Here is a 112,356-nt window from a genome sequence, read left to right as displayed (position 1 = left end):
GCGCCATTGGCTCCGTCGATCTCGAAGGCACTCACCGCCTCCAGATTCACGCCCAGCGCTCCGACATCGGCGACCACGCCGCAGTTCGGGTTGCCCGCATCCGGCAGCGCGGGGGCCACCGGCGCGCAGGAACCGCCGCTCGCCGGATCGCTGCCGATCCGCACCAGCTGGTCACGCGTGGTGTCCACGCCGAATAGCGCGGTGCTGGCTGTGCTGTTCACGTTCTCCGCGGCACTGCGCAGGCTGTTGCTGTAAGCCACCGCGGTGACGTTGGCGGTGCTGGCGCCGGACAGCGGCACATCAGTGGTCACGTTGGGATTGATGCCGGCCCGCGGATCGATCCGCAGGTTCACGCCGTTGGCCGCAATCACGCGCAGGCGATCCGGCACCGGATTGAAGTCCACGCCGAAGCTGGTACCCGCCGGCAGGGCCGTGCTGAGCACCGCACGCTCGGTGGCAGCGCCGGTATCCGGGTTGATCACCACCAGGCGGCTGGCGTCGGTCAGGCCATACAGTTCGCCGGTGGCGGGGCGCGTGTCGATACCCACCACGCTCTCGCCGGTGACGAGACCCGTCACGTCGGTAGCTGCCGTGCAGAGCTTGGCGGGCGAACCGCGGTTGAAGCTCACCAGCTTGTTGCCGGCGGTCAGGGCTACCAGCTCACCGCGCGCCTGCTTCGTCGGCGAGGCCGACACCGGGCTGGTCAGTGCCACGATCTGCTCGCCGGCTTTCACCGCCACCGCACCGGTGGCGGTCGCCGCACCGGTGCTGAGATTGATGGTGTGGAAGGTGGGTACCCCCGCAACGCTGAGCACGGCGACGGCGCTATTGGTTGGCAGGCCATCCGCCGCCGTGCCGGTCAGCACGTCGAAGCCATTGACCGCTGCCGGAGCCCCCAGGCCCAGGCTGCCCACCGTGAATACGGTGCCCGCATTGGGATCGGCCGACGTCATCAGGTTACCGGTGGCGCTGTTGATGTAGTAGATCGTCGTGCGGCAGGCCTCCTTGAAGCTCATGGTGTAGGCCGTGGCGGTGATGCCGGAGACATCCGGCACTGTCGCCGTGCGACGATCCTGCTTGAGCGTGCCATCCACCGTGGTGGCGCCGTCGGCCACGTTGATGCGCAGGTTCTGCCCGGTATTGCTGACCACGCGCAGGCGATCCGGCACCGGGTTGAAATCCACGCCGAAGTCGGTGGCGGTGCTGTCCAGCGCAACGCTGAGCGTGACGGGCGCCGAGACCGCGCCGGTCGAAGGATTCAGGCGCAGCACGCGGCTGGCACTGGTCACTGCATAGAGATTGCCGTCGGCAGGGCGGAAGTCGGCGCCGACGATGCGCTCCCCGCTGGCCAGGCCGGTGATATCCCGGGCGGTGCGCAGGCTGCCGGGCGTGGCGCGATCGAAGCTGAGCAGCCGCTGGCCGGCGGCGCTGGATGTGACAACGAAGGTATCGCCGGGCGCCGCTTCGATGAACTCCCTGTTGTCGCTGCTGCAGGCTGCCAGGCCTGCCATGGCCGTCAGCAGCAGACTGCCGCGCAGGGTAAATCCTTTGTTCTGCATGGTTTCCTCCGGTGGATCCGACGAGGGCCGTCCTGCCCAGGGCGGGCAGGCGGGTCGGATACCAGAGGTACGGGCAGGGGCCGGGGCTGGATGCAGCCCCGGACTTTTCTCAAGTGCCCAGTTCTTTCAACAGCTTGCCGTGGATGCCGCCAAAGTCGCCGTTGGACATCACCAGCACGCGGTCACCCTCCTGGGCCTCGCCGGCGATGGCGGCCACCAGCAGCGCCAGGTCGTGGTGCACGCGCAGGCGCGGGCCGACCTCCTGCAATGCCGCCGCCGCATCCCACTTCAGGTCCGGGCGGGCGTAGACGAAGACCTTGTCCGCCGCGTGCAGGCTGTGCGCCAGCTCCGTGGCGTGGGAGCCCATGCGCATGGTGTTGGAGCGCGGCTCCAGCACGGCCAGGATGCGGCCGGAGCCCGGCTGCTGGCGCAGCGCGTCCACCGTCACCGCGATCGCCGTAGGGTGGTGGGCGAAGTCGTCGTAGACCTTCACGCCGCGCACCTCACCCACCAGCTCCAGGCGCCGCTTGACGCTCTGGAACTGCGCCATGCCCTCGATCAGCGTCGCCACCGGCACGCCGACGTGATGCGCTGCCGCGAAGGCGGCCAGCGTGTTGGAGCGGTTGTGCGTGCCGGCCAGAGGCGAGACCACCTGGCCCTGGTCCTCGCCATGGACAAACAGGCGGAAGCCCTCGGCATTGGGCTCGGCACGCCAGCCCAGTTCGCTGTCGAACGCCTCGCGCTCGCTCCAGCAGCCTTGCTCCAGCACCCGCGCCAGCGCGGCGTCGGCGGCGTTGACCACCAGCCGCCCCTGCCCCGGCACCGTGCGTACCAGGTGGTGGAACTGGCGCTCGATGGCGGCCAAGTCCGGGAAGATGTCGGCGTGGTCGAATTCGAGGTTGTTGAGGATGCAGGTGCGCGGGCGGTAGTGGACGAACTTGCTGCGCTTGTCGAAGAACGCCGTGTCGTACTCGTCCGCCTCGATCACGAAGGTCTTGCCCTTGCCCAGGCGCGCGGACAAGCCAAAGTTCATCGGCACGCCGCCCACCAGGAAGCCAGGCTCCAGGCCCGCATGCTCCAGCAGCCAGGCCAGGATGCTGGTGGTGGTGGTCTTGCCATGGGTGCCGGCCACCGCCAGCACATGGCGGCCCTGCAGCACGTTCTCGGCCAGCCACTGCGGGCCGGAGATATAGGGCAGGCCTTCGTTGAGCACGTACTCCATCGCGGGATTGCCGCGCGTGACAACGTTGCCCACCACCACCATGTCCGGACGAGGCATCAGGTGGTCAGGCTCGTAGCCGCGCATCACGGCGATGCCGAGCTGCTCCAGCTGCGTGGACATCGGTGGCCAAGCGTTGGCGTCGGAGCCGGTGACGGTGTGCCCGGCCTCGCGTGCGATCGCCGCGATGCCGGCCATGAAGGTGCCGCAGATGCCGAGGATATGGATGTGCATGACTGGAGTTTCAGGCGGCGCCGAGCTGCAGGCCCACCATCAGGAACAGGATGCCGATGAAGGCCATCATCGCCCAACCACCGGCGGCCATCATGAAGATGCGGCAGATCACCACGATCTGCCAGATGCCCAGCACCATCAGCGCGCTGGTCGCCGAGGACGGCGGCTTGGGCAGCATCTCAGGCTTGTTGGCCAGCGAGGGGTCCTTCTGCAGCAGCTCGGCGATTTGCGCCAGCACCGGCGCCAGCTTGGCGAAGAACGGCAGCATGAACAGCGTCAGCACCGCGGTGGTGGTCAGCACGGCGTTGAAGGTCTGCTGGAAGCGATTGTCGAGCTTGCGCGTGGCCAGGGCAAAACGCGTGAACAGGGCCAGGAAGGCCGTGTTCACGGCCGCACCGGCCAGCGCCACGCCAGGCGGCACCAGGAAGCTCAGCAGTGCGGCATTGGCCAGCACCGCAAAGGCGATGCAGGCCAGCATCAGGTTGCGGCCCTGGTCGAAGGGGAAGTCCTCAGGGCCGGCACGGAAGAACAGGATCTTCAGGGTCGCAGAGGAAACGGAGGCGAGCATGTCGGCGGTCTGGTGCGTAAAGCCGGTATTCTAATGGGAATATCCGCCAAGACTCCCATGTCCACCCCTTTCATCAATACCCCCGCCCCGCTGGCGGCCCTGGCCCAGGGCTGGGCCGGCCGCGACTGGCTGGCGATCGACACCGAATTCGTCCGCGTGGACACCTACCACGCCCGTCTTTGCCTGATCCAGGTCGGCGACGGCAGCCAGTCCGTCTGCGTCGACCCCCTGGCGATCAAGGACCTGTCGCCCCTGCTGTCGGTGCTGGCGCAGCCGCAGACCACCAAGGTGCTGCACTCGGCCAGCCAGGACTACGAGATCTTCGTGCAGCTCACCGGCGCTGCGCCGAGCCCGCTGTTCGACACCCAGATCGCCGCCACCCTGCTGGGCTATGGCGACCAGATCGGCTATGCCGGCCTGATCGAGAAACTCTGCGGCGTGACCCTGGACAAGAGCCTGTCGCGCACCGACTGGGCCCGGCGGCCCCTGAGCGAGGCGGAGCTGGCCTACGCCGCCGCCGACGTGAAGTACCTGGCCGAAATCTACCCGCGCCTGCGCGAGGAGCTGGTGCAGACCGGGCGCCTGGCCTGGCTGGAGGAGGACTGTGCGCGCCTCTGCGATCCGGCGCGCTATCACACCGCCCCGGAGGACGCCTGGCAACGCCTGAAAGGCCTGGCACGCATGCCGGCGCGCGAACAGCAGATCGCCGCCGCACTGACTGCCTGGCGCGAGGTCGAGGCCCAGGAGCGCAACCGCCCGCGCAAGTGGATCCTGGACGACGATCCGGTCTACCGCCTGGCCGAGCGCAAGCCGCAGACGCTAGCGCAGCTGGAAGCCCTCAAGGTGCTGCCGCCCAAGACGCTGGAGCGCCACGGCGAGCGCCTGCTGGCGCTGGTGGCCCAGGGCATGGCGACGCCCGCCAAGGTGCTGGCCACCGACGACCAGCTCGCCCCCGAGCAGAAGGCACGCCTCAAGGCCCTGCAGGCACGCCTGGCTGACATCGCCGCGGGCCTGAAGCTGCCACCCACCTTCATCGCCCCGCGCGCCGACATGCTGGCGCTGCTGCTGCAGGGCGACCAGGCCCAGGTGCCGCTGCTGCAGGGCTGGCGCCGGCAGGTGGCGGGCGAGGAGTTGCTGAAGCTTTGATCTTTGCGTCCCTCTCCCGCAATCGGGTGATCCGCCACGCTTTGGCGATGACTCAATGTCATCGCCTGTGGCGGATCACGGGCGGCCAGGGATGGCCACCCCGGGGCTCGATGAACGAGCAGAGGCCGCGCCATTGATGGCGTCACTGCTCCATATTTGGAAACGAAAAAGGCCCGCATCAGCGGGCCCTTTTCGTTGCGGCGACCGCCTGCCCGGCTTCAGGCCACCGCGGCGCCGGCCGAACCCGCCAGTTCGGCACAGGCGGCGTCGAGGCGGCGCAGGGCCTCGGCCAGGTCGGCCTCGGAGATGTTCAGGGCCGGCGCGAAGCGCAGCACGTCCGGGCCCGCCACCAGCAGCCACACGCCGTGCTTCAGTCCGGCGTTGACGACGTCCTTGGCGCGACCCTTCCAGGCATCCCGCAGCGGCGCGCCCAGCAGCAGGCCCATGCCGCGGACCTCCTCGAACAGGCTGTAGCGCTCGCCGATCTGCTGCAGGCCCTGGCGCAGCTGCGCGCCGCGGGCCTGCACGTTGGCCAGGGTCTCGGGCCTGGCGATCTCCTCCAGCGCAGCGCAGGCCACGGCGCAGGCCAGCGGGTTGCCACCGTAGGTGGAGCCGTGCGTGCCGAAGGCCAGGGTCTCGGCCAGCTTCGCGGTGGTCAGCATGGCGCCGATCGGGAAGCCGCCGCCGAGGCCCTTGGCCGTGGTCAGGATATCCGGCGTCACACCCATGCCCATGTAGGCGAACAGGAAACCGCTGCGGCCGTTGCCGCTCTGCACCTCATCGAACACCATCAGCACGTTGTGCTGGTCGCAAAGCTCGCGCACGCCCTTCAGGAAGGCCTCGGTGGCCGGCGTCACGCCGCCCTCGCCCTGCACCGGCTCCAGCACCACGGCGCAGGTCTTGTCGCTGATGTGGTCGGCCAGCGTCGCCAAGTCGTTGTACGGCAGGTGCGTGATGTTGCCCGGCAGTGGCTCGAAACCCTTGGTGTACTTCTCCTGGCCGCCCACGCTCACCGTGAACAGGGTGCGGCCATGGAAGCCGTTGTAGAACGAGATGATCTCGTTCTTCTCCGGGTTCTGGGTGTTACCCCAGCGCCGCGCCAGCTTGAAGGCGGCCTCGTTGGCCTCCGAGCCGCTGTTGCAGAAGAACACGCGCTCGGCGAAGGTCAGCTCGGTCAGCCGCTTGGCCAGCTTCAGCGCCGGCTCGTTGGTCATGACGTTGGAGATGTGCCAGAGCTTTTGCGACTGCTCGGCGATGGCCTGTGCCAGCACCGGGTGGCAGTGGCCCAGGCCGGTGACGGCGATGCCGCAGGCCAGGTCCAGGTAGTCGCGGCCCTGCTGATCCCAGATGCGCGATCCTTCGCCGCGCACCGGGATGATCTCCGCCGGCGCGTAGTTGGGAACCATCACCTCGTTGAACAGCTGGCGGTTGAGCTGCGACATCTTCAATCTCCACAACAGCAAAAGGCCCGCCTTCTTGGGGGCCCGAGGAGGGCAATTATAGCGTTGTGGGGCGAGGTGGGGAGGTGTTTTCCCCTGTCGTCGAAGCGAGAGGACCGCATGCGATGAAGCGTGCCGTGCCACCGCTTGAGGGTTCCCCCTTCCTCGGCAACCGCTCCTGCGTTGCCCTACCTCGGGCATCCATGCCCTGGTCCCCTACCCCTCTCCCGCGAGGGGAGAGGAGAATTGGGCTAGTAATAGATGGTGACGGTGACCGTGTCGGTATACGAGCCCGCCGCCGGCGTCGCCTGCGGAGCCACGCGGCCGTAGACCTGGACGTTCTGGGCGCTGCCACTACCGCTGCCGGCCACGGTGTCGACGTTCTGGGTGTTGCCCCAGCGCTGGCTGCGGCCGCTGTCGCGGTAGAGCTGGTAGCCGACGTAGGCCCCGGCCGTGCTCTTCATGCGCCGCAGGCTGCCGGAGGCGTAAAGCCCGTCGTTGAGGCCCAGCTGGTAGGGCGTGGTGTTGGTGCAGCGCGGGTGGATCACCGCCACCGCATCGAAGTTGGAGGCCAGCAGGCCGCGGGTGCCGAAATCGATACCGTCGATGGTGAAGACCGGGTCGCAACTGGCGGTGACCGTGGCGCTGGCGGTGAAGGGAAAAGTGCCGCTGCTGCCACCGTTGCCGCCGCTGGTGCAGCTGGCCGGTGTCGGCAGCAGGCCCAGCAGGAACTCGTTGTACTGGTAGACCAGCTCGGTGTGCACGCCGCTGAAGCTGTTGCTGTAGTCGCTGGCCGGCACCGCGGTGAGCTGCCCCGACGGCACGCGCGCGTAGACCGTCAGGCTACCGGTCTGCGTGGTGCTTCCGATCAGGGCCCCGAGCTCCAGGGTGACTTCGACGCCGCCGTAGGCGTTGGAGCGCGAGCCCCAGATATCGGTGCGTGCCGCCGACTTGTAGAGGTTGAAGCCCAGGCTGTTGACGCCGCTGGTCATCACCCGCGGGTCCAGCGCGCCGCCGCCCTGCGCGCCCGACCCGATACCGAAGCAGGCGCGCACCTTGGACGAGGACAGGATGCTGGTAATGCTGCAGCTGTAGTTGATGGTGGCGGTGACGTCGATGTTGCCGCCGAAGGGGCTGACGCTGCCGAAGCTGACGTTGCTCATGCTGGCGCTGCAACTGGTGCTGGCCTGGGCCGCCGGCGCGTAGCCCAGCAGGCCGCCGCCGAGTACCGCCAGCCACAGCGCCAAGACCGGTACCGCCTTGATGATTCGTGCTAGCGGCATGCCAGGGGTCCGAGTGAGGTGATGCCGGCGGCATTCGCCGGCAGGTCGATACGCACTTCGCAGACACGGCGGTCGGGCAGCCGGACGGCGACGGTCGCCCGCGTCGGCGGATTCTCCACGTAGGCCTGGCCATCGTAGCCGACCACGCCGGTCGGGTCGGGCCGGCCCGAAACATGGACCGTGCTGCCCAGCGGCAGCGGCGCGCCCTGACCATCCACCAGTGTCAGCAGCAGCGCGCGCAAGGGGCGGATGTCGAAGTCGGCGCGCACGCCGGCCTGCGCCACCGGCACCACGCGGTGCTCCGTGGCGCCCACCTGCAGGCCGGCGGGCAGGCCCACGGCGTCCACCGTGATGTCGTTGGGCTGCCAGGCATTGAGGCCGGTGAGCAGGTAGTGGCCGCTGCGGTCGGTGCGCCCGATGGGGCGGTTCTCCAGCAACACCGGCACATCCGGCACGCCATGGGTGGTGACCAGCGCGAAGCCCTCGTCGATGCGTCGCCCCGGGAACAGGCTGCCATCCATCAGCACCACGCCGCCGCTGTAGCCGGCGAAGACACTGTCATGTCCGTCGATGGCATTGACGCCGGCATTGAGCTGGCCGAGGTCGCCGCGCCAGGCGGCCTCCGCCTGGTAGGACTCGATCCCCTGCCCCTGTTGGCTGCGCAGGCTCCAGCCGACGCCGCCATCCAGCGGCAGGCTGCTGACCAGGTCGGCGCCCAGGGTGTCGCGGCCGGCTTGGCGCTGCAGCGTCAGGCCGGCATGCACGCGGTTGCCGAAGCTGCAGGACAGGCCGGCGAACAGGGTGCTGTCATGCTCGCCGTCAAGCGCGCGCGTGTAGCTGGCGAAGACGCCAATGCCGTAGGGCAGGTTGAGGCCGTAGCCCGCGCCGGCATAGCGCTGGCGGCCGTCCTGCTCGGTGTCGAGCCGGTTGTAGCTGACCGAGACGCTGGCGCGACCGCCGAGTGCGAGGCCCGCCAGGGCACGCTGGCTGCGCCGCGGCAGGTCGCGGCTGTCGGCGCTGGCGATGTCGCGGTAGCCGGTATCGCGCTGCTGGGACCCCAGGTCGAAGTTGAAGCGCCCCACCACCCAGGAATAGCCCAGGCTGGACTGCCCGCCGTCGCTGTCGCCCGCGGCCCGGGCATAGGCGCCGCTGAGCACGCCGCCGCGGCCCAGGCGCAGCACGGCGCCGACGCCCCCCAGCCCCAGGCCGGCGCTGGCCTCGCCGTGGGATTCCAGGGTCAGCCAGTCGTTGAGGCCGTAACGCAGGCTGCCGCTGGCGGCGGGCTGCGAGCGGTAGTCGAAGGACTCCAGGCCGTAGCCCTGACGCACCGCGCCGACCTCCAGCGACCAGTCGCTGAACCCGGGCCTCAGCAACTGGCTGGCGTTGTAGTAGGAAAAGCTGATCACGCTGCGCCGGCCCAGCGCGTCGGTCAGCACCACCTGCGCCTGGCCGGCGCCGTTGATGCCCGGTACCGTGGTCAGCTGGAAGGAACCGGGCGCCACCGATCCGGCGTATTGCTGGATGCCGTTGACGTAGAGCTCCACCGAGGAGGGCAGCGCCGCCTGACCGAAGAAGGCCGGCAGCGGGAAGGTCACCATCTGCGGCTGCAGACCGTAGTCGCGGCGCCACTGCAGGCCGCCCAGGCGCGTCGGCCGGCTCCAGGACAGGCTGCCGGACACTACGTCACCCAGGCGCAGGGTCACCAGGTCGTCCTGGAAGGAGCGCACCCAGGTGGTATCGAGGCGGGTGTAGCGGTCGGCGGTGCCGCTGTCGCCGAAGCCGGACAGGCCGGTGTTGCTCAGCAGGCCCCAGCTGCCGAAGGCACGCAGCTCGGTGTAGGCGCTGAGCGCGCGGCTGCCGTCGTCTCCGGCGATACCGTAGAGATCGTAGTTCAGCAGGGCGCCGTCGGCCGCCGAGGCCGCGTAGCGTGGCTGCGGGCGGCCATTGAGCTGCTGTGTGTCCCGGTCCAGGCGATCCACCGCCGCCATGAACTCGAGGCGCTGGTTGGGCATGTCGATGCTGTAGCCCAGCCCCGGCACCGTGGCCAGGTCGACGTAGCGATCCGACGGCAGGCCGTCGGTACGGATGCCGGCATCCTGCAGGTTGGGCGGCCAGGCATGGTGATGGCCCTTGGCATCGACCGCGACCTGCAGCACCCGCCCGGTGCTGACGCCATTGAGCGTCACCTCCAGGTATAGGTCGGTAGCGGCATCGGGCATGCCCGGGCCGTTGAGCAGACCGATGAAGCTGCCCTGCAGTGCGGCGTCCGCACCGGCCGCCGAGGCCGGTAACGAAGCCGGCAATGCCAGCAGGCTAGCGAGCGCCGCTATCGGCAGACAGCTTCTGGCGGATCGCTTCGCCATTGATCTGGGCCTGAATCTCCACGGCGTTGTTGGTCTTGTCTTCCAGGTCCAGCGGCCAGCGGCGCTCGGCGCCCGGCAGCACGTAGCCGAGCAGGCCGGCCCGCTGCTGCAGGCTGCGGCCCTGCGCGTCCAGCAGCCCCAGTTCGGTGATCTTGGCGCGGCGCGCGCCATGGTTGCGCGTTACCAGCACCGGCCGGCCGGCCTCGCGCTGCAGCGTCCAGGTGGTCCGCGGCACGGCACCGGCGGGGGTGTCGGCAAACACCGGGATCGAGAACTGCATGACGAAGTTGAGCCCCTGCTGGGGCTTGGCCACCGGCAGTTCGTCCACCAGGATGCGCCAGGCCTGCTCGGCCGTGCCGGCCGTGCCGGCGCGCACCACGCGCACCAGCTGCCGCTGCCCGGGCTGCAGGGACACCATCGGCGGGCTCAGTACCAGCTCGCGCGATGGCGCCAGCTGGTCGCCCGCCGCGCCCTGCGTCCAGGCATAGGCGCGCAGTTGCGCGTCCAGCTGCTGCTCACCGGTGTTGCTGAGCCACAGCGCCTGCACCGGCACCGCAGGGGCGAATTCCAGCGAGATCGGTGTGACGCTGAGCCCGGCGGCCTGGCCCGCTCCGCTGGCTAGCAGCAGGAACAGGCCAGCGCAGGCGATACGGATACGGCGCAGCATGTCTCCCCCTGTCGAAGGCGCCGGGATCCTCAGTAGGTCACGGTCACCACTACGGTGTCAGCATAGTCGCCAGCCTGGGGGGTTGTCTGCGCCGGCACGCGTCCGAAGACCGTGAAGGACTGCTCCGAGCCGCTGCCGGTGCCGCCCACGGTGTTGGTGCTCACGGTGTCACCCCAGACCGCGGTGCGGCCAGCGGTGGTGTACATCGAGTAGCTGACGTAGTGCGAGGAGCCGTCGGTCATGCGGCGCGTGGTGACGTCATTGAGCGTGGACTCGTTGGCGCCGGCATCCAGGCCGATGTTGTAGGGTGCGCCGGTGGTGCAGGTGACCTTCACCGTGGAGCTGACGTCGACGTTGCCGACGAGCACGCCCTGGCTGCCGAAGTTCAGGTTGGTCGGCGCCGTGATCAGCGCACAGGTGTTGGTGATGGTGATCTGCGCCTGGAAGTTGCCGGTCACCGACGCGGCGAAGGCGGGCGTGGCGCATGCCATCGCTGCAATGGCGGTAACGGCCGCCTGGAATCTGTTCATGACCGCAATCTCCTGGGTACACGGGTTGTGTAAGCCAATACTTACATCGACCTGCGACAGGAAACCGTCGCAGCCTACGAACGGCAGGCGTCAAGGGACCGGCGGCAATTTAAATGTTTAAAATCATAAATGTAGATAAATTATACTGGTGGGATGTCAAAAAGGGCCAGGCTCGATATGTAAGGCTTTCCCTCACCTCACACCACTTCGGGCGCTGTTTACGCCGGGAATCTTTCGGCACATCGTAGAGTCCGAAGGAAAACCGCCGGCCGTAGCCCGTGGTCAGGACTCTTCCGGCGCCCCGCCCTCTTACGGGCCCCTGCACGCGAGCGAAGGAGTCACCATGAGCGATCTGGACACCATCACCGCCTTCAACGAGCTGATCGAAACCTCCCTGGATACCGAACGCGGCTTCCGGGCGGCCGCCGAGGAGGCCCATCACCCTGAACTCAAGCAGATGCTGCAAGGCTGCGCGCGGGACAGCGCCCACGCCGCCACGGAGCTGCAGGAGGCAGTACGCTCCCTGGGCGGCAGGCCCGAGGAAACCGGCACCACGGCCTCGAGCCTGGACCGCGGCTGGATGCACCTGAAGGCCCTCGCGCTGGGCCGGGACGAAGGCGCGATCCTGGATGAGGTGGAGCGCTTTGAGCACGATGCCGAGCGGCGCTACGAACACGCCCTGGGCGTGGAGATGCCGCAGCCGATGCACGCGCTGGTGCAGCGCCAGTACGACAGCCTGCTGCGCCATCACCAGGACCTGCGCGGCATGCGCCAGCGCTACGCGCTGCACTGAGGCCGGCGGAAGCAGCGGCAGAAAAGCAAAAAGCCAAGCGCGAGCCTGGCTTTTTCTTTCCCGGGTCTTGGTGGAGCGAAAGGGGATCGAACCCTCGACCTCTGCATTGCGAACGCAGCGCTCTCCCAGCTGAGCTATCGCCCCGTGAAGGGCCGGTATTCTAGCAATTCGACGCCAAAACGCCAGCGAGCGGCGCTGGGCGCTACTGGCCCTGGATGGTCACGATCAGTTCGCGCCGGTGCCCCCGCCGGCGGTGCTCCCAGAGGTAGATGCCCTGCCAGGTGCCCAGCGCCAGCCGCCCGTCGCGTACGGGGATGGTCAGCTCATGCCCGCCCAGCAGGTTGCGCACATGCGCCGGCATGTCGTCCGGCCCCTCTTCATCGTGCGCAAAACGAGGGTCGCCGTCCGGTACCGCGCCGGCCATCCAGCATTCCAGGTCGGTGCGCACCGCGGGCGCGGCGTTCTCGGTGATGCACACCGATGCGGAGGTATGGCGCAGGAAGACATGGCACAGACCGGTGCCGATCCCGGCGGCGCGGGCGACACCCGCCACCTGATCGCTGATCTCGGTTAAACCGCGTCCGCGGGTGTCGAAGTTCAATGCCTGCTGGTGGATGCGGGTCATCAGGAAATCCTGGGTGCTTGCGCAAGGAATGCAGGGGGCGTTAAAACGGCTTCGCCAAGCCGATGATCGGCAAGCTCTTTTGCGGGGGACTTCCCTCCCGAAAAAAAGCTTGATACATACGCATCCCGATTTTGACGCGAGTTTTACTGAGGTCAAAGCATCGATGCCGCGCAAGCCGAAGAAAGCCCAACAGCAGCCTGAAGCCCCCAAGAGCTACGACGAGTTCGTGGACGACTCCGAGGGCGTGGACGAAGACGTCTCCAGTGCCGAGAACGCCCGGAACGCGCCACCGTCCAAGTCGCGCGACTGGCGCGACGTGGAGAAATTCAAGGAAGAGCGGATGCTGCGCCGAGCGATCGACGAGGATCCGGATTTCGACGAGCCACGTCGAAGGCGCTGAGGGACGCGATAGCTGTAAAAGCGCTTCAGTCCGCAAATGAACGCGAATGGACGCAAATGGGAGCGATCCCATTTGCGATCCTTGCGTTGATTTGCGGACAGCTATCTCTCAGGCCCCACCCGGTGAGTGGTACTTTTCCAGCGTCGGCACGAGGTAGGCCATGGCCTCGTCGATGCTGTCGCAGATCCTGAACAGGCTCAGATCGGCCTCGCTGATCAGCTTGCGCTCCGCCAGCAGGCGGAAGTCGAACAAGCCCTCCCAGAAATCCTTGCCGTAGAGCACGATCGGCATCGGCGCCGACTTGCCGGTCTGCGTCAGCGTCAGCAGTTCGAACAGCTCGTCCATGGTGCCGAAGCCGCCGGGGAAGATCACCGCGGCGCGCGCCAGGTTCAGGAACCAGAACTTGCGCATGAAGAAGTAGTGGAATTCCAGGGCGCGCGAGAATTCCACGTGCGGATTGCCGTGCTGCTCGAAGGGCAACGAGATGCCCAGGCCGATGTTGAGCTCACGGTCCACGCGTGCGCCGCCCTCGTGCGCGGCCTCCATGATGCCGGGGCCGCCGCCGGTGCAGATGTAGTAGCGCTCCCCGCGCTCGTGCGAGTCCGTGGTCCAGCGGGCTACCTGCTCGGCGAAATCCGCCGCCTCGGTATAGAAGTCGCGGCCCAGCTCCGGCTTGGCGCGGGTGCGGGCCGAGCCGAAGAAGATCACCGCATGGCGGATGCCCAGCCGCTTGAAGCGCCGCGCCGGCTCCATGTACTCGGCGAGGATGCGGATGGCCCGCGCCTCCTCACTCATCAGGAATTCTTCGCTCTTGTAGGCCTTGATCAGTTCCATGCCGCCCTCTCCGGAAGGCGGCGAGTGTAGCAGCGCCGCCTACCTTGTCCGTGGGTGGCGAATCGCCGTTCTGTGTCGGTTAAGATGCCCGCCCCCCAACTCGTTCGTCGCAGGAGCGGTACATGCGTTCACGCATTGTCGGCACCGGCAGCTATCTCCCGGCCCAGAGCCTCAGCAACCTGGAGCTGGAAAGCCGCATCGATACCACCGACGAGTGGATCTTCCAGCGCACCGGCATCCGCAGCCGCCATGTGGCCGCCGAGAACGAACACACCTCCGACCTGGCACTGCAGGCCGCGAAGCAGGCCATGGAGATGGCGGGTGTCACCGCCGCCGACATCGACCTGATCATCGTGGCGACCACCACGCCGGACATGATCTTCCCGTCCACCGCCTGCCTGCTGCAGTCCAAGCTGGGCGTGCGCAACTGCGCCGCCTTCGACGTGCAGGCGGTCTGCACCGGCTTCGTCTACGCCCTGGCCACCGCCGACAAGTTCGTCAACAGCGGCCAGTCCAAGTGCGCGCTGGTGGTGGGCGCCGAGAAGTTCTCGCGCCTGCTGGACTGGAGCGACCGCCGCACCTGCGTGCTGTTCGGCGACGGCGCCGGCGCCGTGGTGCTGAAGCCCGATCCCGAGTTCGGCATCCTGTCCACCCACCTGAAGGCCGACGGCTCGCAGGCGCACATCCTGCAGGTGCCTGGCTTCATCGACAACGGCTCGATCGGCGGCCACGCCTTCGTGCAGATGGACGGCCAATCGGTGTTCCGCTTCGCGGTGAAGGCGCTGGACGAGATCTGCAAGGAGACCCTGGCCGCCAACGGCCTGCAGGGCAAGGATATCGACTGGCTGGTGCCGCACCAGGCCAACATCCGCATCATCATGGCCACCGCCGAGAAGCTCGGCATGCCCACCGACCGCATCGTCACCACGCTGGAACGCCAGGGCAACACCTCGGCGGCCTCGGTGCCGCTGGCGCTGGATACGGCAGTGCGGGATGGGCGCATCCAGCGCGGGCAGACGGTGCTGCTGGAGGCGGTGGGTGGTGGGATGACCTGGGGGGCGGCGCTGCTCAAGTGGTGATTTGCCGCTGGTGATGCCTAAATGGCATCACCAGCGGCAAATCTGACCAGAGCGAGCCGCTAAGAGAGCAAAAAGGGAAAGGGCTCGTCAAAGCCATCCATGGCGAGACTTCAGCTCGCCCATTCAGCCCTCGCCCGGCCATCCACGGCCGGGCGTTCGCCGGCGTGGAGCGCCATTCAAGGCACTCCACGAAAACCCCGGCTCACCCCTTCGACAGGCTCAGGGCGAACGGCTGAGAGACCTGTGAACTCCTAGCTAGCGTTCAGCCACCGCCACAAGGTGGTCCTGGAAACTCCCAGCATCTGCGCTGCCTTCGCCCGGTCTCCACCGGACACCTGCAAGGCCCTTTCGATGGACGCCGCATCCGGGCGGTGCCGTCCCTTGGGCGCCCGCAAAGCCTCGGCCACGGCCGGCGCCACCGTGCCCAGCTCCGGCGCGTAGCGCAGCAGCAGCGGCCGGGTCAGCGCCGACAGCGGCGACTGCGCCGGCACCAGCACAGCGATGCGTTCGGCGAGGTTGCGCAGCTCGCGCACGTTGCCAGGCCAGGAATGCCCCAGCAGCAAGGCCCGCGCCGGTTCGTCGATCACCATGGCGCCGGCACCGGCGGCGCGCAGGAAACCCATCAGCAGCAATGGCACGTCCTCGGCATGTTCGCGCAGCGGTGCCAGCGCCAGGCGCAGCACATTGAGGCGGTAGTAGAGGTCGCGGCGGAAGCGGCCCTCGGCCACCAGGCCGTCGAGTTCACGGTGGGTGGCGGCGATCACGCGCACGTCCACCGGCGTGGGGCGCACGCTGCCGACGCGCAGCACCTCGCGCTCCTCCAGCACGCGCAGCAGGCGCGTCTGCAGCGGCAGCGGCATCTCGCCGATCTCGTCCAGGAACAGCGTGCCGCCGTTGGCGGCCTCGATCAGGCCGACGCGGCCGCCGCGGCGCGAGCCGGTGAAGGCGCCGTCGGCGTAGCCGAACAGCTCGGACTCCAGCAACGATTCGGCGATGGCGCCGCAGTTGACCGCGACGAACGGCGCGGCGCGGCGCGGGCTGGCGCCGTGTAGGGCCTGGGCCACCAGCTCCTTGCCGGTGCCGGTCTCGCCGCTGATCAGCACGGTGCGGTCGCTGGCGCCGTAGAGGCGCACCTGGTCGCGCAGGGCCACCATGGGCTCGCTGTTACCGATCAGCCGTCGCAGGCTGTAGCGCGCATCCGCCGTGACCGCCGGGTCGCGGCGCGGGCCGGCACGCGCCGCCGACAGCATGCGTGCCAGGTCGATGGCCTGCTCGAAGGCGCGGCGGATCGCGTCCGGCGAATACATCAGGATGCCGGCGACGCCGGAGCGGTCGGCCAGCTCGGAGACGTAGCCGGTGCCGACGATGGCACCGCAACCGATCGAGATCAGCTCGGCAACGAGGTCCCTCGCCTCTTCGGTGTTGGTGTAGGAGCGCTGCTCGATCTGCAGCCCGAACTGCTGCTTGAAGGCGGAGAAGGCCGGCAGCTCCGAGCCATAGGTGACCACGCCGATCCGGTCCGAATGCCGGCGCGCGCGGGTCAGGGCCTGCATCAGGTCGAAGCCGTCCGGGCGCACCAGCACGATGGGCTTGTCGATGCGGTTGCGCAGGTACTCGCCGTTGGAGCCGGCGGACAGCACGACGTCGCAGTCCTCGCTGCGCAGGCGCTCGCGGATATGGGTGACGGCTTCCTCGAAACCCAGGTCGATGGTCTCGATATGGGCGCGGCCGTCGAATTCCGGCGTGACCTCGCGCATCAGGCTCGACAGTCGGGTGACGCTGACGGTCCAGATCGTGGGTAGCGGGGCGTCATTGAGTTGCATGGCACTCATTATGTTTCATTTTTTGTTTCATTTGTTTCAATGAAACATCACACGCCAAGACATGCAACAGGAGCGCTCGTCAAATATCAGATTAAATCCTTAAATATCAATTAGTTGATCTCATGTTCCAGGCTGGCACAGCTCTTGGGTACGAATCGCCGTCTTTCCCCGCCAATCGAGGAGCACCCTATGACGTTTTCCGCCGGCGCCAATTTCCGCGCCGCCATTGCCGCCGAGAAGCCCCTGCAGGTGATCGGCGCCATCAACGCCAACCATGCCCTGCTGGCCAAGCGCGCCGGCTTCAAGGCGATCTACCTGTCCGGTGGCGGCGTTGCGGCGGGCAGCCTCGGCCTGCCGGACCTGGGCATCAACACCATGGACGACGTGCTGACCGACACGCGCCGCATCACCGATGTCTGCGACCTGCCGCTGCTGGTCGACATCGACACCGGCTTCGGCCCCTCGGCCTTCAACATCGAGCGCACCATCAAGAGCCTGATCAAGGCCGGCGCCGCCGCCTGCCACATCGAGGACCAGGTCGGCGCCAAGCGCTGCGGCCACCGTCCGGGCAAGGAGATCGTGACCCAGGGCGAGATGACCGACCGCGTGAAGGCCGCCGCCGACGCGCGCACCGACCCGAATTTCTTCCTGATCGCCCGCACCGACGCGATCCAGGCCGAGGGCGTGGATGCCGCCATCGAGCGCGCCATCGCCTGCGCCGAGGCCGGTGCCGACGCGATCTTCGCCGAGGCCGCCTACGACCTGCCCACCTACAAGAAATTCGTCGACGCGCTGAAGGTGCCGGTGCTGGCCAACATCACCGAGTTCGGCGCCACGCCGCTATTCACCCGCGACGAGCTGGCCTCGGTCGGTGTCGGCATCCAGCTCTACCCGCTGTCGGCCTTCCGCGCCGCCAACAAGGCCGCCGAGGCGGTCTACACTTCGATCCGCCAGAACGGCCACCAGAAGGACGTGATCGACCAGATGCAGACCCGTGCGGAGCTGTACGACCGCATCGGTTACCACGCGTTCGAGAACAAGCTCGACGCGCTCTTCGCCGCCAAGAAGAAGTAAGACCGCCCACCCCAATTTTCCAGGAGAGAACCATGAGCGAACCTACCGCCCCGACGTTCAAGCCGAAGAAGTCCGTTGCGCTGTCCGGCACCGCCGCCGGCAACACCGCCCTCTGCACGGTCGGCCGTTCCGGCAACGACCTGCACTACCGCGGCTACGACATCCTCGATGTCGCTGCCCAGTGCGAGTTCGAAGAGATCGCCCACCTGCTGGTGCACGGCAAGCTGCCGACCGTGTCCGAGCTGGCCGCCTACAAGACCAAGCTGAAGTCGCTGCGTGGCCTGCCGGCCGCCGTGAAGACCGCGCTGGAACAGCTGCCGCCCTCCGCCCACCCGATGGACGTGATGCGCACCGGCGTCTCCGTGCTCGGCTGCGTCAAGCCGGAGAAGGACGACCACAACCACCCCGGCGCCCGCGACATCGCCGACAAGCTGATGGCCAGCCTGGGCTCGATGCTGCTGTACTGGTACCACTACGCCTACAACGGCAAGGTGATCGACGTCGAGACCGACGACGACTCCATCGGCGGCCACTTCCTGCACCTGCTGCACGGCACCAAGCCTCCCGAGAGCTGGGTCAAGGCCATGCACACCTCGCTGGTGCTGTACGCCGAGCACGAGTTCAACGCCTCCACCTTCACCACCCGCGTCGTCGCCGGCACCGGCTCCGACATCTACTCCGCGATCTGCGGCGGCATCGGCGCCCTGCGCGGCCCGAAGCACGGCGGCGCCAACGAAGTGGCCTTCGAGATCCAGAAGCGCTACGACAACCCGGATGAGGCGGAAGCCGACATCAAGGCCCGCGTCGAGAAGAAGGAAGTGGTCATCGGCTTCGGCCACCCGGTCTACACGATCGCCGATCCGCGCAACAAGGTGATCAAGGAAGTGGCGCGCGACCTGTCCAAGGAAGCCGGCAGCCTGAAGATGTTCGACATCGCCGAGCGCCTGGAGACGGTGATGTGGGACATCAAGAAGATGTTCCCGAACCTGGACTGGTTCTCCGCCGTCAGCTACCACGTGATGGGCGTGCCCACCGACATGTTCACCCCGCTGTTCGTGATCGCCCGCACCTCCGGCTGGAGCGCGCACATCATCGAGCAGCGCATCGACGGCAAGATCATCCGCCCGTCGGCGAACTACGTCGGCCCCGAGGACCTGAAGTTCGTCCCCATCAAGGACCGCAAGTAAGAGCTGCAAGAGCGACCGCGCCCCTGGCGCGGTCGCTCGTTTCAGGCCCAGCCATCGCGCATAGCCACACCTGACATCATCCGGTTTCCCGCTCCATGAATACTGCCTTCCGCAAGAACCTCCCCGGCACGAAGCTCGACTTCTACGACGCGCGCGCCGCCGTCGACGCGATCAAGCCCGGCGCCTATGCCACCCTGCCCTACACTGCCCGCGTCCACGCCGAGAACCTCGTGCGCAAGGGCGAGCCCGAGAAGATCAACGCCTACCTGGGCCAGCTGATCGAGCGCAAGCGCGATCTCGACTTCCCCTGGTTCCCGGTGCGCGTGGTGTGCCACGACATCCTCGGCCAGACCGCGCTGGTGGATCTCGCCGGCCTGCGTGACGCCATTGCCGACCAGGGCGGCGACCCGGCCAAGGTCAACCCGGTGGTGCCGGTGCAGCTGATCGTGGACCACTCGCTGGCCGTGGAGCACGGCGGCTTCGAGAAGGACGCGTTCGCCAAGAACCGTGCGATCGAGGATCGCCGCAACGACGACCGCTTTCACTTCATCGACTGGACCAAGCTGGCGTTCAAGAACGTGGACGTGATCCCGGCGGGCAACGGCATCATGCACCAGATCAACCTGGAGCGGATGTCGCCGGTGATCTACACCCTGGACGGCGTCGCCTTCCCGGACACCTGCGTGGGCACCGACAGCCACACGCCGCACGTGGACGCGCTGGGCGTCATCGCCATCGGCGTCGGCGGACTGGAGGCCGAGAACGTCATGCTCGGCCGCGCCTCGTGGATGCGCCTGCCGGACATCGTCGGCGTCGAGCTGACCGGCAAGGTGCAGCCGAATATCACCGCCACCGACGTGGTGCTGGCGCTGACCGAGTTCCTGCGCAAGGAGAAGGTCGTCGGCGCCTACCTCGAATTCTTCGGCGAAGGCGCGAACGGTCTGACCATCGGCGACCGCGCCACCATCTCCAACATGTGCCCGGAGTACGGCGCCACCGCAGCGATGTTCTACATCGACCAGCAGACGCTGGACTACCTGACCCTCACCGGCCGCGAGTCCGCGCAGGTGAAGCTGGTGGAGACCTATGCCAAGGCCACCGGCCTGTGGGCGGACGACCTGAAGACCGCGCAGTACGAGCGCGTGCTGAAGTTCGACCTCTCCACCGTGGTGCGCAACCTGGCCGGCCCGTCCAACCCGCACAAGCGCCTGCCGGTCAGCGCGCTGGGCGAGCGCGAGATCGCCACCAGCGAGAAGCTGCAGGCCGCGCGCGCCGAAGAGGCGCAGGGCCTGATCCCGGACGGTGGCGTCATCATCGCCGCGATCACCAGCTGCACCAACACCTCCAACCCGCGCAACGTGATCGCCGCCGGCCTGCTGGCGCGCAACGCGGCGCGCAAGGGCCTGAGCCGCAAGCCCTGGGTGAAGTCCTCGCTGGCCCCCGGCTCCAAGGCCGTGGAGCTGTACCTGAGGGAAGCCAACCTGCTCGGTGATCTGGAGCAGCTCGGCTTCGGCATCGTGGCCTTCGCCTGCACCACCTGCAACGGCATGTCCGGCGCCCTGGATCCGAAGATCCAGCAGGAGATCATCGACCGTGATCTCTATGCCACCGCCGTGCTGTCGGGCAACCGCAACTTCGACGGCCGCATCCACCCCTACGCCAAGCAGGCCTTCCTGGCCTCGCCGCCGCTGGTCGTGGCCTACGCCATCGCCGGCACCGTGCGCTTCGACATCGAGAAGGACGTGCTGGGCAAGGACCAGGACGGCAACGAGGTCCGCCTGAAGGACATCTGGCCGAGCGACGCGGAGATTGACGCCGTGATCGCCAAGAGCGTGAAGCCGGAACACTTCCGCCAGGTCTACGAGCCGATGTTCAACTTCAAGGTGGTCGAGGACAACAAGACCAAGCCGCAGTACGACTGGCGCCCGCAGAGCACCTACATCCGCCGCCCGCCGTACTGGGAAGGCGCGCTGGCCGGCGAGCGCACGCTCAAGGGCTTGCGTCCGCTGGCAGTGCTGCCGGACAACATCACCACGGACCATCTGTCGCCTTCGAACGCGATCATGATGGACTCCGCCGCCGGCGAGTACCTGCACAAGATGGGCCTGCCGGAAGAGGACTTCAATTCCTACGCCACGCACCGCGGCGACCACCTCACCGCGCAGCGCGCCACCTTCGCCAACCCGCAGCTGGTGAACGAGATGGCGGTGGTGGACGGCAAGGTCAAGAAGGGTTCGCTGGCGCGCGTCGAACCGGAAGGCCAGGTCATGCGCATGTGGGAGGCCATCGAGACCTACATGAACCGCAAGCAGCCGCTGATCATCGTGGCCGGCGCGGACTACGGCCAGGGCTCCTCGCGTGACTGGGCCGCCAAGGGCGTGCGCCTGGCCGGCGTGGAAGTGATCGCAGCCGAGGGCTTCGAGCGCATCCATCGCACCAACCTGATCGGCATGGGCGTGCTGCCGCTGGAGTTCAAGCCGGGCACCACCCGCCTGACGCTGGGCATCGACGGCACCGAAACCTACGACGTGGTCGGCCAGCTGGCGCCGCGCACGACGCTGACCTTGGTCATCACGCGCAAGAACGGCGAGAAGCTGGAAGTGCCGATGACCTGCCGACTGGACTCCGACGAGGAAGTGTCGGTCTACCAGGCCGGTGGCGTGCTGCAGCGGTTTGCGCAGGACTTCCTGGCGTCGAACAAGGCGGCCTGAAGGTAAATCACCTTCTTTTCAGCCCCTCTCCCCTCGCGGGAGAGGGGTTGGGGAGAGGGGGAAGCCCGATGGACCAGCAGAGCTTCGCCAAGAACCTGCGACAAGGCATGACCGACGCCGAAGCCATGCTTTGGCGTCATTTGAGGGCTCACCGGCTGGATGGCCAGAAGTTCCGTCGCCAGCAGCCGATAGGTCCGTACTTCGCGGACTTCGTGCATTTCGGAGCACGACTGATCGTCGAGGCGGATGGTGGGCAGCACGATGAAAGCACCAGGGATCGTGAACGCGACGCCTGGTTCGAGCGAAATGGATTCAAGGTCCTGCGCTTCTGGAACGACGATATCCTGAAGAACACGGAAGCGGTACTCGAAACAATCTGGGCGGCGGTCTCCGAGGCCTCCCCCTCTCCCCCATCCCCTCTCCCGCAAGGGGAGAGGGGTGCAACGGATTCAGCACTGGAGTGACATCGATGCCCCACGTACCCCAGATCAAGATTCCCGCTACCTACATGCGTGGCGGTACCAGCAAGGGCGTGTTCTTCCGCCTGCAGGACCTGCCGGAGGCGGCGCAGAAGCCCGGCGAGGCGCGCGACAAGCTGCTGCTGCGCGTGATCGGCTCGCCCGACCCCTACGGCGCGCAGATCGACGGCATGGGTGGCGCCACCTCGTCCACTTCCAAGACCGTGATCCTGGCCAAGAGCGCCAAGGCCGATCATGACGTGGACTACATGTTCGGGCAGGTGTCGATCGACAAGGCTTTCGTCGACTGGTCGGGCAACTGCGGCAACCTCACCGCCGCGGTGGGCTCGTTCGCGATCAGCAACGGCCTGGTGGATGCCGCACGCGTGCCGAAGGACGGCATCTGCATCGTGCGCATCTGGCAGACGCAGATCAACAAGACCATCATCGCGCACGTGCCGATCACCAACGGCCAGGTGCAGGAGACCGGCGACTTCGAGCTCGACGGCGTGACCTTCCCGGCGGCCGAGGTGCAGATCGAGTTCCTCGATCCGGCAGAGGACAGTGACGAGGGCGGCTCGATGTTCCCCACCGGCAACCTGGTGGACGACCTGGAGGTGCCGGGCATTGGCACGCTCAAGGCCACCATGATCAATGCCGGCATTCCCACCGTGTTCATCAACGCGGCGGAGATCGGCTACACCGGCACCGAGCTGCGCGAGGCGATCAACGGCGACGCCAAGGCGCTGGAGAAGTTCGAGACCATCCGTGCCTACGGCGCCCTGCGCATGGGCCTGATCAAGGACGTGAGCGAGGCCGCCAAGCGCCAGCACACGCCCAAGGTAGCCTTCGTGGCGCCGCCGACCAGCTACAAGTCGTCCAGCGGCAAGGCGGTGGATGCCAAGGACGTGGACCTCAACGTGCGCGCGCTGTCGATGGGCAAGCTGCACCATGCCATGATGGGCACGGCGGCGGTGGCCATCGGTACGGCGGCGGCCATCCCCGGCACGCTGGTGAACCTGGCGGCCGGCGGCGGCGCCCGCGAGGCGGTGCGCTTCGGCCACCCCTCGGGCACGCTGCGCGTGGGCGCGGCGGCGGTGCAGGAGAACGGCCAGTGGGTGGTGAAGAAGGCAATCATGTCGCGCTCCGCTCGCGTGCTGATGGAAGGCAACGTGCGGGTGCCGGGCGATTGCTTCTGATCTCCAGGCTGCAGAACAAAAAAGGCCGGCGCATGCGCCGGCCTTTTTCGTTGCCTGACGGAATCAGGAGAAGACCACGGTCTTGTTGCCGTCGACGATGACGCGGTCCTCGACGTGCCAGCGCACGGCGCGCGCCAGCACCTGACGCTCCAGGTCGCGGCCCAGGTTCTTCAGGTCTACCAGTTCGTGACGGTGCGAGACACGCACCACGTCCTGCTCGATGATCGGGCCTTGATCCAGGTCCGCGGTCACATAGTGGGCCGTGGCGCCGATGATCTTCACGCCGCGCAACTGCGCCTGCTGGTAGGGGTCCGCGCCGACGAAGGCCGGCAGGAAGGAGTGGTGGATGTTGATGATGCGGCTGGAGTAGTTGGCCACGAACTCGCCGCTGAGGATGCGCATGTAGCGCGCCAGCACGATCAGGTCGGCCTGGCCGGCCAGCAGGCCCAGCATCTTCGCCTCGGCCTCGGCGTGGGTGGCGGCGTCGATGGCCACATGCTCGAAACGCACGCCGAAGCCCTCCACGCTCTCGCGCAGGTCCGGGTGGTTGGAGATCACCAGGGGTATGTCGGCGTGCAGCTCGCCGCGCTGCCAGCGCCACAGCAGCTCCAGCAGGGCGTGGTCATGCCTGGACACCAGCAGGGCCATGCGCGGCTTGTCGGCGGCGAAGCTCAGGCGCCAGTCCATCTCGAAGCGCTTGCCCACCACCTCGCCGAAGGCCTGCGTCAGCGCCGGGCGGGACACGTCCAGGTTCGGCGTCTGGAACTCCAGGCGCATGAAGAATTTGCCGCCGCTGGGGTCGCTGGAGTGCTGGTCCAGCTCGGTGATGTTGAGGCCGTGGTGGTACAGGAAGGTGGTCACCGCCGAGACGATGCCCGGGCGGTCCGGGCAGGTGATCAGCAGGCGGGCGGTGGTTTCGGGCAGGGTGGTCATGACGCGCACAACGGCAGGCGAAAGCCGCGATTGTAGGGGTTCCCCCCGTCCCCGTCTGCCCTGGGTCGGCCTCAGCTTCCCAGCGGCGGCAACGGCGAGGGCGCGTCCGCCGGGGGCTTGTCCGGGTAGATGATGCGCACGTCGTAGGGCTTGCCGGAGCGCGGGTCGTGGATGTTGGAGATGCCCCGAAACTCCAGCAGGCGGCGCTGGGTGGGCTCGTAGACCAACTCCAGGGGGCCGGCCAGCAGGCGCAGCAGGGAGTCGGGCTCCACCTTGATCAGTACGGCCTTGATGCCCTGCCACTGGGTGTCGCCAGCCTTGGCGGCGCGGAAGCGGAAGCTGTCCAGGCTGCCGGCCACCGCCAGCGTGAACTTTACGCTCTGGCCGGCCTGCAGCTCGGCGAAGTGGGCGCGCAGGCAGCTGTGGAAGCCGGAGTCGGCGCACATCGGCGAGACCTTCTTGATGGTCTTGGTCTCGGTCTTGCCGCCGGCGCGCTCGCGGCGCTCCATGGTCACGGCGTCGCGATTGTCGCTGATGGCCTCCATGTAGCCGTAGTTCAGGTCGAGCCGGAACACCGGCACGAACTCGTGGTTCTGGAATTCCAGCGTCTTGTGGCCCAGCTTATCGCCCTTGGGACCGAAGTAGTCGATGGTGCCGCCGAGCCAGCGGCCGTTCTCCACGGTCTGGGCATGCACCTCGGTGTAGAGGTAGGCGCCACTCTTCAGGTCGTAGGCATGCCCGTAGAAGCGCTGGACCTCGGCCTGTGCGGCGGTTGCCAGCAGCATCGACAGCACGGCAAGCGTCAGTTTCATCCGTAGAACCCCGTGGCGAGTGCAGGCACATCATAGCCCCGGCCGAATGCCGCGGCGTGAAACCGTTCACGCGGCAGGTCCTGCGCGTCCAGCGCCTTGTGCAAATCCTCCACCGCTTGGTGCTGGCCGTCGTCGGCCAGCTCGAAGCTGCCGTAGTGGATGCCCAGGCTGAGCGCCGAGTCCAGGTCCAGATGCGCCTGCACGGCCTCGGCCGGGTCCATGTGCTGGTAGGCCATGAACCAGCGCGGCAGGTAGGCGCCGATGGGCAGCAGCGACAGGCGCATGGCGCCGTGGCGCTGGCGCGCCGCGGTGAAGTGCCCGCCGTAGCCGCTGTCGCCGGCGAAGTACACCGGGCCGCCGGCGGTCTGGATCACGCAGGCCATCCACAGCGTGCGGTTGGCGTCGTAGCCGGCGCGGCCACTCCAGTGCTGCGCGGGGGCCGCGGTCAGCGTGCGGCCGTTGGGCAGGGTCCAGGCCTGCCCCCAGTCCAGCTCCACGATCTTCTGCAGTCCCCAGCCGCGCAGGTGCTGGCCGTCGCCCAGCGCAGTGACGAACACCGGATCATGCTCGCGCCACAGGCGCCGCAGGGTATCGGCGTCCATGTGGTCGTAGTGGTTGTGGCTGACCACCACCACGTCGATGGGCGGCAGTTCATCGAAGGGAATGCCGGGGGCGCGGAAGCGGCGCGGGCCGGCCCATTGCACCGGGCTGACGCGCTCCGACCAGACCGGGTCGGTCAGCAGGTTGAGGCCGTCGGCTTGCAGCAGCACGGTGGCCTGGTTGACCCAGGTGGCGCGCAGGTTGCCCTCGCCCACGCGCGCCGGCGGCGGCGGCTGGTTGTGCGGGCTCAGGTCGCGCAGCCACTTGCCGCGCTGGCGCGACAGGCGCCAGCGCAGCAGTTCCGCGGCGCTCTTGCTGAAGGGCTCGGCGTTGTGGAAGCGCTCGCCGTCGCAGTGGTCGGACACCGGATGGCGCGGCATGTCAGCCCCTGCGCGAGAACAGGTAGTGCGCCACGCCCCACTCGTTGCCCTGGGCGTAGCCGAAGAATTCCGCCACGGCCATGTAGAACATGCGCCAGCGCTGGAACCAGATGGCCGCGTCGCGGCCATAGGCAGTCTCGAACACCGGCATGATCTGCGCCTTGGCCGCGTCCATGCCGGCCAGCCAGTGGTTGGAGGTCTTCTCGTAGTGCTGGCCGGACACCCACCACTGCCGCTCCACTTTCAGGTCGTCCTGGAAGTTCAGCAGCAGGTTCTCGGAGGGCATGATGCCGCCCAGGAAGAAGTACTGGGTCATCCAGTCGGTCTCGTCCTTGACCTCGTAGGGGTAGCTCAGCAGCTTGTGCGCGAAGATGTGCACAAACAGCTTGCCGTCGGCCTTGAGCCAGCGCGAGATCTTGGCCAGCAGCAGGCCGTAGTTGCGCATGTGCTCGAACATCTCGATCGATATCACGCGGTCGAAGCCAAGGTCTACACCACCGGCCGGAAAATCGAAGTCCACGACGTTGCCGGTGAGGATGCGGACGTTGGACAGCCCGCGCTCCTTCGCGCGCCGCTCGATGAACTCGCGCTGGCCGTGCGAATTGGACAGGCCGACGATCTGCGAGCGCGGGTATTTCTCGGCCAGCCACAGCGACAGCGAGCCCCAGCCGCAGCCCAGGTCCATGATGCGCATGCCGTCGACCAGGCCCGCACGCTCGGCATAGAGCGCCAGCATCTTCTCCTCGGCCTCGCCCAGAGTCTCGCTGCCCTGCGGGTACAGCGCGCAGGAGTACTTCAGGCGTGGGCCCAGGTGCAGGTTGAAGAAGTCGGCCGGTACCTCGTAGTGCTGCTGGTTGGCGGCCTTGGTCTCGATGGCGATGGGGCTGGCGCGCAGTTCGTCGAGCCAGCGGTTGTAGCGCTGCGAGCGCAGCTCGCCCTTCACGCTCTCCTCGGCACTGAGCCGCTGCGAGATCAGCTGGCGCATGCCGGCGCGCACCAGGACATCCGGGAAAAGGCCGCGCTCGGTCAACTGGATCAGGTTCATGGTTTAAGCGGGAATGGGGAATGGGGGAATCGGGAATCGTGGAAGCGGGGGGTCTTTTACGATTCCCGATTCCCCATTCCCGATTCCCGGCTCTTCGGCGGCCAGGGAATCAGCGCGCTGGTCGTCCGCATGTACTCGGCGTAGCCCGTCTTGGATGCAGCCATGTGGGCTTCCAGGATCGGGATGCCCGACATGCGCATCAGCAGCCACCACATGACCAGCGGCGAGACCAGCGCAGCGGGCCACCAGGACGAGCCCACGGCCAGCGGCAGGTAGGCCAGCCAGTGCAGGCACTCGAAGAAGTAGTTGGGATGCCGCGACCAGCGCCAGAGGCCGTCGCGGCAGACCTGGCCGTGGTTGGCAGGATTGGCGCGGAAGCGCTCCATCTGCCGGTCGGCGATGCCCTCGCCGATCACCGACACCAGCCAGATCGCCGCGGCCAGCGCCAGCAGCGCGGGCGCCACCGGCTGGGTGTTGTAGGCCGCCACCAGGAACGCCGCCGACAGCAGCATCGCGAACAGGGTCTGGAAGTGGAAGAAGAAGAACATGTTGCGGTTGGCCTGCGCGCCCCACTCGTCGCGGAACTTCTTGTAGCGCCGATCCTCGGGCTTTCCGTGGTTGCGCAGGAACAGGTGCAGGCCCAGGCGCAGGCCCCACAGCGCGGCCATGACGCCCAGCAGCAGGCGCTGTGGTTCTGGCGCCGGTCCCAGCAGCGCGTACCACAGGCCCAGGAAGCCGAGGCTCCAGGACCAGAAGGCATCCACGATGCCGGCATTGCCGCTGCGCCACTGCACCACCCAGGCCAGGCTGATGAAGGCGAAGACGCAGGCTAATCCGGTTGCGGCGGTAAGCAGTGCAGTCATGGAAATCCCGTGGGCTTTTGCGTGTATACGTCGCTGGCGCTGATCCGGATTCTAGCCGGCATTTTCCGGCCCACGGCTTGCGCCACTTCTCATGGCGGATCAAGAATTGCGTCCATGAAGACACATTCTGCCACCCTGGCCTGCCTGGGCCTGTTGCTCCTCGCCGCTTGCAGCAGCAAGCCGATGCGGCCCGATGAGGCTCTGGAAGCTGCCGAAGTGGCGGTGGGCAAGGCCGGTACCGGCACGGCGGTGGCCGAGGCGCAGGGGCCGCTGGAACGCGCACGCGGCAAGCTGGACCAGGCCCGCAGCGCGCTGCAGGCACCCGACTACCCGCAGGCACGCCGGCTTGCCGAGCAGGCACGGGCCGACGCCGAGCTGTCCATCGCGCTGGCGGACCTGGCCAAGGCCCAGGCGAAGCTGCGGGAACTGCAGCCGGCCACCGCGGCGGAGAAGCCCTGATGCGTGCCTGCGCTGCCCTGCTGGCTTGCCTGCTGATCGCGGCCTGCGCCTCGGCGCCCAAGACCAGCCCGGAGCTGGATGCCCTGCGCGCCGAACTGGATCAACTGGAGAAAGACCCGCAGCTCGGCGGGCTGGCGCCGGTGGCGATGGTCGAGGCCGACCGGGCTATCGATGCCGCGGCCGACTCGCTCAGCGCGGGCGACGGCGAGCTGGAGCAGAAGCTCTACCTGGCCGGCAACCGCCTGAAGATCGCCCGCGCGCAGGCACAGCGGCGGATCGTGGAAAACCGCATCCGGGCATTGACCGACGTAGAGGAGCGGGAGCGCGCCGTGCCGGTGTCGCAGGAGGTGGAGGGCGTCATCGCGATCCCGCCGCCGGAAATGCGGCCGGAGCCGGTGCCGCCCATGACACCGCAAGCCCCGCAGGAAATCCCGGCCGCCCCGCCGCAGAAGTCGGCACTGCCGCCGCCGCCCGACGCGCAGCCGGTGCCGGTGCCGGTGGAGACTGCTCCCTAGGCTCCGGTCGAGGTCAGCGACTGCGGCAGCGGCAGCTGCCACTGCGCGCGAATCAGCGCGCCCTGCTGCTGCAGGCTGAACTCGCCGCCAACTTCACTGGCGCGGCGCTGCAGGTTGCGCAGCCCCATGCCCGGACGCTGGCCGACGGACTCCGGCAATTGGCCCGTGTGCTCCACCGTGAAAGACAGCGGGCCCTCGGCGATCTGCAGGCGCACGGCGATGCGTGCGGGCCGCGCATGGCGCAGGGCATTGCTAAGGGCTTCGCGCAGCATGCGCGCGGCATTGGCGGTCAGCACCGGCGACAGCCAGCACTCCGGCAAAGAGTCCGGCGAGCGCCAGTCCAGCACCACGCCCGCCGCCTCGCAGCGGTCGGCGGCCTCGGAGCGCCACTGCGGCACCAGGTCCTGCAGGCGCTGCGCACCGCCACTGAGGCAGTGCACCACCACGCGCACATCCTCCAGCACCTCGCGCAGGCGACCCTCGGTGGTCGGCTCGCGGGTCTGGCAGGCCACGGTCAGCAGCTTGGCGCAGGCATCGTCGTGCAGGTCCTGGGCGATGCGCTGGCGCTCGATTTCGGCGCCCTCGCCGACCAGGCGATCACGCAGCAGCAGCTTCTCGATCAGCCGCTGCAGCAGCTCGACCAGGGCCAGGTCCTGGCGCGAGAACAGGCGCCGGCCGCTGGCTGGGTACCGCAGCCGGAAGGCCGGGTGGCCGGGGCCGGGGTCCACGCGCAGGCTAACGCCGTCGTCGCCGATCTGGTGGCCGCCGCGTCCGGGCTCGACCGTTTCCATCTGCAGGGGGCGGAACAGTTCCGACAGGCTGCGCCGCCATAGCTCGCGCGGGTCCGGCTCGGCGGTGTCCAGCAGGCGCCCGAGCAGGGCCTCCACGTCCGGGCGCGGGCGCTGCACCAGGCGTTCCAGCAGCCATTGGCGCGCGGGGAAGTAGGCCCAGCCGATCACGGCCAGCGTCAGCGACGCCGCCAGGGTCGGCTCGAAGCCGAACCACAGCACCAACAGCAGGTCGGCGGCGATCACCAGGGCGCCGGCGAGGAACAGCGTCCAGATGCGGAACCACCAGTCGCCCAGATCGAACAGGCGGAAGCGCAGGATGCCCAGCGCGATGCCGACGTAGATCAGCAGGAACAGCAGGAAGGCATAGGCCTGCAGGTTGGCCGTATCCACGCCGAACATCTGCGGCACCACGGTCAGCATCACGAAGGCGCCGCTGCCCAGCAGCCAGGACAGCAGGAACCACAGCAGCGAGGCACGCGCCACCGGATCGCTGCGGGTGTTGCGCCACTGCGCGCCGGCCAGGATGAAGGTGGAGAGGAAGCCCAGCATGATCGGCGCATGCCGGCCGACCGGGATCGTCTCGAAGGCGCCGGCCGCCTGGGCGATCACCCAGGCGACATAGCCCATCACCAGCACCGGCCCCAGCGGGGAGCGGCCTAGGCGGCGTGGGTAGTACCAGAGCAGGGCGATCAGCGCCGAGCAGAACACGAAGGCGCCCAGGCAGTTCAGCTCCGACAGCAGGCGGAACAGCGGCATCGGCAGGGCCAGCTCACGCGTACTGTAGACCGCCGCTGCGGGGGCGAAGGTCAGCACGCCCCAGGCGCTGAGCAGCAGGTAGCGGGCCGAGGCCTCGCCCGGCCTGAAGGCCCAGACGCCGGTGGCGATCAGCCAGGCCAGCAGGCCGACCATGATCTGCAGCCAGAACTCGAAGGGCAGCGAGCGCAGCGGGCGATGGTCGCCCGGCCGCAGGCGGTGCGCCTGGCCGTCGGCGTCGATCAGCCGCAGCTCGGGCTCGTGCATCAGGCCGGCCAGGCGATCCTGCCGCTGGAGGAATTCGTGGAACTCGGCGTAGCGCCCGAAGCTGCCATCCGGCTCCGGCGTGAGGTCTGCCTCGCGCAGCTCCACGGGGGCGGCGCCCGGTGCGGCCAGCGCGGTCAGCATCATGCCCCGAGGCAGCGCCGCCGCCGGGCCTTCCGCGACCTGCACCTGCGCCGCCTTGCTGCCGGCGGCGTAGCCGAGGTGCAGGCCCAGCCAGGGCTGGCGGGTGGCGGCCAGGGTGGCCGCGATCACCACCAGGGCAGCGTACAGCAGGGCGCCCAGCAGGCGCCGGTAGGGGGCCGCGATGCCGCCGCGCGCGGAGTTCATGCGCGGCTCAGTCGGTCAGTGCCAGGAGCGCACGTGCGCCGTCGCGCAGCACCTCGCTCCAGGGCAAGCCGACGATCTCGCGGCCGGTGGCGGTATCGGTGAAGGGCATGCGCTCGCCGTCGCCGATCACGTAGCGGTAATCCATGGTCACCTCGGTGCCCACTGGCAGGTCAGCCAGCGCGAAGATGAAGCCCAGGTGCCACAGCGCGGTCGGCGTGTACGAGTGATTGACGTAGCACTCGTCGCTCCACTCCGGCGTCAGCGAGAACTGGTCCTCGAACCAGCGCACGCTGGACTCCACTTCGCGCGAATCCGCCGGATGGCGGCGCAACTGCGCCTCGGGCCAGACCGTATGGATGTTGTCCGGCGCGATGATGACGCGGCCGCGCAGGACGGCCTCGTCCAGGAACAGGCCCTTGCCGGCGCCGGAAATGCCGGAGACATCGACCCGGTAGCGCGGCAGGATCATGGATGCGGGCTATTGCCTGGTTTCGTTGTCGCCGGTGGCATTGTCGGCATCCAGCAGCGCGCGGATGTCGGCCTCGGTGTAGCTGTACTCGCGGCCACAGAACTCGCAGGTCACGGCAACCTTGCCGTGCTGGTCCAGCACCGGCTGCAGTTCTTCCTGGCCCAGCCCGAGCAGCATCGCCGAGATGCCGGCGTGGCTGCAGCGGCAGCGCAGATGCACGGGGCGCGGCTCGAAGACGCGGCGGTCTTCTTCATGGAACAGGTGGCGCAGCAGGGTGTCGCCGTCCTTCTGCAGCATTTCCGGCTCGGTGACGGTGTGCGCCAGGGCCAGCATGTGCTCCCAGTGCGCGTCGCCGTCCTTGACCTCGTCGGAAGGCAGGCGCTGCAGCATCAGGCCTACCAGGCGATCCGGGCCGGCGGCCAGGCGGATGAAGGTGGCCAGCTGCTCGGACTGCGTGAAGTAGCCCTCCAGCGCCTCGGCCAGCGAGTTGCCGGCGATCTCGACGATGGCCTGGTAGTACTGCGTGCCACGTGCCGGCTCCATCACCATGGCCAGCATGCCCTCGCCCATCAGCTCGCGGAAGGCGCCGCTGGCGCCATCGGTGGCCTTGGCCATGCCGCGCAGTTCCAGCTGGTGGTCGATCTGCGTCACCAGCAGTTGCAGGTCGCCGCTGCCCTTGAACTGCAGGTTGATGCGCCCTTCGAACTTCAGGTGCGAGGCCAGCAGCGGTGTCGCCGCCAGGGCCTGGCCCAGCAGGCGGTGGACGTCGGACGCGTACTCGCGCCAGCCGGTCATGTCACGGATGCCTTCGCGCAGGTCCAGGTAGGCACCGCGGACGCCGCGCTCGGGAAACAGCAGCTCGCGCAACTCGTTCACGGGGCCAGCTTTTTCTTGAGCAAGCGATTGAGGGCATCGGGGTTGGCCTTGCCCTGGGTCGCCTTCATGGCCTGGCCGACGAAGAAGCCGAACAGCTTGTCCTTGCCGGAGCGGTACTCGGCGAGCTGGCCGGGGTTCTTGGCCATGACGTCCTCAATGGCCTTGATGATGGCCGACTCGTCGGTGATCTGGACCAGGCCCTTGGCCTTGATGATGGCGTCTGCGTCACCCTCGCCCGCCAGCATGGCCTCGAACACGTCCTTGGCGATCTTGCCGGAGATGGTCTTGTCGGCGATGCGCGCGACCAGGCCTGCCAGCATCGGCGCGGACACCGGCGACTCGCCGATCTCCTTGCCCAGCTTGTTGAGCGCGCCCAGCAGATCGGTGATCACCCAGTTGGCGCAGGTCTTGGCGTCGCCGCCGGAGGTCTTGACCACGGCCTCGTAGTAGTCCGCCAGGGCGGCTTCGCCGGTCAGCACGGTGGCGTCGTACTTGGGCAGGCCATACTGCTCGACGAAGCGGTTGCGCTTGGCCTCGGGCAGCTCCGGCATGGTGGCCCGGATGCGCGCGACATCGTCCGCGCTCACCACCACCGGCAACAGGTCCGGATCGGGGAAGTAGCGATAGTCGTTGGCGTTTTCCTTGCTGCGCATGGAACGCGTCTCGCCCGTATCCGGGTTGAACAGGCGCGTCTCCTGCACGATCTTTCCGCCGGCCTCGATGACGTCGATCTGGCGGCCGATTTCGTACTCGATGGCCTTCTCGACGTAGCGGAAGGAGTTGACGTTCTTGGTCTCGGTGCGGGTGCCGAATTCCTTCTGGCCGCGCGGGCGCACGGAGACGTTGCAGTCGCAGCGGAAGCTGCCTTCCTGCATGTTGCCGTCGCAGATGCCCAGGTACACGACCAGCTGGTGCAGCTTCTTGAGGTAGGACACGGCCTCGGCCGAGGAACGGATGTCCGGCTCGGAGACGATCTCCAGCAGCGGCGTGCCGGCGCGGTTGAGGTCGATGCCGGACTGGCCGGCATAGGCGTCGTGCACCGATTTGCCGGCGTCTTCCTCCATGTGCGCGCGGGTGATGCCGATGCGCTTGATGGAGCCGTCGGCCAGCTCGATGTCGAGGTGGCCGCAGGCTACGATCGGCAGCTCGTACTGCGAGATCTGGTAGCCCTTGGGCAGGTCGGGGTAGAAGTAATGCTTGCGCGCGAACACACTGCGCTCGGCCACCGTGGCATCCACGGCCAGGCCGAACTTAACGGCCATCTGCAGGGCGTCATGGTTCAGCACCGGCAGCACGCCGGGGAAGCCCAGCGTGACCGGATCGGCCTGGGTGTTGGGGGCCGCGCCGTAGGCGGTGGCGGCGCCGGAGAAGATCTTGGTTTTCGTCTGCAGCTGGCAATGCACTTCCAGGCCGATGACGACTTCCCAGTTGTCGTAGCTCATGTTCTTACTCGAAACCCTTGGGCGACTGCTGGTGCCAGCCGGTGACCTGCTGGTACTGGTGGGCGACGTTGAGCAGCTTGGCCTCGTCGAAGAAATTGCCCATCAGCTGCAGGCCGACGGGCAGGCCGTCCTTGAAGCCGCAGGGCAGGCTCATGGCCGGGATGCCGGCGAGGTTGGCGGCGATGGTGTAGATGTCGTTGAGGTACATCGACACCGGGTCGTCGGTCTTGGAGCCAAGCTTGAAGGCGACGTCCGTGGCCGTGGGGCCCAGGATCACGTCCACCTGCTCGAACACGCGGCGGAAGTCGTCGTAGATCAGGCGACGCACCTTCTGCGCCTGCAGGTAGTAGGCGTCGTAGTAGCCATGGCTCAGCACGTAGGTGCCGATCATGATGCGGCGCTGCACCTCGGGGCCGAAGCCCTCGGCGCGGCTGCGGCTGTACAGGTCCTCAAGGGCGGTGACGCCCTCGGCGCGGTGGCCGTAGCGCACGCCATCGAAGCGGGCCAGGTTGGAGCTGGCCTCGGCCGGGGCGACGACGTAGTAGGTCGGCACCGACAGCGGCGAGTTGGGCAGCGAGACCTCGGTGAAGGTGGCGCCCAGCTTCTTGAGCTCGGCGATGGCGCCATCGATGCAGGCGCGCACGCCGGCATCCAGGCCCTCGGCGAAGTACTCCTTGGGCAGACCCACGCGCAGGCCCTGGATGGAGCGTCCTAGGGGGGCGACCAGGTCGTCCACCGGGCGGTCCAGGCTGGTGGAATCCAGCGGGTCGAAGCCCGACATGGCCTGCAGCACCTGGGCGGCGTCCTCGGCCGAGCGGGCCACCACGCCGGCCTGGTCCAGGCTGGAGGCGAAGGCGATCATGCCGAAGCGCGACACGCGGCCGTAGGTGGGCTTGATGCCAGTGAGGTTGGTCAGGGCGGCGGGCTGGCGGATGGAGCCGCCGGTGTCGGTGGCGGTGGCCACGGGGGCCAGGCCGGCCGCGACGGCGGCCACCGAGCCGCCGGAGGAGCCGCCGGGCACGCGGGTCACGTCCCAGGGGTTCTTCACTGGGCCATACCAGCTGGTCTCGTTGGAGGAGCCCATGGCGAACTCGTCCATGTTCAGCTTGCCCAGCATGGGCATGCCGGCCTCGGCCTGCAGCTTCTTGACGATGGTGGCGTCGTAGGGCGAGACGAACTTGTCCAGCATGCGACTGGCGCAGGAGGTCCGCACCCCCGTCGTGCAAAAAATATCCTTCTGCCCCAAGGGGATACCGGTGAGCGGACCGCCCTCGCCGCGGGCCAGGCGGGCGTCGGCGGCATCGGCCGCGGCCAGGGCCAGGTCGGCGGTGACGGTGATGTAGCTGTTCAGCTGCGGATCGAAAGCCTCGATGCGCTTCAGGTAGTGCTGGGTCAGCTCGCGGGAGGAAAACTTCCTGGCCCGCAGGGCCTCGCCCAACTGCTTGATCGACAGGGTATGCATGGATGTCCTTCAGAGCCCGGGCAGGCCCGGGCAAAAATCACTCAATGACCTTCGGCACCAGGTACAGGCCGTCCTGCACCGCCGGGGCGATGGCCTGGAAGGCCTCGCGCTGGTCGGGCTGGCTGACCTCGTCGGGGCGCAGGCGCTGGGTCATGTCCAGGGGGTGGGCCATGGGTCCCACGCCCTCGGTCTTGGCGGCCGACAGCTGGCCGACCAGCTCCAGGATGTTGGAAATCTGGCCCGCATAGGCATCGGTTAAGGAAGGATTCAGTTCCAGGCGCGCCAGCTTGGCGACCTGCCGGATCTGCTCGGGGCTCAGGCTCATTTTTTGGGTAGGAATCGTTTAAGATGTGCGGATACGCAATTCTAATGAATTGTGCCATGCGCCCGCATCGCCGGTCGCCCGCCACAACACGAATCATCACGCCCAAAAGACACTTCCGATGTTCGACGCCGTTCGCCGTCTGTTCGTTAACGACCTTTCCATCGACCTGGGCACCGCCAACACGCTGGTCTACGTGCGTGACGAAGGCATCGTGCTGAACGAGCCCTCGGTGGTCGCGATCCGCATGGATTCCCGCGGCGCCAAGAAGGTCGAGGCCGTGGGCATCGAAGCCAAGCAGATGCTCGGCCGCACCCCCACCAACATCACCACCGTGCGCCCGCTGCGCGACGGCGTGATCGCCGACTACACCGTCACGGAGAAGATGCTGCAGCACTTCATCCGCAAGGTCACCAAGGGCCGCATGGCGCGCCCGCTGACCCGCGTGGTGGTCTGCGTGCCCTACGGCTCTACCCAGGTGGAACGCCGCGCCATCCGTGAGTCGGTCGAGAACGCCGGCGCGCGCAAGGTCTGGGTCATCGAGGAGCCGATCGCCGCCGCCCTGGGCGCCGGCATCCCCATCGGCGAGGCCCGCGGCTCGATGGTGGTGGACATCGGCGGCGGCACCTCCGAGGTGGCCGTGATCTCGCTGAACGGCATCGTCTATGCCGAGTCGGTCCGCATCGGCGGCGACAAGTTCGACGAGGCCATCGTTTCCTACGTGCGCCGCCAGTACAACATGCTGATCGGCGAGGCCACGGCCGAGCGCATCAAGATCCAGATCGGCACCGCCTTCCCGGGCCATGAAGTGCAGGAAATCGACGTCGTGGGCCGTCACCTGGCCGCTGGCGTGCCGCGCAACTTCACGATGAACTCCAACGAGATTCTCGACGCCCTGCAGGAACCGCTGTCCGGCATCGTCAAGGCCGTGAAGCAGGCCCTGGAGCGCACCCCGCCGGAACTGGGTTCCGACGTGGCCGAGCGCGGCATCGTGCTGACCGGCGGCGGCGCCCTGCTGCGCGACCTGGACAAGCTGATCTCCGAGGAAACCGGCCTGCCGGTGATCATCGCCGACGACCCCCTGACCTGCGTCGCCCGTGGCGGCGGCATGGTGCTGGACATGCTGGATCGCCAGGGCGATTTCTACAGCCTGGATTGATGCGGCTGCGGGCCGGGGCCGGGCGGCGTCAGCCCCGGTCCCGGCCTCTCAAAACAAGGTCCTGAACCCAGAGGGCGTTGCCGCCCTCCAACAGTCGTTGCACCCCAGGGGCTTCAGGACTATGCTGCGCGTGATGATTCATTGACATTTCTTACTAAACGCGCGCAACTTGAACACGACCCTGTACGACAGCAACCACCGTCGTCCCCTGTTTCCGAGGGGTCCGGGCGTGGGTCTGCGGGCGTTCTTCCTGATGCTGTGCGCCATCGGCCTGATGGTCAACGATTATCGCGGCGAAGGGCTGCAGTCGACCCGCGGCACGGTCGAATGGCTGCTGACGCCGGTGGTCTGGCTGGCCTCGGTGCCTTCCCGCATGCTGCAGGCCGCCGGTGACATCGATACCCGCGGCTCCCTGGAACGCGAGAATGCCGAGCTGGTGCAGAAGCAGCTGGTGCTCGAATCCCGCCTGCAGAAGCTCGAGTCCCTGGAAGCCGAGAACCGCCGCATCCGCGAACTGCTGTCTTCGGCCAGCCAGCTCAAGGAGCGCGTGATGGTCGCCGAGATCGTCAGCGTCAACCAGGACCCGTACCGCCACCAGATCACCCTCAACAAGGGTGAACGCCAGGGTGTGTACCGCGGGCAGGCCCTGGTCGATGCGCACGGCATCATGGGCCAGGTGACCGAGCTGGCGCCGGGCAGTGCCAAGGCCCTGCTGATCACCGACCCCGATCACGGCATCCCGGTGGAGATCAACCGCAGCGGCCTGCAGACCATCGCGGTGGGCCGCGGCGACGGCAAGGGCCTGCGCCTGCCCTTCCTGCCCAGCAACGTCGATATCCGGGTGGGGGACCTGCTGGTGTCCTCGGCCCTGGGCGGCCGCTTCCCTTCCGGCTACCCGGTGGGCCAGGTCTACGAGGTCAAGCACGTCGCCGGCGAGCACTTCATGGAAGCCTACGCCTACCCGGCGGCCAAGCTGAACCAGGGCCGCCAGACCCTGCTGGTCTGGGTGGAAGAAACCGGGACGGGCGCGGCCAGTCCGGCCCGTGTCGCACCGATGCCGGCCGCGGAGCCAGCGCCGATCCAGGCGCCTGCGGCCGGCACGGCAGTGCCGGCCGCACCGGCGACGCCGGCCACGACGGCTCCTGCCGCGACCCAGCCGGCGGCTCCGCCACCTGCGGCGCGCGCCGGCACCCCGGCACCGGCCGCTGCCCCAGTGCCTGCCGCCGCCCCGCGCCCCGCACCCCAGCCGGCGCCCGCGCCGGCCGCTCCGGGCGCCGGCCGATGACCAGCCTGCTCAACGCAGGCTTCCTGATCAGCCTGCTGCTGGCCCTGGTGCTGCAGATGGTGCTGCTGCCGGACTGGCTGGCGGCCGCGCGGCCGTTGTGGATTCCGCTCGTGCTGTCGTACTGGGCCTTGCGCGAGCCGCGCGTGCCGGTGCTGCTGCCGGCCTTCCTGATCGGGCTATGCTGTGACGTGTTGTTCGGCAGCGTGCTCGGGCAGCATGCGCTGGGCTTCGTGCTGGTCACCTACCTGGTGGCCCGCCTGCGCGCTTTCTTCGTGCTGTTCCCGCTGTGGCAGGCCACGCTGGCACTGATCCCGGCCTGGACGGCCTACGCCTTCCTGATGTTCTGGATCGACGGCCTGACCCAGCACCGCGGCGACGACTGGCTGCGCTGGCTGCCGGTGGTCTCGACCTCGCTGTTCTGGCCACTGGTCTACGCCGTCATGGAGCTCATCCGGCAGCCGCCGGAAGAGGAGTGAGAGCCCCATGGCGCTCGGCTCCATCAAGAACCTGCACCGCGAGCGCGAGGCCTTCCTGGCGCGGGCACTGTTCGGTACCTTCTTCTGCCTGGCACTGACCGGCATCCTGATCGCACGCCTGTTCGACCTGCAGGTACTGCAGAGTGCGTACTTCCAGTCGCGCGCCAACGACAATCGCATGCGCGTGATGCCGGTAGCGCCGGTGCGCGGCCTGATCTATGACCGCCATGGCGCGCTACTGGCGCAGAACAAGCCGGCCTTCATGCTGGAGGTGGTGCCGGAGCAGGTGAAGGAGATGGACGCGCTGCTGGAGCGACTGTCCAGCGTGGTACAGCTCACCGAGCAGGACATCGCCCGCTTCAAGGACCGGGTGCGCAAGACGCCGCGCTATCGCCCGGTGCCGCTGCGCAACAACCTGACCATGGAGGAGCTGGCGCGCTACGAGCTGGACCGCTATGACTTCCGCGGGGTGGACGTCTCCGCCGGCCTGACGCGCAACTACCCGCTGGGGGCCTCCGGGGCCCACATCATCGGCTACGTCGGCGGCATCAGCGAGAAGGAGCTCTCGGAGGCCCCGGAGAACACCTACGAGGGGCTGTCCCTGGTCGGCAAGACCGGCGTGGAGAAAAGCCACGAGGACACCCTGCGCGGCAAGTCGGGCGCCAAGATCATCGAGGCCAATGCCTACGGCCGGCCCCTGCGCGAACTCGACTACCGCCGCGGCTACCCGGGCCGCAACCTGTACCTGAGCATCGACTCGAAGGTGCAGCTGGTAGCCGAACAGGCCCTGGGCGAACTCGATGGCGCGGTGGTGGCGATCGATCCTCGCTCCGGCGAGGTGCTGGCGCTGGTGAGCAAGCCGGGCTTCGATCCGCACCTGTTCATCGAGGGTATCGACACCAAGACCTACAAGGCCCTGTCCAGCGATCCCAAGCGACCGCTGTTCAACCGCGCACTGCAGGGCACCTATCCGCCCGGCTCGACGGTGAAACCGGCGATGGCGATGGCGGGCCTGGAGTACGGCGTGGTGACGCCGGAGGACGGGGTCTACTGCCGCGGCGAGATGACCCTGCCCGGCTCCAGCCGCAAGTACCGCTGCCACAAGCGCACCGGCCACGGCTTCCAGGACATGGTCGGCGGCGTGATGCGCTCCTGCGATATCTATTTCTACGAGCTGGCGATCAAGCTCGGCATCGACCGCATGCACGATTCGATGACGCGCCTGGGCCTGGGCCACAAGACCGAGGTGGACCTGCCCCTGGAGAATGCCGGCCTGTTCCCGTCGCGCGAGTGGAAGCTACGCCGGCGCAAGGAGCAGTGGTATCCCGGCGAGACCCTGAGCATCGGCATCGGCCAGGGCTACACCCTGACCACGCCCCTGCAGCTGGCGCAGATGACGGCGCGCATCGCCATGCGAGGCAAGGGCTTCAAGCCGCACGTGGTCTACGCCACGCAGGATGCGATCACGCGCGAGGTCACCCGCGTGCCGCCCGAGCCGCTGGAAGCCATCGAGCTGAAGGACAACCATAACTGGCAGCGCGTGATCGACGCGATGGTCGATGTGGCCCATGCCCCCGGCGGCACGGCCACGCGCATCGGCCGCGACTCGCCCTACCGCATCGCCGCCAAGACCGGCACCGCCCAGGTGGCGGCGATGCGCCAGGACGAGAAGAAGGCACGCTCGCTGGAATCCACCCCGCTGCACCTGCGCGACCACGCGCTGTTCGTGGCCTTTGCTCCGGCCGAGGATCCCAAGATCGCGGTGGCGGTGATCGCGGAACACGCCGGCCACGGCGGCGCGGTGGCGGCGCCGATCGGGCGCCAGGTGATGGACATGTACCTGCTCGGCGAGGTGCGCTACAACCCCGGCGCGCCGGCGCCCGCCACGTCCGTGGCGCCTGCCGCGGCCGGCGGGCACGTCCACTCCGAGGACCTGGAGGACTGACATGACCGACGGATTCGGAGCCGCTCCATGATCACCGAAGTCATCTCACGCGTACGCCGCGGTGGCCCCGACAAGCCCGAGCCGGGCATGGCCGACCTGCTGGAAAGCTGGCATATCGACATGTGGCTCCTGCTGCTGCTCGCCGCGGTGGCCGGTGCCGGCATGTTCGTGATCTATTCCGCTTCCGGCCACTCGATCCCGGCGGTGGTGAACCAGGCCGAGCGTTTCCTGTTGGGCCTGTTCGTGATGGCCGTTGTGGCGCAGGCGCCGCCCGAGTTCTACCGCATGCTGGCACCCTGGCTCTACGGCCTGACGCTGCTGCTGCTGCTGCTGGTGGATGTGATCGGCGACCATGCGATGGGCGCGCAGCGCTGGCTGGACCTGGGCTTCATCCGCTTCCAGCCCTCGGAGCTGATGAAACTGGCGATGCCGATGACCCTGGCCGCCTTCCTGCACCACCGCCGCCTGCCGCCGCGCCCGCTGACCCTGCTGGGCGCGCTGGTGATCCTGGGCGTGCCAACGGTGCTGATCATGATCCAGCCGGACCTCGGCACGTCCATGCTGGTGATCGCGGCCGGTGGTTTCACGCTGTTCTTCGCCGGCCTGCAGTGGCGCTGGATCCTGGGCGCGCTGGCCGCGGTGGGCGCCGCCGCGCCGATCCTGTGGGAGCGCCTGCACGATTACCAGCGCAAGCGCATCCTGACGCTGCTGGACCCGGAGAGCGATCCGCTGGGCGCGGGTTACCACATCACGCAGTCGAAGATCGCGATCGGCTCCGGCGGGCTGTTCGGCAAGGGCTGGCTCGAGGGCACCCAGGCCAAGCTCGACTTCCTGCCGGAAGCGCATACCGACTTCATCTTCGCCGTGTTCGCCGAAGAGCTGGGCATGATCTCGGTGCTGGTGCTGCTGGCAGTGTACCTGTGCATCGTCGGGCGCTGCCTGTGGATCGCGGTACGCGCGCAGGACAGCTTCCAGCGCCTGCTCGCCGGCGCGCTGGGAATGACCTTCTTCATCTATGTCTTCATCAATATCGGCATGGTCATCGGCCTGCTGCCGGTGGTGGGCGTGCCCTTGCCGCTGTTCAGTTTCGGCGGCACCTCCATGGTGAGCCTGCTGGCGGGCTTCGGTATGCTCATGTCCATCCATACTCACAGAAAGCTATTGGCAAACTGATGCGAATTCCCCTCGCGCTGGTCCCGCTGCTGCTGCTGTCCACTTCCGCGTTGGCCGACTACAGCGGCCATCCCAAGGCCGCTGCGCTGCTGGAGAAGTTGCGCCAGGAGCACGGCTTCAGCGCTGCCGAGCTGGATTCGGTCAAGGCCGCGCTGACCCAGGCGCAGCGCCTGCCACAGCTGGTGGAGATGGAGCAGAAGGCGCCGGAGCGCACCGAGACCTGGACGCGCTACTCCGCACGCATCGACAAGAGCCGCATCGACGGCGGCGTGGCGCTGCTGCGCGACCAGCAACCGTTCCTGGACCGGGCCGAGGAGGAGTTCGGCGTACCTCCGGCCGCGATCGCGGCGATCCTGGGTATCGAGACCCGCTACGGCCGCATCACCGGCAGCATCCGCGTGCTCGACGCGCTGGCCACGCAGGGCTTCGAGCACCCCACCCGCTCGGCGTTCTTCTCCAGCGAGCTGGAGCATTTCTTCGTGTTCTGCCGCGATTTCCGCATGGACCCGGTGGCCATGAAGGGGTCCTATGCCGGCGCCATGGGCGCGGCGCAGTTCATGCCCAGCAATTACCGCCGCCTGAGCCTGGACTACGACGGTAGTGGTGGGCGCGACCTGTGGACGCTGCCGGACGCGATCGGCTCCATCGGCAACTACTTCGTGCGCTACCGGCCCAGCCAGGCCTGGCAGCGCGGCGAGCCGCTGATCATCCCGGCCCGCCTGCTGGCGCCGCTGCCAGCGGGCACGGAGGTCAACGGCAAGGCCACCGCCTACAACGCCGGAGCCCTGCTGCGTGCCGGCTTTCTCGCCATCGACGTGAATCTGCCGCCGGATACGCCGGTGGGCATCATCCAGCTGCCGCTGGACGACGGTAGCCAGGAGTACTGGCTGGCGCTCCACAATTTCTACACCGTGATGACCTACAACCCGCGCACCTTCTACGCCATGGCCGTGGCGCAGCTGGCGCAGCGCATCCAGCAGCAGCTGGCGGCGGAGGCCAGGTGAGGTTGCGCACGGCGGGCGTCGTCCTGCTCTGCGCCTTGCTGACGGCCTGCGTCACCGCCCCCCCGGCACCGGAGCGCAAGACACCGCGGCGCGTACCGCCCCCGCCACAGCAGATCACCCCGAAGGTCTCCCGGACCCCGGGTCTGAATCCGGACTACGTCCCCGGCCCGGCGCCGCTGAGCGAGCGCGACCGCGGCCCCGCGCCTGAGGAGATCCCGGCAGGCATCGAGCTGACGCCGGACGCGGTGCCGCAGGACGAGCCCCGCAGCCGCTCGGGCAATTCGCCGGAATACCAAGTGTTCGGCAAGACCTACCGCACCATGCAGGAGGCCGGCGCGTTCCGCGAACGCGGCCATGCCTCGTGGTACGGCAAGAAATTCCATGGCCGCAAGACCGCCAACGGCGAGATCTACGACATGTTCAAGATGACCGCGGCGCACAAGACGCTGCCGCTGCCGAGCTACGTGCGGGTCACCAACCTGTCCAACGGCAAGAGCACCATCGTGCGGGTCAACGACCGCGGCCCCTTCCACAAGGACCGCATCATCGACCTGTCCTATGCCGCCGCCGCCAAGCTCGAAATCATCAACCACGGCGCCGTCGACGTGGAGATCGAGGCCGTGACCGCCGACAGCCCGCCCCCCACGGTCGCGGTTGCTCCGCCGGCCGATCCTGCCGTGCCGAAAGCCGAGTTGCGCTCGTCGCCCGCGACGGCGCCGGGATGGCTGCAGGTGGCCAGCTTCATCGACCCGATCAATGCCGTGGCGCTGCGCGAGGAGCTGAAGGCCAAGGGCTTTGCCGGCGTCACGGTCATCACCACCGACCTGGGTGGCGAGGTGCTGCATCGTGTTGTGACCGGCCCCTTCCGCGACGAGGCCTCGGCGTTTGACCTGCGCCGCCGGCTGCGTGGCTCAGGATACGCCGCCGAATGGATGCTCCAGTGAGTGCGGCGAAGGAGCCGTCGCGAGCGCGCCGAGCTCGCGACGGCTCCTTCGCCACCCTCGGCAAGGGCGGAATACGCCTTTCATTGCTGCATCGCGGTAAAATGTGAATGTTCGTTTCTAAGACCAGAAAGCCATGAAACACCTGCTCGCCCTGCCCCTGATGTTCCTGTCCCTGTCCCTGCATGCGGCCATTCCGGCACCGCCGGCGCTGGAGGCGAGCAGCTTCGCGCTGCTGGACTACGACAGCGGCGAACTGCTGGCGGCCAGCAACCCGGACCAGCGCGTGGGGCCGGCCAGCATCACCAAGGTGATGACGGCCTACGTGGTGCTGGAGGAGGTCCGCCAGGGCCGCATGAAGCTGCAGGACACGGCCTTCGTCAGCGAGAAGGCCTGGCGCCAGGGCATCGACTCCTCGGAGTCGCGCATGTTCGTGCAGGTCGGCACGCGCGTAGGCCTGGAGGAGCTGCTGCACGGCATCATCACCCAGTCGGGCAACGATGCCAGCGTGGTCCTGGCCGAGCACGTGGCCGGCAGCGAGGACGCCTTTGCCACGATGATGAACCAGCAGGCCGCCAAGCTGGGCATGAAGAACACCCACTTCACCAACGCTCCCGGCATGCCGGACGCGCAGCACTACAGCACCGCGCATGACCTGACGCTGCTGGGCCGCGCCCTGATCCAGAACTTTCCGGCGGAGTACAAGTGGTTCGCGCTGCCGGACTACACCTACAACGGCATCAAGCAGCCCAACCGCAACCTGCTGCTGAAGAAGGACCCGAGCGTGGACGGCATCAAAACCGGCCACACCTCGGAAGCCGGCTACTGCCTGCTGTCCTCGGCACAGCGCGATGGCCGCCGCCTGATCGCCGCGGTGATGGGCACCAAGAGCTGGGCCTACCGCGAGCAGGCCAGCCTGGAGCTGCTGAACTGGGGCTTCCGCTTCTTCGAGAGCGCGCAGCTGCTGGGCCCGACCAAGCCGGCCGGCACGGTCAAGGTCTGGAAGGGTGCCGCCGCCGAGGTGCAGGTGGGCACGCTCAAGCCGGTGGCGATCACGCTGCCGCGCGGCGAAGCCGCACGCGTGCAGGCCAGCTGGCAGCAGGAGGGCGAGGCCATCGCGCCGTTCGCCGCTGGCCAGAAGCTGGGCACGCTGACGCTGACGCTGGACGGCAAGGTGCTGCGCACCGAGCCGCTGGTGGCGCTGCAGGACGTGGAGAAGGGCGGCTTCTGGCGCCGCCTGATCGACACCATCCGTCTCTGGTTCGCCTGAAAATACGGATAAGCCTGCTGCGCGGCCCGATCTCGCATTGCCGGTGTTCGCCGTACTTCAGTACGGCTCCGGTGCTCCATGCAACCTCGGGCCGCTCCCGGCGGCCTCTCCGCATTTTCGGAAAGTTGGGTAAGGTTCGGCCATGAATCCCCCCCCGCCGCTGATCGTCCGCCACCTGGGCCGCCGCGACTACGCGGAGGTCTTCGAGGAGCAGCGCGCGTTCACCGATGGGCGCGGGCCGGATACGGCCGACGAGTTGTGGTTCCTGGAGCATGATCCGGTATTCACCCAGGGGCAGGCCGGCAAGCCCGAGCACCTGCTGATGCCGGGGGATATCCCGGTGGTGCAATCGGACCGCGGCGGCCAGGTGACCTACCACGGGCCGGGACAGATCGTGGTCTACCTGCTGATGGACCTGCGCCGCCTGGGGTATTCGATCCGCCCGCTGGTGACGCGGATCGAGCAGTCCCTGGTCGACACCCTGGCGGCCTACGGCATTGCCGCCAACGCCGACCCTCAGGCCCCGGGCGTCTACGTGGACGGCGCCAAGATCGCTTCCCTGGGCCTGCGCGTGCGCCAGGGCTGCAGCTACCACGGCCTGTCGCTCAACGTGGACATGGACCTGGAGCCGTTTTCGCGCATCAATCCCTGTGGCTACCAGGGTTTGCGCATGGTCCAGGTGCGTGAACTGGGCGGGCCGGCGGACTTGTCCGTGGTGGCAGCGGAACTCGAAAAGCACTTGCGTTTGCGTTTATCCCCCCCATAGTGGGGTGTGACGCAGGTCCGTTATGGCGGTCCGACCTACCCGGTCTGGGCTAAAATGGCCCCATCGCAATGCAGCCATGGCCGTGAACCGAACGGCGGTGACGGCATCCAAGAACAAATATGACGACCCCCACCCCACAAGCGGACGATGTGCTGGTACGCGTGCGTGGCCTGTCCTTCGGCTACGGCAGCCGCGTGATCTATGACGGCATCGACGTCGACATCCCGCGCGGCAAGGTCACGGCCATCATGGGCCCCTCGGGTACCGGCAAGACCACGCTGCTGCGCCTGATCGGCGGCCAATGGCAGCCGGGCGCCGGCACGGTGGCCTTCGACGGCACCGACGTGCACCAGCTCAAGCGGCGCGAGCTCTATACGCTGCGCAAGCGCATGGGCATGCTGTTCCAGAACGGCGCCCTGCTGACCGACCTCAACGTCTTCGACAACGTCGCCTACCCGCTGCGCGAGCACACCAAGCTGCCGGAGTCGATCATCCGCGACCTGGTGCTGATGAAGCTGCAGGCCGTGGGCCTGCGCGGCGCGCGCGACCTGTGGGTGTCGCAGCTGTCCGGTGGCATGGCGCGGCGCGTGGCGCTGGCCCGTGCGCTGGCGCTGGACCCGGAGATGGTCATGTACGACGAGCCCTTCGCCGGCCAGGATCCGATCACCATGGGCGTGCTGATGCGCCTGATCCGCACGCTCAACGATGCCCTGGGCCTGACCTCCATCGTGGTGTCGCATGACATCCAGGAGGTGCTGTCGATCGCCGACCAGGCCTACGTGATCGCCAACGGCAAGATCGCCGCGCACGGCACGCCGGCCGAGCTGCGCGCGCATGCCTCGCCCTGGGTCCAGCAGTTCCTGAGCGGCGCCGACGACGGCCCGGTGAGCTTCCACGCCAAGGCGCCGGACTACCTCGCCGACCTGATGGGAGCCGCCAAGTGACTGCCGCCGTCGAAATCATCGCCAGCTTCCTGGCCGGCCTGGGCCGCGCGCAGTTCTTCCTGCTGAACATCCTCGGCGGCGTGCCGGCGGCGCTGGCGCGCCCGCGCCTGGTGATCCAGCAGCTCTACATGGTCGGCGCGCTGTCTCTGATCATCATCGTCATCTCCGGCAGCTTCATCGGCATGGTGCTGGCCCTGCAGGGCTACCGCACCCTGGTGCGCTTCGGCGCCGAGGATTCGCTGGGCGTGCTGGTGACGCTGTCGATCATCCGCGAGCTGGGCCCGGTGGTGACCGCCCTGCTGTTCGCCGGCCGTGCCGGCTCGGCCCTGGCGGCCGAGATCGGCCTGATGAAGGCCACCGACCAGCTGTCGGCCATGGAAATGATGGCCACCGACCCGATCAAGCGCGTCATTGCGCCGCGCTTCGTCGCCGGCGTGATCGCGGTGCCGCTGCTGACGGCGATCTTCTGCGTGATGGCGATCGGCATCGCCGGCGGCCATGCGATCGGCGTGGACCTGCTGGGCGTGGACGCCGGCAGCTACTGGTCGCAGATCCGCTCCAGCACCGAGATCGCCGACATCCAGCAGATGCTGATCAAGGCCGGCGTCTTCGGCTTCACCGTCAGCTGGATCGCGGTCTACCAGGGCTACCATGCGGCCCCGACCTCCGAAGGCGTCTCGCGCGCCACCACCAGTACGGTGGTGGTGTCCTCCCTGGCGATCCTGGCCCTGGACTTCGTTTTGACGGCGTTCATGTTCCGTTAAACCGTCCCCGAATACGTTAGAGCACAAGACATGCAATCGAGAGCGCTGGAAATACTGGTTGGGCTGTTCGTCTGCCTCGGCGTGGCCGCGGTTTTCGTCCTCACCTTCCGGGTGGCAAGCCTGGATACGGTGGGCCGCGGTGACGGTTACCGGGTGACCGCGATGTTCGAGAACATCGGCGGACTGAAGGTGGGTTCGGCGGTGACGCTGTCGGGCGTCAAGGTCGGGCGGGTGCAGAACATCGCGATCGACCCGGACACCTTCGAGGCGGTGGCGACGCTGGTCATCAGCCAGGCCTACAGCACGCTGCCGGAAGACAGCTCGGCCAAGATCCTGACGGCCGGCCTGCTGGGTGAGCAGTACATCGGCCTGGAGGTCGGCGGTGCGGAAGAGGTGCTGAAGGAAGGCAGCCGCATCAAGTCGACCCAGTCCGCGCTGGTCCTCGAGAACCTGATCGGGCAGTTCCTCACCAACATGGCATCGCGCAGCAATGACGCGGGCAACGCGGCACAGAAGCAGGAGTAAGCAGTCATGATCAAGCAATGGATGACCGGTATCGTCGCGGCACTGGGCCTGACCCTGGCCGCCCAGGCCGTGGCCGCGCCCAAGGCGCCGGACGAGACGCTGAAGTCGGCCGTGGCCGAGATCCAGGACCTGCTGGCCAAGAACCACGTGAAGTACAAGGCCGACAAGCCCAGTTACTTCAAGATGGTGGACGAGAAGATCGTGCCCCACTTCGACGTGCAGTACATCGCTCGCAGCGTGCTGGCGCGCAACTGGAAGACCGCCACCCCGGAGCAGCAGACGCGCTTCCAGGAGGCCTTCAAGAACATGCTGATCCGCTCCTATGCCGACGCCATGCTCGAAAACTACGACTCCGTGAAGGTGGAGTGGAAGCCGGTGCGCATGGCGGATGGCGCCTCTGACGCCACGGTCAACACCAACCTGCTGCGCAATGGCAAGCCGCCGGTGGGCATCGGTTTCTCGATGCGTCTGGTCAGCGACGACTGGAAGATCACCGACATCACCATCGAGAACCTGTCGCTGGTGCAGAACTTCCGCGGCCAGTTCGCCTCGGAACTGAAGAAAAGCGACCTGAACAGCCTGCTGGCACGCATGGAAGGCGGCCAGTTCAGCACCGACACGCCCAAGTCGGGCGGCGCGGCCCAGAAGTGAGCGGCCTGCCGCCCCGGCTGGATCTGGCCAGCGTGCCGGGGCTGATGTCCCGCGCCGACGCCCTGGCCGCCAGCGGCACGCTGGACCTGTCCGGCGTGCAGGAGGTGGACAGCGCCGGGGTGGCTTTCCTGGTGGAATTGCAGCGGCGTGCGCAGCGACAGCAGCGCACGCTGGTCTTCAGCGGCGCTGGCGAACGCCTGCGCCGGCTGGCGGCGTTTTTCGAAGTGGACACGCTGCTGAAGCTGGCGTGACGTGGTAGGGCCGCGGGGGGCGGCCAAGCGATGCGTACCCAACTGATTGCCATGGCGGGACTGCTGCTGGCGGGCTGTGCCCACAGCCCCAGCTACGACCCGCAGGACCCGCTGGAGCCGGTCAACCGCAAGGTCTATGCCTTCAACCTGAAGGTGGACGAGTACGTGGCCAAGCCCCTGGCGCAGGGCTATGTCGCCGCCACGCCGGTGGAATTCCGCACCGGCATCCACAATTTCCTGGATAACCTGGTCTACGTGCGGGTCATCGCCAACGACCTGCTGCAGGCCAAGTTCAAGCGTGCCGGCCTCGACACCACGCGCTTCCTGATGAACACCACCTTCGGCCTGGCCGGCTTCCTCGACCCGGCGACGATGGTGGGCCTGGAGCGCAACAACGAGGACTTCGGCCAGACCCTGGGATACTGGGGCGTGGGGCCGGGCTGGTACCTGATGCTGCCCTTCCTCGGTCCCAGTACCAACCGCGATCTGGTCGGCAGCGGCGGCGATTACTTCACCAATCCCCTGCTCTACGCCGACCTGCATGATCGCGCGGAACTCGGCTACCAGGGTGTGCGCCTGGTGGACCTGCGCAGTGGCCTGCTGGGCAGCGAGGGCCTGCTGGAGCAGCAGCTCGATCCTTACGTCTTCGTCCGCGGCCTGTACCTGCAGCGCCGCCAGAGCCTGGTCTACGACGGCAACCCGCCGCCGGAAGACGACTTCGATGACGACGAGGACGAGGGCGACGGCAAGAGTGGGTGAGGCCCGGAGTGAGCCTGGGCCGCGCGCCCCTCGATACGCCGCTGCGCGGCACTCGGGGTGAACGGTCCGGGATTGTCCGCGAGAATCCGCAAGAAGAAGCCGCGCCGCATCTCTGGCGGATCACGCCGCGGCAACGTCGGCCGGCGTGTCTGCGGCCGGCCTACCCCGCAGCAACCGTCCTGGCCGGAAACGGCTCCTAGTCGGCCGTCTCGGCCCGGTTCATGCGCTGGCGGCGGCTCTCGCGGTATTGCACCGGCGTGATGCCGGACCAGCGCTTGAAGGCGCGGTAGAAGGTGCTGGGCTCGGAGAAGCCGGTCAGGTAGACGATGTTCTCGATCGGCTCGTCGGTGGAGCGCAGCAGCTTGCGCGCCAGGGCATAGCGGAAGTCGGCCAGCACCTGGCTGAAGCTGGTGCCGGCCCGGGACAGCTCGAAGCGCAGGCGGCGGGTCGGCACGCCCAGTTCCTTGGCCACGTCCTCCAGGTCGCACTTGTCCAGCTCAAGGCGCTGGGAAAACACCTTGCGGATGCCCTCGATCAGGTCCTGGCGCTTGAGGTTGGACAGGCGTTTCTCGGCCAGCTCCTCGTGCAGCTTGAGCAGGTCCGGATCCCAGCGCGGCGAGCGGTAGGCCAGCAGCCGGGGATCGAACCAGATCTCGCTCTCGGAGGCGCCGAACTCCACTGGGCAGCCGAAGACCTTCTCGTAGTCGGCCTGGTCGATGCGGCGGTCGAAGCGCAGGCGTACCTTCAGGGGGGCGAAATTGCGGTCGGTCACCGACTTGGAGAAGGCAATCAGCTCGTAGAGCACGCAGATCTCGGTATGGCGCAGTTGCGGGGCATCCAGGGCGCCGCCCTGCACCACCGCCCGCGCGCCTTGCTCATCCTGGATGATGCGCAGGTTCATGGCGTCGCTGAGCAGGCGCAGGTACTTCAGCGAGCGTCCCACGCCCTCGCCCAGAGTCTGGCTGCTGAAGATCAGGTATTCCAGGACCTCGCCATGGAACACCGGCAGGTGCGGGCAGAGGTGCAGGCCCACCTCCTGGTCGCCGCTGACCTGCTCCACCACCTGCCAGAACAGGGTCTGCAGGGCGTGCTCGGTCCGGATTTCGCGCAGGGGCAGCTTTTCGGCGTGGTAGCCCAGCTGGCGGTAGATCGCGTCCACGTCCAGCCCGGCCTTGACCATCCCCACATGGATGATCTGGAGCAGTTGCCCCGAATCCTTCATCGGCTCGTCTCTCCTGCGGGCTTTATGTCGTCGTAGTACTGGCCCTGTGGCCATTCTAGGTTCGCCGGGCCGGCAGTGTCACTTCCGGCCGCGCCGTCGATTCCAGCGCTGGATGTCAATGTTAGCCTGCCTGACGGCCCGGGATAAGCACGGGCGGACGGACGGGCACCCCTGATAAGGGGGCGACAGGCGGAGACGGGAGACGGCCGGGCAAAGGCCCAGGGAGAGCCCCAAGGCCCGGCAGGCGGCATCGGGCCGCCAGAGCGGCCCGTATCCATCGCCTGGAAGGCGGCCGGCAGCGGGGCCGGCGCCCTGGAGAAACGGTGCCGGGTCAGACCCGGGCGAGGTAGAACTCCACCGCGCGGCGGCGGCTGCCGACGCCGAACTTGGAGTAGATGTTGCGCAGGTGATGCTTGACGGTGTTGATCGATACCTTGAGGGAGTCGGCGATCTCCTTGTCCATCATCTTGCGCGACAGGCAGTCCAGCACCTCGCGCTCTCGCGGGGTCAGCGGCTCGGTCAGCGGCATGGCCGGGCTGCCCATGCGTCCCGCGTCGGCACGCAGGGTCCAGGAAGAAAGATTCGTATCCATGATCAACGCCCCTTGAAGTTCGGCTTGCGCTTCTGCACGAAAGCCATCGCACCTTCCATGAAATCCTGGGACTGGCCGCAGTCACGCTGCAGGTCGCTCTCCAGGTCCAGTTGCTTGTCCAGTTCGTTTTCGGCGGCGGCGTGGATCGCGCGCTTGATGCGCTCGATCGCCACGGCCGGGCCTTCGGCCAGGCGCCGCGCCATGCCCATCACGGCGGGCATCAGTTGCTCGTCGTCCACCACGCTCCAGATCAGGCCCCATTCCTTGGCCTGCTCGGCTGAGAGCTTCTCGCCCATCAGGGCCAGGCCCATGGCGCGCTGCGGGCCGATGGCGCGCGGCAGGATCCAGGTGCCGCCGGCGTCGGGAATCAGGCCGACGTTGACGAAGGCCTGCAGGAACGACGCGGAGCGCGCCGCCACGGTGAGGTCGGCCATCAGCGCCAGGTTGGCGCCGGCTCCGGCGGCCACGCCGTTGACCGCCGAGATGATCGGCTTGGGCAGCTCGCGCATCTTCAGGATCAGCGGGTTGTAGTAGCGGTCCAGCACGAAGCCGAGATCCAGACGGCCCTGCAGGTCCAGCGGCGGCTTGTCGCTGGTGGCGGCGAGATCCGCGCCGGTGGAGAAGCCGCGGCCCTCGCCGGTCAGCACGATGGCACGCACGGCGCTGTCGGCCGCGGCCGCGTCGAAGGCCTGGCCCAGCTCTTCCATCAGCTCCAGCGTCATGGCGTTGAGCGCCTTGGGCCGGTTGAAGCTGATGACGGCGACGCCCTGCTCGATGCGGTACAGGATGTTCTTCAGATCCATCGGGTGTTGATTCCGTTCAGAGGTTTTCGCGACGCGGGCGGTTGTGCAGCATGAATCCCAGCACCCAGGCGGCCAACACGCCGAAGGGCGGGCGCAGGAACACGCTGGCCTTGGTCAGCTTGCTCATGAACAGCACGGGCTTGAGATGCGAGAAGCGGTCGAAGCCGGCCTGGCCGTGATAGGCGCCGATGCCGCTGGCGCCGACCCCGCCGAACGGCAGGTTGTGCTGGATGGCGTGGTAGCCGCAGCCGTTGATGCTGACGCCGCCGGAGATGGTGCGCTTGAGCACGCGCTCCACGTCGGCGCTGCGGTTGCTGAAGAAGTACAGCGCCAGCGGACGCTCGCCCGCGTTGACGTGCGCCAGCGCAGAATCCAGCGTCTTGTAGCCCAGCACCGGCAGCACCGGCCCGAAGATTTCCTCGCGGCACAGCGTGGTATCGGTGGGGCAGTCCGACACCAGCGTCGGCGGGAACACGCGGTTGTCGGGGCCGAAGCTCTCGTTGGCCGGGTTGAAGGTTTCCACCTTCGCTCCCCTGCCCCGCGCTTCCTCGACCCAGTCCGACAGGCGCGTCCAGTCGCTCTTGATCAGCACGCGGCCGTAGTCCTGGTTGTCCACCAGCTTCGGGTAGAACGCCTTGATAGCGTTGCGCGCGTGCTGCAGGAACTCCGGTACCGAGGCCTCCGGCACCATGGCGTAGTCGCCGGTGACGCAGGTCTGGCCGGCGTTGAGGAACTTGGTCTGGACGATGGTCTCGGCCGCCGTCTTGAGGTCATAGCCCTCGCCGACGATGGCCGGGCACTTGCCGCCCAGTTCCAGCGTAACCGGCACCAGGTTCTCGGCGGCGTCGCGCATGATCAGCTTGCCCACCCGCGTGGAGCCGGTGAACACCAGGTGGTCGAAGGGCAGCTTGGAGAACTGCTTGGCCACGCTGCTGTCGCCGGTGACCACCGCCACCACTTCTTCCTTGTAAAGGCTGGAGATGATCTGCCGCATCAGCTCGGTGCTGCGCGGCGTCAGGCTGGAGGGCTTCATCATCACGTGGTTGCCGGCCGCGATGGCGCCCACCACCGGTGACAGGGTCGTCATCACCGGGTAGTTGTAGGCACCGATCACGCCGATCACGCCCAGCGGTTGCGGCATCAGGCAGGCACGGCTCGGCAGGAACTGCCAGTTGGCCGAGACGCGGCGGCGGCGCATCCACGACTTGAGCTTCGCTTGCGCGTAGCGCAGGTCGTCGATCACCACGAACAGTTCCAGCAGCGACTCCTGGCGCGCACGGCCGCCGAAGTCGGCGGCCATGGCGTCGGCCAGGGCCAGGCGCTGGTCCATCAGCGCCTGTTCCAGCTTGCGCAGCATCTCGCGGCGCTCGGCCAGCGAGGAGGGTTCGCCCCGCGCGTTGAATGCCGCACGCTGGCGGGCCAGCAGGCCCGCCAGGGGATTGTCGCTACCCGCGAGGGGCACCACGTGGGTGAACGATTCGGCAACGGCAGACATGGGACGGCTCCTCCTGCTGGAACGAGACGGGCTTTCAGCCCGCCTTCTTGTAGAACAGTTCGCCGGACGTGCCGCGCGCCTTCAGCCACTCGGAGGGCTCGAAGCGCGGACCCCAGGTGGCGGCCAGGCGCGAGCACTCGTCGGCGAAGGCCTTGGGGCCCTGCGTGTCGATGTAGGACAGCGTGCCGCCGGTCCAGGCCGGGTAGCCGATGCCGAGGATGGAGCCGATGTCGGCGTCGATCGGCGAGGCGATCACGCCTTCCTCGAAGCAGCGCGCCGTCTCCAGCGCCATGATCGTCAGGAAGCGCGACTTCACCTCGGCCAGCGTCGGCTGCTCGGCCTTCACCGGGAAGACCTCCTTGAGGCCCTTCCACAGCTTCTTGCCGCCGCCTTCCGGGTAGTCGTAGAAGCCGGCACCGAAGCGGCGGCCCGGACGCTTGAGCTCGTCCACCATCTTGTCCACCACCGGGCGGCCGAGCTTGCCGCGGTACTTCTCCGGCAGGTTGTCCACTTCCTGCTGCTTGTAGATGCTCTGCTGCAGGAACATGGTGACTTCGTCGGACACCGCCAGCGGGCCCACCGGGAAGCCGGCGAGCTTGGCGCCGTTCTCGATCAGCGTGGGCTCGATGCCGTCGAGCAGCATCTTCTGGCCTTCCGAGCAGAAGGTGCCGAACACGCGGCTGGTGTAGAAGCCCGGGAAGTCGCGCACGACGATGGGGGTCTTCTTGATCTGCGCGACGTAGTCCAGGGCCTTGGCCAGGGTCTCGTCAGAGGTCTGCTCGCCGAGGATGATCTCGACCAGCGGCATCTTCTCGACCGGCGAGAAGAAGTGGATGCCGATGAACTGCGCCGGGCGCTTGGAGGCCTTGGCCAGGCCGGTGATCGGCAGCGTGGAAGTGTTGGAGCCGAAGGTGGCGGTCTCCGGGATCACGGCCTCGGTCTTGGCGGTGACGTCGGCCTTGATCTCGCGCTTCTCGAACACGGCTTCGACGATCAGGTCGCAGCCTTCCAGGTCGGCGTAGTCGGCGGTGGCCTTGATGCGGCCCAGGATGGCGTCGACCTTGTCCTGCGTGGTCTTGCCCTTGGCCAGGTCCTTGGCCTGCATGGCCTTGATGCCGTCCAGGCCCTTCTGCGCCTGCTCGAGGGTGGAGTCCAGCAGCACCACCTGGATGCCGGCCTTGGCGCTGACGTGCGCCACGCCAGCGCCCATCATGCCGGCGCCGAGCACGCCCAGCTTCTGCACCTTGGACTTGGCCACGCCCTTGGGGCGGTTGATCAGCTTGTCGGCGGCGCCCTTGTTGATGAACATGGTGCGGATCAGGTTGCGCGCCACGGCGCCGGACAGCAGCTTGCCGAAGTACTTGCTCTCGATGCGCAGGCCGGTATCCATCGGCACCTGGGTGCCTTCGAACACGCAGGACAGGATGGCGTTGGGCGCCGGGTAGTTGCCGTTGGTATTGGCCGAGGTCAGCGCGTTGCCGGCGACGAAGGTCTGGTTGGCGTGCGCGGCCATGGGGCCGGCGCCGCCGGGGACGCGGAAGTTCTTCTTGTCCCAGGGCTGCTCGGCGGACGGCGTGGCCAGCATCCACTCGGTGGCCTTGGCCACCAGCTGGTCAGCCGGGCCGATAGCGTGGACGATGCCGAGCTTGAGCGCTTCGGCCGGCTTGACCTGCTTGCCCTGCAGCAGCAGCGGCAGCGAGTTGGGGATGCCGATCAGGCGCGGCAGGCGCTGGGTGCCGCCGGCGCCCGGCAGCAGGCCGACATTGACTTCCGGCAGGCCGACGACGGCCTTGGGGTCATCGCTCAGCACGCGGAAGTGGCAGGCCAGGCACAGCTCCAGGCCGCCGCCCAGGGCCAGGCCGTTGATCGCGGCGGCGAAGGGCTTGCCGCTGGTCTCGATGCGGCGGAACAGGGCGGACAGCTCGAACGAGGCCTTGGAGCCCTCGACGGCGTCGATGCCCTTGTCGAAGGCAGTGACCAGGTCCTTGAGGTCGGCGCCGGCGACGAAGGCGCCCGGCTTGCCGGAGGTGAGGATGGCGCCCTTGATGGCGGCGTCGGTGGCGATGCGCTCGACGGCCTGGGCCAACTCGGCGGTCAGCTCCGGCGTGATGACATTCATCGGGCGCTCGGGCACGTCGATGGTCAGGATGGCGAAGCCGTTGCGGTCGAGATCGAATTTCAGTGCGGTAGTCATGTTTGAATCCAGGTATTCGTTGCGAAGTCCTGCGCGATTCCGTTCACCCTTCGACAGGCTCAGGGCGAACGGAACCCCACGGTTCCCGTTCGTGCTGAGCTTGTCGAAGCATGGGGGGGAACCCGCGCCGGCCCCTCAGATGCGCTCGATGACGGCGGCGTTGCCCATGCCGGCGCCGACGCAGAGCGTGCACAGCGCGGTGGACTTGCCGGTGCGCTCGAGTTCGTCGAGCACGGTGCCGACGATGATGGCGCCGGTGGCGCCCAGCGGGTGGCCCATGGCGATGGCGCCGCCGTTGACGTTGACCACGTCGTGCGAGATGCCCATGTCGCGCATGAAGCGCATGGCCACGGAGGCGAAGGCCTCGTTGATCTCCCACAGGTCGATGTCGCCGACCTTCATGCCGGCGAGCTTCAGCGCCTTGTGCGACACAGCCGCGGGCCCGGTCAGCATGATGCAGGGCTCGGAGCCGATGGCGGCGAAGCTGCGGATGCGTGCGCGGGGTTTAAGGCCCGCCTTCTGGCCGAATTCCTTGGTGCCGATCAGGATGCCGCAGGAACCATCGACAATGCCGCTGGAGTTGCCGCCGGTATGCACGTGGTTGATCGACTCTACCTGCGGATAGCGCTGGATCGCCACGGCGTCAAAGCCGGCCTGCTGGCCCAGCATCTCGAACGAGGCCTTGAGCTTGCCCAGGTCCGCCACGGTGGTGCCGGCGCGGATGTGCTCGTCACGGTCCAGCACGATCTGGCCGATGACGTCGCGCACCGGCAGGATCGAGCGGGCGAAGCGGCCTTCCGCCCAGGCCTGCGCGGCGCGGCGCTGGCTCTCCACGGCGAAGCTGTCCACGTCCTCGCGCGAGTAGCCGTCGAGCGTGGCGATCAGGTCGGCGCTGATACCCTGCGGCACGAAGTTCACGGTTGGGGCGAAGGACGGGTCGGTGGGCCAGGAGCCGCCGTCGGAACCCATCGCCACGCGCGACATGGACTCCACGCCGCCGCCGATGACGGCCGGCGCCATGCCGGACATGACGCGCGCGGCGGCCAGGCTCACGGCCTCCAGGCCCGAGCCGCAGAAGCGGTTGACCTGCACGCCCGACACGGTCTCGGCGTAGCCGGCGTTGAGCGCCATGGAGCGCGGCAGCACCGCGCCCTGCTCGCTGACCGGGGAGACGATGCCCATGATCACGTCGTCCACCAGCGCGGTGTCGAGCTGATTGCGGTCACGCAGCGCCTTGAGCACCTGGGTGCCGAGCTGCAGCGGGGTAATCTCGTGCAGCGCACCGTCGGTGCGGCCCTTGCCGCGGGGGGTGCGGACGTGGTCGTAGATGAAGGCTTCGGTCATGGTTTTCTCTGGTTAAGTAAAAAACTTGGGTTTCTCCCCTCGCCCGTTTGCGGGAGAGGGGTTGGGGGAGAGGTTTCTGTAGAGCTCGAAGGAGTTACAGAAACCCTCTCCCGCCCCTTTCGGGGCACCCTCTCCCGCACGCGGGAGAGGGAACGGATGTTGTTACCTCGGCGCCATGCGGATGGCGCCGTCCAGGCGGATGCACTCGCCGTTGAGCATGGGGTTCTCCACGATCTGCACGGCGAGCTGCGCGAATTCGGTGGGGCGACCCAGGCGCGGCGGGAAAGGCACGGACTTGTTGAGCGAATCCAGCGCCTCGGGCGACAGGCCGGCGAGGATCGGCGTCTCGAAGATGCCGGGAGCGATGGTCATCACGCGGATGCCGATGCGCGCGAACTCGCGCGCCAGCGGCAGCGTCATGCCAACCACGCCGGCCTTGGAGGCCGAGTAGGCGGGCTGACCGATCTGGCCGTCGAAGGCCGCGACCGAGGCGGTGTTGATGATCACGCCGCGCTCGCCGCCCGCGTTGGGCGCCTGCAGGCTCATGGCGTGCGCCGCGAGGCGGATCACGTTGAAGCTGCCGACGAGGTTGACGTTGATGATGCGGTTGAATCGCTCCAGCGCCAGCGGGCCTTCCTTGCCCAGGGCCTTCTCGGCGGCGCCGATGCCGGCGCAGTTCACCGCGCCATGCAGGCCGCCGAGCTCGGCCAGCGCCAGCGCCACGGCCTGCTGCACGTCGGCCTCGCTGGCCACGTCCACGCGTGCATAGCGCGCGGCGGCGCCCAGTTCCTGCGCCAGCTCGTTGCCGAGCTTGTCGTTGAGGTCGGCGATCACCACCTTGCCGCCGCGGGCGACGAGCGCGCGTGCGGTGGCGGCGCCCAGCCCGGAGGCGCCACCGGTGATCAGGAAGACGCGGTCTTGGATGTCCATCGAAAAGCTCCCCGGCAAAGAAAAGCCGGCGCCTGTTCCGGCGCCGGGCTGTGTTTTCATGGCCGGGAATGCTGCCGCCCGTCACCACCCGCGGGGAATGAGGCCAGGGGACAAACAGTTAATGATTTCGGCCAGATGACAGGCCGGAAGCGACGCCCCGAAGGCTCCTCCGCGAGGGGGAAACCGGAAAAATGACGTTTTCGGCCAACTCACTGATAATTGCGGCCAAGACTTGCCCTGGCCGTTCCCGGAGCCCGATCCATGCCTGTTGCCGAAGTACGCCGTCCGGTCATCAGTGCCCAGCTGCTCACACGGCTCGGGGCCGAGCGCGGCCTGCCGGTGGACGCCTGCCTGCGCAACACCGGCATCGACGCCGCCGACCTGTCGAACCCCGCTACCGAGATCAGCGCGGCGCAGGAGCTGCAGCTGATCCGCAACCTGCTGTCGGGCCTCGGACCGGCCGCGAGCCAGGGTCTGGGCCTGGATGCCGGCCTGCGCTATCACCTCTCGGCCTACGGCATCTGGGGATTCGCGCTGATCAGCAGCCCCAACTTCCGCAGCGCCGCGGAGATCGCAGTGCGTTATCTCGATCTCTCATACGCCTTTGCGCGCTACCGCCTGGAGAACGTCGGTAAGGACCTGCTGATCGTGCTCGACGACAGCGACGTGCCCGAGGACCTGCGGCAGTTCCTGGTGGAGCGTGACTTCGCCGCCTGGGCCAATGCCGCCTGGGAGATGCGCCCCGGCGGTTTCCCCGGCCGCAGCGCGCAGTTCCGCTTTCCGCGGCCCGACTACGCCTGGCGCTTCGACAAGCTCTGCGGCGTGCGCCCCAGCTTCGAGGCACCGCTCAACGCGATCCTGATCGCCGCCAAGGACCTTGACGCGCCGCTGCCGCAGGCTAACCCGATGATGGCGCGCATGTGCGAGGAGCAGTGCCGCCAGTTGCTGGCCAAGCGCAGCGTGCGCTCCGGCCTCGCTGGCCAGATCCGCGACCGCCTGCTGCGCAACCCCGGCGAGATGCCGTCGCTGGAGACCGTGGCGGAGGAACTGCACATGGCTTCGCGCAGCCTGCGCCGCCGGCTCGACGAGGAAGGCACCACCTTCCGCGCGCTGGTGGACGAGGTGCGCCAGGCGCTGGCGGAAGAACTGCTGCTGTCCGCGCACATGAAGCTGGCCGAGATCGCCAGCCGCCTGGGCTACACCGAGCCCGCGGCCTTCATCAGTGCCTTCAAGCGCTGGAAAGGCATGTCGCCCTCGGCGTACCGCAAGCTGAAACGGCCGGTGAGCGGCGACAGCGACGCATAGTGCAGGAGCCGGCTTGCTGCAAGCACCCGTCTAGATACCCCACTTCTCCATCAGCGCCACCATTTCACGGCGCAGCCACAGCGGCTGGTGCCGCATGCCCTCGATGGCCAGGCGGTTCAACAGGCCGTTCACGCGCAGCGCCTTTGCCCGCCATGCAAGCCTGGTAAGACTCGCGCGCCACCTGCTCCGGCTTGAGGTTGGGCACCAGCGGCAGCGTCATCGGCTTGCGCCCTTCCTGCACGATCATGGCGTTCTCGGTGAAGCCTTGGGCTTAGAGGCTCCTCTTTCTTTTGGCACTGATCAGTCAAGAATCTGTAGGAGGGGGGCAAAAGTAGGCGCCTCAAGGCGAAGCGAAGCGCGTCCCGCCTTTGGAGGTATTCGCAAGGCGGGATGGGCTTCGCTTTACCGGCCTACGATTACAAGCTCTCCCTCATTTCAAGATTAGGAGATGGCAAACATACGCTAGGACCGCAGGATCATCTCCGCCGCCTTCTCCGCAATCATCGTCGTCGGCGCATTGGTATTGGCGCCGATCAGCGTCGGCATGACGGAGGCATCCACTACGCGCAGTGCCTGGACGCCACGCACGCGCAACTGCGGATCCACCACCGCCAGTTCATCCACGCCCATCTTGCAGGTGCCCACCGGGTGATAGGTGGTCTCGGCCGCCTTGCGCACCCAGGCGGCGATATCGGCGTCGGACTGCACGCCCGGGCCGGGGCTCAGCTCCTCGCCGCGATGCGGGTCCAGCGCGCGCTGCTTCAGCACTTCACGTGTGAGCTTCACGCCAGCCACCAGCTTGTCCACGTCACGCGACTCGGCGAGGTAGTTGGGGTCGATGCGCGGCGCGGCCAGCGGATCGGCGCTGTTCAGGCCGACACGGCCGCGCGACAACGGGCGCAGGTCGTAGAGGTAGGCGATGTAGCCGTAGCGCTGGAACATCGGCGCCAGGTTGAAGCCGTGGGTCACGTTGGGGAAGGGACCGAAGTGCCACTGCAGGTCCGGGATCGGCTCGGAGGGAGCGGACTTGAGGAAGCCGCCGGCTTCCGGACCATTGCTGGTCAGCATGCCGCGCTTGCCGAACAGGTACTGGAACAGTGCCTTGATCGAGGCGAGCAGCGAGGTCGGGTGGTAGGAGATGCCGGCGCTGCTCTTCGCCTTGGTCTCCACGATCACTTCCAGGTGATCCTGCAGGTTCTCGCCCACGCCGGGCAGGTCCTGCTTCACTGCGATGCCGTGCTTCTGCAGCTCGGCCTTGGGGCCGATGCCGGAGAGCATCAGCAGCTGCGGCGACTGGAAGGCACCGGCCGACAGGATCACCTCGCGCTGGGCGCGCAGCTCTTCGTCACGGCCGCTGCGGCGCAGCTTCACGCCCACGGCGCGGCCGTTCTCGATCAACACCTGGGTGGCCTGGGCACCGGTAAGGATGTGCAGGTTGCGGCGGGCGCGGACCTCCGGCGTCAGGTAGGCGCGCGCATTGCTGCAGCGCTGGCCGTCCTTCTGGAAAACCTTGAATTGCCCCGCACCGGCCTGCTCGGCGCCGTTGAAGTCCTCGTTGTGGGCATGGCCAGCCTGCAGGGCGGCCTCCACCATCGCCGCGCTCACCGGGTTGGTGTAGCGCCGCGCCGTCACGTTCAGCGGGCCACCCCGGCCGTGGAAGGGGCGGTCGCGCTCGGCCAGGGGCGCTTCGTAGTTCTCGGACTTGCGGAAGTACGGCAGCACCTCGTCGTAGGACCAGCCCTTGCAGCCCAGCTCGGCCCAGTGGTCGTAGTCCCAGCGGTGGCCGCGGGTGCAGACGGTGGCGTTGATGCTGCTGCAACCACCCAGCACCTTGCCGCGCGGCTGGTAGGTGCGGCGCCCGCCCAGCTCCGGCTGCGGCTCGCTCCAGAATTTCCAGTTGGCGAACCAGCCGCGCACCAGCGGCACCACACCCAGCGGCATGTGGATCAGCGGGTTGCGGTCGTTCGGGCCGGCTTCCAGCAGGCAGACCTGGTAGCGGCCGTCGGCGGAAAGGCGGTTGGCCAGCACGCAGCCGGCGGAACCACCGCCAATGACGATGTAGTCGAAGCTCTGGGGCACTGGGAACACTCCTCGGGGCGCAGTCTTGAAGCTACGCTGGGTAATTCGTCCATCATGGGCTGCCGTTCGTCCCCTGTGGATGACTCCAAGGGACAAGGCATTGATAATTGTGGCCACGCCCCTCCCCCAGGCCCACATGGTCCCCGAGGACACGAACCGCAGCGCCATCAGTGCCAACCTGCTGACCCAGCTCGCGGTCTCACGCGGGATGGAGGCGGCCGATTGCCTGCAGGGCACCGGGATCGACGCCGAGGCACTGGCCGACCCCCAGAGCGAGATCAGCGCCGGGCAGGAACTGCGGCTGGTGCGCAATATCGTGCGCCAGCTCCAGCATCTTCCCGACCTGGGGCTGGACGCCGGCCTGCGCTATCACCTGGCGGTCTACGGCATCTGGGGTTTCGCGCTGGTCAGCAGCCCCAACTTCCGCAGCGCGGCGGATATCGCCACCCGCTACCTGGACCTGTCCTATGCCTTCGTGCGCTTCCGCATGGAGCCTCGCGGGCGCGACATCGCCGTGGTGCTGGACGACAGCGGCATTCCGGAAGACCTGCGGCAGTTCCTGCTGGACCGCGACTTCGCGGCGCTGACCAACGCGGTGCGCGAGATCCGGCCCGGGGGCATCCCGCCCACGCGCGTGCAGCTGCGCGGGCCGCGCCCGGCGCATGCCGCGCGCTATGCCGAGCTCTGCGGGCTGGAGCCGCAGTTCGATTCGCCGGAGAATTCGGTGCTGTATTCCGCCGCCGTGCTCGACGCACCGCTGCCGCAGGGCGACAGCCAGCTCGCGCGGCTATGCCTGGAGCAGTGCCGCCAGTTGCTGGCACAGCGCCAGTCGCGCGCCGGCATCGCCGGCAAGGTGCGCGACCTGCTGCTGCGCTCGCCCGGCGAGATGCCGGACATCCAGCGCATCGCCGATAGCCTCCACCTGTCGCCGCGCAGCATGCGGCGGCGGCTGGAGGAAGAAGGCACCTCGTTCCGCGCGCTGCTCGACGAGGTGCGCCAGACGCTGGCGGAGGAAATGCTCAGCACCGGCCGCATCAAGCTCAGCGAGATCGCGCTGCGCCTGGGCTACTCGGAGCCGGCCAGCTTCATCCACGCCTTCAAGCGCTGGAAGGGCATGTCGCCCTCGGCCTTCCGCGAGCAGCAGACCGGCGAAGCCGCCGGCGATCAGTAATCGCGCTCGCGCGGCCTGAACTGCGCAGGCTGCTTGGCCAGGCCGGCCTTCACCGCGATGCGCTGGTTCTTGCTGCGGAACATCAGCAACTGCAGCTTGCGCTCCAGCTTCAGCGCCTGGTTCTCGCTGCACAGCCAGTTGGCGTTGAGCAGCTGCTTGCCGGCCGCCACCGCGTCCGGCGACTTGGCGGCGATCTCCTGCGCCAGGGCCAGGGCGTCTGCCTTGGGGTCTGCCGACAGGCGCGTGACCAGACCCAGATCCTTGGCCTCTGTGCCGGAGACCACGCGCCCGGTCAGCGTCAGGTCCTTGGCCACGTCGATCGGCATCAGCTCGCGCAGCAGCACGGTGCCGGACATGTCCGGGATCAGGCCCCACTTCACTTCCATCACCGACAGCTTGGACTCCGGCGTGGCGATGCGGATGTCCGCACCCAGCGCGATCTGCAGGCCGCCGCCGAAGCAATTGCCGTGGATGGCGCCGATCACCGGCACCTGCAGCTCACGCCAGCACAGGCTGACGTCCTGGAAGATGTTGCGCTTCTTGACCCCGAAGGTAGCGAAGTGCTTGAAGAACTTGGGCAGGCTGGAGAAGGCGCTGGCTACGTCCAGGCCCGAGCAGAACGAAGGCCCGTTGCCCTGCAGCACCACCGCCTTCACCGAGCGGTCCGCCTTGATGGTCTTGGCCGTGTCCACCAGCGCCTGGATCAGCGGGATGTCCAGGGCATTGTGCTTCTCGGGGCGGTTGAGGCCGACGGTGGCGATGCCGTCGGCGATCTCGAGGGTGACACGGTCGGTCATGGGAGCGGGTCCGGAAAAGGAGTTGATGCCGGGCATGCTGCCGCCAAAGCCAGGAAATTGGAATCGCCCGTCTGACAACTCCGCCAGGCGCTCGGCCCGGCCTGCAGGGACTACTTGCGATCCCGCGGATGGTTGATCCCATCCAGTACCCGTACGGGTTCCAGCGCAAAGGGGTTTTCCATGCCCTCCAGGCAGCCGATGTTGAAGCTGAACTCCTCAGGGTTCGAACGGCGCTGGTGATGGGTGTAAATGCCGCAGATGGAGCAGAAGTAGTGCTTCGCGGTTCGGGTGTTGAACTGGTACAGCCGCAGATGCTCCTCTCCCCGAACTATCTTCAAGCCGGATAGCGAGACGGATGCGACGATGGCGCCACGCCGACGGCACATGGAACACGTGCAGTGCCGGGGATCAACCAGCCCGTTGGGCAGGGTCAGTTCCAGTTGCACTGCGCCGCAATGACAGGATGCCTTGTGGATTGGATTGATCAGCATCTGGCCGTCCTCATATGCGTGACATACCTGCTTTGATGTTTCCGTGTCGCCGGCTATCGCAGGGTGAAATTCTGCCCGTGCTCGAGGGTCTCGACCCGCCCTACGGTTGCTTCATGTCGCGATGAAGGCAGTGCCTCAGCTCCCGCGCCGATAGTGCATGGCGACCGCCCCGCAGCGCAGCGGCTTCGCCGATACCAGATCGAGCCTTCGCGTGCTCGCGAGCCCGCTCTCGTACAGGGTCGGGCCGTGGCCGGCGATCCTGGGGTGGACGAGAAACTGGTACTCGTCGATCAGGCCCAGCCGGTCCAGTTCGACTGCGAGCTTGCCGCTGCCCAGAAGCACGTCGCCCGGGGTCGCATCCTTGAGCTTCTGCACAACCGCGCGCAGGTCGCCGGCGATGTGGTGGCTGTTGGTCCACGGGAAGTCCTTTCGCGTGGAGGACACCACGTACTTCGGCTTGGCCTCCAGCTTGACCGCCCACTCATGTATGGCCGGTGGCGCCTCCACGTCGCCGCGGGCGACCGCGGGCCAGTGGCTCTCCATCATCTCGTAGGTGACGCGCCCCCACAGCATCGCCCCCGCCCCATCCATCAGGCGGGTAAAGAAGGCATGCGTCTCATCGTCGGCGATGCCTTCCTGATGGTCGACGCAACCATCCAGGGTGACGTTAAGGCTGAAGGTCAAGATTCCCATGGCACGCTCCCGCTGAGTCACCCAACGTTCGGATTCAACAGCGCCGCGAAGCGGCGTAGGCTTGAATGACTTGTTTGCTAGCACCCGCTTATACGACAGAGTAGACCATCAGGATCGCGCCGATAACGATGGTTGCCATTGACGCAGAAAACATCCATTCGGCGACTGTTACCAATTTTGTGGTCTGGGCAGCGTTTAACCGCTTTTGCGCCATGTAGCCAAGCACGACGACGAAAAGGAAGCCAAGCGATGAAAATAAGAATAGATCGTCAGCGACAACCTCGACATGATCGATCGATGTCTTCGAGACAAGAATTGCCACAAGTGCAAGCCCAATGCTGGCTAAGGTTCCACTTATCGACACAAGAGTATCGATCGATTTCTCGGTGTGAGCCATTGTGCTTCCTCTGTTGTTAGCTAACGCCTATCTTAAGTTGCGGGCCTGCCCAAGGCGGGACTGTCAGCTTGAAGCGCTGATTGGAACCCTCGCTACGAAACACTCACAACGGGCAGATTGGTGTAGCCAGCAGCCACCGAAGCGTAGTAGCGATGACAGCCATTGCGGACCCGATACTGATACGAATTAGGCTGATTCAGGGAAACGACCTCTACAGGTGGTAATGCGCACTCAGGGGATTGGAATGCAAGAAGCACCGGCACTAGTTTGATTTTTTTAGCAGAGCAATGCCAGCATTTCGTGTGGGGGGCTGTACGAGCGAAAGCGGAACGACCTGAACGAGCCCTGCATGACAGAGTGAGTACGGGTAGTAGGCGTCCCCGTCTGGATGGAATGACGCCATCTCCGTAAATGACCACTACTCGTCTGGAATCTCAAAATCCATGTCTCTTCTGGGAGTGCTGAACTTCATCGCGCTCTAACGCCAATTAGATTTAACTTTTATATCTAAGCCTGATATCCAATTCAGTGCAGTAGGGCGGGTCATTGACCCGCCGATCGCATACGGCAGGCCAGGCACGTCCTACGTTCGCCAGGCGGCGTATGGGAGGAATACTGCGAGGATGACGAAACGATGGCAAGGCTCACTGCGGGGAGCACGGCGAGTACTCCCCCTCACCCCAGCCCTCTCCCTGCAGGCGGGGAGAGGGAGCTAAGAATTACAGCGTGCCGCTATCCATGCCCAATCGAATGGCGTAGCGCATCAGGGCGTTGGTGCCGTAGAGCCCCAGCGACTGCATCATGCGCGCGCGGTGGGTTTCCACGGTCTTGATGCTGACGCCCATCAGGGAGGCGATCTCCTTGGTGGAGCGGCCGCGGGCGATGAGCTGCAGGACCTGCTTCTGGCGCGGGGTGAGGGCAACGTGGTCCTCGGCGCGCTGGGAGGCGCTGCGGCGCTCGAAGGCCAGGTGGGCGATGCCGGGGCTGAGGTACACCTGGCCCTTCTGCACGGCCTGCAGCGCCAACTGCAGTTCCTTGGGCTCGGCGTTCTTGCCCAGGAAGCCGGCGGCACCCAGCTTGAGGGCGGTGCGCACGGAGTGGCTGTCGAGCTGGGCGGAGATCATCAGTACGGCGATCTCGGGGTAGTGGCGGCGCAGCTGCGACAGCAGCTCCAGGCCGCTCATGCGGCCCAGGGCGAGCTCGCTGACGATCATGTCGGGGCGCAGGCGGGCGGCCAGCTCCAGCAGTTGCTGGCCATCGTCGGCCTCGCCGACGATTTCGGCGCCCGCGTGCAATTCCAGCAGGCGGGCCAGCCCTGCGCGGACCAGCGTCTGCGGTTCTGCGAGTATCAGCCGCATCCCGGGTCTCCTCCAGTGAATCTTGGCCAGATACTACCCCCGTCAGGGGGCGCCCTACGCGTTCCGGGCGGCAGGCGGTCGGGAGACGGCGACTGAGCGGCGGTGGTGGAGGAAGACGTGCTTCTCCAGGGCGGCCTCCAGGGGCTCTCCCAGGGGCTCGAAGCGGGCCTCGCCCTGGGCCCCGACGTTGACGGCGTGGGCCGGCCAGGTGAAGGCCTCGGGCATGCAGGGGTGCAACATCACCGACAGTAGGCCGTAGCCCTCCAGGGCGCTGCCGCCCTCCCAGCCGAGGCCGGCGGAGGTCAGGCGCACCGGGCGCGGTGGGGCGGAGGGGTCCATGCGGCGCAGGAACTGGCCGAACAGCACCAGCAGCATGTCCAGCTTCTGGTGGATGCGGTCCAGCTCCTGTTCCACGCGCTCGTCGCTCTCGCCGCGGGAGGAGTGGCGCTCCTCCAGGGCGGCGACCACGGCCAGCACGCGCAGGTTGTTCTCCTGCAGTTGCTGGAGCTGCTCGGGCGGCGGCGGGGTAGCCAGCGGCACCCAGCCCAGTGGCAGGGTGTCGCGGTAGCCCAGTTGCTGATCCAGGGAGGTTGGGTTGCTCATAAGCGGAACTCTGGCGGTATCACCAGACCCTGCAGTCCCTGTGCCAGACGGGCCAACCACGCCGCTCAGCGCACCGGGCGTGGGCCCGGGCGGCCGATGTCGTCCCAGGCGGCCTTGATGGTGCGCAGCAGGCCGGCCACTTCGTCGATGCCGGCGGCGTCGTTGTCGAGGTTGGCGCGCAGCAGGCGGCGGCCCATGTAGTCGTAGAGGGCGTCGAGATTGCGGGCGATCTCGCCGCCGGCCTGGTGATCCAGGCACAGGCGCAGGTGCTCGATGATGCCGCTGGCGGAGGCGATCAGCGGCGCCTTGCGCGCCAGGTCGCCGCCCAGGATGCAGCCGCGCGCGGTGTTGAGCCGCTCCAGCGCGCCCGACAGCAGCATGGCTATCAACTGCTGCGGCGGAATGTCGGCGCTGGCGGCGTCGATCACCGCGGTGTTCTGGTATTGCCGGAGAGCGCCGGATTGCAGGGCGGGCATGGGAGAAACTCCTGTTGTCGTCCAGACCCTTATCGGCCGCAATGGCTTAGACTTGAGCGGCTGGAACACGGGGGAACTCCCCTGCCGACGGCTGGTCCAAGCCGCCGACCACCGACACGGGGACGACCCCGTCGATTCGTCGGAACACCCCGGGGACGACCCCGCTTTGCGGAGCGTCATCATGTCCTGGCTACTGCTGGTGCTGGCCGGCCTGTTCGAGATCGGATGGGCCGTTGGCCTGAAGTACACCGAGGGTTTCACCCGTCCCCTTCCCACCGTGCTCACCGTGGGCGCCATGGCGATCAGCCTGGGCCTGCTGGGCCTGGCCATGCGCACGCTGCCGGTGGGCACGGCCTACGCGGTCTGGGTGGGGATCGGTGCCGCCGGCACGGTGATCCTGGGAATCGTGCTGCTGAACGAGCCGGCCAATGCGGCGCGGCTGGTCAGCGTGGCGCTGATCCTGGCCGGGGTGATCGGGTTGAAGCTGGCGCATTGAACTCCCGTAGGAGCGGCCGTTGGCCGCGAACACCGAGGTCGCAATGAGTTTTGATCGCGGCCGACAGCCGCTTCTACGAGAAGACGGCCTTTCATGTGGGAGCGACGCGAGTGTCTCCCACATGAAAATTGCTAGTTATTATTCGCGATCGCCGCGAGCTGCTGCGTGAGGTAGTTGCTGGTGGTGCTCATGCGCGTCATCAGCGTGTCCAGCGCGGTGAACTGCGCGGTGTAGCGCGCTTCCACCTGCGTCATGCGTCGGTCCAGGGCGTCCTTCTGCTTCTCGATGTCCTTGAGCCGCGCCTGCAGGGTGTCGGTCTGCGCGTCGAGGCCGGCGTTGTCGGCGAGCATGGCGTCGATGCTCTTGCTCATTCTGGTGGCGTAGCCGTCGTCGCCGCCGAACATGCGGGCGATGCTGCCGGAGTCCTTGGCGATGGCCTCGTTGAGCTTGGCGCTGTCCACGCTCAGCAGGCCGTCGGATCCGGTCTTGATGCCGAGCTGGGTGAGGTAGCTGTAGGCGCCGCCCGGGGCCGAGCCGCTCATGATGGAGCGCAGCTCGGCGGCGGTCTGGCGCACGGTGCTGTCGCCGGTCAGCGTCGAGGCGGTCTTGGTGGCGGCGTCGTACTTGGTCAGGTTGTTGATGGTGGTCAACACCTGGTTGTACTTGGTGACGAAGTCCTGAACGGCCTTGGCGGAGGCGCTGTTGTCAGTGCTCAGCGCCAGGGTGCCGGTGGTGCCGGGCTCGGCCTTGACCAGGTTCAGCGTGACGCCGTCCAGCGCGCCGGTGACGGTGTTGCTGGCGCTGTAGACGTCGAAGCCTTCCACCTTCACATGGGCGTCGGCCGCGGCCTGGGTCTGGTTGAGCGAGATCAGCGAGGAGCTGACGCTCACCGCCTGGCTGGCACCGGTCTGGTTGCCGGTGAGCAGCAGGCGCACGCCACCGGACTCGGTCACCAGGGATGCGGTGACGCCGGGGTTGTCGGTGGCCTTGTTGATCGCGTCGCGCAGCGCGCCGAGGCTGTTGTCGGTGCTGCCCAGGGTAACCTTGAAGCTCTTGTCGCCCACCGTGATATCGACGTCGCCGGCACCGAGGATGGTATCGGCGCTGGCCACGGGACCGGAGATCAGCTTGCTGGACTGCGCCAGCGACACCACCTCCACCGCAAAGCTGCCGCGCGCGGCGCCGGGGGCGGTGGTGGCGGTGAACAGGTCCTCTCGGGAGGACTTGACCGCCGGTGTCGCCACCGCGCCGCCGCCGACCAGGGTCTTGGCGGTGGTCTGCAGGTTGGACAGGGCGGACTTCATTACACCCAGCGCCGACAGGCGGGTCTGGGCCTTGGACTGTGCCGCGGCGATGCGGGCGTCCGGCTTGGCACGATCCACGGCGACGAGCTGCGCCACCAGGCTGACGACGTCGAGCCCGGAGCTGAAGCTGGAAGCATTGATGGAACTGGTGGCCATATGGATTCCCTATGCAGTTTTCAGACCAGGGCGTCCAACAGACCGCCGTCGCCTTCGTCGGCCATGGCGCGGGCGATGCGCAAGGCCTCTTCGCTGGGCATCTGTCGCAACACGGTGCCGTCGCGGGGGTCCACCACAGAGACGATCACCTGGTTCAGATCGCGGTCCACGCGGAATTCCAGGCCGGTGCGGCTGGACTCCAGGTAGCGCTCGATCTGGCTGATCACTTCCCGCAGGTCTTCCGCGGTGGGGGCCTGCAGCGCTTCCGCCGTGTCGGGAGAGGGCGCCGGTGCCTTGGCGGCGGGCGCCGCGGCAGGCAACACGAACACGGAAACGGCAGCGCGGTGGCCCTCGCCTCCCCGGGAGGCCGCCACTGCCGCTACCGCCAATATGTCTGTACTCATGTGCTACTCCTTCAGCGACTCCGGAGTGGGAGTCCCTTGGGGGCGGGCCTTGCGGCCCGCCCCGTCGGGTTTCCGTCGCTTAGCCGCGCAGCAGGCTGAGGACGTTGTTCGGCGCCGAGTTGGCCTGGGCCAGCATCGCGGTACCGGCCTGCTGCAGGATCTGCGAGCGGGTCAGGTTGGCCGTTTCCGCCGCGAAGTCCGTGTCCTGGATGCGGCTGCGGGCAGCCGACAGGTTCTCGGAGGTCGTGGCGAGGTTGGCGACCACCGACTCGAAGCGGTTCTGCACCGCACCGATGGTGGCGCGAGCCGAGTTGACCTGGGCCAGCGCGCTGTCCATCTGCTGGATGGCGAGCGAGGCGCCGGCGTAGCTGGCGATGCTCAGCGAGCTCAGGCCCGTGGTGGTGCTGGCGGTGCCGCTGCCGTCGCCGCCGGCGACGTTGAAGCCGGTGGCCGTACCGTCATCGGTGCCGGTGACCGCGATGGTGGCCGCCGAGGTCAGGTTGATGCGGCCGGTGGCCGAGTCGTAGGCCGCGTTCACGCCGGTGGTGCTGGCGGCGTTATTGATCGCGTCCACCACCTGGCCCACACGCTGCGAGGAAGTGCCGGCGGCACCGATGCCGGCGCCGACGTCGGTGCCGTTGATCACCAGCGCACCGGCGCCGACGGCGCCCAGGGAGGTGATGCCCGAAACCGCGCTGGACTGGCCCGAGGCGGCGGTCACCGAACCCAGGGCGGCAACGTTGGCGTCGACCAGGCCGGACACGCTGATGGTCTCACCGGCGTTGGCGCCGACCTGGAACACCGCAGAGCTGAAGCTGCCGTCGAGCAGCTTGACACCGTTGAACGAGGTCTGGTTGGCGACGCGGTCGATTTCGCTCAGCAGCTGCGAGGCTTCGGTCTGCAGGGCGGCGCGGTCGGTCGAGGAGTTGGTGGCGTTGGCGGACTGCACGGCCAGCTCGCGGATGCGCTGCAGGTTGTTGGTGACCTGGCCCAGCGCGCCTTCGGCGGTCTGCGCCAGCGAGATGCCGTCGTTGGCATTGCGCTGCGCCTGGTTCAGGCCCTTGATCTGGCTGGTGAAGCGCTCGCTGATGGCGAGGCCGGCGGCGTCGTCCTTGGCGCTGTTGATGCGCAGGCCCGAGGACAGGCGCTGGATCGAGGTGGAAAGGGAAGACTGTGACGAGTTCAGATTGCGCTGGGCATTCAGAGACATCACGTTGGTGTTGATACCTTGCATGGCTTTCTCCTGGGTTGGATGTTGCCGGTGACGTTGTTCCGGCCCTTCGCAGCTCTTTGCCGCTACTGAGGCGCTTAACGGCGTCGTCTGACAAACCTTTAGGAGTTTTTCTGAAGATGGATCAACGGTAGGAATCGCCGGAAGAGCGGCGCCGGGCAGAAAATCACCAGGAAAAGGGGGCGGCGGGCTCTGCTACCAGTGGTGCGCCAGCGTCAACGACCAGCGGCGCGGCGGGTCCAGCTCGGCCCAGTGGTTGCCGCTGAACAGCGACACGTCGCTGGCCGCGTTGCGCACGCGCTCGTCGCTGAGGTTGCGCCCTTCCAGTGACAGGGCCCAGCCCTGCGTGGAGGCCAGCGCGAGTTGGGCATTGAAGGTGGTCACCGCCGGCTGTGCGTCGGCCGCATCGTTGTCCAGCGAGAGGAAGCTGCGCCCGCGGTGCAGCAGGTCGGCCGCGGCGCGCCAGCTCCAGCCGGCACCGAGCACGGCGTAGTACTCCAGGCCAAGCGCGCCGGAGAACGGCGGCGCGCGCGACAGGCGCTGGCCGCTCAGGTCCTGCGAGTCGCCCTGCTGGTCCGCGCGCGCGGGCGCGTTGGGGAAGGACTCGTAGCGCGCGTCCAGCCAGCCGAGGCTGCCCTGCGCGCTCCAGCCGCGCCCCAGCAGCCAGCGCGTCTCCAGCTCGGCGCCGCGCAGATGCGCGGACGCGGCGTTCTGCACGTAGAAGGACGTGCCGTCGAAGGCGTTCACCTGCAGGTTCTTCACCTGGCTCTCGAACAGGTTGAGGTTGAGCGCGAGGCGCCTCGACAGCCACAGTGTCTTGACGCCGCCCTCCAGTGTCGCGGCACGCTCGGCGTCGAACTCCAGCTTGTCCGCGCTGGAGGCCAGGTCGTTGTAGCCGCCGCTCTTGAAGCCCCGCGCCGCCAGCAGATACAGCGTGGTGTCCGCGCCGGGCCGGTACTGCAGCACCACGCGCGGGGACCAGTCGTCTTCCTCGCGCTTCACATCGGCGATGAAGGGCTCTTCGCCGAGGGCCTGGCGGAACAGCAGGCCGCTGTTCTCGAAGGACTGCTGCATGCGCAGTGACTTGCGCTCGCGCGTCCAGCGCAGGCCTGCGCTGAGGTCCCAGCGTGACGCGAAATGCCAGACCGCTTGCCCGAACAGCGCGTAGCTGGCCATCTGCTGCCGGAAGTCCTTGCGGCTCTGGTCCGACAGCGGGTCCAGTGCGGCGGGCAGGCGCAGCAGTTCGAGGATCGGCTGCAGCAGCGACGGCGTAGGCCCGGACAGCAAGGAGGCCGCGCCACCCGGAAAGGCCGTGATGCGGCTGTCCACGTCCAGGTCCGCCTGCAGCGTGTAGGCACCGAGCAGCCAGTCGACCGCGTCATGACGCCCTTCCAGTCGCAGCTCCTGGCTGAACTGCTGGTAGTCCTCGTCGAAGGCCAGGGTCAGCAGCGGCACCGGCGAATAGTCGGCGTCGTAGAAGTAACCCAGGCGCGAGCCGGAGACATTGCTCAGCGAGGTGAAGCGCAATTCCTCCCCACCCCACTCCAGGTTCAGCGTCGCGCTCGCCGCGCGGCGATCCGCTTCACTGCCCTCGGTATCCGTGGAGCTGTGGTAATCCAGCCGGGCATCCGTCTGCGGGTCGTACTGGCGGTACAGCGCCAGGCTCGCGGGCGTTACCGCCGAAAGCTCGCTGCCGAAGCGCTCCAGGCTCGTACGATTGGCCTCCAGGCTCAGCCAGCCGGACCAGTCCCCTTCCGGCCGCCATTGCAGGCGCGCGCGCAGGCCACGGCTGCGGCGGCCCAGCGTCTCCTCGTCCAGCGCGCTGTTGTCGCCATACGCGCCCAGGCTTTCCTGCAGGCCCGACAAGCGCAGCGCCCAGTCCCGCGCCAGCGGCAGGTCCACCGCGGCGCGTAGCGTCAAGGGATCCAGGTCGCCGTGGACGGCCGCCAGCGAACCGCCCCTTTGCTCGCCTGGCTCCGTGGTGCGCAGGCTCAGCGCGCCACCGGTACTGTTCTTGCCCAGCAGCGTGCCCTGCGGGCCCCGGATCACCTCGACCTGCGCCAGGTCCCAGAACGGCATCAGCGCCGCCGTGCCGCGGCCCAGGAAGACACCGTCGACGAACAAGGGCACGGAAGGATCGAAGCCGAGATTGGCGCCGGTGCCGATGCCGCGGATGAAGAGCTGGTTCTTGCTGAACTGCGTGTTGGCGGCGTAGCGGGAGAGATCGTCCACCGTGCTCAGACGCGCGGCCTGCATCTTCTCGCCGTCCAGCACGGTGATGGAGAGCGGCACCTCGCGCTCATCCTGCGGGCGCTTCTGCGCGCTCACCTGCACGGGGGCGAGTTCCACCGCCGCATCCGCCCAGGCCCATGCCGGGGCCAGCGATAGCAGCACGGCGCAAAGCCCGAGGCTGCACATCCGCCATTGAGTCCCGCCGCCCCCGATCACCTGCACCTGTACCCGCATTCTCGCCGCTGAGGGGCGCTACTGTTGCAGCGACCCGGCCATCCTGCAACGCATGCCGTGTGGCGCTCCAATAAAAACGGCCCCGGAAGTCCTTGTTCCGGGGCCGCCGTTACCGCTGTCCCGCAGTTTTCTTGGTCAGGCCGCGAGGCTGGAGCGCGACTCCACAGCCTCATAGCTTTCAGGGATCGCCTGACGCAGCAACTCAATGGCCTGGTTGGCCGTGCGCATCTGATGCAGTTCCTGCGTCTGCGAAAGGCCGGACTTCAGCCAGTCCTGCACCGCCGCCACTGCGGCCGAGACCTTCATCACCAGGAAATGATCGCCGGGACGATCCAGCATGAAGCATTGTTCGATCTGCTCGAGCTGGCTCAGCGCCTTCACGGGCTCTACGGCCCAGGCCCGCACCATGCGCGAGAGGTCATTGCAGAAATCGAGGGCGTCTTCGAGAGTCATCCGTTTCTCTCCTGGGTTCAAAAGGCCGGTTGACCGGCGGCATCTTCCGCCCCCGATGCGGCGGGCGTGTGACAAGGATGCGTTCCCAGGCTGAACGCCAGCTTAAAATCGCTGCCGTGCGGATTAATTTTTTGTTATTTAATCAGTAGTTTGCAGTCTGCGGTGGGTTTTACGGCGGCGCATGCAAAATGCAATGAGATTCATCGCAAATCACTGGGCCGTGGTGCCATCTCGCGGCCTGTCGGGTCCGTCTCAAGCACTGATTCGTGCAGGCTGCCGATTCGTTCCAAAACGTGGCCCTCCGAATCCAGTTCCACCAGCGCCCAAGATAGCTCGGAGATTTCCCCCTTCCAATTCCCCGGGATCCTCCAGCAGGTAGCAGAAATCAAAGAGAAGCTCCGCCTGGGCACCGCGAACCAAGTCGGTCAGGTCCTCATCTCTTGCACCGAGTTCCCTCAGTCTCTTCAGTGCATGCCCCTGGCCAGCATAGGGAGCATCCGGACTGCGCTGCAGATTCTGCAGCACATTCTCAATCCAGCCATGGTCGTTCTCACCAAGAATCCGCTTCCAGGCTTGGCGAAGAAACACATACCTCGCCAGTTGGGGAATCCCTTCCTCCATCTGCGATCTCGCCCAGCCTTCAGGGTCCGGGCATCCAAGCCTGCGCAGCCGTTCCGTCAGTTCCACCTGATCCATGGTCACCCCTTGATGGTACCGACTGAGCCTGTACCGAAAGCGGCTTAGCGTAAAGACGGAAAGTAGCTATTGATCCCATCAACGGCTCCGATCCCGCACTCTGCCACGGCCAGCTCACTCCTTGAAGTAAACCACCTGGTTGCTGGTCGCCAGCAGCACGCCCTCCGGGCTCCAGATTTCCGCGGCCTGGTCGAAGTAGCCGCCGTGGAATCGCAGCCCGCGCGCGTGCGCCAACAGCTCGCGCTCACCGTGCGCGGCCAGTGCCGCGGCGTCGGCGTGGAAGTAGACCGTCATCGACACAGTGCCCGCCATCGCCATGCGCTGGCGCCGGATGAAGCTGCGCGGGAAGAACACGTCGCAGATCGAGGCCAGCGCGACGAAGTCCAGCGGGCGCGGCGGTTCGTCGCGCACCCACAGCAGGGTTTCGGAGCTGTCGACCTGCGGTTTGTCATGCTGCGGCAGCGGCGGGATGCCGCCGCGCACCAGGCGCAGGTCGTAGCGGCCGACCCACTTCGGCAGACCCGGCAAGCCCTTGAGGCTGGGCAGGCCGTCCATCGCCGGGGCGGGCGGAAATGGCAGGTCCGTGGCGTCCCAGGTCTCGCGGCGCAGCGCGGTGATGGCGGTGGCGGTCGCCGACACCTGCCCACCCTGCGACAGCTCCATGGTCCAATGCTGGGTGCTGCGGCTGGTGCGCGCCGGGCGCGCCACCACGTTGAAGTCGCCGTCGGCGATCGGCGCGGCGAAGTTCACCGTCAGCGCCACCGGCTCGCCGAGGCGCTCCGGGTGCTGCATCACCGCGCGCTGCAGCGTGGCAGCGATCACGCCACCGAAGGGGCCCACCATGTTGGCGTAGCCGGCCGAGGTCTGGCCGCTGTACTGCCCGCCCTCGCCGCTCAGTGCAGTGGCCAGGTCGAGTGGATGCAGGGTTGCAGCGTTGTCGGCATTCATGCGGGGACGATCCTCAAGGTTTGATGCGGGGAGCGTAGCGCATCGAGCCAGCCGGGACACCGCACGCCGCCGCGCATGAAAAAGGGCGCCGCGGGGAAACCCCGCGGCGCCCTTTGTGTGTGTGCCAGCTAGATCTTGGCCATCACGTCCGGGTCGGCCACGTAGAACTGGCGGAACCATTCGCGGAACTGGAAGATCGGGCCGTCGCCCTCGCAGAGCAGCGGCTTGTGGCGGTACTTCTTGTTGTTCCAGATCACCATGTCCACGCTCTCGAAGCCGGCGCCCTGCTCGTCTTCGGCTTCACGCTGCATGTGGTCGATCAGCTTGCGGGCGATGTACAGCTCCTTGGAGCCTTCCGGGTAGGCCTGGTGGCGGAAGCTCATGTTCATCCTGGTGAGCTCGCGCGTGATCGGCTGGGTGTAGGAGAACAGCGTGGCGCTGACACCCTCCTGGGTGAAGGTCACGGTGCCGACGGACCCCGCGCCCCAGGTCTGGCCCACGATGTAGCCGCCGCCGAGATTGAAGCGCTGCATGTGCTGCTCGTACTCCACCTCGATCGGCGGGATGCCTGCCGCGCCGTGCAGGAACTTGAGGTGCGCGATGTCCACCGAGTTCTCGACGATCTCCTGGATCGCGGTGCTGGCCTGCCAGGTGCCGCGCTGGTCGCCGACCCAGCCCTGGTCTTCCATGCAGGGGATGTGCGGCAGGTCCCAGCTCGGCGGCTCGGCCCGCGGGTGGAACCAGGCCCAGATCTGGCCGTAGCGCTCCTGCACCAGCAGCGTACGCAAGATGGGGCGGACCTTGGTGATGGCCGGCGCGCCCTTGCCGTAGGGCACCTGCTTGCACCAGCCGTCGGCGTCGTACTCCCAGTGGTGGAAGGGGCAGCGGATGTGGTCGCCGCAGACGGTGCCGCCGTGACCCAGGTGGGCACCCAGGTGCGGGCAGTAGGGATCGGACATGCCGACCTTGCCGCTCTCGCCGCGGAACAACACCCACTCCTGGTCGAACAATTTGACGTTGCGGACCTCGCCCACCTTCAGGTTCTCCGAGAAGTCCACGAAGAACCAGCTGCTGGGGATGGGAAACGGGCAGCGTTCCAGGCGGGTGGACTCCAGCAACTGGGCCAGGCTGAGGCTCGCGGACGGATGGGCTGGGCTGGATGCTTCGGCTGATGCGCTGGACATGGCGTCCCCCGTTGGGCGGATGGTTTCGGGCTTGCGGTGCTCGAGACACGCGCCAACGACCGCTCAACCGGAGGGATGACCCTGGGTAAAGGCGCCTTGGGCTGGTCTTGCACCAGGCATCCAGCCTAGAGAGGCGGGCAACCCGGATTCATCCCTCATATGCAGGGGTGATTGGCCGTGGGGTACGGCGAGACTTCAACGAGACAGCGCAATCCGGGGTGTCTTGGCCGGAGCGGAGGGCGCCACCGGCATGGCCTCGCCGCCCCCCTGGGGCCCGGCCGGCGCTCGCTGCGCCAACTCCATACGGCCGTCCACGAACAGGCTGCAGGCGGCGAGCGTCAGCGCCATGAGAACCGCGGAATAGATACCGAAAACCTTCACCGGGCATCCTGCAAACCAGATGCGCCATGATAAATCCGCAGGGGCGCCACCCGGGCGCCGTCAGGCTGCCGTCAACGACCCTTCAGCGCAGGTAATCGAACAGGCTCATCCCCTGCACCTTGGCAAAGGTCTGCTGCGCCGCCTGCAGTGCCGTGAGCTGCTGCGACAGCCGCGTGGCGGCCTCGGCGTAGTCCAGTCCGCGGATCTTGTCGAGCGCGGTCTCGGTCTGCACCTGCTGGGCGCCGTTCTGGGCCTCGGCGTCGTCCAGGGCGGCCAGGCGGTTGCCCACGGCGGCGCGGACGTCCGACAGGTGCAGGCTGGCGTTGTCGATGGCACTCAGGGACTGGTGCATGGCGGTCTGCACCTGGGCGCGCTGCGCGGCGGTGTCCTGCGGCATGCCGGCGATGCGTACCAGCTCATCGATCTGCGCGAACATGTCCTTCTGGCCGCTGGCGCCCACGGTGAAGCGATCACCCTCGGCCGGCGTGCCGGTGAAGCTCAGGTCCAGGCCGCGGAAGGCGATGGTCTGGCCATCCGTGTAGGCGCCGCTGGTCACCACGGTGTTGCCGGCATCGCGCACCTCGTAGTTGCCGCCGGTGAAGCTCAGCGTGTAGCTGCCGCCGTCCCACAGCGAGGCATCGGTCAGGCGCGCGCTCTTGAGCCCCGCCGTGCCCGTGTTGGCGCCGGACGAGACCGTGAACGTGCCGTTGCCGTCGCGAAGGCGCTGGAACACCTCGCTGCCCGGGTCGGAGTCCGCCACGGTCCGGCTGCCGGTCACCTGCAGGAGGCGCTGCTGCTGGTCGCCGGCGTAGCTCACCGTGCCGCTGCCGGCGAACGGCGCCGTGCCGTCCTGCGAGCCGCCGAAGAGGTAGCGCCCCTGGCCGTCATCCGCGTTGGCATAGGACAGCAGCTGCTCGCGCAGGCTCTTGAGTTCGTTGGCCAGGATGCCGCGGGTCTGCGTGGATTGCGTGCCGTTGTTCAGTTCCACCGCGATCTCGCGCACGCGCTGCAGCAGCTCGACGCTGTCGGCCAGCACGTTCTCCTCCAGGCCCAGGCGATTGCGCGCGGTGTCGATCTGCTGCTGGTAGCGCCCGTACTGCGCGCTGGCCTGGTCCAGGCGCACCGCCGAGGCAGAGCCCGAAGGATCGTCGGCCGCGCTCTGCAGGCGCTGGCCGGTGGCCAGCTGCAGCTGCGTCTTGGCCAGGGCGGCCTGTTGCTTCTGCATCTGGCCGATGGCGCTCTGCTGCAGCATGGACGTGGAGACTCTCATGGTCGCTTACCTCAGTTCCTCGATGCGTCGAGCAGGGTCTGGAACACTTCGTTGGCCACCGCGATCACGCGCGCGGCCGCCTGGTAGGCCTGCTGGAAGCGCACCAGGTCGGCGGCCTCCTCGTCCAGGTTCACGCCGGACAGCGAGGCCTGCTCGGCCTCGGTCTGTGCGCGCACGGAGGCCTGCGCGTCGAGTTGCAGGCTGGCCTGCTGCGACTGCGCACCGGCCCGGCCCACCAAGGCGGCCTGCGAGTCCGACAGGGTGCTGCGACCGCCGTCGAGTACGCCGAGCGTGGACAGCTTGGCCAGCGCCCGGGCATTGCCGTTGTCGTTGCTGCCGGCGGTGTTGGCGCCGACGCTGAAGCTGTCGCCAGCGGTGGGAGCGCCGCTGAGCTTCAGGCTCCAGCCGTTGACCTCGATGCTGTCGCCGGCGTTCCAGCTGTAGCTGCCGCTGCCGTTGACGCTGTAGGTATTGGGGCCAGTGAACTGGATGCTGACGCCGCTGAGCAGGTTGGCGTTGGCGGAGTCGGTCACACCAATGCTGCCGACCGTGGCCGAGCCGGTGTTGGAAAGCCCGGCACTGGCGCGCACCGGCGAGGCGGCAGCAATGCGCGAGGCATCGGTGACCGCCACGCGCAACTGCGCGGCGCCGTTGGCGGTGGGCTTTAGCAGGTAGCGGTCGCCGGCAGCGGGCGTGCCGCTCAGGATCAGGGACAGGCCCTCGGCTCGCAGCGGATCGGCGGCGGTGCCGCTGCCCGTCAGGGGCACGCTGCTGCCGTCGCGGGCACGGGTCAGCTGCCAGGCACTGCCGTTGAAGGACAGGGCGTAATCGTCGCCGGTCAGCGCGCCGGCATCGCTCAGGCCCACAGCGACCGTGGCGCTGCCGGTGTTGGCGCGCGCCGGATAGACCGAGCCGGCGATGTCGGCAAAGAAATCGCCGCCCATCTGGCCCCTGGCATCCATGCCCTGGGCGTGGACCGCGTTCATCGCCTCGGCCAGGCCCGCGGCCATGCGGCCGAGGTCGCTCTTGGCGGGGTCCAGCACCTCGCGGCGGAAATCCAGCAGACCGCCGATCACGCCACCACTGGTCTGCGCGGTGATGTTCTGGCCGCCGGAGAAGAACAACTCCTTGCGGCCGCTGCCGTAGGCATCGTCGCCCACCGTCAGCGAATTGGCCTGGCGTCCCAGCACCAGGGCCTGGCCGCTGCCGGTGAAGACGTTGATGCCGCCGTCGTCCTGCTCGGTGGTGGTGATGCCGATGCGGCTGGCGATCTCCTTGATGAGCGAATCGCGCTGGTCGAGCAGGTCGTTGGGCGGCTGGCCGCCCGACTGGCCCTTGGCCAGCACGATGCGCTCGTTGAGATCGGCCACCTGCTTGGCATAGCGCGTGACCTCGTCGGCGGTCTGGCTGAGGCGCTGGTTGATCTCGCTCTCCAGGCCGTCGAACTGCGTCTGCATGTCGTTGTAGCGGCTGGCCAGGCTCTGGCCGGCGGAGAGCACGGTCTGCCGCGCCGCGCTGCTGCCGGGGTTGGCCGACAGGCCGCTCAGGGAATCGTAGAAGCCCTGAAGGGGCTTGGTCAGGCCGGAGTCGCTGCTCGACAGCCAACTGTCCACGCGCGAGGCCAGGCCGGCGAAGGTCTCGGCCCTCGAGTAGGCCGAGGCGTCACCCTGCAGGCGCGTGGTGATCAGCGCATCCGCCAGCCGCTTGACCGTGCTGGAACTGACACCGGCGCCGATGTAGCCGTCGCCCTGCGGGCCGCCGATGCGCGAGCCCAGCTCCACGCGCTGGCGCGAGTAGCCCGGCGTGTTGACGTTGGCGATGTTGTGGCCGGCGGTGTCCAGGGCCTTGCGGTAGGCCAGCAGGCCGGAGACGCCGATGGAAAGGAGATCACTCATGCGAGTCGGGTCCCGGTGTCATTCATGGCGGCCTGCACCGTGGGGCCATAGGCGATGCGCATGATCTTCTGCGCATAGGCCGGGTCGGTGGCGTAACCGGCCTTCTGCAGGCCGGAGACGAATTGGTGCGCGCTGCCCTGATGGCGCAGGGCCTGCTCGTATCGCGGGTTGGACTTGAGGAAGCGCGCGTAGTCGTCGAAGGACTCGGCGATCGATCCGTACGAGCGGAACTTCGCCTCCTGCCGCTCCATGCGGCCGTCTTCGTATTCATGCGTCATGGTGCGGACACGGTCGCCGTCCCAGGACTTGTCGGCCTTGATGCCGAAGAGATTGAACGATGCCTTGCCGTCCGCATGGCGGATCTGGTGCTTGCCCCAGCCCGTCTCCAGCGCCGCCTGCGCCACCAGCACGCGGGCCGGGATGCCCAGCTCCTTGGCGGCCTTCTCGGCATGCGGCAGTACCGCGTCGATGAATTCCTGCGGCGTCTTGGGTTTGAACTCCGACAGGGTCTCGTCGCTCTTGAGGGCCAGCGGCGGCTTGGATTCCTGCGCCGCCTCGGTGGCCTGGGGCACCTGTACGGAAGCCGCAGCGCCGCGCGCCGGCAGCGTCGTATCCAGCGTGGCGCCCTCCCCCAGCCCCTGGCTCATCTTGAGCTGTCGCACCAGCATGTCGGCCAGGCCCACGCCCTTGCCGCTGGAGAGCTGCACGGCCAGCTGCTGGTCGAACATGTCGCGGTAGAAGCTGCCCTGCTCGCTGCCACCCAGCGCATCCTCGCCCGGCGTCGCCGCGCGCATGGCCTTGAGCATCTGCTGCAGCATCAGGGATTCGAACTGCTTGGCCGCCTTCTGCAGGGCAACCGGGTCCTGCTCGCGCGCCTGCGCCTTTAGTCCAGCGAACTGGCCGAAGTCGGTGACGGAATCGAGCGGGGACAGGGCCATCAGATGACCACCAGCTCGGCACGCAGGGCGCCGGCTTCCTTCAGCGCTTCCAGGATCGCCACCAGGTCGCCTGGAGCGGCGCCCACCTGGTTCACGGCACGGACGATGTCGTCCAGGCTGACGCCGGCGTCGAACTTGAACATGCGGCCGCCGTTCTGCGTCACCTCGATGGCGGAGTCCGGCACCACCGCGGTCTGGCCTTCCGAGAACGGCGCCGGCTGGCTGACGCGCGGCTTCTCGGAGATGGTCACGGACAGCGAGCCGTGCGCCACCGCCGCCGGCAACACGCGCACGCCGCTGCCGATCACCACCGTGCCGGTGCGACTGTTGACGATCACGCGCGCCGGGGCGTCGCCCGGCTGCACCTCGATGTTCTCCAGCATGGACAGGAAGGCCACGCGGCTGTTGCTGTCGGCCGGGGCGCGCACCGACACCGTCACCGGGTCCTGCGCCGCGGCCACGCCGCCGCCCAGGGCCAGGTTGATGCCCTCCGCCAGGCGGGTGGCGGTGGTGAAGTCCGGCACGTGCAGGTTCAGGCGGATATCGGGCGAGGCGGTGAAGCTGTTCGGCACCGCGCGCTCCACCATGGCGCCGTTGGGAATGCGGCCGGAGCTCGGGATGTTGACCGACACGCGGGAGCCGTCCTTGGCCGAGATGCCCAGGCCGCCGACCACCACGTTGCCCTGCGCCACCGCGTAGACCTGGCCATCGGCGCCCTTCAGCGGCGTCATCAGCAGCGCGCCGCCGCGCAGCGAGCCGGCGTTGCCGATGGAGGACACCGTGACGTCGATGGCCTGGCCGGGTTTGGAGAAGGCCGGCAGTTCGGCATGGATCGCCACCGCCGCCACGTTCTTGAGCTGCGGGTTCACGCCCGGAGGAATGGTCACTCCCAGTTGCGCCAGCATGGCCTTGAGGCTCTGCACCGTGAACGGCGCCTGCGTGGTCTGGTCGCCGCTGCCGTCCAGGCCCACCACCAGGCCGTAGCCCACCAGCGGGTTGCCGCGCACGCCGGCCACGCTGGCCAGGTCCTTCACGCGCTCGGCCTGGGCGGGCAGGGCCAGCATGAGCAGAAAGGCGATCAAGGCCGTTCGTGCTGAACCTGCCGAGGCATGAACGGCTCCGCGAGTTGGCTTCGAAGAGCGCAGACCCTTCGATCCTTCGACAGGCTCAGGACTCAGGGCGAACGGATTACGAAATTTCATGGCCTAAACCTCAGAACGGGAACCAGCCCGAGTTGAAGAAGCGGCTGGCCCAGCCCATCACGTTGCTGTCCGCCACCGCGCCCTGCCCCGAGTAGGAAATGGCCGCGTTGGCCACGCGGTCGGAGGTGATGGTGTTGTCCGGACGGATATCGATCGGCCGCACGATACCCTCGATGCTGACCGTCTCGCTGCCCTGGTTGATCTGTACCTGCTTGCGACCGCTGACCACCAGGTTGCCGTTGGGCAGCACCTGCATGACGATCGCGCCGACGCTGCCCTGCAGCTGGTTGGACTGGCTGCTGTCGCCGTTGCCCTTGAAGGCCTTGGACGAACCCAGCTCCGCCTCCAGCACCGGCACGCCGTTGACCGTCACCGGACGGCCGAATAGCTTGGGCCCATCGATGCTGGTCTTGGAATCCTTGGCCGTGTTGGTGCTGGCCTTCTTCTGTGCGGTGGTGGATTCCACCAGCACGATGGTCAGCGTGTCGCCGACGCGGCGCGCCTTCTGGTCCTCGAACAGCGCCATGCCGCCGACGGCGTAGATCGAGCCTTCGCTGGCGGCGGCGGACGGCAGGGCCGGCATCGGCAGCGAGGCCGGCGGCGGCATGGCCGGCGCACTGGCGCAGGCCTGCAGCATCAGGGAAGCGGCAGCGATCAGGGCGAGGCGGATTTTCATCACGGCGCTCACAGGTTGTTGTTGACGTACTGCAGCATCTGGTCGGCGGTCGAGATCGCCTTGGAGTTCATCTCGTAGGCACGCTGCGTCTCGATCATGTTCACCAGTTCCTCCACCACGTTGACGTTGGAGGATTCCAGCGAGCCTTGCTGGAGGTTGCCCAGGCCGTTGAGGCCCGGCGCGCCGCTCTGCGGGCCGCCACTGGCGGCGGTCTCGGTATAGAGGTTCTCGCCCTTGGGCTGGAGGCCCGCCGGGTTGATGAAGTCCGCGATCAGGATCTGGCCCACCTGCTGCGGGGCCGACTGGCCCGGCACGGTGACGCTGACGGTGCCGTCGGCGCCGATGGTGACGTTCTGCGCGTTCTCCGGCAGCGTGATGCCCGGCTGGATCGGATAGCCGCTGGAGGTGACCAGCTCACCCTGGCTGCTGACCTGGAAAGAGCCGTCGCGTGTGTAGGCGGTGGAGCCGTCCGGCATCGTCACCTGGAAGAAGCCACGGCCGTTGATCGCCGCGTCCAGGCTGTTGCCGGTCTGCAGCATGTTGCCCTGGGTGAACATCTTCTCCGTGGCCACCACACGCACGCCAGTGCCCAGGTTCAGGCCCGAGGGCGCCTCGGTCTGCTGCGTGGTCGCGCCGCCCGCCTGCTTCACGGTCTGGTACATCAGGTCCTCGAAGGCCGCCCGACCCTTCTTGAAACCCGTGGTGTTGACGTTGGCGAGGTTGTTGGAAATGACCGTCATGCGCGTCTGCTGCGCATCGAGACCGGTCTTGGCAACCCAGAGCGATTGGGTCATGGCTGTCATCCTGCTGAAGCGGCGGAAATCCGCCTTTGCCCAGGAGGGCTACAAGTTCCGGACCAGCAGGAATCGCGACGGGAAATTGGCGCGCCTACAGCAAGCAGGGGCTACCCGCCGATACAAGAAACAGACCCGCGACAGGGGCGCCCGGCCCGGCAACACCACGGTTTGCCCTCTGATCGTTGCACATTGCAATGAGAATCATGCACATTTAGAATTTCCCAATGACCTCCCACGCGCGTCTCGTGCGACCCAGGCCCGGCTCGCCGGGCGCTAGCGCGTGGTCCGGCCTGGCGATGCTCGCGCTGGTGCTGCTGTCCTGGCTATCGGCGCCCGCCGCAGCCGCCGCGCTCCCGGCCGGCCTGCAATGCCAGCAGGGCATGCAGGCGCTGGACCTTCGCCCCGGCGAAGATCGCGGCCAGCCGGCGGCGGACCTGGGCCAGGGCCTGCGCAGCAGCCGCCTGCGCCGGGATACAGCCGCCGCTCCGGCGCTGCCACAACCGCCCGCGGCGCACGTCGCCGCTTCCTCGCTGAATCCGCTGCAAGCGCAGCCCTGCCTGGATCTGTCCAGCGCGACAGCCCTACCCGGTACACCACCGCGGCTACGTGATCCCGGGCTGCGCAGCCCGCGCGCCCAGGCCCCTCCACTGGCCTGAGCCCCCGCCGGCCCTGAAGGGCCAGCCCGCTGTTCTCCCTCGTCGCCCCAGACACGGGCATGCCGCAGGCCGCCGATCGTCGCGTGCCTCGCCGCAGCCCACTCGCGCAAGAGATTCAACGATGACCCGCACCCTCTCCCACCGGACCCCCCAAGGCGGCTTCCGCCTCAAGCCCATCACCGCCGCCATCCTGTATGCCGGCGGACTCGCCAGCTTCGGTGCGCACGCGCAGGCTCCCGCCGCCGAGGCATCGCAGCAGGAAGCGCCCGCCCCGCATGCCTCCGATCCAGCTGCTGCCAGCACGCAGCCCGAGGCGGCCGCCACGCTGCCCGCGGTGCCGGTGGTCGATTTCCGCGGTAGCCGCATGGACAGCACCAAGTACTCGCGAGACCTGCGCGACACTCCGCGCCTGATCTCGGTGCTACCGGCCGCACTGCTGGAGGAGCAGAACGCGCTGTCGCTGAAGGACGCGCTGAAGAACGTCCCTGGCATCAGCCTGCAGGCCGGCGAAGGCAACCCACCCGGCGGCGACCAGCTCAAGATCCGCGGCTACAACGCGCGTGACGACATCAACGTCAACGACACTCGCGACCTGGGCAACTACTTCCGCGATCCTTTCTATATCGACCAACTCGAAGTGGTGAAGGGGCCGAACTCCGCCTATGCCGGCCGCGGCTCCGCGGGTGGCACCATCAACTTCGTCACCAAGAAGCCGCACCAGACCGACGCCAACCGCTTCGAGGGCAGCATCGGCACCGACAATCTGTACCGCGCCACGCTGGACATGAACAAGACGCTGGGCGACAACAGCGCCATGCGCGTCAACCTGCTCGCCCATGACGCCGACATCCCCGGCCGCGACGTGGTGGACGAGTCGCGCTACGGCCTGTACGCCGCCTACAGCTGGGGCTTCAAGGGCCCCACCCGCTTCTCGGCGGACTTCCTGCACCTGCGCCAGGACGACCTGCCAGACGCCGGCCTGCCCGCGGACCGCGGCAACCTGCTGGGCCAGGGTGGCGTGATCCCCGCCGGCCTGGACTACGACAACTTCTACGGCCATACCAACGACCGCAAGGAAGTGAACGTGAACCAGCTGGGCCTCGCCATACAGCACGCGCTGGGCAGCAACCTGGTGATCAAGAACCAGCTGCGCCTGTCCCGCGTGGACAATGACGGCTGGGCCTCCTCGCCGCGCATCTCCACCGCTGCCAACCCCGGCGGCCTGAACCCCGACAACCTGAGCTGCTCGGTAGCCGACCCCTGCGTGCGCGGCGAAACCAAGCCGCGCGACCAGGTGGACGAGGGCCTCAACAACCAGACCGACCTGCTGCTGGACTTCAAGACCGGCGCCATCGAGCACAACCTGGTGGCCGGCGTGGAAGTGGCGCGCTACAGCTACGAGAACGACCGCCGCCGCGACACCCGCGGCCCCTGGACGCGCCTGGCCGACCCGACGCGACGTGCGATGCCGGCGCACCAGAACATCGGCGGCACGCTGTTCGGCCTGCCGGTGCATGACGGCACCACCTACCGGCTCCAGACCGAGGAGGTCGGCGTGTACCTGCTCGACACCGTGGCGCTGGCCCCGCAGTGGGACCTGAACCTCGGCGCGCGCTGGGACCAGGTGGACGCCAAGGCGACCCGCCGCGGCTTCGACGGCGTGAACGCGCCCACCACCAACAACACCACCCACGAGCGCGACGACGACGAGATCAGCTACAACCTCGGCCTGGTCTACAAGCTTACGCCCAACGCCTCGCTCTACGCCGCCTACGGCAATGCCTACGTGATGTCGGCCAACTTCGATCGCAACAGCGTGCAGCTCGCGGGCGGCGGCGCCGCCGAGCCGATCGTCGGCGCCGGCTTCGACACGCCGCCGGAGAAGATCAAGGCCTACGAGCTGGGCGCCAAGTGGACCGTGGGCGCGGGCCTGGACCTGGGCGCGGCGATCTTCCGCACCGAGACCTCCGAGGGCCGCTTCCCGGGGCAGGACCCCGCCAACATCACCACGCCCAACGTGGAGTACTACATCGAGGGCGTGGAGATCATTGCCGCCGGCAAGATCACCGACAAGTGGCGCCTGTACTCGGGCTACACCTACCTGAAGTCCAAGATCGAGGACGCGCCGCCCACCTCGCCCGCGCTGGACCGCGACTTCGTGCTGGGCCAGGAGCTGGGCGGCACGCCGCGCCACTCCTTCAACCTCTTCAGCACCTATGACGTCACCGCCCGGATCACGCTGGGCGGCGGCATCCAGTACATGGACGAGGTCACCAGCGGCGTGGACCCCCTGCCCAACGCCGGCAACGTCACGGTGCGGGCGGACGACTACACGGTGGTCGACTTCTACGGAACCTACAAGTTCACGGGCAATACCCAGTTCCGGCTGAACCTGCTCAACGCCTTCGACGAGCGCTACATCTCGCAGCTCGCCGAGGGTGGTGGGCAGGCCACGCCGGGCCGCGGCCGCCAAGCCGTCGTGACCCTTCGCCACGACTTCTGAGCCAGGCCATGGTCGTCACCTTCGAGGCCATCCTGAACTCCGACGAGCTGGCGGCGATCCGCCGCCAGCTCGTCGGGGCGGGCTGGGCCACCGGCGTCTCCGCCGGCCCCCAGGCCGTGCTCGTCAAGAACAACGAACAGTTGCCGGAATCCACGCCGGCGTTGCGCGAGCTGCGGGTGCTGGTCATGCGCGCGCTCAACCGCAGCCCGGAGCTGCTGTCGGCAGCGCTACCCAACAAGATCCTGCCGCCCGACTTCAACCGCTACGCCGGCGGCAGCAATGCCTACGGCATGCATGCCGACGCCACGCTGCGCAGCCTGCCGGATGGCAGCTGGCTGCGCACCGACATCTCCGCCACGCTGTTCCTGTCGGACCCGGCGGACTACGACGGCGGCGAGCTGTGCATCGAGGACACCTATGGAGAACAGCAGATCAAGCTGCCGGCCGGCAGCCTGGTCACCTACCCCTCGGGGTCGATCCACCAGGTGCGCCCGGTCACGCGCGGCGAGCGACTGGCCTGCTACTTTTTCATGCAGAGCGTGATCAAGAGCGCCGAGCGACGGCGCCAGCTCTACGACATGGATTGTGCCCTGCGGCGGCTGCGTGGCCGCCTGGGAGAAGCAGAGCCGGAGCTGGTGCGGCTTACCGCGCTGTACAACAACCTGATCCGCGAGTGGGCGGAGTGCTGAGCGTCACCTGGCCAGCCTGACTTACCCTCAGCCCATGCGCACCAGGCTCGACGCGGCCTGGGCGTTGTCCTCCGCCGCGCGCATCAGCTTGGCCTGCATCTCGAACGCGCGGGCCAGCTGGATCATGTTGACCATGGCCTCGGAGATGTTCACGTTGCTGGTCTCCACCGCGCCCGTCGTCATCACCTTGCCCGGGGCCGCGTCCAGCGCCTGGCCGGCCTTGGTACGGAACAGGCCATCCGGGCCGCGCTCCAGTTGCTCGGGCCGGGCCTCCACCACGCGAAGGCGGCCGACGGTGGCGGTGGTTTCCGCGCCCTGGCCCAGGGGCACGATGGAGATGCTGCCGTCGCTGCCCAGGGTCAGCGAACTGCTCTGCGGGATCGACACCGGGCCGCCGTCGCCCAGCACGGCCAGGCCGGAGGCGGTGCGGAGTTGGCCGTTCACGTCCAGCGACAGTTCGCCGCCGCGGGTGTAGGCCTCGGAGCCGTCCGGCGCCTGCACCGCCAGCCAGCGGTCCTGGTCCAGTGCCACGTCCAGGTCGCGCCCGGTCTGCTGCACCGCGCCCATGGTGGAATCCCAGCCGCTGCCCTTGAGCAGCGTGTTGACGCGCGACGGCAGGCCACCGCCTTCAACGTTCATGGCCTGCTGCGCCGCGAGCTCCGCCTTGAAGCCCACGGTGCTGGCGTTGGCCAGGTTGTGGCTGTTGACCGCCTGCGCCTGCAGGGTCTGCTTGGCGCCGGTCATCGCAACGTAAAGGGCTCTATCCATGGCTTCCTCCGGAACCCGGGAATCGGGAGTGGAGAATCGGGAATCGTAGAAGCAGGGCCGCTTTTGCGACTCCCGATTCCCTATTGCCGATTCCCGTTTTTTGCTTAGCGGATGTTGATGATCGTCTGCGTGATCTGGTCGCTGGTGGAGATCATCTGCGCGTTTGCCTGGAAGTTGCGCTGCGCGGTGATCATGTTCACCAGTTGCTCGGTGAGGTCCACGTTGCTGGCCTCCAGGGCGCCACTCTGGATCTCGCCGAAGTTGGTGCCGCCGGCCTGGCCGCGCAGGGCGGAGCCGGAGCTGAAGGTCTCGCCCCAGGTGCTGTCACCCAGCTGCTGCAGGCCCTGCGGGTTGGCGAAGTTGGCCAGTGCCACCTGGCCCAGCGGGGTGGCCTGGCCGTTGGTGAAGCGCGCCTGCACGATGCCTTCGTCCGTCACCTCGATGCCGGTCAGCCGGCCGGTGGCGTAGCCGTCCTGGCGCAGGCTGCTGACGCTGAAGCGCTCGCCGTACTGCGTGGAGTTGTTCAGCGCCAGCGTCAGGTTCAGCGGCGCGGCGCCGGTGCTGGTGTTCACCGCCGGCAGGGCGATGTTGCCGCCCGCCGGGGTCAGCATCTGGCCGCTGTCCGAGTAGGTCAGCGTGGTGGCCGGGCCGACCGCGGCGCCGTCCACCTGCATGTTCAGGCTCCACTCGTTGGGATTGGCCGTCTTGGAGAAGAACAGGTTGGCCGTGTGCGGCGCGCCCAGGGAGTCGTACACCGTCACCGAGGTGGTGTGGTTGTAGCTGGTGGGGTCGGTGGCGCTGAAGGTGGCCGTGGCCGGCACCGTGGCATTGGCCGGCAGGTTGATGCCCGTGTCGATGCGCGTGGTGGCGGCCGGCGGGTTGTCGTTGGTGGACAGCTGCAGGTCCGACAGCTGCGCGGTGTCGAAGGCCGAGCCGCCGGCCACCGGGGGATAGGCCTGCAGGCGCTGGCCATTGGCGTTCACCACGTAGCCGTTGCGGTCGGTGCCGAAGGCGCCGGCGCGGGAGTACACCGTGGCGCCGTTGTCGCTCAGCGTGAAGAAGCCCTGGCCGCTGATGGCCAGGTCCAGGCTGTTGTTGGTGAAGTTCACCGAGCCCTGCGAGAACTGCTGGGCCACCTTGTCCAGACGCACGCCGGCACCCACCGCGTTGTCGGAGATGCCGCCCGAGCTCTGTGGGAAGAAGTCCACGAACTGCGCGCGCGAGCCCTTGAAGCCGGTGGTGTTGGCGTTGGCGATGTTGTTGGCGGTCACGCCGAGATCGGCGGAGGCGGCATTGAGGCCCGACAGGGCGATACGGAAGGTCATGGGTGACTCCTAGAAGATCTGGCGGACGTCGGAGAGCTTGGTGGCCCCGAGCCCGGAAAGGTTGAGCGTGAGCCCGTCGCTGCCCAGCGAAACGCTGTCGACCACATCGAGCCCGTAGGTGGAAACGGATTGCGTGCTGCCGCCCTGGTCGAGCGTGGCGCGCAGGGTGTAGGTGCCGGCCTCCATGCGGGTGCCGGACTCGTCGTTGCCGTCCCAGACGAACTGGTTGAGGCCCGCCGGGCGCGTGCCCAGGTCCAGGCGGCGCACCACCTGGCCGGCGCTGTCCAGCACCTCCACGTTCAGCGTGCCGCCGGCGGGCAACTCGGCGCCCGCGCCCAGGCCGCCGGTGTCCGGCAGCAGCGAGGTCTTGGACGGCACCAGCACGCCGCGCCCCACCATCTGCGCGCCCTGCAGGGCCTGCGAGGACTGCAGCGAGGCCGCCATGCTGGAGAAGGACTCCTGCATCTGCTGGATCCCGGACACGGTGCTGAACTGTGCGATCTGACCCAGGAACTGGGCATTGTCCATCGGCTTGGTCGGGTCCTGGTTCTTCAGCTGCGTGGTCATCAGCTTCAGGAATTCCTCCTGGCCGAGCTGCTGCTTCTTCTTGCCGCTGTCCTGCTGCAGCGAGAGCCCGAGGTTGTCGAAGGTGGTGTTGCCGACGGCGGCCATGGATCGGTCCCTTATTTGCCGAGGTTGAGCGTACGCAGGGTCATGTCCTTGGCGGTGTTCATCACCTCCACGCTGGCCTGGTACGAGCGGGAGGCGGAGATCATGTTGACCATCTCCTCCACGATGTTGACGTTGGGTGCGTAGACGTAGCCGTCCTTGTCCGCCAGCGGGTTGCCCGGCTCGTAGCGCTTCTGCGCCTCGGCCTGGCTCTCCACCACGCCGCGCACCTGCACGCCGGAGCCTTCCGGGTTCTGCGCGTCGGCAATGGCCTGGAACACCGGCAACCGCGCCTTGTAGACCGAATTGGCGTCGCCGCTGACCGAGTCCGCGTTGGCCAGGTTGGAGGCCACCGTGTTGAGACGCACGGACTGGGCGCTGAGCGCGGAGCCGGCGATGTCGAAGATCTTCATGGACATGGCTTATTGCCCCGTGATGGCAGTCAGCAGCGAGCGCAGCCGGCCATCCATGAAGCTCAGGCTCGCCTGGTACTGCAGCGAGGCTTGGGCAAACTGCGACTGCTCCACCTGCGTGTCCACCGTGTTGCCGTCCACCGCGGGCTGCGTCTGCAGGCGGTAGACCGTGGCGGCCTTCAGTTGGGCGTCATCCAGGCCGCCATTCACGGAAGCGGCACCGCCAGCCGCGGGTGCGGCGGGCTGCTGGGCCGCGGCGAGCAGCTTCTGGAAGTCAATGTCCCGCGCGCGATAGCCCGGGGTATCGGCATTGGCGATGTTCGCGGCCAGCAGTTCCATGCGGCGCCGCTGCAGTTGCAGGGCGTCGGCGTGGATGCCGAACAGCGGGTCGTTGGCCATGTGGTCCTCCGGGCGAAAAGCCTTTGTGGAGGGATCAAGGCAACTGCCGTACCAGACGAGGGACCGGTGGTCGGACAACGCTTGGAGGCCGCTCGCCCTGAGCCTGTCGAAGGGCGGGCGGCGGGGCCCGAGGCCTGGATCAGCCGGCCCGCCCGCGCTTCGACAGGCTCAGCACGAGCGGCCCCTAGAGTGCTCTCTTAGTGCCTGATCTGTATGGCTTTCAGCCGCTCGACCACGGCCTCTGCCAGTTCGTCGGAACTGAACTTCGGCAGGAAGCGGTCGGCCCCCACCCGCTCCACCATGGCATGGTTGAAGATGCCCGACAGCGAGCTGTGCATCAGCACGTACAGGCCCTTCATGCGCGGGTCGCGACGGATTTCCGTCGTCAGGCGGTAGCCATCCATCGCCGGCATTTCGACGTCGGAGATCACCATCAGCAGCTGCTCGTCCAGCGGACCCCGGTCCGCCATGCCCTGCAGCTGGCGCAGGGCGTCCTTGCCGTCGGTGGCCGTCACGCATTCGATGCCGAGCTGCGCCAGCACCTTCTCGATCTGCGTGCGCGCCACCTTGGAGTCGTCCACCACCAGCACCCGGCGCCCGCGGGCATCCAGCTCCATCGCCTGGGCCTGCATGGCATCCGACATGCCCGGCCGATCGCCGGTCACCGCCGCCAGCACCTTCTCCACGTCGATGATCTCCACCAGCTCCTCGCCGTAGCGGGTGATGGCGGTCAGGAAGCTCTCCGTGCCGGTTTCCGGCGGCGGCTGCACCGTGGCCACGTCCACGTGGATGATGCGGTCCACCGCCTGCACCAGGAAGCCCTGCACCGAGCGGCTGTACTCCGCCACGATCACGTGCGCCGCCGAGGTCTCGGTCACCGCCGGCCCGCCGATGGCCCGGTGCAGGTCGATCACCGGCACCACGCGCCCGCGGATGTCCGCCACGCCCGCCACCAGCGGATGCGAGGACGGCATCGACGACAGCCGTGGCCGCCGGATGACCTCCTGCACCTTGAATACATTGATCCCGAAGACCTGCCGCGGCCCGAGACGAAACAGCAGCAGCGCCAGGCGGTTGTGCCCGGCCAGCTGGGTACTGCGGTCGATGCTTTCGAGTAGGCCGGTCGCCATGTGCGTCTCCGTATGCGGCCTGTATCGGCGGGTGCCGGCATTTCTTTAGCGCTTCGCGAGGCCGAGGCTGGAACAAGCCTTGCCTCCACTCCACCAAGTCCCGGAGCCCGCATGAAACTCCCCAGCCTCCTGATCCTCCTGCTCGCCAGCCTGTCGGCCCAGGCCGCCGACGCCGTGCAGCCGCTGGCCGCCCTGCGCGACACCGCCGTCGCCACCGTGCTCGCCCAGGCCGCCCCCAGCGCCCGTGCCGAGGCCCTGGCACTGGACGACCGCCTGCGCCTGCCCGCCTGCGCCGAAGCCCTGCGCAGCGCACCCGAACCGATCCGCGGCGGCCAGGTGCGCGTCGCCGTCAGCTGCGGCGCACCCGCCGCCTGGACCGTCTATGTCGGCGTCCGTCTCACCGACATCCGCCCCGTGCTCACCCTGGCCCGCGGCGCGCAGCGCGGCGAGGCCATCGGCACCGGCCTGCTGCTGGCGCAGGAGCGCGATATCGCCAGCCTTCCTTATGGTTACTTCAGCGACCCGGCGCAGTTGGCCGGCCGCCAGTTGCGCCGCCCCGCCACCGCCGGCAGCGTCCTCACCCCCGACATGGTGGAAGCGCAGAAGCTCGTGCGCCGCGGTGATATGGTCACCGTCGTCGGCCGTGCCGGCGCCATGGAAGTGCGCAGCCAGGGCAAGGCCCTGCGCGACGGCGCCGAGGGCGACCGCATCCCCGTGGAGAACAGCAGCTCGCGACGGGTGGTGGAAGGACAGGTGACCATCGGCGGTGTGGTCGAGGTCCGCCTGTAACGGCCCGCCCCATGCTTGCCGCCCGGGAAAGCCATGTGAATCAGTCACCCACGGCGCACCGACGGCTTTCCGTCGGCCGCTTTGCAGAAGTCCTCAAGTTTTCCTGGCAGGCGCCGTTAACAGGGTCAGTACCCTTGCCCCAGGCAGTCCGCCATGAGCTCGAAGATCGACAACACCTACGGTCCCCAGGGACCCGCCGCCGCCGCCCGTGCCCGCCAGGCGCAGGCCGCCCAGCCCAATGCCTCCACCGGCAAGCCGGCCGCGGCCGTGCTGCCAACCGAGTCGGTGAAGCTGACTGGCGAGGCCCAGATGCTGGCGCAGGCCGGCAAGGCCGCCTCGCAGGCACCGGACGTGGACCTCAAGAAAGTCAGCGAGCTGCGCGACAAGGTTCGCGACGGCAGCTACCAGGTGAATGCGGAACGCATCGCCTCGAAACTCACGCGGTTTGAATGGGAGCTCGCCACCCGATGAGCCACAACCCCTGGGCCCCGCAGCCCCTCCCGATGACGGAGAACCTGCGCCAGCAGCTCGAGCACACGCGACAGCTGCTGCAGACGCTGGATTCGGAAAAGCAGGCCCTGCTGGCCGACGACGCCGACGTGCTCGAACGCGTCACCGCCGCCAAGTCCGGCAGCGCCGATATCCTGCGCCGCCTCGGCGAACCCCTGCTGCGCCTGCGCGCCACCGAGGGTCCGCTCAAGGACTACTTTGCCCGCCTGCCCGAGGCCGCGCGCCTGCTGGCCGACTGGGAGGAGCTGCAGACGCTGGCCCAGCGCTGCCAGCGCGCCAACCAGGAAAACGCCATGGTGCTCGAAGTGCGACACCGCCAGGTGCGCCAGACCCTGGCCAACCTGCGCGGCGACGTACCCCAGCAGACCTACGGACGCAGCGGCTACGGTGCCGTCGCGCTCGGCGGCCAGCGTCTCGGCAGCGCCTGACGGAGTCTGCACACCGATGAGCGCCCTCGCCAGTCATGTGCAGGCCCCGGCGGAGCGCGACCGCACCGCCGTCATCGAGGACCGCCGCCAGATCGCCGCCCTGCTCGGCCGCGTGCTGCATGCGCGCAGTCTGCTGTCGCTGAGCCTCGGCGAAGGCGAGCAGTGCAGCAGCCTGCTGCTGGAGGTCTCGCCCCTGCGCGGCTGCCTGCTGGTCGATGCCCCGTTTCCCGACATTCCCTTGTCGCCCGGCACCGCGCTGCTGATCAGCGGCCAGCTCGACGGCGGCCGCTTCGTCTTCCGCACCAGTGTGGAAGCCCCGACGCTCGCCAGCAGCGGCGACCTGTTGCAGCTGCGCTTCCCCGAGCGCCTGCAATACCGCGAACGCCGCGGCGCCTTCCGCATCGCCCTGCCCGCCAACGTCGCCCTGCCCGCCTCGCAGTTCACGCATGACGGCATGGTCTTCCGCGGCATGCTCGCCGACCTCTCCCGCGGCGGCGCCGCCACCGTCGTCACCGGCGGACGTGGCGCGCCGGGCGAAGAACTGCAGTGCGTCCTGCGCCTGCCCGGCACCAGCCTGCAGACCCGCGCCGAAGTCCGCAGCCGCCACGAACGCAACGGCCAGCTGCGCCTGGGCCTGCGCCTGGTGGACCTCACGCCCGCGCAGGACGCGATGCTGTCGACGGAGATCGCGGCATTGCAGCGGATGGTGTTGCGGGACAGAAGGCCGCACTGAGCCATCCAAAACCCTCCGGGGCTGCCCTGGCGCGAACCTGACAGCCGGATCAGATTGACAGCCGGCATCCACAGCCTCCCAGAATAGGCAGGAAGTCCTCTATCGATCGGAGCGGGCGTGTTCTTTTCATTGGCCTTGGGATTCACGCTGGTGGCCCTCGCTTTCTGGTCAACGGCCGAGGGCTACTCCTCCCCAGCCGGGCTCCTCAAGCTGCCGCTCCTGGTCGCGAGCATCACGCTGTCCGGCCTGTGGTGGTGTCGCAGGCGTCCGGGCGAAACCATCACTGCTGCTTCGGTCATCGGCGCCCTGCTGGTGATGGTGCTTCTACTGGTCGGATTCGCGCTGATCCCCTCGCTGACTGGTAGGGCACGCGTGCCGCCACCTCTTGCGGCCTTCTTCATCGGAGTCATCCTGCTGCTCGGACTGGCCGTGCTCGGCCTCAAGCACTACCGGGCATCCTTCGACCTGGCAGCGTCCGCCATGGTGCGCGAGGGAAATCTTCCCCGGGAGTTACGCCATTCCAACCGTGGATTTTTCATTGGAGTGGGACTGGTCCTACTCATGCTGGCGGGACTGCGCCTGATGGAGAGGGACGCAGCGGACCGCGAGACAGGTAGGCTCACCATGTTCTACCAGCTGGCAGAATCGCTCATCGGTCCGAGCGGGCCGGCCGTGCTGCTGGCAGCTTTGGCGGTCACGCTAATTCTCTATGGTTGGCTGGTGAGACAATGAGTGCCGGAACATCCCTCAACTCCGGCGACGCCTCCGGGCACCACTCATCCCGGACGACGCGGGGCATGCCCAGCCGCGCCAGCCTGCCTCAATCCACGATCTCGATATCCAGGCTGCGCAGCAGGTTCACCGCGTCCGGCAGGCTGAAGCGGGCGCCATTGATCTTGTTGGTGCGCACGTCGATCACGTAATTCGTCGCATCGCTGAAGTCCGCCTTGACCAGCTTGCTCTGGTGGAACGTGGCCCCCGAGAAGTCCGTCTGCAGGAAGCTGGCATGCCCACAGTCCGCCTCGGTGAAATCGACGTCGTGCGCCTGGCAGGCCTCCATCTTCAGCTCCTGCAGGAACAGCCCGAAGAAGGAGGACGAGTTGAGCAGGCACTCCTCGAAGCGGAGCTGGCCGCTCAAGGCCACGCTGGGCCAGCGCGCCGCCGTCCAGTCGATTCCCACCAGCTTGCAGGACGAGAACGACACCTCGCGCAGCGAACTGCCGCGCAGCTTCGCCAGGCTGAGATTGCAACCCTCGAAGCGGCAGTTGTCGAAACGACACTGGGACAGCGTCGCGTCCGTGAAGCTGCACTTGACGAATCTGCACTCGTAGAAGCTGATGCCCTGCAGATCGGCTCCGCTCCAGTCGATCTTCTCGAACACCGCTCCGGAGTATTCGGACGCTTCCAGCGTGGTCTTGCTCATTCCCGCCTCGGCAACCTTGCCCGGTTTCATGCACGAAGCGTCGCATTCACCGGGAGGATCGGGATCGCCCCAATGCGGTAGGCGGGACCCTGCGGAATCGTCGCGGTCTATCGCCCCTGGAAGACCGCGTTGCGCCGCTCCATGAACGAGCGCACGCCTTCTTTCGCATCCTCGCTGCCCATCACGCGCGTCATGTCATCGAACAGGCGGCTGGCCGCCACCGCCTCGCCCTCCGCCTGCGCCAGGCGCGAGGACTTCAGGATCGCAGCGACCCCCAGCGGCGCCGCCGCGGCAATGCCGTCGGCAATGGCCCGCGCCGCAGGGTACTGCTCGCCGGGCGCCACCACCTGCTGCACCAGTCCCGTCCGGTGCGCCTCCGCTGCGCTCCAGGGCTCGCCCGTGAGCAGGTAGCGCTGGGCATTGGACCAACCCATCTGCTGCGGCAGGCGCAGCGTCGCACCGCCACACGGATAGATGCCGCGCTTGACCTCCAGCATCGCGAATTTCGTGTCCTCGGCAGCCACGCGCACATCGGTGGTCAGCATCATCTCCACCACCCAGGTGTAGGCATAACCCTGCACCGCCATCACCAGCGGCTTGCGGCAGCGCGGGCCGGACAAGGCAAAGATGTCGATGCCGCCCTCGGGGATCGGGAAGCCCTTGCCGCCCGCAAACAGCGGCGCCCACTTGTCCAGCTCGATCCCGGCGCTGAAATGCTTGCCCTCGGCATGGATCAGCCCCACCCGGAGCTCGTCGCGGCGGTCGAGTTCACCCAGCGCCAGGCACAGGTCGTCATACATCTGCGGCGAGAGTGCATTGAGCTTCTCCGGCCGGTCGACCTTGATCTCCAGCACATGTCCACCGACAGAGGTCCTGATGTGCGACATCGCAGTTTCCTTGAGTTGAGGGCCGTGGGTGAGTGCCAAGTCTGCCGACGTTACAACAGAATTCCGCGGCCGGCCTCCTCCTGCCCCGTCTAGGGCTTGCCGCGCGTGCGCCCGGTCTTCTGCTGCAACTGGCGCGGACTCACGCCGAAGCGCTTCTTCACCGCCGTCGTCAGGCTGGAGGAATGCTCGTAGCCAACCTCCAGCGCCACCTCGGTGATGGAGATGTCTCCCCCGCGGAGCAGTTGCAGCGCCTTCTGCAGGCGCAGCTCCCGCGCATACTCGTGGATCGTCTGGCCATACTCGGTCTGGAAGCCGGCACAGAGCTTGTTGCGGTTCAGGCCCACCCGGCGTGCCAGCGTGGTGAGCCCGGGCGGCGCGGCAAAGCTGCCGTCGATGAGCTGCTTCGCCAGGGCCAGTTGCTCCCGGTCGTGCGCTGTCAGCCGCGGCGCATCGGCGGACGACTCCTCCGCCTCTGGCTCCTGCATGGCCGCGATCAGCAGGCACAGCGCCTCGCGCACCTTGGATTCCAGGTACTGGTCCAGCAGCGGGCCCGAGAAGCTGCATTCGAGGATATCGGTAGCGATGCTGACCAGTGACGGCGTCAGCGCGATGCTGATGAACTGCACCTCCCGGGCCTGGCCATTCTCCAGGGTCCGCAACAGCTCCGGCAAGGTCGCCAGGTCGAAGCCCCAGGTATCGGTCAGCATGCCGCGCGGCATGATGATGTTGACCTGGCGGAACGGCTGCGGCGGCAGGCTAGCCCCGCAGAACTCGGCTCCCTTGGGCTGAACGATCACCATGGCCGAAGGCGCGCCGATATCCACCGCCGCGCCGGACGCGAGCCGCATCTGCATGTCGCCGCTGAGGCCCAGGCGGATGCGCAGGTAGTCGCGTTCGGCGGTGGCGACGGCCTCGTGCGACGTCCGCAGGGTGAAGACACTGCGGAAGACCTTCAGCCCTCCCGAGGGCAGGGCCAGGTCCATGTAGCCGCTGGTCCCCTTGCCCTGCATCTCGAAGCGGATGCCGAAGCCGGTGCGCCGCACCTGCTGCTCGGTGAGCTGCTGCAGCTCCTCGGGGCTGGGGCGCACCAGGGCCGTTAGTGCCTGCCTCAGCAGCAGGGTGGGCGGAACCTCGGGGCTCTTCCTGTGGCTACTCATTGCCCAAGCCTAGCCGGATTCTCCCGGCGGGGGAATCCGAAAGGGACCGGCGCCAAAATTTGCGTGACGCCAGAAAAAGTCTTTGCGGCAACGATGTCCTAGTGTGCGGCAATGGACATGAAAACCGATGGGCCCGCGACGCAGCTGGCACGCCTGGCCCAGGACTACTGGCAGTTCCGCCTCGACGAGGAACCGCTGCTCGGCATCGACCACGGCCACGAGCCATCGCGCCGGCGGATTTTCCGCGAATCAGCTGAAGACCATGCACGGCGCGACCACGCCCATGCCGGCTTCCTGTCTCGCCTCGCCGCCATCGACCTGCCGGCCCTGTCCGGGCAGGACGCCCTGAGCGCCGCCCTGCTGCAGCGCGAGTTGGGCGAAGCACGCGAACGCTACCGGCTGGAAGAGTACCTGCGGCCGTCCATGTTCCCCTTCGGGCCAGACGCCTACGTGGGCCTGTCCATCAACAAGACCGTACTGCAGAACGCCGCCGACGCCGAGGACTATCTCGCCCGCCTGGGCACCATCCCGCAGTACCTGTCCGACCTCGCGGCACGGCTCGGCGCGGGCCTGGAGCGCGGGCATCGCCTGCCCGGCATCCTGCTGCCGCGCGTGCTCTCCAACCTCGAGAGCTACCTTGCCGGCCCGGTGGACGACTCCATCTGGTACAAGCCCCTGCGCCGGGCAGGCACGGCGCTGGCACCGGCGCTGCACGAACGCGCCCGGGCGCTGATCGCCGACACCCTGAAGCCGGCCTACCAGGCCCATGCCGATACCCTGCGCCGCCTCTATGCGGACGGCTGCCGAGACAGCCTGAGCTGCACCGACGCACCCCAGGGCCTGGCCTATTACCGCTTCATCGCCGCCCACTACACCACCGTGGACACGCCGCCCGAGGACATCCACCGCCAGGGCCTGGCCGAGGTCGAGCGCATCGCCGCCGCGATCGAGGCCGCCGCGGCTGAGGCCGGTTACCCTGGTGACGTCGCCGGGTTCCGCCAGCGCCTGGCCAGCGATCCCGCCTTCCTGGCCAGCTCCGGCGAGGCGCTGCTGGAGCACGTCGAGGTGCTCGCCAAGCGCATCGACCGCCGCATCCCGGAGTTCTTCTCCTGGATTCCGCGCATGACCTACGGCATCGAAAGCATCCCGCCGGCCCTGTCGCAGAACGCGCCGCCGGCCTATGCCCAGCCCAATCCCGCGGACGGCTCCAGCGCCGGCATCTTTTGGGTCAGCAGCCTGCCGGACCGCTGCCCCACCTACATGCATGTGCCGCTGGTGCTGCATGAAGCCTGGCCGGGGCACCTGATGCACCTGGCCGTGCTGCAGGAGATGCAGGACCTGCCGGACTTCCGCCGCCATGGCGCGATGGGCTACATGGCCTACCTGGAAGGCTGGGCACTGTACTGCGAGCGCCTGGGTGAAGACATGGGATTCTACAGCGATCCCTACAGCCGCTTCGGTCGCCTGGAGATGGAGATGTGGCGCGCGCTGCGACTGGTGGTCGACACCGGCATCCACCTGCATGGCTGGAGCCGGCAGCGAGCCATCGACCTGATGCGACGCCACATGAGCCAGTCCGACGACACCATCGAAGCCGAGGTTGATCGCTATATCGGCATGCCGGGCCAGGCGCTGTCCTACAAGATGGGCGAGCTGAAGATCCTGGAATTGCGCCGCCGGGCCGAGACCACGCTCGGCAGCGGTTTCCGCCTGAAGGACTTCCATCATCGGCTGATGACCGCGGGCCCCGTGACCCTGCCGGTGCTCGAACAGCACATGCAGGCATGGATCGAGGAGTGCGCACGATGAAATGCAGTGCAAGGCAGGCCACGCTGTCGGGATTGATGCTGGCCGGGCTGGTCGCCGCCGGAAACGCCCCGGCGCAGGAACCGGCCGACGATGCGCTGGCCGGGCTGGACGAGCTGCTGGTGCAAGACACCGGACCGACGCCCGACACTCCGGCAGCCGGTGATCAGGCCCCGCCGCCGCAGGCCGAGGCCCCTGCCGATCCCGATCCCGCGGCGGACATCCTGCCGACGATCCCGGTGGCCAACCAGCAGGACGCGCCGCCGGCCCCGCTGAAGGAACCCGGCTACCGGCCGTCCGCCATCGAGGAGATCGTGGTCACCGCCAACAAGCGCACGGAGAACCTCTCCTCGGTGGCCGGCGCCGTCAGCGCCATCGGCCAGGAGCAGCTCGAAGGCGCCGGTGCCAGCGGCTTCGGCGAGTATCTCTCGCTGTCGCCGGGCGTGAACTTCAACAGCGGCGTGCCCGGCTACTCCGTCATTACCATCCGCGGCGTGTCCTCCGACACCGTGCCGTCCCTGGCGCAAACCGCGGTCGGCGTGTACTACGACGACATCCCGCTGACCGATCCTGCCGCGCCCATGGTGGTGCCGGACGTGGATGCCTTCGACGCACAGCGCGTGGAAGTATTGCGCGGCCCGCAGGGCGCGCTGTATGGCTCATCCTCGCTGGGCGGAGCCATCAACTACATCCCGCGGGCGCCCGATGCCTCGGGCTGGGGTTTCGCCGCGCAGGGCGTGGGCAGCCTGGCCACCAACAGCTCCCTCGGCGGCAGCGGCAAGCTGATGGTCAACATGCCGATCGCGGAGGACGCGCTGGCGCTGCGCCTGGTGGGGCACTACACGCGCACGCCCGGATACATCGACAACGTCGGCACCGGCCAGGAGCAATCCAACAACTCCGTGACACAGGGTGGGCGCACCATCCTCGGCTGGAACCCGACCGACAACTCGCGCCTGCGCCTGAGCGCGCTCTACCAGCAGACCAGGACGGACGACAGCGGCTATGTCGACGAGCGTCTCGGCGACCTGAAGAAGAACACCATCGTCCCGGAACCCAGCAGCAACGAGTTCAGCCTGGCCACGCTGCGCTACGAGCTCGATGCCGATTACGGCAGCTGGGCCTTCATCGCCGGCGTGCAGGACAAGTCGAGCAGCCTGTCCTATGACGGCGCCAGCAGCCTGGGCATCGGCGCGCTGGGCCTCGACTTCCCGCTGACCCAGAGCGGCGGCGTGAAGGGCTACAGCGCCGAGCTGCGCTTCGTCTCGCCGCCGGGAGAAGCCTTCGAGTACCTCGCCGGCGTGTCGTATGCCGATCGCGACGAAGAGTTCGACGTGAACCTGGATGCCAATGTCCTGGAGGACACGACGGGCGTCATCAACGCACTGCTCGAGGGCCTCGGCATCACCCCGCCAGGCCCGCTCGCCGGCCTGACGACCCTGTTCCGCCAGAACGCCAAGATCAATGCGCCCGAGAAGGCCGCCTTCGTCGACCTGACCTGGCGATTCGCGCAGGACTTCAAGCTCACCGCGGGCGGGCGCTACTACGACAATCTCGTCGACAGCACCATCAATGGCCGCGGCCTGCTGCTGCTGCCGGGCGGCAGCCCGGAGTTCAAGGAATCCCGCAGCAGTTCCGCCAAGGGCTTCAATCCCAAGGTATCGCTGGCCTGGCAGGCGACCGACGACGTGCTGTTCTACGGCCTCTACTCCCGCGGCTACCGCCTCGGTGGCCCCAACCTGGTGCCCAGCACGCCGCTCACGCCAACCAAGCGCAGCTACAACCCGGACGAGGTGCAGAACTACGAGATCGGCGCCAAGACCGCCTGGTTCGAGCGCCGCATGACCCTGGACATCGCCGTGTTCCAGATCGACTGGCACGACATCCCGCTGATCTCTACGGATCGCAGCGGCGTCTTCAAGTTCCTCGACAATGCCGGCGATGCCCGCATCCAGGGCGTGGAGCTGTCGCTGGTCGCACGTCCCTTCGACTTCCTGACCGCACAGAGCTCGGTGACCTGGCTGGATGCGCAACTGCTGAATGACTACGACCCCAACAACGGCCGCCCTCCCGCGAAGAAGGGCGACCGCCTGCCCGGCTCCCCGGAATGGTCGCTCAGCAACACGCTGACCGCCGCCTGGGTATTTCCGGCCTGGCAGCCCTCGATCACTTTCATCCATCGCTACGAAGGCGAGTCCGCCAGCAACCTGTCGTACCAGGACGTGACCAAGGGTAACTACAACCTGTTCGACCTGCGTGCCGGGTTCAAGCGCGGCAACTTCAACTTCACCGCCTTCGGCAAGAACCTCACCGACGAGCGCGGCGTCACCGCATCGAACAACTACGCCCGCGTGACCGGCGACGTGCTCTCCCTCAAGTTCATCACGCCCCCGCGCTGCTTCGGCGTGGAGATGGGCTACAGCTTCCAACCTTGATCCGACCCCACATGAGCGAAACCACCCTTCCGCCGCCGCTGGCGGCCGACATCCCGGTCCGCGAGGGAGTCGTCGATGTCCCCGGCGCGCAGCTGGCGTATCGCCTGTCCGGCCGTCCCAGCGGGCTGCCGCTGTTGGTGTTCGAAAACGGCTGGGGCTCATCCTGGCATTGCTGGGCCTGGGTCGAGCGCCTGCTGGCTCCGCAAACTCAACTGCTGTTCTACGACCGCGCCGGCATCGGTGGCAGCCGCAAGACCGCCCCGCACACGGCCGCGGACATCAGCATCCATCTGGCCGCCCTGCTCGATGCCCTGGAGCAGCGCCGGCCGGTGCTGCTGATCGGCCACTCGTATGGTGGGCTGATGGGCGTGCTGCACGCCGCCCAGCAGCCGCAGCGCTTGCGCGCATTGCTGCAGCTCGACCCGACCCCGGAGGCGGACGATCCCTGGGTGGATCAGCAACTTTCCTGGACGCAGCACATCGCGCGCCTCGCGAGGCTGTGCGCACGGCTGGGCATTCCCGATCCGATCTTCTGCCCCGCCGCACGCACGCTGCCGCAGCCCGAGGCAAGCCTGGTGGTGCAGCGCGCCTTCAGCTCCGTGTCTTCGCTGAGCGCCGGGATGGACGAATTCGGGTTGCTTCCGGCGATCCGATCCGCCATCGCGCGCGGCACGGCCGCCGTGCCGCGTCTGACCATCAGCGCCGACGCCGCCACCGAGATCAAGGGCGTCACGCGCCTGCTCATCTCGCCCTCCAGGGCACGGCAGATGGTCGAGCGCATGCATGCCCTGCACCGCGCACCGCTGCAGGGTCCGCAGGCGCGCTGGCAGACGACACCGCATGCACACGGTGCGATGATCTTCACCCCTGCCGGTGCCACCGACGTGGCGCAGCAGATCATGAACTACGCAAAGTCGCTGAACGCCTGAAGGACGCACACATGAAACTCACCGATGCAAAGACCGCCCCCCTAGGCCCGCGCGGCAAGAAGGCCGCCGCTGTCGAAGTGCTGCTGGTCAGCGGCGAACTCAAGCCCCTGCACACCGGGCTGAAGCTGCCGAAACTGCCGGAAAGCTTCCGCGGCATTCCCGGCGACCGGGCCGACCTGTTCACCGGCTCCGGCCGGATCGTCGCCGTCGGCTGCGGCAAGCCCAGCGACTTCGACAGCGAAGCGCGCTTCTGGGAAGCTGCGGGCGCCGCCGCGCTGGACGCCCTGCGCGCCCTGCGCATCGACACCGCCGCGCTGATCGCGCCACCGCTGGCCAAGGATGCCCAGGCGGCGATGAACGCCTTCGCGCTCGGCGCAACGCTGGCCTCGTACCGCTGCACCGCGTTCCGCACCTCGCCGCCCAAGGGCCACTTCGAGGTCAAGGCGCTGCAGTTGCCGACCGCACTGTGGAAGGGCACCGCCCGTTCGCGCCAGCTCGGCGAGGCCGTCAACTGGTCCCGCGCGCTGGTGGAGGCACCGGCCAACCTGCTCACGCCCCAGGGCTTCGCCGCTGCGGCCAAGGAGCTGACGGATTATGGCCTGCGCGTGCAGGTGCTGGACCAGAAGGCCTTGGAGAAAATCGGCGCCGGCGGCCTGCTCGCCGTCGGGCGCAGCAGCGAGCATCCGCCCTGCATGCTGATCGTCGAGTGGAACGGCCGGCGCGGCCAGGGCACCGACCTCGGCCTGGTCGGCAAGGGCCTGACCTTCGATGGCGGCGGCCTCAACCTGAAGCCCTATCCCGGCATCTCCAAGATGAAGTTCGACATGGCCGGCGCCGCCGCCGTGGTCGGCGCCCTGCGGGCACTGGCACAGCGCAAGGCACCGCTCAACATCGCTGCAGCGATCCCGCTGTGCGAGAACGTCATCGACGGCACCTCGTTCCGTCCGGGCGACGTCATCACCTCGCTGTCGGGCCTGACCATCGAGGTCGACAACACCGACGCCGAAGGGCGCATCGTGCTGGCCGACGCCATCAGCTACCTGATCGGCAAGTACCAGCCGCAGCGCCTGGTTGACCTGGCCACCCTCACCGGCTCGATCATGGCCACGCTGCACGAGGAATACGCCGGCCTGTTCAGCGCCGACGACGCGCTGGCCGGAGAACTGGGCGCCGCCGGCACCGACAGCGGCGAACGCCTGTGGCGCATGCCCTTGAGCAAGCACTACGACTACACCGTGGAGTCCGAGATCGCCGACGTGCGCAACCTCGGCGCCCCCGGCATGTTCGGTTCCTCCGGCGGCTCCGCCATCGCCGCCGCCAAGTTCCTGGAGAAGTTCGCCAAGGGCAGCCGCTGGGCCCACGTGGACATCGCCGGAACCGCCTGGGTGACCCGCCCGGTCGTGGGCATCCCCAAGGGTCCCACCGGCTTCGGTGTGCGCCTGATCGACGCCCTCGCGGAGCGCCTCGCCGGCTGATACGCGGCGGGTTCCAGGGCACGTTCATCCCCCGGAACCCGCCGTCCATCGCCGCCATGTAAACCTTGTGTAAAGATTCCGGGGTGCCCCGTCGGGATTTCCTAGAGTTCGTCCATGCCCGACGAACGTCTTCACCGACTCGCGCAGCTTCCGCACCGACATCCGCTCGGACTTCGACGGCAGCTACACGCAGACCGGCACGCCTCTGACGGTGACCATGACGCTGCAGAACGTCAACGGCAGCTGCGCGGTACTCGCGGGCTATTACATCTACGTGTGGCACTGCAATCGAAGCAGCAGCTACAGCCAGTACAGCGGCAGCATGAACGGCGGCAACTTCGCCGACCGCACCTGGCTGCGCGGCGTGGGACGCACCGACGCCAACGGCCAGGCTATGCCGCTCCATCGGGGCCTGCGACCCGGTACCAGTAGTCGTAGGCGCAGCGGAAACCCATCTGCTCGTACAGCCGGATCGCATTCGTGTTGGACGCCGTCACCTGCAGGTAGGCCGACCCGGCGCCCGCATCGCGCCCCCAGGCCAAGAGTTTGCCGCAGAGCCGCGTCGCCCATCCCTGCCGGCGCTGCGCCGCCAGCGTCGCCAGGTCGAACAGACCCAGCAGGCCGTCGTGCACCACGCCCAGGCCACAGCAGACCGGGTCATCGCCCCGGTACTCCACCGCCCGTGCAGACTCGCCCTGGATCGCCCGCAGCATGCGCAGGTGCATGTCCTGGCCCGCGTCCGTGTTGCCGCTGACGCGCAGGAAGGCCGACAGCCAGTCATCCGGCTCCAGGCCACGCAGCGGCGCCTGCGCCGGCACCGCTTCCAGTACGGGCAGCACCATCACCCAGGAAGGGTCCACCCGGCGGTAGCCGCGCCGCTCCAGCATGGCATCCACCTGCCCGGGCGCCGACACCGAGCTGAGCCGGAAGATGGGCGTCAGCCCGCGGCCCCGGTAACGCTGCTCGATGTCGGCGATCCGCCCGGCATCGAGCTCGCAGGATTCCAGGCCACTGTTAGCCGAATTGGCCCGCTTGGTGTAGCCGCCGGCGTAGCGCAGGCGCCAGCCGTGCACCCTCTCCTCCGCCTCCAGCGACGGCCAGGCGGCAAAGGCGGCGGCTTCCAGTCTCTCGTAGGTCTGCGGATTCATGCGTCCTGCGTCACTCTCGACATGATCCGGGCATCCACGAAGTGGCCGTTACGGAACGCATAGTGGCGCAGCGTGCCCTCGGCGCGGAAGCCGAATTTCTCATACAAGCCGATGGCCGCGTGGTTGTCGCCATACACCAGCAATTCCAGGCGACGCACGGCCAGCCACTTCTCGGCCATGTCCACCGCCGCCGCCAGCAAGGCGCTGCCCACGCCCTCGCGACGGGCGCTGCCCTTCACGCCCATGCCGAAATGGGCGGCATGCCGGCGGCGCGGCCCAGACTCCAGGGACAGGCCGAGTTGCCCCAGCACCTCGGGCCCGCGGCAAGCCACCAGGCTGTAGCTGCCCTCGGGCAAGGTACCCAGGCGCGCGGCCCAGGTCGCCGCCGAAGGAAACGGCAACTGCAGCATGTCGGCATACACCGAGGGTTCGGCATACAACTGTCGTATCTGCTCGATATCGGCCTCGCCGCTGTGGCGGATCTCGATCTTGCCCATGCCCTGTCCCTCTCGTGTGAAGCCACCACGCGGGGCAATAAAAAACCCGCCGTGGTGGCGGGTTTTGTCTGCACGCAGACAACGCTATCCGCAACCCGTCTTCCCGGTAAGGGCGCGAAGTCGGCGGACCACGATGTGCGTCGTTCTGTTCATGGAACCAGCTTAGCATCGCCGGCAGCGAGGCCGCTAGCGCAGCACCGCCACCCGGGCACCCCGGACGCGCTCCAGCGTCCGTTCCAGCGCCTCCACTTCCAGCGGCTTGTTCAGGTAGCCGCTGGCATGGCCCTTGAACGCCGCGTGCACGTCGCGGTCGTCGTCGGACGAGGTCAGCATGATCACCGGCAGGCTCGCCAGCGCGCGGTCGGCGCGGATCGCCGCCAGCACTTCGGCGCCCTTCATGCCCGGCATGTTGATATCCAGCAGCACCAGGGCCGGCAGCGCGCGGGCGGCCGCGGCGGCCTGCAGGCGCTCCAGGGCCTCCTCGCCGGACTCGCAGTGCAGCAGCGGGTTCTGCACGCCCGCCTGCTGCAGCGTGCGCTTCACCGCGAAGAAATCGTCCGGGTTGTCGTCCACCAGCAGGAAGCTATGGGCAGGCATCGGGTTCTTACTCATGGAGGTTCCTCTCCGGTAGCGTAAAGTGGAAAGCAGTGCCCTCTCCGGGCGTGGATTCGATCCAGACGCGGCCGCCATGCAATTGCACGATCTTCTGGACGATGGCCAGGCCCACGCCGGTGCCGCCGCCGTAAGCGTCGCGCTTGTGCAGGCGCTCGAACAGGCTGAACACGCGGGCATGGTGCTCTGGCCGGATGCCGATGCCGTTGTCGCGCACGTAGAACACGCGCTCCATCTCGATCACCTCACAGCCGATCTCGATCCAGCGCTGCGAGCGATCGTTGTACTTGACGGCATTGGTGATGAGATTGCGGAACAACTCGCCCACACGGATGCGATCGCAGTAGGCACGCGGCAGTGGCCGCGGGACGCGAACGTCCACCGCCTTTTCCTTCAGGCTGAAGTCCAGCGACTCCAGGATATCGTGCAGCACCGCGTTCAGGTCGGTGTCCTCGCGCACCATGCCGCCGCGGCTCATGCGCGAGACATGCAGCAGGTCCGCGATCAGCGATTCCATGCGCCGCGCCTGGTCGCGGATCTTCTGGATCATCAGGCGCCCTTCGTCGTCCAGGCGCTCGGCATAGTCCTGCTGCAGGTACTGCGCAAAGCTGGCAATGCCGCGCAGCGGCTCCTTGAGATCGTGCGAGGCGGTGTAGGTGAAGTCATCCAGCTCGCGGTGCGAGCGTTCCAGGTCCTCGCGCGCCTGGGCCAGGCGGGTGGCGTCCCAGTTGGCCCCGGCCACGCGCAGCGCCTTGCCCTGCGCGTCGCGCAGGATCGTGGCGCGGCACTGGATCACCCGGATCTTGCCGTCGGGCAGGCGCAGCCGCACCTCGTCGAAGAACGACAGCGAGTCACCCTCCAATGCCTCGCGGATGCGGCCGGAGAAGGGCTCGCGGTCCTCCGGGTGCACCAGCCGCAGCACCTGCTCGAACGTCAGCGCCTGCGGCTGCTCGCCGGGCGCCAGGAAGCCGCTGATGGCATCGTCGTACTCCAGGCGGTCTTCCAGGCAGTGCCACACCCAGACCGCGATGCGCGCCGAGCTGGTGGCCACGCGGTAGCGCTCCTCCATCCGCGCCAGCCGCTCCTGCTGGCGGCGCTGGTCGGTCAGGTCCCAGACCATGCCGGCGATGCTCACCGCCTGGCCCAGCGGGCCGCGCTCGGCCTTGCCGCGCGAGCTGACGTAGCGCACCTCGCCGTTGGGCCGCCGCACCCGGTACTCGTCCTCGTAGTCGCTGCCGCCGAACTTCACGAAGCGCGTGTAGCGCTCCACCACGCGCGGGCGGTCGTCCTCGTGCATGCAGGCGATGTAGTCCTCCATGCGGTCGGAGAACTGCTCCGAGTCCAGGCCCAGCACCAGCTGGATGTGCCCGTCCACCTTCAGTTCCACCAGCGGGTCGCTGGTGGACCAGGCCCCCAGGCCCGGCGAGTCCAGCGCCAGCTGCAGGCGCTCCTGCGTGGCGCGCGCCAGCTTGAGCGCCCGGTCACGGCCGGAGAAGATCTGCAGGCCGTGCAGCACGATGATCGTCACCATCAGCGCCTGCCACATGTCCGCCGGGTAGAGCCCCCCGGGGGTGTAGTGCGCCCGCAGCAGCAGCATCAGCGACCCCGCCACCGCGCCCGCCGCCAGGGCCTCCACGTAGTGCCGGTACTGGTTGCGCAGGCCCAGGTCCGCATAGGCCAGGTAGAACACCAGCAGCGTCGGCATGCCCGGCAGCGGGTCGTGCGGCACGCCCACCACCATCGCGCAGAGATCCACGCCGATGATGGCGCGCTGCAGCCCCGGGGTCAGGCGCTCCCCGCGGGCCAGCACCATGATCACGCAGACCGCCGCGATATAGCCGCCCATGGCCAGCGCGATGCCGAAGCGGTCCAGGAAGCCGGACGCCAGGCCCAGCAGGCTCACGTAGGAGAACAGCAGGCCGGCAAAGACCGCGCGGTAGAGGAACTGGGAATAGTAGGCAAGCTGGCGCAGGGGCGGCTGCGAACGCACATGGCGCTCGCCGCGCGGGCGAACCTCCAGCCCAGCCGCCACCGACATCCCGCGCTCTCCTCCGTCACCGGTCGAAGCGCCGGCGTGGAGGCCATCTTACGCAAAATCCGCCAGAAATCAGCGGTCTTGCGTCACGACTTCAGTTGGGAGCGGTTTCCAGGCTGTAGGCCAGGAAGCGGTTGCCGCGCGGCGTCAGGCTCACCGCCCCGGCCTCCAGCGAGATCAGGCGCAGGCTGCCCAGGGCCATCACCTCGTCCAGCTGCAGGGCGTCCAGCGACAGGGTGCCGGCATGGGAAATCCTCTCCAGCAGTTCGATCTGGGGGGGGCCAAGGCGGATGGAGCGGGTTTCCATGACGCGAACCTCCTGTGTTTCACAGCAAGCACCGCCGGCAGGGCAGCGGCCCCGGGAGGCTACTCCGGCCCGATGACGAATGCATGACCCAGCTCACCTGCCGCGGCAGGAAGCGGCGGCAGGCCATGGGAAGCCAAGGGGATTTCCTGCCCCCCGGCAGCCGCCTCAGCCGTCCCGCTCCGCCGCCTTGCCCTCGTTGTCCGCGATCACCGGCCGGCGGCAGGCCCCGAACAGGTCTTCCTGCACCTCGTAGGCCTTGGTCTTCACCGAGAACAGGCCCAGCAGCGTCGAGAACACCGCATCGTGCGAGCGCGGCTGCGCCGCCGACTTGCCGATGCAGCCCAGGTCCACGCCCAGAGCCTGCGGCGCCCCGCGCGAGAACCAGGCCACCATCGGCACCTGCTTCTGCTCCGGCGGCGCCAGCTGCCACGGCAGGCCGTGCAGGTAGACCCCCTTCTCGCCCAGGCTCTCGCCGTGGTCTGAGACATAGATCATCACCGAGTCCATCTGCCCCTGCTGCGCCGCCAGGCGCCCCACCAGGTCCGACAGCACCTGGTCGGTGTAGACGATCGTATTGTCGTAGGCATTGACGATCTGCTCACGCGTGCAGCGCTGCACGTTGGCGTCGCGGCAGTCCGGCGTGAAAGCACGCGCCGACTCCGGGTAGCGCTTGTAGTAGGCCGGGCCATGGCTGCCCTTGGTATGCAGCACCAGCAGCTTGGCGCCCGCCGCCGGGTAGAACTGCTGCAGGTCACGCAGCAGGATGCCGTCATGGCACTCCCCGTCCTCGCAGAGCACCGGGTCCACCGCCGCATCCAGCGACTCCATGCCCACGCGGGTGCAGACGTTCTGGCAGCCGGAATCGTTGTCGCGCCAGCCGATCTTCACACCCACGCGCTTGAGCAGGTCCAGCAGGTTCTCCTGCTTCTCCTCGCGCCCGCGGCTGAAAGTCCCGCGGTCGTCGATGGAGAACATGCAGGGCACCGACTCCGCCGTATACGTCCCGCAGGCCGTCACGTTGGAGAAATTCACCAGCCCCGGGATCTTGGCCAGCCGCGGCGTCGTCTCGCGCCCGTAGCCGTTGAGCTGGAAGTTGGCCGCACGCGTCGTCTCGCCCACCACCAGCACCACCAGCAACGGCCGCGGCGACACCGCCAGGCTGCGCACCGCGTCGGTGGCGATGGGCTGCGGCGGCAGCCGCGGCCCCTTGGGCAGGATATCCTGCACGTAACGCTTCACCGAGTGCAGCGGGAACGTGGGGTTCACGTACACCCGCACATCGCGGTGGATACGCCCCCAGATCATCAGCTCATGCTGCTGCGGCAGGAACACCGCCAGCAGCATCACCACCAGCGCGCCCGCCAGCATCAGCCGCCGCAGCAGCTCCGGCCCCGCCTTGTCCCAGCGCAGCGGCCAGCGCCACACCAGCCAGGCCGGCACCAGACCCTGCAGGAACACATGCGCGAACAGCGCCAGCTGCAGCAGGTCGCCCGCCTCATGCCGGTCCGTGCGCGCCACGTTCACCAGCATGGCGCGGTCGATCACCGTGCCGAAGCGGTCCATGAAATAGCTGCACACCGCCGCCGTCACCAGGAACACCACCAGCGCCGGCTTCAGCGTGCGCCGCCAGGCCAGCAGCGACAGCGCCAGGCCCAGCAGCACCACCAGCGCCACCGCCACGCTGCCCATGATGCGCCACTCCTGCCACCCCGCCGGCGAGGGCAGCGACGCCGCCACGGCACGGAAGAAGGACAGGTTCTGGGTCAGCGCCAGGTAGGCCACCACCAGCATCAGCAGGGTATTGGGCCCCACCTCCGGCAGCGCCAGGGACAGCCCGCGGGGCCAGACACGGGCCAGCAGCCCCCCACGAGGCGCCGCAGCGGTCTCTGCCCGGGCACGGGACGTGGTCTTGGGCAACGAGGACATGCAGGCACCTGTAAGAAAGGGAGCCTGCACCTTAGTCGCCGCCATGTAACCGGCATGTCAACGCCGGGGGCAGTAACCGCCTGGCAGCGTTGCTGTAGTGGATTTTGTCTATCCGGACGCTATTCGCCAGGCGATCAGCCCAGGCCGGGAGATTTCAAGGACCAGCCGCCCGGATGCAAACGGAAAGCCCCGGGCAAAAAAGAAACCCCGCCGGAGAGGCGGGGTTTCGGAGCATCTTGATCAAATGCTGCAGGGCCTGGCACAACACCATCCGCCTCTTGCACGAACCTTCAGGGCACGCCGAATTTTTCTGGAAAGGCCAAGAACGTCAGGGCGTACACGATGCAGATTGCTGGCTCATTGTTGTCCATAGCCTCGATTATAGTCTCTTGTAAATTAGGTGCTCAAACGCCTCTGGTCAATATTCGCTCGGCGCCTCCGGAGAAGAGCCTGGGCGTCCACTTTCAAGCAGCTTAGAGCCAAAGCTTCAGAATTGTGGAATTTTTGTGCAGAGCCTTGGAGTAACCCGTATATCCGCTATGCTGCCGAGGACGAATATTAAAGGAATAGATTCATGCAGCCTCAGCTTTGTACCTACAAGATCCTTGGCTCAATAGCCTTGCTCTTTCTGTTACTCGCCCCCAGCCTGGCACGGGCTGAGACCTGGAACCTGAATGGGCGCTACGAAAGCAGCGTACAGGGCGACGTTACCCCAAAATTGAGTAGCACCGTGGTTTAGAGTCCGACCCAAGACCCCAGGAGGTCGGACGTGAAGAAGCGGTATTCGGAAGAGCAGATCATCGGATTTCTGAAGGAAGCGGA

At 67.7% G+C, this 112,356-nt stretch carries 108 protein-coding genes and 1 tRNA gene (1 of these 109 only partly in view); 41 read left to right on the top strand and 68 right to left on the bottom strand.

Going from position 1 to position 112,356, the window contains the following annotated elements; genetic code table 11:
• The 3 genes from QT386_RS17385 to QT386_RS17375 form a co-directional block, all read right to left on the bottom strand.
• Positions 1–1,559: the 5' portion of a DUF4394 domain-containing protein gene (locus tag QT386_RS17385; protein WP_289275009.1), read on the bottom strand. 979 nt of this gene lie to the left of the window's left edge; only the first 1,559 of its 2,538 coding nucleotides appear in the window; it begins with the start codon at positions 1,557–1,559; its stop codon lies beyond the left edge, outside the window.
• A gap of 109 nt (positions 1,560–1,668) precedes the next feature.
• Positions 1,669–3,012 (bottom strand): UDP-N-acetylmuramate:L-alanyl-gamma-D-glutamyl-meso-diaminopimelate ligase, encoded by a 1,344-nt coding sequence (mpl, locus tag QT386_RS17380; protein ID WP_289275008.1) that lies wholly within the window; start codon positions 3,010–3,012, stop codon positions 1,669–1,671.
• 10 nt (positions 3,013–3,022) lie between these two features.
• Positions 3,023–3,580 (bottom strand): hypothetical protein, encoded by a 558-nt coding sequence (locus QT386_RS17375; RefSeq protein ID WP_289275007.1) that lies wholly within the window; start codon positions 3,578–3,580, stop codon positions 3,023–3,025.
• Positions 3,581–3,637: 57 nt separating this feature from the next.
• On the opposite strand from QT386_RS17375, the gene rnd reads away from it, so the two are divergent.
• Complete coding sequence (gene rnd, locus QT386_RS17370; protein WP_289275006.1) at positions 3,638–4,726, top strand: ribonuclease D; 1,089 nt, start codon at positions 3,638–3,640, stop codon at positions 4,724–4,726.
• 218 nt (positions 4,727–4,944) lie between these two features.
• Here rnd and QT386_RS17365 read toward each other — a convergent pair whose 3' ends face one another.
• The 5 genes from QT386_RS17365 to QT386_RS17345 form a co-directional block, all read right to left on the bottom strand.
• Entirely contained in the window at positions 4,945–6,168 is a 1,224-nt protein-coding gene (locus QT386_RS17365; protein WP_289275005.1) for an acetylornithine/succinyldiaminopimelate transaminase, read from the bottom strand.
• A 248-nt stretch (positions 6,169–6,416) separates the two neighbouring features.
• Positions 6,417–7,448 (bottom strand): spore coat protein U domain-containing protein, encoded by a 1,032-nt coding sequence (locus tag QT386_RS17360; protein ID WP_289275004.1) that lies wholly within the window; start codon positions 7,446–7,448, stop codon positions 6,417–6,419.
• The gene (locus tag QT386_RS17355; RefSeq protein WP_289275003.1) at positions 7,439–9,811 is read right to left on the bottom strand and encodes a fimbria/pilus outer membrane usher protein; all 2,373 of its coding nucleotides are present in this window, start codon (positions 9,809–9,811) and stop codon (positions 7,439–7,441) included. Before QT386_RS17355 ends, QT386_RS17360 begins: the two co-directional genes overlap by 10 nt.
• On the bottom strand, positions 9,762–10,478 hold the full coding sequence (locus tag QT386_RS17350) for a molecular chaperone (protein WP_289275002.1): 717 nt from the start codon (positions 10,476–10,478) through the stop codon (positions 9,762–9,764). Before QT386_RS17350 ends, QT386_RS17355 begins: the two co-directional genes overlap by 50 nt.
• Before the next feature lie 29 nt (positions 10,479–10,507).
• Positions 10,508–11,008, bottom strand: a complete 501-nt coding sequence (locus QT386_RS17345; RefSeq protein WP_289275001.1) for a spore coat U domain-containing protein — start codon at positions 11,006–11,008, stop codon at positions 10,508–10,510.
• 343 nt (positions 11,009–11,351) lie between these two features.
• On the opposite strand from QT386_RS17345, the gene QT386_RS17340 reads away from it, so the two are divergent.
• Entirely contained in the window at positions 11,352–11,801 is a 450-nt protein-coding gene (locus tag QT386_RS17340; protein ID WP_289275000.1) for a PA2169 family four-helix-bundle protein, read from the top strand.
• A gap of 68 nt (positions 11,802–11,869) precedes the next feature.
• Here QT386_RS17340 and QT386_RS17335 read toward each other — a convergent pair.
• Together QT386_RS17335 and QT386_RS17330 are read right to left on the bottom strand one after the other, a co-directional pair.
• Positions 11,870–11,945, bottom strand: a tRNA-Ala gene (locus tag QT386_RS17335).
• Between the two features lie 58 nt (positions 11,946–12,003).
• Positions 12,004–12,426, bottom strand: a complete 423-nt coding sequence (locus QT386_RS17330) for a secondary thiamine-phosphate synthase enzyme YjbQ (RefSeq protein ID WP_289274999.1) — start codon at positions 12,424–12,426, stop codon at positions 12,004–12,006.
• Between the two features lie 163 nt (positions 12,427–12,589).
• On the opposite strand from QT386_RS17330, the gene QT386_RS17325 reads away from it, so the two are divergent.
• A complete protein-coding gene (locus QT386_RS17325; protein WP_289274998.1) occupies positions 12,590–12,826 on the top strand; it encodes a hypothetical protein in 237 nt (78 codons plus the stop codon).
• Between the two features lie 108 nt (positions 12,827–12,934).
• Here QT386_RS17325 and QT386_RS17320 read toward each other — a convergent pair whose 3' ends face one another.
• A complete protein-coding gene (locus QT386_RS17320) occupies positions 12,935–13,660 on the bottom strand; it encodes an LOG family protein (protein WP_289274997.1) in 726 nt (241 codons plus the stop codon).
• Between the two features lie 122 nt (positions 13,661–13,782).
• On the opposite strand from QT386_RS17320, the gene QT386_RS17315 reads away from it, so the two are divergent.
• Positions 13,783–14,739 (top strand): beta-ketoacyl-ACP synthase III, encoded by a 957-nt coding sequence (locus tag QT386_RS17315; protein WP_289274996.1) that lies wholly within the window; start codon positions 13,783–13,785, stop codon positions 14,737–14,739.
• Positions 14,740–14,990: 251 nt separating this feature from the next.
• Here QT386_RS17315 and prpR read toward each other — a convergent pair whose 3' ends face one another.
• Entirely contained in the window at positions 14,991–16,571 is a 1,581-nt protein-coding gene (gene prpR / locus QT386_RS17310) for a propionate catabolism operon regulatory protein PrpR (protein WP_289274995.1), read from the bottom strand.
• Positions 16,572–16,751: 180 nt separating this feature from the next.
• Between prpR and prpB the strand changes: the two genes are divergently transcribed.
• The 5 genes from prpB (at position 16,752) to prpF (ending at position 23,191) form a co-directional block, all read left to right on the top strand.
• Complete coding sequence (prpB, locus tag QT386_RS17305; protein ID WP_289274994.1) at positions 16,752–17,636, top strand: methylisocitrate lyase; 885 nt, start codon at positions 16,752–16,754, stop codon at positions 17,634–17,636.
• 32 nt (positions 17,637–17,668) lie between these two features.
• Positions 17,669–18,823: a 2-methylcitrate synthase gene (gene prpC / locus QT386_RS17300; protein ID WP_289274993.1), complete on the top strand. Its 1,155-nt coding sequence runs from the start codon at positions 17,669–17,671 to the stop codon at positions 18,821–18,823.
• Positions 18,824–18,918: 95 nt separating this feature from the next.
• Complete coding sequence (gene acnD / locus QT386_RS17295) at positions 18,919–21,534, top strand: Fe/S-dependent 2-methylisocitrate dehydratase AcnD (RefSeq protein ID WP_289274992.1); 2,616 nt, start codon at positions 18,919–18,921, stop codon at positions 21,532–21,534.
• A gap of 68 nt (positions 21,535–21,602) precedes the next feature.
• Positions 21,603–21,998 (top strand): endonuclease domain-containing protein, encoded by a 396-nt coding sequence (locus QT386_RS17290; RefSeq protein WP_289274991.1) that lies wholly within the window; start codon positions 21,603–21,605, stop codon positions 21,996–21,998.
• 5 nt (positions 21,999–22,003) lie between these two features.
• Positions 22,004–23,191, top strand: a complete 1,188-nt coding sequence (gene prpF / locus QT386_RS17285; RefSeq protein ID WP_289274990.1) for a 2-methylaconitate cis-trans isomerase PrpF — start codon at positions 22,004–22,006, stop codon at positions 23,189–23,191.
• A 63-nt stretch (positions 23,192–23,254) separates the two neighbouring features.
• Here prpF and purU read toward each other — a convergent pair whose 3' ends face one another.
• The 5 genes from purU to QT386_RS17260 all read right to left on the bottom strand — a co-directional run bounded on the left by purU (position 23,255) and on the right by QT386_RS17260 (position 27,824).
• Entirely contained in the window at positions 23,255–24,124 is an 870-nt protein-coding gene (gene purU / locus QT386_RS17280; RefSeq protein WP_289274989.1) for a formyltetrahydrofolate deformylase, read from the bottom strand.
• Positions 24,125–24,195: 71 nt separating this feature from the next.
• Positions 24,196–24,936 carry a hypothetical protein gene (locus QT386_RS17275; protein ID WP_289274988.1) on the bottom strand — a complete coding sequence of 247 codons (741 nt, stop codon included), beginning with the start codon at positions 24,934–24,936 and terminating at the stop codon, positions 24,196–24,198.
• Positions 24,933–25,916, bottom strand: a complete 984-nt coding sequence (locus tag QT386_RS17270; RefSeq protein ID WP_289274987.1) for an MBL fold metallo-hydrolase — start codon at positions 25,914–25,916, stop codon at positions 24,933–24,935. The genes QT386_RS17275 and QT386_RS17270 overlap by 4 nt, the downstream gene beginning before the upstream one ends.
• A gap of 1 nt (position 25,917) precedes the next feature.
• The gene (locus tag QT386_RS17265) at positions 25,918–26,961 is read right to left on the bottom strand and encodes a cyclopropane-fatty-acyl-phospholipid synthase family protein (protein ID WP_289274986.1); all 1,044 of its coding nucleotides are present in this window, start codon (positions 26,959–26,961) and stop codon (positions 25,918–25,920) included.
• A 56-nt stretch (positions 26,962–27,017) separates the two neighbouring features.
• The gene (locus QT386_RS17260) at positions 27,018–27,824 is read right to left on the bottom strand and encodes a DUF1295 domain-containing protein (protein WP_289274985.1); all 807 of its coding nucleotides are present in this window, start codon (positions 27,822–27,824) and stop codon (positions 27,018–27,020) included.
• Positions 27,825–27,938: 114 nt separating this feature from the next.
• On the opposite strand from QT386_RS17260, the gene QT386_RS17255 reads away from it, so the two are divergent.
• Both QT386_RS17255 and QT386_RS17250 read left to right on the top strand, forming a co-directional pair.
• Positions 27,939–28,283 (top strand): DUF4398 domain-containing protein, encoded by a 345-nt coding sequence (locus QT386_RS17255; RefSeq protein WP_289274984.1) that lies wholly within the window; start codon positions 27,939–27,941, stop codon positions 28,281–28,283.
• Complete coding sequence (locus QT386_RS17250; protein ID WP_289274983.1) at positions 28,283–28,798, top strand: DUF4398 domain-containing protein; 516 nt, start codon at positions 28,283–28,285, stop codon at positions 28,796–28,798. The genes QT386_RS17255 and QT386_RS17250 overlap by 1 nt, the downstream gene beginning before the upstream one ends.
• Here QT386_RS17250 and QT386_RS17245 read toward each other — a convergent pair.
• The 6 genes from QT386_RS17245 to gatC are packed head-to-tail and all read right to left on the bottom strand — an operon-like array spanning position 28,795 to position 35,528.
• Positions 28,795–30,954, bottom strand: a complete 2,160-nt coding sequence (locus QT386_RS17245; protein ID WP_289274982.1) for a sensor histidine kinase — start codon at positions 30,952–30,954, stop codon at positions 28,795–28,797. The genes QT386_RS17250 and QT386_RS17245 overlap by 4 nt on opposite strands.
• Before the next feature lie 7 nt (positions 30,955–30,961).
• Positions 30,962–31,423, bottom strand: coding sequence for an SET domain-containing protein-lysine N-methyltransferase (locus QT386_RS17240; protein ID WP_289274981.1), 462 nt, complete (start codon positions 31,421–31,423; stop codon positions 30,962–30,964).
• A 9-nt stretch (positions 31,424–31,432) separates the two neighbouring features.
• The gene (locus tag QT386_RS17235; protein ID WP_289274980.1) at positions 31,433–32,299 is read right to left on the bottom strand and encodes an Hsp33 family molecular chaperone HslO; all 867 of its coding nucleotides are present in this window, start codon (positions 32,297–32,299) and stop codon (positions 31,433–31,435) included.
• Entirely contained in the window at positions 32,296–33,741 is a 1,446-nt protein-coding gene (gene gatB / locus QT386_RS17230; protein WP_289274979.1) for an Asp-tRNA(Asn)/Glu-tRNA(Gln) amidotransferase subunit GatB, read from the bottom strand. Before gatB ends, QT386_RS17235 begins: the two co-directional genes overlap by 4 nt.
• Before the next feature lie 4 nt (positions 33,742–33,745).
• The gene (gene gatA / locus QT386_RS17225; RefSeq protein WP_289274978.1) at positions 33,746–35,203 is read right to left on the bottom strand and encodes an Asp-tRNA(Asn)/Glu-tRNA(Gln) amidotransferase subunit GatA; all 1,458 of its coding nucleotides are present in this window, start codon (positions 35,201–35,203) and stop codon (positions 33,746–33,748) included.
• 37 nt (positions 35,204–35,240) lie between these two features.
• Positions 35,241–35,528 carry an Asp-tRNA(Asn)/Glu-tRNA(Gln) amidotransferase subunit GatC gene (gene gatC / locus QT386_RS17220; protein WP_289274977.1) on the bottom strand — a complete coding sequence of 96 codons (288 nt, stop codon included), beginning with the start codon at positions 35,526–35,528 and terminating at the stop codon, positions 35,241–35,243.
• Between the two features lie 118 nt (positions 35,529–35,646).
• On the opposite strand from gatC, the gene QT386_RS17215 reads away from it, so the two are divergent.
• The 15 genes from QT386_RS17215 to QT386_RS17145 all read left to right on the top strand — a co-directional run bounded on the left by QT386_RS17215 (position 35,647) and on the right by QT386_RS17145 (position 49,438).
• On the top strand, positions 35,647–36,684 hold the full coding sequence (locus QT386_RS17215) for a rod shape-determining protein (protein ID WP_104229651.1): 1,038 nt from the start codon (positions 35,647–35,649) through the stop codon (positions 36,682–36,684).
• A 169-nt stretch (positions 36,685–36,853) separates the two neighbouring features.
• Positions 36,854–37,969, top strand: coding sequence for a rod shape-determining protein MreC (gene mreC, locus QT386_RS17210; protein ID WP_289274976.1), 1,116 nt, complete (start codon positions 36,854–36,856; stop codon positions 37,967–37,969).
• Positions 37,966–38,445 carry a rod shape-determining protein MreD gene (mreD, locus tag QT386_RS17205; protein ID WP_289274975.1) on the top strand — a complete coding sequence of 160 codons (480 nt, stop codon included), beginning with the start codon at positions 37,966–37,968 and terminating at the stop codon, positions 38,443–38,445. Before mreC ends, mreD begins: the two co-directional genes overlap by 4 nt.
• A gap of 7 nt (positions 38,446–38,452) precedes the next feature.
• Positions 38,453–40,390: a penicillin-binding protein 2 gene (gene mrdA / locus QT386_RS17200; RefSeq protein ID WP_289274974.1), complete on the top strand. Its 1,938-nt coding sequence runs from the start codon at positions 38,453–38,455 to the stop codon at positions 40,388–40,390.
• A gap of 87 nt (positions 40,391–40,477) precedes the next feature.
• On the top strand, positions 40,478–41,563 hold the full coding sequence (gene rodA / locus QT386_RS17195) for a rod shape-determining protein RodA (protein ID WP_289275017.1): 1,086 nt from the start codon (positions 40,478–40,480) through the stop codon (positions 41,561–41,563).
• Entirely contained in the window at positions 41,563–42,567 is a 1,005-nt protein-coding gene (locus QT386_RS17190) for a lytic transglycosylase domain-containing protein (protein ID WP_289274973.1), read from the top strand. Before rodA ends, QT386_RS17190 begins: the two co-directional genes overlap by 1 nt.
• Positions 42,564–43,511 (top strand): septal ring lytic transglycosylase RlpA family protein, encoded by a 948-nt coding sequence (locus tag QT386_RS17185; protein WP_289274972.1) that lies wholly within the window; start codon positions 42,564–42,566, stop codon positions 43,509–43,511. Before QT386_RS17190 ends, QT386_RS17185 begins: the two co-directional genes overlap by 4 nt.
• A 133-nt stretch (positions 43,512–43,644) precedes the next feature.
• Entirely contained in the window at positions 43,645–44,778 is a 1,134-nt protein-coding gene (locus tag QT386_RS17180) for a D-alanyl-D-alanine carboxypeptidase family protein (RefSeq protein WP_289274971.1), read from the top strand.
• A 142-nt stretch (positions 44,779–44,920) separates the two neighbouring features.
• Entirely contained in the window at positions 44,921–45,544 is a 624-nt protein-coding gene (gene lipB, locus QT386_RS17175; protein WP_289274970.1) for a lipoyl(octanoyl) transferase LipB, read from the top strand.
• Positions 45,545–45,663: 119 nt separating this feature from the next.
• The gene (locus QT386_RS17170; protein ID WP_289274969.1) at positions 45,664–46,488 is read left to right on the top strand and encodes an ABC transporter ATP-binding protein; all 825 of its coding nucleotides are present in this window, start codon (positions 45,664–45,666) and stop codon (positions 46,486–46,488) included.
• Complete coding sequence (gene mlaE, locus QT386_RS17165; RefSeq protein ID WP_289274968.1) at positions 46,485–47,252, top strand: lipid asymmetry maintenance ABC transporter permease subunit MlaE; 768 nt, start codon at positions 46,485–46,487, stop codon at positions 47,250–47,252. The genes QT386_RS17170 and mlaE overlap by 4 nt, the downstream gene beginning before the upstream one ends.
• A gap of 30 nt (positions 47,253–47,282) precedes the next feature.
• The gene (gene mlaD / locus QT386_RS17160) at positions 47,283–47,777 is read left to right on the top strand and encodes an outer membrane lipid asymmetry maintenance protein MlaD (protein ID WP_289274967.1); all 495 of its coding nucleotides are present in this window, start codon (positions 47,283–47,285) and stop codon (positions 47,775–47,777) included.
• Between the two features lie 6 nt (positions 47,778–47,783).
• Positions 47,784–48,428, top strand: a complete 645-nt coding sequence (locus tag QT386_RS17155; RefSeq protein ID WP_289274966.1) for a phospholipid-binding protein MlaC — start codon at positions 47,784–47,786, stop codon at positions 48,426–48,428.
• The gene (locus QT386_RS17150) at positions 48,425–48,679 is read left to right on the top strand and encodes an STAS domain-containing protein (RefSeq protein WP_289274965.1); all 255 of its coding nucleotides are present in this window, start codon (positions 48,425–48,427) and stop codon (positions 48,677–48,679) included. Before QT386_RS17155 ends, QT386_RS17150 begins: the two co-directional genes overlap by 4 nt.
• Positions 48,680–48,709: 30 nt before the next feature.
• Positions 48,710–49,438: a VacJ family lipoprotein gene (locus QT386_RS17145; protein WP_289274964.1), complete on the top strand. Its 729-nt coding sequence runs from the start codon at positions 48,710–48,712 to the stop codon at positions 49,436–49,438.
• 196 nt (positions 49,439–49,634) lie between these two features.
• Here QT386_RS17145 and QT386_RS17140 read toward each other — a convergent pair whose 3' ends face one another.
• The 7 genes from QT386_RS17140 to QT386_RS17110 all read right to left on the bottom strand — a co-directional run bounded on the left by QT386_RS17140 (position 49,635) and on the right by QT386_RS17110 (position 58,018).
• Entirely contained in the window at positions 49,635–50,660 is a 1,026-nt protein-coding gene (locus QT386_RS17140) for an AraC family transcriptional regulator (RefSeq protein ID WP_289274963.1), read from the bottom strand.
• 331 nt (positions 50,661–50,991) lie between these two features.
• Entirely contained in the window at positions 50,992–51,252 is a 261-nt protein-coding gene (locus QT386_RS17135; protein ID WP_289274962.1) for a helix-turn-helix transcriptional regulator, read from the bottom strand.
• A gap of 2 nt (positions 51,253–51,254) precedes the next feature.
• Positions 51,255–52,055, bottom strand: coding sequence for an enoyl-CoA hydratase-related protein (locus QT386_RS17130; protein WP_289274961.1), 801 nt, complete (start codon positions 52,053–52,055; stop codon positions 51,255–51,257).
• A gap of 16 nt (positions 52,056–52,071) precedes the next feature.
• Complete coding sequence (locus QT386_RS17125) at positions 52,072–53,550, bottom strand: coniferyl aldehyde dehydrogenase (RefSeq protein WP_289274960.1); 1,479 nt, start codon at positions 53,548–53,550, stop codon at positions 52,072–52,074.
• A 34-nt stretch (positions 53,551–53,584) separates the two neighbouring features.
• Entirely contained in the window at positions 53,585–55,744 is a 2,160-nt protein-coding gene (locus QT386_RS17120) for a 3-hydroxyacyl-CoA dehydrogenase NAD-binding domain-containing protein (protein ID WP_289274959.1), read from the bottom strand.
• A 135-nt stretch (positions 55,745–55,879) separates the two neighbouring features.
• Positions 55,880–57,088: an acetyl-CoA C-acetyltransferase gene (locus QT386_RS17115; RefSeq protein WP_289274958.1), complete on the bottom strand. Its 1,209-nt coding sequence runs from the start codon at positions 57,086–57,088 to the stop codon at positions 55,880–55,882.
• Between the two features lie 162 nt (positions 57,089–57,250).
• Positions 57,251–58,018 carry a 3-hydroxyacyl-CoA dehydrogenase gene (locus QT386_RS17110; protein WP_289274957.1) on the bottom strand — a complete coding sequence of 256 codons (768 nt, stop codon included), beginning with the start codon at positions 58,016–58,018 and terminating at the stop codon, positions 57,251–57,253.
• A gap of 261 nt (positions 58,019–58,279) precedes the next feature.
• Here QT386_RS17110 and QT386_RS17105 point away from each other — a divergent pair, with 261 nt between their 5' ends.
• Positions 58,280–59,323 carry an AraC family transcriptional regulator gene (locus QT386_RS17105; protein WP_289274956.1) on the top strand — a complete coding sequence of 348 codons (1,044 nt, stop codon included), beginning with the start codon at positions 58,280–58,282 and terminating at the stop codon, positions 59,321–59,323.
• Positions 59,324–59,785: 462 nt separating this feature from the next.
• Here the strand turns inward: QT386_RS17105 and QT386_RS17100 are convergent, their stop codons facing one another.
• A complete protein-coding gene (locus QT386_RS17100; protein WP_289274955.1) occupies positions 59,786–61,402 on the bottom strand; it encodes a choline dehydrogenase in 1,617 nt (538 codons plus the stop codon).
• Between the two features lie 109 nt (positions 61,403–61,511).
• Here QT386_RS17100 and QT386_RS17095 point away from each other — a divergent pair, with 109 nt between their 5' ends.
• Positions 61,512–62,573, top strand: coding sequence for an AraC family transcriptional regulator (locus tag QT386_RS17095; protein WP_289274954.1), 1,062 nt, complete (start codon positions 61,512–61,514; stop codon positions 62,571–62,573).
• Here QT386_RS17095 and QT386_RS17090 read toward each other — a convergent pair.
• The 7 genes from QT386_RS17090 to fliS all read right to left on the bottom strand — a co-directional run bounded on the left by QT386_RS17090 (position 62,567) and on the right by fliS (position 67,388).
• Positions 62,567–63,370, bottom strand: coding sequence for a crotonase/enoyl-CoA hydratase family protein (locus QT386_RS17090; RefSeq protein WP_289274953.1), 804 nt, complete (start codon positions 63,368–63,370; stop codon positions 62,567–62,569). The genes QT386_RS17095 and QT386_RS17090 overlap by 7 nt on opposite strands.
• A gap of 110 nt (positions 63,371–63,480) precedes the next feature.
• The gene (locus QT386_RS17085) at positions 63,481–63,861 is read right to left on the bottom strand and encodes a GFA family protein (protein WP_289274952.1); all 381 of its coding nucleotides are present in this window, start codon (positions 63,859–63,861) and stop codon (positions 63,481–63,483) included.
• A gap of 135 nt (positions 63,862–63,996) precedes the next feature.
• Positions 63,997–64,554, bottom strand: a complete 558-nt coding sequence (locus QT386_RS17080) for a dihydrofolate reductase family protein (RefSeq protein WP_289274951.1) — start codon at positions 64,552–64,554, stop codon at positions 63,997–63,999.
• 88 nt (positions 64,555–64,642) lie between these two features.
• The gene (locus QT386_RS17075) at positions 64,643–64,951 is read right to left on the bottom strand and encodes a hypothetical protein (RefSeq protein ID WP_289274950.1); all 309 of its coding nucleotides are present in this window, start codon (positions 64,949–64,951) and stop codon (positions 64,643–64,645) included.
• A gap of 719 nt (positions 64,952–65,670) precedes the next feature.
• Complete coding sequence (locus QT386_RS17070; RefSeq protein WP_289274949.1) at positions 65,671–66,309, bottom strand: response regulator transcription factor; 639 nt, start codon at positions 66,307–66,309, stop codon at positions 65,671–65,673.
• A gap of 54 nt (positions 66,310–66,363) precedes the next feature.
• Complete coding sequence (locus tag QT386_RS17065) at positions 66,364–66,912, bottom strand: PilZ domain-containing protein (protein WP_289274948.1); 549 nt, start codon at positions 66,910–66,912, stop codon at positions 66,364–66,366.
• Positions 66,913–66,977: 65 nt separating this feature from the next.
• Positions 66,978–67,388 (bottom strand): flagellar export chaperone FliS, encoded by a 411-nt coding sequence (fliS, locus tag QT386_RS17060; protein WP_289274947.1) that lies wholly within the window; start codon positions 67,386–67,388, stop codon positions 66,978–66,980.
• Between the two features lie 181 nt (positions 67,389–67,569).
• Between fliS and sugE the strand changes: the two genes are divergently transcribed.
• Positions 67,570–67,884, top strand: coding sequence for a quaternary ammonium compound efflux SMR transporter SugE (gene sugE, locus QT386_RS17055; RefSeq protein WP_289274946.1), 315 nt, complete (start codon positions 67,570–67,572; stop codon positions 67,882–67,884).
• Positions 67,885–68,015: 131 nt separating this feature from the next.
• On the opposite strand, the gene fliD is transcribed toward sugE, so the two are convergent.
• From fliD to flgG, 15 genes are all read right to left on the bottom strand, one after another.
• Positions 68,016–69,344 (bottom strand): flagellar filament capping protein FliD, encoded by a 1,329-nt coding sequence (gene fliD / locus QT386_RS17050; protein WP_289274945.1) that lies wholly within the window; start codon positions 69,342–69,344, stop codon positions 68,016–68,018.
• A 20-nt stretch (positions 69,345–69,364) separates the two neighbouring features.
• Complete coding sequence (locus QT386_RS17045) at positions 69,365–69,748, bottom strand: flagellar protein FlaG (protein WP_289274944.1); 384 nt, start codon at positions 69,746–69,748, stop codon at positions 69,365–69,367.
• Between the two features lie 79 nt (positions 69,749–69,827).
• The gene (locus tag QT386_RS17040) at positions 69,828–70,982 is read right to left on the bottom strand and encodes a flagellin (RefSeq protein WP_289274943.1); all 1,155 of its coding nucleotides are present in this window, start codon (positions 70,980–70,982) and stop codon (positions 69,828–69,830) included.
• Between the two features lie 192 nt (positions 70,983–71,174).
• Positions 71,175–73,373 carry a TonB-dependent receptor gene (locus QT386_RS17035; RefSeq protein WP_289274942.1) on the bottom strand — a complete coding sequence of 733 codons (2,199 nt, stop codon included), beginning with the start codon at positions 73,371–73,373 and terminating at the stop codon, positions 71,175–71,177.
• A gap of 207 nt (positions 73,374–73,580) precedes the next feature.
• The gene (locus QT386_RS17030) at positions 73,581–73,898 is read right to left on the bottom strand and encodes a hypothetical protein (RefSeq protein ID WP_289274941.1); all 318 of its coding nucleotides are present in this window, start codon (positions 73,896–73,898) and stop codon (positions 73,581–73,583) included.
• Positions 73,899–74,150: 252 nt separating this feature from the next.
• Positions 74,151–74,594: a hypothetical protein gene (locus tag QT386_RS17025; RefSeq protein ID WP_289274940.1), complete on the bottom strand. Its 444-nt coding sequence runs from the start codon at positions 74,592–74,594 to the stop codon at positions 74,151–74,153.
• A 114-nt stretch (positions 74,595–74,708) separates the two neighbouring features.
• A complete protein-coding gene (locus tag QT386_RS17020) occupies positions 74,709–75,542 on the bottom strand; it encodes an acyl-CoA thioesterase II (protein WP_289274939.1) in 834 nt (277 codons plus the stop codon).
• Between the two features lie 128 nt (positions 75,543–75,670).
• On the bottom strand, positions 75,671–76,726 hold the full coding sequence (locus QT386_RS17015) for an aromatic ring-hydroxylating dioxygenase subunit alpha (RefSeq protein WP_289274938.1): 1,056 nt from the start codon (positions 76,724–76,726) through the stop codon (positions 75,671–75,673).
• A 195-nt stretch (positions 76,727–76,921) separates the two neighbouring features.
• Positions 76,922–77,107: a hypothetical protein gene (locus QT386_RS17010; RefSeq protein ID WP_289274937.1), complete on the bottom strand. Its 186-nt coding sequence runs from the start codon at positions 77,105–77,107 to the stop codon at positions 76,922–76,924.
• Between the two features lie 82 nt (positions 77,108–77,189).
• On the bottom strand, positions 77,190–78,377 hold the full coding sequence (flgL, locus tag QT386_RS17005) for a flagellar hook-associated protein FlgL (RefSeq protein WP_289274936.1): 1,188 nt from the start codon (positions 78,375–78,377) through the stop codon (positions 77,190–77,192).
• Between the two features lie 11 nt (positions 78,378–78,388).
• Positions 78,389–80,272 carry a flagellar hook-associated protein FlgK gene (gene flgK, locus QT386_RS17000; protein ID WP_289274935.1) on the bottom strand — a complete coding sequence of 628 codons (1,884 nt, stop codon included), beginning with the start codon at positions 80,270–80,272 and terminating at the stop codon, positions 78,389–78,391.
• Positions 80,269–81,210 (bottom strand): flagellar assembly peptidoglycan hydrolase FlgJ, encoded by a 942-nt coding sequence (flgJ, locus tag QT386_RS16995; protein ID WP_289274934.1) that lies wholly within the window; start codon positions 81,208–81,210, stop codon positions 80,269–80,271. Before flgJ ends, flgK begins: the two co-directional genes overlap by 4 nt.
• Entirely contained in the window at positions 81,210–82,274 is a 1,065-nt protein-coding gene (locus QT386_RS16990; RefSeq protein WP_367401456.1) for a flagellar basal body P-ring protein FlgI, read from the bottom strand. The genes flgJ and QT386_RS16990 overlap by 1 nt, the downstream gene beginning before the upstream one ends.
• A 148-nt stretch (positions 82,275–82,422) precedes the next feature.
• Positions 82,423–83,088 (bottom strand): flagellar basal body L-ring protein FlgH, encoded by a 666-nt coding sequence (gene flgH, locus QT386_RS16985; RefSeq protein WP_289274932.1) that lies wholly within the window; start codon positions 83,086–83,088, stop codon positions 82,423–82,425.
• A gap of 8 nt (positions 83,089–83,096) precedes the next feature.
• Positions 83,097–83,882, bottom strand: coding sequence for a flagellar basal-body rod protein FlgG (flgG, locus tag QT386_RS16980; RefSeq protein ID WP_289274931.1), 786 nt, complete (start codon positions 83,880–83,882; stop codon positions 83,097–83,099).
• A 227-nt stretch (positions 83,883–84,109) separates the two neighbouring features.
• On the opposite strand from flgG, the gene QT386_RS16975 reads away from it, so the two are divergent.
• From QT386_RS16975 to QT386_RS16965, 3 genes are all read left to right on the top strand, one after another.
• On the top strand, positions 84,110–84,541 hold the full coding sequence (locus QT386_RS16975; protein ID WP_289274930.1) for a hypothetical protein: 432 nt from the start codon (positions 84,110–84,112) through the stop codon (positions 84,539–84,541).
• 121 nt (positions 84,542–84,662) lie between these two features.
• Positions 84,663–87,044 carry a TonB-dependent siderophore receptor gene (locus QT386_RS16970; protein ID WP_289274929.1) on the top strand — a complete coding sequence of 794 codons (2,382 nt, stop codon included), beginning with the start codon at positions 84,663–84,665 and terminating at the stop codon, positions 87,042–87,044.
• 8 nt (positions 87,045–87,052) lie between these two features.
• Entirely contained in the window at positions 87,053–87,733 is a 681-nt protein-coding gene (locus QT386_RS16965) for a Fe2+-dependent dioxygenase (protein ID WP_289274928.1), read from the top strand.
• 27 nt (positions 87,734–87,760) lie between these two features.
• Here QT386_RS16965 and QT386_RS16960 read toward each other — a convergent pair whose 3' ends face one another.
• The 6 genes from QT386_RS16960 to QT386_RS16935 all read right to left on the bottom strand — a co-directional run bounded on the left by QT386_RS16960 (position 87,761) and on the right by QT386_RS16935 (position 92,437).
• Entirely contained in the window at positions 87,761–88,501 is a 741-nt protein-coding gene (locus QT386_RS16960) for a flagellar basal body rod protein FlgF (RefSeq protein ID WP_289274927.1), read from the bottom strand.
• A gap of 104 nt (positions 88,502–88,605) precedes the next feature.
• Positions 88,606–89,826, bottom strand: coding sequence for a flagellar hook protein FlgE (flgE, locus tag QT386_RS16955; RefSeq protein WP_289274926.1), 1,221 nt, complete (start codon positions 89,824–89,826; stop codon positions 88,606–88,608).
• Between the two features lie 9 nt (positions 89,827–89,835).
• Positions 89,836–90,498 carry a flagellar hook assembly protein FlgD gene (locus QT386_RS16950; RefSeq protein ID WP_289274925.1) on the bottom strand — a complete coding sequence of 221 codons (663 nt, stop codon included), beginning with the start codon at positions 90,496–90,498 and terminating at the stop codon, positions 89,836–89,838.
• Between the two features lie 11 nt (positions 90,499–90,509).
• Entirely contained in the window at positions 90,510–90,914 is a 405-nt protein-coding gene (flgC, locus tag QT386_RS16945; RefSeq protein WP_104229702.1) for a flagellar basal body rod protein FlgC, read from the bottom strand.
• Between the two features lie 3 nt (positions 90,915–90,917).
• Positions 90,918–91,307 (bottom strand): flagellar basal body rod protein FlgB, encoded by a 390-nt coding sequence (gene flgB / locus QT386_RS16940; protein WP_289274924.1) that lies wholly within the window; start codon positions 91,305–91,307, stop codon positions 90,918–90,920.
• Positions 91,308–91,504: 197 nt separating this feature from the next.
• Positions 91,505–92,437, bottom strand: a complete 933-nt coding sequence (locus QT386_RS16935) for a chemotaxis protein CheV (protein ID WP_289274923.1) — start codon at positions 92,435–92,437, stop codon at positions 91,505–91,507.
• 111 nt (positions 92,438–92,548) lie between these two features.
• Between QT386_RS16935 and flgA the strand changes: the two genes are divergently transcribed.
• The 5 genes from flgA (at position 92,549) to QT386_RS16910 (ending at position 95,629) form a co-directional block, all read left to right on the top strand.
• Positions 92,549–93,226 (top strand): flagellar basal body P-ring formation chaperone FlgA, encoded by a 678-nt coding sequence (gene flgA / locus QT386_RS16930; protein WP_289274922.1) that lies wholly within the window; start codon positions 92,549–92,551, stop codon positions 93,224–93,226.
• Positions 93,227–93,379: 153 nt separating this feature from the next.
• Positions 93,380–93,697, top strand: coding sequence for a flagellar biosynthesis anti-sigma factor FlgM (gene flgM / locus QT386_RS16925; protein WP_289274921.1), 318 nt, complete (start codon positions 93,380–93,382; stop codon positions 93,695–93,697).
• On the top strand, positions 93,694–94,164 hold the full coding sequence (locus QT386_RS16920) for a flagella synthesis protein FlgN (protein WP_289274920.1): 471 nt from the start codon (positions 93,694–93,696) through the stop codon (positions 94,162–94,164). Before flgM ends, QT386_RS16920 begins: the two co-directional genes overlap by 4 nt.
• 16 nt (positions 94,165–94,180) lie before the next feature.
• A complete protein-coding gene (locus QT386_RS16915) occupies positions 94,181–94,897 on the top strand; it encodes a flagellar brake protein (protein WP_289274919.1) in 717 nt (238 codons plus the stop codon).
• A gap of 117 nt (positions 94,898–95,014) precedes the next feature.
• Positions 95,015–95,629 carry a hypothetical protein gene (locus QT386_RS16910; protein ID WP_289274918.1) on the top strand — a complete coding sequence of 205 codons (615 nt, stop codon included), beginning with the start codon at positions 95,015–95,017 and terminating at the stop codon, positions 95,627–95,629.
• Positions 95,630–95,717: 88 nt separating this feature from the next.
• Here the strand turns inward: QT386_RS16910 and QT386_RS16905 are convergent, their stop codons facing one another.
• The 3 genes from QT386_RS16905 to QT386_RS16895 form a co-directional block, all read right to left on the bottom strand.
• Positions 95,718–96,320 carry a pentapeptide repeat-containing protein gene (locus QT386_RS16905; RefSeq protein ID WP_289274917.1) on the bottom strand — a complete coding sequence of 201 codons (603 nt, stop codon included), beginning with the start codon at positions 96,318–96,320 and terminating at the stop codon, positions 95,718–95,720.
• Positions 96,321–96,427: 107 nt separating this feature from the next.
• Complete coding sequence (locus QT386_RS16900; protein ID WP_289274916.1) at positions 96,428–97,207, bottom strand: crotonase/enoyl-CoA hydratase family protein; 780 nt, start codon at positions 97,205–97,207, stop codon at positions 96,428–96,430.
• Positions 97,208–97,296: 89 nt separating this feature from the next.
• On the bottom strand, positions 97,297–98,364 hold the full coding sequence (locus tag QT386_RS16895) for an AraC family transcriptional regulator (RefSeq protein WP_289274915.1): 1,068 nt from the start codon (positions 98,362–98,364) through the stop codon (positions 97,297–97,299).
• A gap of 117 nt (positions 98,365–98,481) precedes the next feature.
• On the opposite strand from QT386_RS16895, the gene QT386_RS16890 reads away from it, so the two are divergent.
• From QT386_RS16890 to QT386_RS16875, 4 genes are read left to right on the top strand one after another with little or no spacing between them, the layout of a single operon-like run.
• The gene (locus QT386_RS16890) at positions 98,482–100,173 is read left to right on the top strand and encodes a DUF885 family protein (protein ID WP_289274914.1); all 1,692 of its coding nucleotides are present in this window, start codon (positions 98,482–98,484) and stop codon (positions 100,171–100,173) included.
• Positions 100,170–102,605, top strand: a complete 2,436-nt coding sequence (locus QT386_RS16885) for a TonB-dependent receptor (RefSeq protein WP_289274913.1) — start codon at positions 100,170–100,172, stop codon at positions 102,603–102,605. The genes QT386_RS16890 and QT386_RS16885 overlap by 4 nt, the downstream gene beginning before the upstream one ends.
• A gap of 11 nt (positions 102,606–102,616) precedes the next feature.
• Positions 102,617–103,534, top strand: coding sequence for an alpha/beta fold hydrolase (locus tag QT386_RS16880; protein ID WP_289274912.1), 918 nt, complete (start codon positions 102,617–102,619; stop codon positions 103,532–103,534).
• An 11-nt stretch (positions 103,535–103,545) separates the two neighbouring features.
• Positions 103,546–105,009, top strand: a complete 1,464-nt coding sequence (locus QT386_RS16875; protein ID WP_289274911.1) for a M17 family metallopeptidase — start codon at positions 103,546–103,548, stop codon at positions 105,007–105,009.
• A gap of 392 nt (positions 105,010–105,401) precedes the next feature.
• On the opposite strand, the gene QT386_RS16870 is transcribed toward QT386_RS16875, so the two are convergent.
• From QT386_RS16870 to QT386_RS16845, 6 genes are all read right to left on the bottom strand, one after another.
• Positions 105,402–106,157 (bottom strand): GNAT family N-acetyltransferase, encoded by a 756-nt coding sequence (locus QT386_RS16870; RefSeq protein ID WP_289274910.1) that lies wholly within the window; start codon positions 106,155–106,157, stop codon positions 105,402–105,404.
• On the bottom strand, positions 106,154–106,654 hold the full coding sequence (locus QT386_RS16865) for a GNAT family N-acetyltransferase (RefSeq protein ID WP_289274909.1): 501 nt from the start codon (positions 106,652–106,654) through the stop codon (positions 106,154–106,156). The genes QT386_RS16870 and QT386_RS16865 overlap by 4 nt, the downstream gene beginning before the upstream one ends.
• Before the next feature lie 186 nt (positions 106,655–106,840).
• Entirely contained in the window at positions 106,841–107,266 is a 426-nt protein-coding gene (locus tag QT386_RS16860; protein WP_289274908.1) for a response regulator, read from the bottom strand.
• On the bottom strand, positions 107,259–109,304 hold the full coding sequence (locus tag QT386_RS16855) for a PAS domain-containing protein (protein WP_289274907.1): 2,046 nt from the start codon (positions 109,302–109,304) through the stop codon (positions 107,259–107,261). Before QT386_RS16855 ends, QT386_RS16860 begins: the two co-directional genes overlap by 8 nt.
• 91 nt (positions 109,305–109,395) lie before the next feature.
• Complete coding sequence (locus QT386_RS16850; protein WP_289274906.1) at positions 109,396–109,608, bottom strand: hypothetical protein; 213 nt, start codon at positions 109,606–109,608, stop codon at positions 109,396–109,398.
• Between the two features lie 165 nt (positions 109,609–109,773).
• The gene (locus tag QT386_RS16845) at positions 109,774–111,534 is read right to left on the bottom strand and encodes a phosphoethanolamine transferase (protein ID WP_289274905.1); all 1,761 of its coding nucleotides are present in this window, start codon (positions 111,532–111,534) and stop codon (positions 109,774–109,776) included.
• Between the last annotated feature and the right edge of the window lie 822 nt (positions 111,535–112,356).

Source organism: Solimonas sp. SE-A11 (genome assembly GCF_030345715.1).
Lineage (GTDB): Bacteria > Pseudomonadota > Gammaproteobacteria > Nevskiales > Nevskiaceae > Solimonas_A.
This window is presented reverse-complemented; position numbering and strand designations above follow the sequence as displayed.

Bases quoted from the DNA above. Each gene is read 5' to 3' on its own strand.
- QT386_RS16850 (WP_289274906.1), bottom strand. From the start codon at position 109,608: ATGGAAACCCGCTCCATCCGCCTTGGCCCCCCCCAGATCGAACTGCTG.
- QT386_RS17180 (WP_289274971.1), top strand. From the start codon at position 43,645: ATGAAACACCTGCTCGCCCTGCCCCTGATGTTCCTGTCCCTGTCCCTG.
- QT386_RS16880 (WP_289274912.1), top strand. From the start codon at position 102,617: ATGAGCGAAACCACCCTTCCGCCGCCGCTGGCGGCCGACATCCCGGTC.
- QT386_RS17130 (WP_289274961.1), bottom strand. From the start codon at position 52,055: ATGGATCTGAAGAACATCCTGTACCGCATCGAGCAGGGCGTCGCCGTC.
- QT386_RS17145 (WP_289274964.1), top strand. From the start codon at position 48,710: ATGCGTACCCAACTGATTGCCATGGCGGGACTGCTGCTGGCGGGCTGT.
- QT386_RS17120 (WP_289274959.1), bottom strand. From the start codon at position 55,744: ATGACTACCGCACTGAAATTCGATCTCGACCGCAACGGCTTCGCCATC.
- QT386_RS16905 (WP_289274917.1), bottom strand. From the start codon at position 96,320: ATGAGCAAGACCACGCTGGAAGCGTCCGAATACTCCGGAGCGGTGTTC.
- flgL (WP_289274936.1), bottom strand. From the start codon at position 78,377: ATGAGAGTCTCCACGTCCATGCTGCAGCAGAGCGCCATCGGCCAGATG.
- flgK (WP_289274935.1), bottom strand. From the start codon at position 80,272: ATGAGTGATCTCCTTTCCATCGGCGTCTCCGGCCTGCTGGCCTACCGC.
- QT386_RS17345 (WP_289275001.1), bottom strand. From the start codon at position 11,008: ATGAACAGATTCCAGGCGGCCGTTACCGCCATTGCAGCGATGGCATGC.
- QT386_RS17020 (WP_289274939.1), bottom strand. From the start codon at position 75,542: ATGAATGCCGACAACGCTGCAACCCTGCATCCACTCGACCTGGCCACT.
- QT386_RS16975 (WP_289274930.1), top strand. From the start codon at position 84,110: ATGACCTCCCACGCGCGTCTCGTGCGACCCAGGCCCGGCTCGCCGGGC.
- QT386_RS17275 (WP_289274988.1), bottom strand. From the start codon at position 24,936: ATGAAACTGACGCTTGCCGTGCTGTCGATGCTGCTGGCAACCGCCGCA.
- flgB (WP_289274924.1), bottom strand. From the start codon at position 91,307: ATGGCCAACGACCCGCTGTTCGGCATCCACGCCGACGCCCTGCAACTG.
- mlaD (WP_289274967.1), top strand. From the start codon at position 47,283: ATGCAATCGAGAGCGCTGGAAATACTGGTTGGGCTGTTCGTCTGCCTC.
- QT386_RS16960 (WP_289274927.1), bottom strand. From the start codon at position 88,501: ATGGATAGAGCCCTTTACGTTGCGATGACCGGCGCCAAGCAGACCCTG.
- QT386_RS16885 (WP_289274913.1), top strand. From the start codon at position 100,170: ATGAAATGCAGTGCAAGGCAGGCCACGCTGTCGGGATTGATGCTGGCC.
- QT386_RS17245 (WP_289274982.1), bottom strand. From the start codon at position 30,954: ATGAACTCCGCGCGCGGCGGCATCGCGGCCCCCTACCGGCGCCTGCTG.
- QT386_RS16950 (WP_289274925.1), bottom strand. From the start codon at position 90,498: ATGGCCGCCGTCGGCAACACCACCTTCGACAACCTCGGGCTCTCGCTG.
- QT386_RS17105 (WP_289274956.1), top strand. From the start codon at position 58,280: ATGCCTGTTGCCGAAGTACGCCGTCCGGTCATCAGTGCCCAGCTGCTC.
- QT386_RS16860 (WP_289274908.1), bottom strand. From the start codon at position 107,266: ATGAGTAAGAACCCGATGCCTGCCCATAGCTTCCTGCTGGTGGACGAC.
- flgM (WP_289274921.1), top strand. From the start codon at position 93,380: ATGAGCTCGAAGATCGACAACACCTACGGTCCCCAGGGACCCGCCGCC.
- QT386_RS17315 (WP_289274996.1), top strand. From the start codon at position 13,783: ATGCGTTCACGCATTGTCGGCACCGGCAGCTATCTCCCGGCCCAGAGC.
- flgJ (WP_289274934.1), bottom strand. From the start codon at position 81,210: ATGGCCCTGTCCCCGCTCGATTCCGTCACCGACTTCGGCCAGTTCGCT.
- prpB (WP_289274994.1), top strand. From the start codon at position 16,752: ATGACGTTTTCCGCCGGCGCCAATTTCCGCGCCGCCATTGCCGCCGAG.
- QT386_RS16970 (WP_289274929.1), top strand. From the start codon at position 84,663: ATGACCCGCACCCTCTCCCACCGGACCCCCCAAGGCGGCTTCCGCCTC.
- QT386_RS17215 (WP_104229651.1), top strand. From the start codon at position 35,647: ATGTTCGACGCCGTTCGCCGTCTGTTCGTTAACGACCTTTCCATCGAC.
- QT386_RS17025 (WP_289274940.1), bottom strand. From the start codon at position 74,594: ATGGATCAGGTGGAACTGACGGAACGGCTGCGCAGGCTTGGATGCCCG.
- QT386_RS16990 (WP_367401456.1), bottom strand. From the start codon at position 82,274: ATGCTGGCCCTGCCCGCCCAGGCCGAGCGCGTGAAGGACCTGGCCAGC.
- QT386_RS17080 (WP_289274951.1), bottom strand. From the start codon at position 64,554: ATGGGAATCTTGACCTTCAGCCTTAACGTCACCCTGGATGGTTGCGTC.
- QT386_RS16895 (WP_289274915.1), bottom strand. From the start codon at position 98,364: ATGAGTAGCCACAGGAAGAGCCCCGAGGTTCCGCCCACCCTGCTGCTG.
- QT386_RS17075 (WP_289274950.1), bottom strand. From the start codon at position 64,951: ATGGCTCACACCGAGAAATCGATCGATACTCTTGTGTCGATAAGTGGA.
- QT386_RS17085 (WP_289274952.1), bottom strand. From the start codon at position 63,861: ATGCTGATCAATCCAATCCACAAGGCATCCTGTCATTGCGGCGCAGTG.
- fliD (WP_289274945.1), bottom strand. From the start codon at position 69,344: ATGGCCACCAGTTCCATCAATGCTTCCAGCTTCAGCTCCGGGCTCGAC.
- gatA (WP_289274978.1), bottom strand. From the start codon at position 35,203: ATGCATACCCTGTCGATCAAGCAGTTGGGCGAGGCCCTGCGGGCCAGG.
- QT386_RS17355 (WP_289275003.1), bottom strand. From the start codon at position 9,811: ATGGCGAAGCGATCCGCCAGAAGCTGTCTGCCGATAGCGGCGCTCGCT.
- gatB (WP_289274979.1), bottom strand. From the start codon at position 33,741: ATGAGCTACGACAACTGGGAAGTCGTCATCGGCCTGGAAGTGCATTGC.
- QT386_RS16865 (WP_289274909.1), bottom strand. From the start codon at position 106,654: ATGGGCAAGATCGAGATCCGCCACAGCGGCGAGGCCGATATCGAGCAG.
- QT386_RS17125 (WP_289274960.1), bottom strand. From the start codon at position 53,550: ATGTCTGCCGTTGCCGAATCGTTCACCCACGTGGTGCCCCTCGCGGGT.
- flgG (WP_289274931.1), bottom strand. From the start codon at position 83,882: ATGACCCAATCGCTCTGGGTTGCCAAGACCGGTCTCGATGCGCAGCAG.
- QT386_RS16915 (WP_289274919.1), top strand. From the start codon at position 94,181: ATGAGCGCCCTCGCCAGTCATGTGCAGGCCCCGGCGGAGCGCGACCGC.
- mreD (WP_289274975.1), top strand. From the start codon at position 37,966: ATGACCAGCCTGCTCAACGCAGGCTTCCTGATCAGCCTGCTGCTGGCC.
- QT386_RS17290 (WP_289274991.1), top strand. From the start codon at position 21,603: ATGGACCAGCAGAGCTTCGCCAAGAACCTGCGACAAGGCATGACCGAC.
- purU (WP_289274989.1), bottom strand. From the start codon at position 24,124: ATGACCACCCTGCCCGAAACCACCGCCCGCCTGCTGATCACCTGCCCG.
- flgA (WP_289274922.1), top strand. From the start codon at position 92,549: ATGAAACTCCCCAGCCTCCTGATCCTCCTGCTCGCCAGCCTGTCGGCC.
- lipB (WP_289274970.1), top strand. From the start codon at position 44,921: ATGAATCCCCCCCCGCCGCTGATCGTCCGCCACCTGGGCCGCCGCGAC.
- rodA (WP_289275017.1), top strand. From the start codon at position 40,478: ATGGCCGACCTGCTGGAAAGCTGGCATATCGACATGTGGCTCCTGCTG.
- QT386_RS17270 (WP_289274987.1), bottom strand. From the start codon at position 25,916: ATGCCGCGCCATCCGGTGTCCGACCACTGCGACGGCGAGCGCTTCCAC.
- QT386_RS17330 (WP_289274999.1), bottom strand. From the start codon at position 12,426: ATGACCCGCATCCACCAGCAGGCATTGAACTTCGACACCCGCGGACGC.
- prpR (WP_289274995.1), bottom strand. From the start codon at position 16,571: ATGAGTGCCATGCAACTCAATGACGCCCCGCTACCCACGATCTGGACC.
- QT386_RS16890 (WP_289274914.1), top strand. From the start codon at position 98,482: ATGAAAACCGATGGGCCCGCGACGCAGCTGGCACGCCTGGCCCAGGAC.
- sugE (WP_289274946.1), top strand. From the start codon at position 67,570: ATGTCCTGGCTACTGCTGGTGCTGGCCGGCCTGTTCGAGATCGGATGG.
- QT386_RS17260 (WP_289274985.1), bottom strand. From the start codon at position 27,824: ATGACTGCACTGCTTACCGCCGCAACCGGATTAGCCTGCGTCTTCGCC.
- QT386_RS17350 (WP_289275002.1), bottom strand. From the start codon at position 10,478: ATGCTGCGCCGTATCCGTATCGCCTGCGCTGGCCTGTTCCTGCTGCTA.
- QT386_RS17190 (WP_289274973.1), top strand. From the start codon at position 41,563: ATGCGAATTCCCCTCGCGCTGGTCCCGCTGCTGCTGCTGTCCACTTCC.
- QT386_RS16920 (WP_289274920.1), top strand. From the start codon at position 93,694: ATGAGCCACAACCCCTGGGCCCCGCAGCCCCTCCCGATGACGGAGAAC.
- prpF (WP_289274990.1), top strand. From the start codon at position 22,004: ATGCCCCACGTACCCCAGATCAAGATTCCCGCTACCTACATGCGTGGC.
- QT386_RS17365 (WP_289275005.1), bottom strand. From the start codon at position 6,168: ATGTCGCAGCTCAACCGCCAGCTGTTCAACGAGGTGATGGTTCCCAAC.
- prpC (WP_289274993.1), top strand. From the start codon at position 17,669: ATGAGCGAACCTACCGCCCCGACGTTCAAGCCGAAGAAGTCCGTTGCG.
- QT386_RS17375 (WP_289275007.1), bottom strand. From the start codon at position 3,580: ATGCTCGCCTCCGTTTCCTCTGCGACCCTGAAGATCCTGTTCTTCCGT.
- QT386_RS16935 (WP_289274923.1), bottom strand. From the start codon at position 92,437: ATGGCGACCGGCCTACTCGAAAGCATCGACCGCAGTACCCAGCTGGCC.
- mpl (WP_289275008.1), bottom strand. From the start codon at position 3,012: ATGCACATCCATATCCTCGGCATCTGCGGCACCTTCATGGCCGGCATC.
- QT386_RS17320 (WP_289274997.1), bottom strand. From the start codon at position 13,660: ATGGAACTGATCAAGGCCTACAAGAGCGAAGAATTCCTGATGAGTGAG.
- QT386_RS17325 (WP_289274998.1), top strand. From the start codon at position 12,590: ATGCCGCGCAAGCCGAAGAAAGCCCAACAGCAGCCTGAAGCCCCCAAG.
- QT386_RS17045 (WP_289274944.1), bottom strand. From the start codon at position 69,748: ATGAGTACAGACATATTGGCGGTAGCGGCAGTGGCGGCCTCCCGGGGA.
- QT386_RS17135 (WP_289274962.1), bottom strand. From the start codon at position 51,252: ATGGATACGAATCTTTCTTCCTGGACCCTGCGTGCCGACGCGGGACGC.
- QT386_RS17170 (WP_289274969.1), top strand. From the start codon at position 45,664: ATGACGACCCCCACCCCACAAGCGGACGATGTGCTGGTACGCGTGCGT.
- QT386_RS16900 (WP_289274916.1), bottom strand. From the start codon at position 97,207: ATGTCGCACATCAGGACCTCTGTCGGTGGACATGTGCTGGAGATCAAG.
- QT386_RS17015 (WP_289274938.1), bottom strand. From the start codon at position 76,726: ATGTCCAGCGCATCAGCCGAAGCATCCAGCCCAGCCCATCCGTCCGCG.
- QT386_RS17115 (WP_289274958.1), bottom strand. From the start codon at position 57,088: ATGACCGAAGCCTTCATCTACGACCACGTCCGCACCCCCCGCGGCAAG.
- mrdA (WP_289274974.1), top strand. From the start codon at position 38,453: ATGGCGCTCGGCTCCATCAAGAACCTGCACCGCGAGCGCGAGGCCTTC.
- QT386_RS16845 (WP_289274905.1), bottom strand. From the start codon at position 111,534: ATGTCCTCGTTGCCCAAGACCACGTCCCGTGCCCGGGCAGAGACCGCT.
- QT386_RS17110 (WP_289274957.1), bottom strand. From the start codon at position 58,018: ATGGACATCCAAGACCGCGTCTTCCTGATCACCGGTGGCGCCTCCGGG.
- QT386_RS16965 (WP_289274928.1), top strand. From the start codon at position 87,053: ATGGTCGTCACCTTCGAGGCCATCCTGAACTCCGACGAGCTGGCGGCG.
- QT386_RS17240 (WP_289274981.1), bottom strand. From the start codon at position 31,423: ATGATCCTGCCGCGCTACCGGGTCGATGTCTCCGGCATTTCCGGCGCC.
- QT386_RS17030 (WP_289274941.1), bottom strand. From the start codon at position 73,898: ATGACTCTCGAAGACGCCCTCGATTTCTGCAATGACCTCTCGCGCATG.
- QT386_RS16870 (WP_289274910.1), bottom strand. From the start codon at position 106,157: ATGAATCCGCAGACCTACGAGAGACTGGAAGCCGCCGCCTTTGCCGCC.
- rnd (WP_289275006.1), top strand. From the start codon at position 3,638: ATGTCCACCCCTTTCATCAATACCCCCGCCCCGCTGGCGGCCCTGGCC.
- QT386_RS16875 (WP_289274911.1), top strand. From the start codon at position 103,546: ATGAAACTCACCGATGCAAAGACCGCCCCCCTAGGCCCGCGCGGCAAG.
- flgE (WP_289274926.1), bottom strand. From the start codon at position 89,826: ATGACCTTCCGTATCGCCCTGTCGGGCCTCAATGCCGCCTCCGCCGAT.
- QT386_RS17065 (WP_289274948.1), bottom strand. From the start codon at position 66,912: ATGAGCAACCCAACCTCCCTGGATCAGCAACTGGGCTACCGCGACACC.
- QT386_RS17255 (WP_289274984.1), top strand. From the start codon at position 27,939: ATGAAGACACATTCTGCCACCCTGGCCTGCCTGGGCCTGTTGCTCCTC.
- flgH (WP_289274932.1), bottom strand. From the start codon at position 83,088: ATGAAAATCCGCCTCGCCCTGATCGCTGCCGCTTCCCTGATGCTGCAG.
- QT386_RS17265 (WP_289274986.1), bottom strand. From the start codon at position 26,961: ATGAACCTGATCCAGTTGACCGAGCGCGGCCTTTTCCCGGATGTCCTG.
- QT386_RS17090 (WP_289274953.1), bottom strand. From the start codon at position 63,370: ATGACCGACCGTGTCACCCTCGAGATCGCCGACGGCATCGCCACCGTC.
- acnD (WP_289274992.1), top strand. From the start codon at position 18,919: ATGAATACTGCCTTCCGCAAGAACCTCCCCGGCACGAAGCTCGACTTC.
- QT386_RS17360 (WP_289275004.1), bottom strand. From the start codon at position 7,448: ATGCCGCTAGCACGAATCATCAAGGCGGTACCGGTCTTGGCGCTGTGG.
- QT386_RS16855 (WP_289274907.1), bottom strand. From the start codon at position 109,304: ATGTCGGTGGCGGCTGGGCTGGAGGTTCGCCCGCGCGGCGAGCGCCAT.
- QT386_RS17250 (WP_289274983.1), top strand. From the start codon at position 28,283: ATGCGTGCCTGCGCTGCCCTGCTGGCTTGCCTGCTGATCGCGGCCTGC.
- QT386_RS17070 (WP_289274949.1), bottom strand. From the start codon at position 66,309: ATGCGGCTGATACTCGCAGAACCGCAGACGCTGGTCCGCGCAGGGCTG.
- QT386_RS17140 (WP_289274963.1), bottom strand. From the start codon at position 50,660: ATGAAGGATTCGGGGCAACTGCTCCAGATCATCCATGTGGGGATGGTC.
- fliS (WP_289274947.1), bottom strand. From the start codon at position 67,388: ATGCCCGCCCTGCAATCCGGCGCTCTCCGGCAATACCAGAACACCGCG.
- QT386_RS17040 (WP_289274943.1), bottom strand. From the start codon at position 70,982: ATGCAAGGTATCAACACCAACGTGATGTCTCTGAATGCCCAGCGCAAT.
- QT386_RS17155 (WP_289274966.1), top strand. From the start codon at position 47,784: ATGATCAAGCAATGGATGACCGGTATCGTCGCGGCACTGGGCCTGACC.
- QT386_RS17340 (WP_289275000.1), top strand. From the start codon at position 11,352: ATGAGCGATCTGGACACCATCACCGCCTTCAACGAGCTGATCGAAACC.
- flgC (WP_104229702.1), bottom strand. From the start codon at position 90,914: ATGTCCATGAAGATCTTCGACATCGCCGGCTCCGCGCTCAGCGCCCAG.
- gatC (WP_289274977.1), bottom strand. From the start codon at position 35,528: ATGAGCCTGAGCCCCGAGCAGATCCGGCAGGTCGCCAAGCTGGCGCGC.